The following is a 101,108-nucleotide window of genomic DNA, read 5'->3' as shown; positions in this document are numbered from 1 at the left end:
AGTTTGGTGCTACCAGGTCGAAGGGAGCGCAGGTATCCCCGGGAACTGAAATCATTGAAACGAAAATATCCTATAAAAAACAATGCCGGTCACCTTAAGTGACCGGCATTACGCTTTTGCGGGTTTTTTTATGCTTACAGCGAAGTGGACAAGGCTGAACATAATCACTGTTTTCTGGCTATCCAGGCATGAATCAGCAAGGACTGAAAGAAACGCCGTGGCCGTGAAAACCCTGCGTTAGCGATGAGTTTCTCGATGCTATTAGGCGGCAGCAATAACAGCCTGTCGCTAAATGGTATTTTTAACGGGTCTGGCGTTCGGGGTGTTTGACGGTGGGGCCCTCCACCTTTTCTGGGACTGGCGTATTTCTGGGGTTATCCAGCGCCTGCTGTTTGCGAGCTCGCTCGTCCATGACAAGTCGATAAGCGATGTAGTACTTGTAGATGTTACTGACATAAGTCACCGTTTCGGCACCGATCCGCTCGGCGGCCAGATACTCCACATTGCCAAACCATATATTGGGGTTAAAGCCGCGTTTCTTGGTTTCGGCTTGCAAACGGGCAATACGGGCCGGTCCGGCGTTGTAGGACGCGAATGAGAAGAGCACTTTGTCGAGAGGTGTCATGGGTTCGTCAGCGTAGTATCGGTCGATCATCCAGCGCATATATTTCACCCCAGCATTGATATTGGGATCCAGATTGCGTATGTCGCCGACTTTCAGTTCCTTGCCTGTACTAGGCATTACCTGCATGACACCGATGGCGCCGACCCGGCTGCGGACCGACTGGTTGAGGCGTGACTCCTGGTAGCCCTGGGCTACCATTAGTAACCAGTCCACATCATAACGATCGCCATATTTCCTGAATATATCCACCATCGCCAGAAATTTGCTGCGTTCCTTCTCTGCCGTTGCATTCTTGACATATTTTGCGCTCTTCAGGTAGCGCACCAGGATGGTGTTCCCCAGCTTGCTGCCCTGGCGATTATCTTTGACGAAGTTATTCAGTAAAGCGAGAAGCTGCGGGCTGTTCTTGCGAACGGCCCAGGCAATATTGGCATCGTCACGCAGCACCACATCCTCGTGTATCTGAATTTTGGGAAATACTTGTTTCCAGAATAAAGCCTTGTGCCGATCGACCACGATCAAGGGGATAAGGTCGGCGTTCAGCATCTCAATCAGATCTTCATCTTCAAGCGATTCGGGGGCCGCTTCAAGGGTTACGGGAGGAAGAGATTCCTGGGCGAAGTGCGCATTCAGGGCCACCAGACTTTCGTAATAGCTCGACGAAGGGCGTACGAAAACTGTCTTGCCAGAGAGCTGTTCCAGGTTTTCCACTTTGGGCGATGAGGGGCCAGAGAGCAGCAGTTCTTTAACTTTCGGGTAGAGGGGGGTAGTAAATGTCACTTGCTCTTGGCGTGCCGGGGTAATGGTAAGGTTGGCCGCCGCGATATCTCCTTTACCTTCGTTGAGCGCATTGAGTAGCTGATCGCGTGCGACGGGCACAAAGATGACACGTACCTTGAGGTGACGGTGTTTGAGCTTGTTCTCTTTCATCAACGTCAGGTTAAGATTGCGTTCGAATTCCAAAAATATGTCGTGGGTGAGGCCTCGCTGGGTCCCTTTGTTGATGAAAAAGAAGGTCTTGCTGTAGGTGGTTAACACCCGGATCACCCGTCGACCGAGCATGCCTGGCAAGTCCCCCTTCCAGGGCTGCATGATGTCGTCCATGTTGACTTTCAGGGTATCGCGTTCTTCCTGCTTCGACGGCTTATCCTTCACCGTAGCAGCATGAGCTGGGCCGACAAGCAGTAGGGCGGTGAAGCAGGCGATGAGTAATCGGTGAAAAGAGATAGCATTCATGGAGGACACTCCGAATGGCGCATCTTTTCATTGTAGACAAACTAAAAAAGCCCCGGGTGGGGCCTTTTGCTTGCGGAGGAATATTAAGCCGAAAAACCGCCGTCGATGCTCAGGCTGGCGCCGGTGATATAGCCCGCTTCCGGCCCGGCGAGGTAAGCGACAAAGCTGGCGATCTCCTCATCCTTGCCGTAACGGCCTACGGCCATCAGCAGTTTCAACTGTTCAGCGAAATCCCCTTCATCCGGGTTCATTTCGGTATCTACCGGACCAGGCTGCACGTTGTTGACGGTGATGCCGCGCGGGCCGAGATCGCGTGCCATGCCTTTGGTCAGGCCCACTAAGGCTGATTTGCTCATTGAGTACACCGCGGCGCCGCCAAAGGGCACGCGTTCGGCGTTAGTGCTGCCGATATGAATGATGCGACCGCCGTCATTCATATGGCGCGCGGCTTCCTGGCTGGCGACAAATACGCTGCGCACGTTAACGGCCAACATGCGATCCAGATCCGCCAGCGCTAACTCTTCGGTGCTGCCCAGTGTGAATACGCCGGCGTTATTAACCAGAATATCCAGATTACCGAAGCTATTCACCGCCTGGCGAACGGCCTGTTGCACCGCCGCAGCATCGGCGCTGTCAGCCTTGATGGCGAGCGCTTTGCCACCGGAAGCGGTGATTTCACTCACCACCGCGTCAGCTCTATCGGCGGAGGCCACGTAGGTGAAGGCCACTGCTGCACCTTCACGCGCCAGACGTTTGACGATGGCGGCGCCAATACCGCGTGAGCCGCCCTGAATGAAGGCGACTTTGTTTTGCAGAGGACGTGTTGTTGTCATGGTATTTCTCCAGAGTAGGGGGAGGTTAAAAAATCTACCGGACCAGTATCTGGGAAAAGTAGGGCGGCCACTAGCCACAAAGAGCTATAATCAGCTTAAACCACGGGTTTGAAATCAACAGGGGAAACCATGCTGGGCCATCTGGAATGTTTTGTCAGCAGTGCAGAGAACGGCAGCTTTTCCGCGGCCGGACGCAAGCTGGGCATCAGCTCTGCGGCAGTCGGGAAGAACGTGACCAAGCTGGAGACGATCGTCGGAGTAAGGCTTTTCCAGCGCAATACGCGCAAATTGATCCTGACCGAAGAGGGCGAACGTTTTTTGCAGGAGGTCAGCGGCGGCTTGTTGTCGATCCAGTGCGCATTAAAGGGGGTAAGCAGCAGCGGCGGCGTGGCGGCCGGCACGCTGAAGGTCAGCATGGGGACGGCGTTCGGCCTGCATTTTGTCATGCCGATGCTGCCCGACTTTCTGGCGCGTTACCCGGCAATTGTCCCCGACTGGCATTTCGACAACCGCAAAGTGGACCTGATTGGTGAACATTTTGATGCCGCTATCGGGGGCGGTATCGAATTGGCGCAGGGCATGATTGCACGTGAACTGGCCCCAGCCCACGGCGTCCTGGTGGCTTCTGCAGCCTATCTGCAGCGCAACACAGCCATCCAGCAGCCGGAACAGTTGATGAACCATGCGGGCATTTTTATCCGCTCACCGCAAACCGGGCGGATCCGCAATTTGCCGCTGCGCAATGCGGAGAATGAGCAGCGAGCGCCGTCGATGGAAATCAAAATGACGGTAAACGAACCGGATGCCGCAGCGCAGGCCGCAGAACTGGGATTGGGCATTGCGCTGATCGCCATGCCGAATGCCTTGCCTTATCTGGAAAGCGGCCGGCTGGTGCGGGTCTTGCCGGGGTGGTATGTCGATCGCGGCAGTGTGTACCTGTACTTTCCGACCACCAAGTTTCTGCCGACCAAAACCCGGGTGTTTGTCGATTACATGGCCGAGCAGTTTCGTCTGCAGAAGCTGGCGACGCGATTTGATGCCCGCTAGAAACAAGAAAAGCCCCTTGCGGGGCTTCTTTCTTCCATCAGTTTACTGTCTGACGATCAGTTGAAGATTTCTGCGGTGCCGTACAGTTTGTTCTGGCCACCGGCGGAGATGATGCGGTAAGAGCTGGCGCCTGATGCAGCGGCTTTGCTGGCCAGTTCATTTTCCAGCGTGCTCAGGTTGGAAGCGCCGCTCACGGACACCACACCGATTTTCTGGGCACCGGCCGCAGGCTGGTTAGCAGGTTGGTCAGCGGCAACGCTGGCGAAAGAAGCGGTGGTCAGCAGCAGAGCGGTAGCAAAAAATTTGATGTTTTTCATGATTCAATCCTCAGGGTATTTTTTAGGTGAGAGGCTGTTGTCTCTCGATGTGTTAGATAATAGGCCGTCGTACCCAAAGAGAAAATCGGAGAGTTTTGAGTATCTCTGTCAAATTTATTGATTTAAATTTGAGCGCCAGATGGCCTTGTTGGCAGGCGGGATAATTCACCACTACCCTTTAACCAGAAGCCTCGGCATATATCGGGTATGGCAACAGAGTGGAGAAGCCCCATGATTATCGTGCACCATCTAAATAACTCGCGATCGCAGCGCATCCTGTGGTTTTTGGAAGAATTGGGTGTGCCGTACCAGGTGCAGCGCTATCAGCGCGATCCGCAAACCATGCTGGCGCCGCCGGAGTTGAAAAAAATCCATCCGCTTGGCAAGTCGCCAGTGATTGTCGATGGCGATCTGACGCTGGCGGAGTCCGGCGCCATTATTGAATACCTGCAGGAAGCCTACGATGCCCAGGGGCAGTTTATCCCCACCGATTATCACGCTCGTCAGCAGTATCGTTACTGGCTGCATTATGCCGAAGGGTCGTTGATGCCGCTGTTGTTGATGAAGCTGGTGTTTAGCCGTCTAGGGCAGCCGCCGATTCCCTGGTTATTACGGCCGGTGGCGGGGGCCATTGGCAAAGGCGTACAGCGGGAGTATCTGGATAAACAGATCGCTCCGCACTGCGACTATCTTGAGCAACACCTGGAGAAAAGCACCTGGTTTGTCGGCAATGAATTCAGCGCGGCGGACATCCAGATGAGTTTCCCGCTGGAAGCGATGGCGGCGCGTGGCGCACTGGACGGCTGCCCGAAGCTGCGTGGCTATTTGCAGCGTATCCATACGCGTCCGGCCTACCAGCGGGCACTGGAGCAGGGTGGGCCTTATGACCTGCTGAAATGAGCGAGTGGGCTATACTCGATGAGGTCACTCTTCGTCGGAGGTAGCCCATGGCTACGCAAATCTTTGTTAACCTGCCGGTGGGCGATCTGCCCGTTTCCATTGAATTCTTCACCCGGCTGGGTTTTAGCTTCAATCCGCAGTTCACCGATGATACCGCCGCCTGCATGGTGGTCAGCGACAGCATCTATGTGATGCTGTTAACCCACGACAAATTCAAAATGTTCACTCCGAACCCTATCGGCGATGCCAGAAAGGCGACCGAAGTGCTGATATGCCTGTCGCAGCCTAACAGGGCGGCGGTTGACGACCTGGTGCGCAAGGCGATTGCCGCCGGCGGCAATACCTATAACCAGCCGCAAGATTATGGCTTTATGTACGGGCACGGTTTTCAGGATCTGGACGGACACATCTGGGAACTGATGTACATGGATGAAAAGGCGGCACAGGCTCAGTAGCCCGCTTTTGCCCTCCGAAAGGGGGGCGTTCCCATCGGATTTACCTATGAGACAAATACCGTGTTTTCGATAATGATTGATCCCAGTGCTTTTCTGCATAAATTGGCGCGATCTTTGGTTGATCAGACGGTATGGAAGGCTGGATAATCGTTTGCCTTGAATAAACCACCATAAATTACCCGCACCATTCACTGTGAGTTAAACGTTTGCCTTTTATGCGACGCCGGTTGGCGACGTGAGCAAGGGGCAGAAAAGCAAACGTTACCCTAATGAACATGCGTGGGCGGAATAACAAGCCTCTTTAAACGGGCTGGCAATGAAACACAGGGGACAGCAACATGTCGAATTCTCAAGCGAATAACGCCGTTAAACCAAAAGGCGGGCTTGATGGTTATTTTAATATTTCTGCGCGTGGCAGCACCGTGCGTCAGGAAGTGGTGGCGGGGCTAACCACCTTCCTGGCGATGGTGTACTCGGTGATCGTGGTGCCGAGCATGCTGGGCAAAGCCGGCTTCCCACCCACGGCGGTGTTTGTCGCCACCTGCCTGGTGGCGGGCCTCGGTTCGTTGCTGATGGGGTTATGGGCCAATTTGCCGATGGCCATCGGCTGTGCGATTTCACTGACCGCCTTCACGGCGTTCAGTCTGGTGCTGGGCCAACACATCAGCATTCCGGTGGCGTTGGGGGCGGTATTCCTGATGGGCGTGCTCTTTACCATTATTTCGGTAACCGGCATTCGCGCCTGGATCCTGCGCAATTTACCGATGGGCGTAGCCCATGGCACCGGCATCGGTATCGGCCTGTTCCTGTTGCTGATTGCGGCTAACGGCGTTGGTCTGGTGGTAAAAAACCCGCTGGACGGCCTGCCGGTGGCCCTGGGCGCATTCACTTCGTTCCCGGTCGTGATGACGCTGCTCGGGTTGGCGGTGATTTTCGGGCTGGAAAAACTGCGCGTTCCCGGCGGTATTCTGCTGGTGATCATCACCATTTCGGTGGTGGGGCTGGTGTTTGACCCGGCGGTGAAATACCAGGGCCTCTTCGCGATGCCAAGCCTGGCGGATGCCAACGGCAACTCGTTGATTTTCAGCCTGGATATCATGGGCGCATTGCAGCCGGTGGTATTGCCGAGCGTGCTGGCGCTGGTGATGACCGCGGTGTTTGACGCCACCGGTACTATCCGTGCGGTGGCCGGCCAGGCCAACCTGCTGGATAAAGACGGGCAAATCATCAACGGCGGTAAAGCGCTGACTTCGGACTCCCTGAGCAGCATTTTCTCTGGTTTGGTCGGTGCGGCCCCGGCGGCGGTTTATATTGAATCCGCAGCGGGTACGGCAGCGGGCGGCAAAACCGGCCTGACCGCGACCGTGGTCGGCCTGCTGTTCTTGCTGATCCTGTTCCTGTCGCCATTGTCTTATCTGGTGCCGGTTTACGCGACCGCACCGGCGCTGATGTACGTCGGCCTGTTGATGCTGAGCAACGTCACCAAACTGGACTTCAATGATTTTGTCGATGCCATGTCCGGCCTGCTGTGCGCCGTGTTTATCGTGCTGACCTGCAATATCGTCACCGGTATCATGCTGGGCTTCAGCTCATTGGTGATTGGCCGTATCTTCTCCGGTGAATGGCGTCGGCTGAATATCGGCACCGTGCTGATCGCCGTGGCGCTGGTGGCATTCTATGCCGGCGGCTGGGCAATCTAACCGCTATGTCGTTTCCCCCGTCGCTCCGGCGGGGGTGTTTGTCCCCACTTCTGATTCAGATAAATCTCCTTCTGCCGATGCTGCATTTTGAAAGGCACAACAAGCTTTAACCGCCGTAAAAAAAGTGATCTACTATCGGGTATACATCAGAGATGTAGTCTGAACCCAAGAGTCTAAGGAAAGCATGGAAATCTTTTTTACAATCCTCATATTAATCCTGGTGGTCTCCCTGTCCGGGGTGGTGACTCGCATGTTGCCGTTCCAGGTGCCGCTGCCGTTAATGCAAATCGGTATCGGGGCCCTGTTGGCCTGGCCGCATTTCGGGCTGCACGTCGACTTTGACCCTGAACTGTTCCTGGTGCTGTTTATCCCGCCGCTGCTGTTTGCCGATGGCTGGAAAACCCCGACGCGGGAGTTTTTGCACCACGGTCGCGAAATTCTTGGCCTGGCGCTGGTATTGGTGCTGATCACCGTGGTCGGCGTCGGTTATCTGATTTATGCCATGGTGCCGGGCATTCCTCTGGTGGCGGCGTTTGCGCTGGCGGCGGTGCTGTCGCCAACGGATGCCGTGGCGCTGTCCGGCATTGTCGGTAAAGGGCGTATTCCGAAGCCGATCATGGGCGTGCTGGAAGGCGAGGCGCTGATGAACGATGCGTCCGGCCTGGTTTCACTCAAATTCGCTATCGCGGTGGCGATGGGCACCATGGTGTTTACCGTGGGCGGCGCGACACTCGAGTTTCTCAAGGTGGCGATCGGCGGCCTGCTGGCCGGCGTAGCGGTCACCTGGCTCTACAGTAAATCTTTGCGGATCATGAGCCGCTGGAGTGGTGATGACCCGGCGACGCAGATCGTCTTCCTGCTGCTGTTGCCTTTTGCCTCTTACCTGATTGCCGAACACATTGGCGTCTCCGGGATCCTGGCTGCGGTAGCGGCGGGGATGACCATCAGCCAGTCCGGCGTGATCCGTAACGCGCCGCTGGCGATGCGCCTGCGCGCCAACAGCGTCTGGGCGATGCTGGAGTTTGTGTTCAACGGCATGGTGTTCATCATGTTGGGCCTGCAGCTGCCGGGGATCCTGGAAACCTCTATCCTGCAGGCGGAGCTGGATCCGACCATTCAGACCTGGTACCTGTTTGCCGACGTGGCGATTATCTACGCGGCGCTGCTGGTATTGCGTTTTACCTGGCTGTGGCTGATGAAAAACGCCAGCCGTCGCTTTATGAAAAAGCGGCCGTTGCAGTTCGGTGAATACACCACCCGCGAGCTGTGGGTAGCGTCGTTTGCCGGGGTGCGAGGGGCGATTACGCTGGCCGGTGTGCTGTCAATTCCGCTGTTGCTGAGTGATGGCACCGCCTTCCCTGCGCGTTACCAACTGGTGTTTATCGCCGCTGGGGTGATCCTGCTTTCGTTGATTGCCGGGGTACTGGCGCTGCCGCTGTTGCTGCGTGGCGTTCAGGTGGCGGATAAGAGCGTCAGCAAGAGCGAAGAGCGGATGGCAATCGCCATGGCAGCCGAAGTGGCGATCGAAAGCATCAACAAAATGGAAGAGCGATTGGCGGTCGATACCGAGGAAAACCTCGATCCGCAGGTGCTGAAAGAGATCAGTTCGCGAGTGGTGGGGACGCTGCGGCGGCGCATCACCACCAAAGACGATATCGAAAATGCGCTGATGCTGGAAAACCTCGAGCGTCGTTTCCGCCTGACTGCGCTGCGCGCAGAGCGCGGCGAGCTATATCACCTGCGCGCCACGCAGAAAATCAGCAACGAGACGCTGCAGAAGCTCCTGCACGATCTCGACCTGCTGGAAGCGCTGTTGATAGAGCGAGAAGGATAATACCCACGGGGCCGCAAATGCGGCCCTGATTATTTATGGCTACTGGCTGCCGGCCAGTAGTCGCGGCAGCAGGCTATCCAGGCCTGTGCACTGTGCGACAGGTAGCTGCCCTGCCGCCAGATCAACCCGACCTTCCATTCCATACGCGGTTCCAGCGGCAGCCAGATCAGGTTTTCCTTATCCAGCCATTGGCAGACCGGTTCCGGCAGGGTGGCGATACCGACCCCGGCCTGCACCATCGAAGCCAGGAAATCCCACTGTCCGCTGCGCACCGCAATCTGCGGCTCAAACCCGGCCTGACGGAACGCTTTCATCAGCATTTTGTACAGTGCGAAGTCCTCGTTATAAAGCAGGATCGGCCAGTCGGCCAACTCGGTGATATTGATGCTGGTGCGGTTAAGCCAGTGTGGCGTACGCGGCGCAACCACGCACATGGGGTGGACGAGTAACGGCAGGAAGGTCAGCGGCTGATCCGAATCGACCGGCAGTATGGTCATCGCCAGATCCAGCTCGCCGGACATCACCGCCTGCTCCACCGACAGCCCGCCCAGCTCGGAGATTTTCAGCTCGATGCCAGGGTAGGTTTGGCGGAATTGACGGATCAGATCGGCAATCTGCCGCCCGACCATGGGCGGAATACCCAGCCGCAGCACGCCTTTTTTGACCGAGCTGATGTCTTCCAGCTCCGCCTCCAACTGGCGGAACTCATCAATGATCGCCAGTCCGCGCTGGTATACCGCTTGCCCGCTGTCGGTCAGGTGCAGTTTGCGGCCTTCTCGGATCAGCAGCGTGCATTCCAGCTCTTCTTCCAAATGGCGCAGCATCTTGCTGATGGTCGGCTGGGTGACGAACAGTTTCTCCGCCGCGCGGGTAAAGCTTTGCTGGCGCACCACTTCCACGAAGTAGCGCAGGGTGCGGACATCCACGTTGGATTCTCCTGGGGGAAGTACCGTCGGGAAACTATTCCCTGATGGCATGATGTCGATAATTTTAATTCATTTCAGGCGAGGTTTCCTGGCTGCGTATACTGTAAACCGTGAATTTTTTGCTTAAGGCCTTTCCCCATGTTACTGGCGTTCCGCCAAGCTGCTCCCTCGGTGTTGTCCCGGCTGCAGGTGCCGATCCAGGTTACTTTATATGCGGTGCTGTTTTTGATTGCCGACCGGTTGGTGCAGCAGTTCCATCTGCCGCTGCCCGCCAACATTGTCGGCATGTTGATGTTGTTGGCGCTGATCCTGCTGCGCATTCTGCCGCTGAATTGGGTCAAGGCCGGTTCGCGCTGGTTGCTGGCCGAGATGCTGCTGTTTTTTGTCCCGGCGGTGGTGGCCGTGGTGAACTATGCCCAGCTGTTAATGGTGGAAGGGTGGAAGATTTTTCTGGTGATTGCCATCAGTACCATGCTGACGCTGGGCATGACCGGATTGGTGGTCGATCGGGTTTATCGACTGGAAGTCTGGCTGCAACGGCGCAAACAACGCGATGAATGATTTTATCCTTAGCCTCGCCTGCTTTCTGGCAACCCTGGCGCTGTACTTCGCCAATAAAAAACTTTATCGGCGCCGTCGTACCCTGCTGCTGATGCCGCTGGTGTTGACGCCGATGATCCTGGTGCTGCTGCTGGTGGTGACCCACATCTCCTACCAGGACTACATCGGTGAAACGCACTGGCTGCTGTGGCTGCTGGGGCCGGCCACCATCGCCTTCGCGGTGCCGGTGTATGAGAATTTGCATATCATACGCCGCCATTGGTTGTCGCTAAGCGCCGGGGTGCTGACGGCGGTGTGTGTGGCGGTTTACAGTTCGGTGTGGCTGGCGCGCCTGCTGACGTTACCGGAAGAGGTGCAACGCAGCCTGGCGGTGCGCTCCATCACCACGCCGTTTGCGCTGGAAGCCGCCAGGCAGATGGGCGGCCAGCCGGATTTGGTGGCGCTGTTTGTGGTGATCACCGGAGTGTTCGGTATGGCGGTGGGCGACATCCTGTTTCTGCGTCTGTCCGTGCGCAGCAGCCTGGCGAAAGGGGCCGGGCTGGGGGCCTCGTCGCACGGCGCCGGTACCGCGAAAGCCTATGAGATGGGGCAGGAAGAAGGCGTAGTATCCAGCCTGGTGATGATGCTGGCAGGGATTATCACGGTGATTGCCGCCCCACTGATAGGGCAACTGATGTGGTGAGCCTGCGGCACGAGCGCCGCAGGCGGGGAAGGGTTAACGAATACCGGTTGATGCAGTTGGTGCTCGCGTAGGTTCGCGCAGCACCCGGCCGATTTCCTCATGGCTGAAAATAATAGAGTGATGGTTACAAGCCAGAGGCTGTATCTGCAAAGACGGGCTGATGGATGACAACCCGTTGTCGGCAATCGCCAGCAGCTCGCGTCCATCCCCTTGGTCGGTCATACTCAAATTCACGTCCTCCGTGGCTTTAAATAACGTGATCCGTGCGTATCTCAATGGCGCACTGAGCCTTTCCTTATTCAAAGACAACTCCGTAGGCTCCGCTCTTAGCGCTCTGGCTGCGGCTTCGCCATCAATCCCCAGCATAGCCAACATGGCCGCCAGCAGGCCAGGTTCGCTGCGGAGCTGGAAGGCGGTTTGATAAAAGGTATCCAGCAGGAAGACCTGCACGTCACGGAACCCACGACTTTCAAGCTGCGCCGCCATTTCAAGCGCAATCAGCCCCCCCAGCGACCACCCCAAAAGGCGTACGGGGCGGCTGGGAGCCAGTTTCATATGGCCGAGATAATATGACGCCAATTCGCGTAATGACGTGATGGGTGTCGGCATAAACAGGTTGTAATTGTTTATGCCAAAGGCGTTAAACGCGCCTTCCAGCGAACTGGCCAGATCGTGGTAAATATCGCAGCCGGTGACCGCAGGATGGATCATCCAGATGTCGTCGGCGGCCTGGGTGCGGTTAAGCCGCAGTACCTGCTTGAAGGCAAGGCTGGTTTGGTTTAGCCGCGCCAACAGCTGTTGTAACGGTGCTGCCGTAATCGGGGCATCAATGTTCGAGGCCTGCTCGCTGGCCAGTGCTTGCGCCTGGGCGCGTAATGACGGATGAGCGAACAGCGTTTTTATCACCACCGGGTAGCCACGGCGCTTCAGTTTGACCAGCAGTTGAATGGCATGCAGCGAGTGGCCGCCGAGTTCAAAGAAATCATCATCCAGGCCAATTTTCGCGACGCCCAGCAGTTCGGACCAGAGTTCGGCAAGCTGTTTTTCCAGCGCAGTTTGGGGCGCTTCATAGCGCAGTGAAACTTGCGTAACCGGTGCGGGGGCAGGCAAGGCTTTGCGATCCAGCTTCCCATTAGGCGAGAGGGGGAATGTTTTCAGCCTGACAAAGCTGGAGGGCACCATAAAATCGGGTAACTGCTGTTGCAACTGCTGACGCCACTGTGCCGAACGGACATTCTCGTCCGTTGCGACCACGTAGGCTATCAGCCGTTTTCCGCCCAGTCCGTCTTCCTTTGCCACTATTGCAGCATCTTCCACACCTGTGCACTGCCGCAGCTGCTGTTCGATTTCGCCCAATTCAATACGCATCCCATGGATCTTGACCTGAAAATCATTTCTGCCCAGGTACTCAATGTTGCCATCCGGCAGCCAGCGGGCGAGATCGCCGGTTTTATACAAACGTGCATCGGGCTCGGGGCTGAAGGGGTCGGCAATAAAACGCTCGGCGTTCAATTCCGGGCGATTAAGGTAACCGCGGGCGACCTGGATACCACCGATATGGAGTTCGCCGGCGACGCCGGGTGGCAGCGGTTGTAGCTGATGATCCAGAATATGGAGTTGCGTATTGGCGATGGGTTTGCCGATCGGCACCAACGGCCGTTCGTCATCGGGCAGACATTGCCAACTCGACACATCCACTGCGGCCTCAGTCGGGCCGTAGAGGTTATGCAATTGCGCCTGTGGCAACTGCTGAAGGCAGCGTTGCACCGTCGCCAGGGGCAAGGCTTCGCCGCTGCAGAGGATGCGGCGCAGGGACGCGCACTGCGCCATTTCGCCATGCCGCAGGAATAATTGCAGCATCGAAGGGACAAAATGCAGCGTGGTGACGCGGTGTTGAGTGATGCAGGCGCTCAGATAGTCAGGGTCCTGATGGCCGCCGGGTTTGGCGATGGCCAGTTGCGCACCCACCATCAAAGGCCAGAAGAATTCCCAAACTGAAACGTCGAAACTGAACGGCGTTTTTTGCAGTACCACGTCATCATGCGTCAGAGGATAGGCTTGCTGCGTCCAAAGCAGGCGGTTGATTACACCCCGATGTTCATTCATTACGCCCTTGGGTTTTCCTGTCGAGCCGGAGGTGTAAATCACATAAGCCAGGCTGCGTTGCGGATCTGATGCCAAAGGGGCAAGATTTTCCGTGGATCCCTGCTGCCATTGATGACTATCGTGCTGCAGGTGCAGACGCGGAATAACGACGTCATGGAGCAGATGCAGCGCTTGCTCACCGGCCTCGTCGATCAGCACGAATTTCGCGCCGCAATCCTGCAGCATATGGCGCAAGCGATCTTGCGGGTAGTCAGGATCGATTGGCACATAGGCGGCCCCCGATTTTAAAATGGCATACAGCGCCATCACCATCTCCGGGCTGCGGTTGACGCAAACCGCAATGCGATCGTCCGGCTGTATCCCTTGCTGACGCAAGAATCCGGCAAACTGGTTCGCCTGCTGATTCAACTGCAGATAGCTTACCTGGTGTTGCTCATAGCACAGTGCCGGGGCGTTAGGCGTGCGCAGAACCTGTTGCTCTAAAAATTGATGAATGCCCTGCGGCATGGCCCAGGATTGCTGAGTATGATTCCATTCGCCAAAAATTTGTTGTCGTTCAACCGGCAGTAACAGCGGCAATTGAGCCAGGGGCAGGTCAGGATCGCCTTCTAACAGGTTATCGAGCATTTGCAGGATGCGGCTGGCGATACGTTCACCGTCTTTATCGCTAAACCAGGCTTGGTTGAGGTTGAACTCCAGCAGCGGATCGTCACCCGGATGGTAATGGCGCAGATAGATACCCAATGGCAGCTGTTCATAGCCATGATGGATGTTCTCGACCTTAAACGGACTCCCTTCCAGCTCGATATCGGTCGGGAAAGCCTCCAGCGAAAAGCTGATATCAAACAGCTGGCGTCTTCCCTGCTGATGCAGGTTCAACTGGCGGTTCAGTTCGGCAATGGGAAAGCGCTGGTGGCGATAGCATCTGCGCAGCTCGCTACCCACTTGTCGCAGCAGGTGGTGAAAGGGCTGCTGCAGGTCCACGGTGATATTGAGCGGGATCATGGAGGAGAACATACCCAGCGTTTGTTTATGATCCTGGGTGCTGCGGTTATGCACCGGGATGCCTAAAGTGACATTGTCCACCTGCCAAATTCGCGCGAACCAGCTTGCCAGCAGGGCCACCATAAAGTGCATGGCTGAGCCGCCGTGATGAGCTGCATATTGCTCTAATCGCAGAAAGCGTTCGCGCGGCAAGCGCTTGATGATTTGGCTGCTGGGATAGGCTTGCTGCTCTGTGTATTGCAGTCGTCGCTCCAGCACAGAAGGCGGTACCGTTGCAAAACGTTCCAGCCACCAGTCACGGTCGCGTTGATAACGTAATGACTGGAGATAAGCCCGATCGCTAACCACGAAATCCCCGTAGTGCGACTTGCTGGCCTCACTTTTATCCCCAGTTTTTAATTGCTTATAGCGATCCATGATCATACGGCTTAATAAAGAGATCGAGGTGCCATCGGCAATCAGATGGTGCGAGGCCAATAACCATAGCGTAGTCGAATCATCGATTTTGGTTAAATGGCAGCGCCAGAGCAGGTCTTCATAGAGTTGATAAGGTTGGATAAAGATGTCGCGCAGGTGGTTTTGAGCCAGGCTGGCGGCATCTTCTTGCTGCGAAAAGTCGGTGTAGTGAAGTTCAATGGATCTTTGAGAAAGAGGTTGCTGAATGATGCCTTGCGGTGTTTCCTTCAGGATGGTTTGCAATGCATCATGCCGTTGCTGAACCTGTTGGATGGCTTCTTTAAACAGAGGGAAAGAGATCTCCCGCTCCACTCGCCATAAACACCCCACATTATAGAGAGGAATATCAGGATTTAATGTCTGGTCGAGCCATACGGCCTGTTGTACCGTCGTGAGAGAATAAGCGGACACGGAACCACCTCCATAAAAATAGGAAAGAGTCGACTTAAATAGGTGCGTAGTCGGTAAGTACTCGAACATTATAAGAGGTGCTGGTAAATTCGCCCAATTTAACATTAACTATTTTAAATTGTTTGCTTGAATAATTTAAAATGGATTTGTTTATTGTGCAATAATTATCAATTAAATAAATTCATTATCTATTGTCAACAATGATTTAAATATCAGTATTTAATTATTTAACGAGAAAAGATAAAAGGGGGGATCAATAGGCCAGCAGAAACCTGGATGATTCAGTTTTTGTGTAATTAATTGATTTTTATGCATTTATTTTTATTTTTCCGTTGGGATTATTTTTCTGAAAGCTTTAGTGGGGGATGTTGTCTTCATGGTGAGGCCCGAGCTCACTCCTGATTTCCCATCAAGAATAGGAGTAATCTATTGCTATTCTTATTATTTGTGGGTTCTCGCCAGGATATCCGCGAGTACACTCTTTGCATAAAACTGCAGGATTTCTAATGATATATTATTTAGTAATAAATAAGAGCATTATCCGATTATTGTGGAGCTGGCGTATAAAAATATGGCACGCGCATGACGGTTTAATTAATTTGGAATGAATTAAGTCTATTTATAATAAGCCAGCCTACGCCATCTTATTCTCCTGGCCTGTTTAGAATTAAGCAAGGAGGGCCATTATGCCATGGCCCCCCAGGAGGTATCAGGCCGTTGCCGCGGTCCTGATCAGTTCCACCACCAGTGGCGAAAGCTCGTTCCGCAATGCCGCACGTTCGGACTGAAACAGCGTGGCGGCGTAAAAACGGTGTCCCGGTAGCTCTACCGAGCGAACATCACCTTCACTGTCGTGGCCGCTGATTATCAGCGGGTGCCGTTGCAGATCGGCGACAAATTCCGGGTTGACGCCGAAGTTGCAGTGGTAGCCTTCACTCGTTTCCAGCTTGCCGTAGACACGGGCTGCCAGCGTATTGGGTTGGAAAATAATGGCACCGCTTTTTTCGACCAGCGAACAGCTCAGGGGGGCGATCACCAACCGACCCCCGTTGTCGGTTTCCGCATGTCCGGCATCGTGCCAACCCATCACGTTACGGGCGTACTCTACGATTGCATATTGGAAACCACCGCAAGATCCCAGGAAGGGAACGTTTTGCTCGCGCGCATGGCGGATAGCCAGAAAGGCGCCGTCGTCATGCTTGTACGGGCTGCCGGGCACCACCCAGATGGCATCATAGCGTTGCAGGACCGAAGTGTCGGTAATGCTTTCTGTGGGCAGCCAGTGGGATTGAATATCGACGTCGAGGTGTTTGGCGGTGAGTTGGAGAGCGATGGGGATGGCCTGGTGAGAAACGGCCTGGGGTTGGTAGTCACCGACCAGAGCAATACGGACTTGAGCTTTCATCATTTCCTTTTCCTGTGCGGGTAAAAAAGGAGGTTACAGCAAAGATCGGCGCTCATCCGCAGTTTTTTAAATCCGGCGCACAAAAAAGCCCGGCATTGGCCGGGCTGATGAATATTTTTTTGCTCAGTACAGCGACGGTGCGCCGGCCGGCCGGGTTTTAAAGCGACGATGCAGCCACATGTATTGCTCAGGGGCGCGCATGATCTCTTTTTCCACCACTTTATTCATGTAAGCCGCTGCGGCAATTTCATCGCCGATAGGATAATTTTCCAACGCCGGTTGGATCAGCAGATCATAACCCCGACCTTTCTCGCGGCGGATCAGAACCACCGGTACCAGCGCCGGTTTGGCCATGCGCGCCAGCATAAAGGTACCGCTGGTGGTGGCCGCCTGATCGACGGCGAACAGTGGAGCGAACACGCTACCACGTGGGCCATAGTCTTGATCCGGGGCGAACCATACGGCCTCGCCGCGCTTGAGGGCATGAACCATGCCGCGCAGATCTTTGCGATCGAGCATCGCCTTGTTGGAACGCATGCGCCCTTTGGTCTGTGCCCATTCCATCGCTTTATTGTTGTGCGGGCGGTACATCGCCATCATTGGCTGACACAGACCCATGGCACGGCCACCCAGCTCCAGCGACATAAAGTGCACGCCAATCACCAACACACCGCGTTGGTTCTGCTGCGCCATTTTCAGGTGGTTGATGCCGGAAACGTTGAACCAGCGTTTGACGCGCTTATCTGACCAGAACCAGGCCATGCCGGTTTCCAGCAGGCCCATGCCGAGGGATTCGAAGTTGCCGACCACTTTACGCTCGCGCTGAGCCTCGTCCATATCCGGGAAGCACAGTTCCAGGTTGCGGCGGGTGATTGAAACGCGACGTTTCAGAAAGCGCATCGAGGTGCGGCCCATCCACACGCCGAGCTTGTGCAGCACCGGGTAGGGGAGTTGGACCAACAGGAATAAGCAGGCCAGGCCGAACCAGGTAAACCAGTAGCGCGGATGCAGCAGGGCCGATTTGAATTTTTGCGGACGCTTCATATGAACTCATTTATGCATTAAGGGGGCAGCAACCTGTAACGCATAAAGATCCACTCAATTGCGATACAACTACTCAGACACCCAGATACCACTATGGTTTAGCCAGATTCCATAATTGACTAAATCTTTACACTCGAAGAGCGGTTCGCGCTGCTATCAGGCTTCGGGAGGAGGGCTGTAGGCCAGCGAAGGCGGTCCAAGACTGTCCAGTTTACCACACAACGTCAGGGGGAGGATCCGAATATTCCGATTCCCAATGGAGGAAAACGGTGCATTTTTTGGTGAGTTTTTTGTGCAAAATATGCGCGAAAAGATCAAAAAATTAGCATGTAAATGCGCTGAAATACGGTGGGATATAAAGTTTGAAATTTGCTTTATATCATGGCGAAGTCAATGAATATGTATTATGCGTTTGTGTATTTTTTCCCCTGTAACAGGGGATGTTAGTGCTATTGATTTTTCTCGACCTTATTTCATCAATGTTTTGTTTTTATTATTGTTTTTATTGAAATAAAACAATATGGAAACTTTTTGATACAGGGTGATACATTTCATTTTGTTTTAATGCCCATTTTCAATTCTCATCCAGTAAAATTGCGTCTGTGGATTCTTGTACTGGATTTTTATCTCAAGAGGGAATATTGTTTTTGGCGTAGTGCTGGTGGTCAAAATGAAATTTTCAAAAAACAGTGGGATCGCTCACTGCTACTGCATTGGTAAAACGCTAACTCGCACTCTGACGTAGACCCAATCTCGATAAATACCCTATCCAAATTCCTGATAACGCCTTGGGATAATTTCTTGGCGAAAATAGACATCTGATCAATGAAAACCAATGCGCTGATTCAGCTTTGTTCCTAAGAACAATGGCTGCGGACGGCTATTTCCGTTGGCCGGGTTAGCAATGAATTAGTTTTCCATCACAAGCAATGAAATGAATAAGGGGCAGAAATGTACTCATGGTATCTCATTTGCTATCGTTCCAGATTACATGCGAAGGTTATTGATGAAATAGAACGTATTGGTGTTGAATGTTATATGCCAATGAAAACCAGGTTAACATTACGTTCCGACCGGAAAAATTCGTTTAGAACTCACACCACTCCATTGTTCCCCGGTTATTTATTTGTGCGATTCTCTCCAGAAATCACTCATACCACTTTAATAGCTAAGCAAAGTAGCGTGCAGGGATTTGTTCGTTTGGGAAGAGAGATTTGTACCGTCTCTCAGAATATTATTGATGCTATCAGATGTCTTTCTTTTCGATTAGAGAATAAGGATGAAAAATTAAGCTATATAGAATGCAAAAATGTTTCCCCTGGCATGTTGAAAGAAATAGAGAAAATAATAAAGGTGGAAAAGCCAGAGGTTAGGACTCAAACATTATTGCAATATCTCTCTTATTCAATCCAACATCCAACGGCTTTATTGGCAAGCGGTTAATGAACCTCAAGGGCATGGCTTGAAATGCCACCTGATATTGGCAGGTGTTATCTCTGGCGCTGTTTTAATCCCGTAATGCTTGAAGTTGCTTCTGTGTTGATGAATGTGCTTATCACCTTGATGCAATGCTCATTATTTGGGGTTTTATTCAATAATAAGGAGTTCTCTAATGAGCGTAAGAACAAGGTTTGCGCCCAGCCCAACGGGTTTTTTACACGTCGGCGGGGCAAGAACAGCTCTCTATTCCTGGCTCTATGCACGCCATAATCACGGCAAATTTATTCTGCGTATTGAAGATACCGACGTGGAACGGGAAAAGGAGGGCGCGGTCGATGCCATCCTGGACTCGATGAAGTGGTTGGGTATGTATTGGGACGAAGGCCCCTTCTACCAGACTAAACGCCTGGAGCGGTACAACGAGGTGGTCGATCAACTGTTGGCGTCTGGGCAGGCCTACCGCTGCTACTGCAGCGAGGAGCGCTTGAATGCACTCAAGGCTAAGCAGGAAAAGAACAAAGAGAACTTCATTTACGACCGCCACTGTCTGCATCATCTGGGGCATGATTCCAGCGTGCCCCACGTGGTGCGTTTGAAAAGCCCACAGCAGGGTATTGTGGCCTGGGACGACATGATCCGAGGGCGTATTGAATTCAGCAACAGCGAGTTTGATGACTTTATTATTCGCCGTACCGACGGCTGGCCAACTTATAACTTTTGTGTGGTGGTCGATGATATCGACATGCAGATGACGCATATCATCCGCGCCGAAGAACATATCAATAATACGCCGAAGCAGATTTATGTTTACCGGGCGTTGGGGCTGGAGCCGCCGGTGTTTGCCCATGTCTCGCCAATACTCGGGGATGACGGAAAAAAACTTTCCAAGCGCCACGGGGCGGCCAACGTAATGCAATACCAAGAGGAAGGTTTTTTACCTGAGGCATTGCGTAACTATTTAGTGCGTTTGGGGTGGGGATATCAGGATAAGGAAATTTTCTCTTTGGATGAGATGATCTCTCTGTTCGATATTAACAATGTCAGCAACTCCCCCAGTGCATTCAATACGGAGAAATTACTGTGGCTCAACAAGCATTATATTGCTACCGCCACGGCCGAACATTTATTGCCCGATTTGCAATGGCAGCTCCAACGACTGGCTATCAGTACGGAAGATGGCCCACCGCTGGCACGGCTGGCCGAGCTGTTAAAAACTCGAGCCAGAACGATGAAGGAAATGGCGGAAGCCTGCCGCAGTTATTACGGTGAATATCAGTGTCACAACCAGGAAACTTACGAGCAGTTGCTTGCTTCTGCACATCCGACAGTTTTCTGTGAAATCTATCAGCGCTTCTCCACGATAAACGACTGGCAAAGTGCTGAGATTAACCAGGTGATTGGCGATATTTCCAAGGAATACGGTACGTCGTTAAAAGACATCAATATGCCGTTGCGATTATTCATTCTCGGGGCGAAAGATACGCCATCGTTAAATGATTGCCTGGCCGTATTGGGAAAAGAAAAAACGCTGACTCGCTTGCATGCGGCAATAGAGAAAATGTCGTGTAAATAACAGGTAATAGGGCTGGCCACCGTAAGATTAATCACGATGGCCGGGAGGTATTAGGCTGGGGTGACAACCAAAATTAATTCCTGAAGGAGGTAAGTCGAAGCGTAATTATTAGCGGTATCCACGGCAACTTTCATGAAAACACATCAAATAAAAAGAGGTGATTTATTATGACTAATCAATATATGCCTATCTATTCCACTGAGGTGGCCCAACACACTTTATCGGAAGGGAAGATCCCAGAATCATCCAGCTGCCCGAGTTCTGTTTTGAATTTGATTAAAGATCGTTTAATGCTAGACGGCAATGAAAAACAGAATTTGGCGACGTTCTGCACCACCTGGTCAGAGCCCGAAGTGGACGAGCTGATGAAGCTGGGATCGGTAAAAAATCTGATTGATAAAGAGTTGTACCCAGAAACGGCAAAAATTGAAGTGTGCTGTACAAAAATGCTGGCGGGGTTGTGGCATGCGCCAGACGTGAATAATTCGATTGGTACTTCCTGTGTGGGGTCCAGCGAAGCGGCAATGTTGGGCGGTCTGGCGCTGAAACGTAACTGGCAGCAAAAACGCAAGGCGAAAGGGCTGGACACTTCCAAGCCAAACCTGGTTACTGGCCCGGTACAGATTTGCTGGAAAAAATTCTGTACCTATTTTGAGATTGAGCACCGCGAGGTGCCCATCCGCGAAGGCGCCCTGTGCGCCCACCCCGACGACATGGTTAATTACATCGATGAAAATACCATCGGTGTGGTGCCTACCTTCGGGACGACCTTTACGCTGGTGTACGAAGACGTGCTTGGCCTGTCCAATGCGCTGGACAAGCTACAGAAAGAGCGTGGCCTGGATATTCCGATCCACGTTGATGCGGCATCCGGCAGCTTCATTGCGCCTTTCGTCGAAGAGCAAAGCCACATCGTATGGGACTTCCGTCTGCCGCGCGTAAAATCCATCAACTCTTCCGGTCATAAATACGGTCTGGCCCCGCTGGGCCTGGGTTGGGTGGTATGGCGTGAAAAACAAGACTTGCCTGACGATCTGGTGTTCTACGTTAACTATCTCGGCGGCAACATGGCGACTTTCGCCCTCAACTTCAGTCGCCCCGGCGGTTCCGTCATTGCTCAGTACTACCAACTGCTGCGACTGGGCAAAGAAGGTTATTCCGAGATCCAGCAGACCTGTGTGGATACCGGTAAGTTCCTGGCGCATAAATTGGCCGACTTCCCAGAATTTGAAATGCTCTACAGCAGTGAAGGGGGGTTGCCTGGCGTGGTCTTTACCCTGAAAGACGATGTAAAAGGCTTCACCCTGTATGATTTGCAAAACCAGGTGAAACAGCGCGGTTGGCAAACGGCGGCATACCCGCTGCCGAGCAACCGTCAAAACACCATCATCATGCGCGTTCTGATCCGCTACGGCGTCAGCACCACATTGATGAATCTGCTGGCGCAGGACATCCGCAACATCGTTGACCAGCTAAAGGCCAACGCCACTACCCATGAGTCCGTGCTCTGCTGAGCGCTTCCTGACGGCATTCACGCCGTATCCCAATGGGGACGTCAAACACACTGACGTCAGTGCTCAGCGTGCCGGCAGGCCCCGTTGCTGCCGATGTTCTGAGCTACTCCCGTCTTTGCTTTGACTGACCTTCTTACTGAGCGTCCGGGCACCTACTGGTGGTGTCTGGGCGCTTTGTCTCGCAAAGGTGAATAATGAGCACTCAAACAACGACCTCGGGCAAAATGAAGTTCGGGACGATAGTCCTGTTCGGCATTAACTGCCTGCTGGGGGCAGGGATCTTCATCACCCCCGGCAAAGCTTATTCTGAACTGGGTATGAACCTGTTTCCGGTACTGGTGATCTGCGCCGTTCTTGCGCTGATCATGGCATTGGCTTTTGCTGAAATGGCCGGTATTTTTACTAAAACCGGGGGGGTTTACGTTTACGTTAGCGCCACTTTTGGTCCTTTCCTGGGGTTTAATATCGGCTTTATGCGTTTTCTTGCCGCCTGCGTTGCATTGGCGGTACAGGTAGCCGCATTGCCGGGGATCATTACCACCGCGTTAGGTATCCATTTGGCGCCGGCCAACTCGGCGATGATCAGTATCGCTTTTGCCTGCGTGCTTTGCGGTATCAACCTGATTTCGGTAAAAGTGATGTCGGTGTTTACCCGCGTGAGCAGCTGGCTGGTATTGGCGGCGTTAATCAGCTGCATCCTGGTCTCTTTCAGCCATTTCGACCTGGCTAATTTTACCGATGTGCCAGGGTTGGTACCGCAGTCGACCGGGGTTGAAGTACCGGCGTTTGGTCATCTGACCTCGGCGGAGTTTTCAGGCGGATTCCTGCTGTTGTTTTACGCGATGGTGGGTTTCGAGAATATCGGCGTGGCCTCGCAAGATATGGAAAACCCTACCCGCGACATCCCACGGGCGATCATTCTGGTGCTGTTGTCGGTCACGGCACTCTATTTCCTGCTGTTTGCTTCCATTATCGGGTCCATGGGGGGCGAGCATCTGGCGTCTTCCGATAACTCCGTGGCGGACAGCGTGGGGATGGTTCTGGGCAACGGCGCTCGTGCGGTGATGTCATTAGGATCGGTGGTTGCCCTGTTTGGTATCGGTCTGGCCATGTGCTTTGCCGGGCCGCGTAATCTGGTGCCGCTGGCGGAGGATGGCTTCCTGCCGGAGTCCGCCGGCGCCAATAACAAACGCGGCGTACCGGCCAAATCGATCATTGCGATGTTGGTGGTGACCATTATCTTTATCGTCCTGGCGAATGCCATGTCGAAAGAGTCCTTTGTGCTGCTGGTGGAGGTCGCAACGGTTTGCCGTCTGCTGCAGTATCTGGCGGTGATTGTCGGTATCTTTGTGGTGCGCAAGAAAAAGATGCAAGGGACTTACCGCATGCCGTGGTTCAAGGTACTGGTGCCTATTTGCGTATTGGTTTGCCTCTATCTCGGTTCATGCACCCCACCAACCGTGCTGTTCATTACGCTTGGGTTGATAGTGATTTCCCTGCTGGTGTACTTCTTGTACGCGCTACCGCACGCGAAGCGGGGAGATGACGGCCACCATCACGGCCATCATCACGCGGCTTAATAAGACTTAATAAACACAAAGGCGCTGACCCGGAGGGGCAAGCGCCTTTTTTGCGTTCAGATGGGACGACCAACAAGAAAAAGGCGCCGCCTCTTGCGAGGTTGCGCCTTTTCAACATGCCAACTGACTAGTATCAGTTCATGCCGTATTTTTTCAATTTCTTACGCAGCGTACCGCGGTTGATGCCCATCATCAGGGCTGCACGGGTCTGGTTGCCACGGGTGTATTGCATCACCATGTCCAACAGTGGCTGTTCAACTTCAGCCAATACCAGCTCATACAGATCGTTAACGTCTTGACCATTCAGTTGAGCAAAATAGTTCTTCAGTGCTTGTTTAACCGAGTCACGCAGAGGCTTTTGAGTCACTTGATCCTGTGAGTTCACGGTTGAAACGGTCAGTACGTCAGAATTTACGCGTTGTTCGAACATAGTTCTGTCAGCTCTTTTTTGTTACGCAAGATTTTCGAAATATGCCTCCAACGCCTCCAGCTGTTCGCTGGCATCCTCTATGGCGTTGAATGTGCGCCGAAACTGGTCATTCGGGGCGTGCTCCTGGAGATACCAGGAGACGTGCTTACGAGCAATCCGGAATCCCTTGCCTTGGCCGTAAAAGCCGTGCAATTCCCGAATATGCCCTATCAACAAACGCTTAACCTCGCCAAGTGGCAGAGGGGGCAGCAGTTCCCCAGTGTCCAGATAATGCTGGATTTCCCGGAAGATCCAGGGTCTCCCCTGAGCAGCGCGGCCTATCATCAGGGCATCAGCCCCGGTGTAGTCGAGCACTGCTCTGGCTTTATGCGGGTCAGTAATGTCGCCATTCGCGATAATCGGAATGGAAACATTCTGCTTAACTGCCCGAATGCTGTCGTACTCCGCGTTGCCGTTGAACAGGCAGGCGCGGGTTCGGCCATGAATAGTCAGGGCCTGTATACCACAGTCTTCGGCCAGTTGGGCAATCTCTACACAGTTACGGTGTTCTGGCGCCCAGCCGGTGCGGATCTTAAGCGTTACCGGCACATCCACGGCGTTAACCACCGCGTGGAGGATCTGTTTAACCAGATCCGGGTACTGCAGCAATGCAGACCCTGCAAGCTTCCGGTTCACTTTCTTGGCCGGGCAACCCATATTGATGTCGATGATCTGTGCACCGCCGGCTACGTTAATACGCGCCGCGGCGGCCATATCATCCGGATCGCATCCGGCAATCTGCACGGAGCGGATCCCTGGCTCATCGCTATGGACCATACGCAGACGCGACTTATCCGTCCGCCACACCTCCGGATTGGAGGAGAGCATTTCGGATACAGCCATCCCAGCCCCCATTGCATGACATAGGGTTCTAAATGGGCGATCTGTAATGCCGGCCATCGGGGCCGCAATCAGGCAATTTGTAAGCTGGTGGTGTCCAATGCGCATAGACAAAGAGTAACCATACTGTGTCCGCAAGGGCGCGTATATTACGCATTTTTGCGTTGAGATGAAAGGCCAAACTTTGACCAATTGGCCGCTATTCGTCATTAAAAATGCGGCATGCCGCGATTCATAAAAATATTATATATATTTAACAATGGCTTGCCTGATTTTGGTTAATTAGTGCGCTATAAAATATTCCCAATACAACAGGATTTTATCTGTAATGAGTCTCGATTCAGCCCGAGAACGGCAGTGATTTAAGTCGTTTGTCAGGGTTTTTCATTGAGAATGGGCTGAATTATGCTGAAATCGCCCGGTGAAGGCTTAGGCAGAAAGTGTCCAGGATCGCGGTGAATTTGCCAGGCCGTTTCAAGGGCGTGCGGTGTCGTCGTCGCACCGGCAGGAAAAACAAAAAAACCACCGCAACGGGCTACATTGGCGGTGGTTTTTTCAGGGCAGTAAGGGGATTACTTGCGCTGACCGGTGATGCGGCACCACTCTTCACGCTCTGCGACCGGATCCAGCGTGAATTTATCTTCATAGGCTTGCGCCACGCTTGTTGCCTGCGTGGCCAACACGCCGGACAGGCCCAGATAACCGCCGGACTTCGGCAGACAGCCGATCAAGGGTGCAAGCTCACGCAGCGGGCCGGCCAGGATGTTGGCGACGACCACGTCGGCCAGCAGATCGGCAGGCTGGTCTTTCGGCAGATACAGCTCCAGACGCTCTGAAACGCCGTTACGCTGCGCGTTGTCGCGACTGGCCTGAATGGCCTGGGGATCGATATCGATGCCAATAGCGCGCGCTGCACCGAGCTTCAGCGCGGCAATTGCCAGAATGCCGGAACCACAGCCGAAGTCGATAAGGGTTTTACCGGCCAGATCGAGGCCGTCCAGCCATTGAAGGCACAGTGCAGTCGTTGGGTGAGTGCCGGTACCAAATGCCAGGCCCGGGTCCAGCATCACGTTGACCGCGTTCGGATCGGGCACGTCGCGCCAGCTTGGGCAAATCCACAGACGTTCGCCGAAGCGCATCGGGTGGAAGTTGTCCATCCACTCGCGCTCCCAGTCCTTGTCTTCCAGCTGTTCGATCTTATGGCGGAAGCCAGTGCCCAGCAGCGGATGCTGTTCCAGCATCGCGACCACCTCGGCCATGTCGGTTTCGGCATCGTACAGCCCGATCACATCGGTATCGCCCCACAGCAGGGTTTCGCCCGGCAGCGGTTCGAACACCGGATTGTCGTGGGTGTCCTGGAAGGTGACCGATACTGCGCCGCTTTCAACCAGCGCGTCGCTCAGGTCTTCCGCCTGACTGCCGGTGGTGTTCAGTTTTAGTTGGATCCAAGGCATAACAATTCTCTTTAAGAAGCTAATGATGACGCCACCCGGCGCTTTTCGCCGACGACGTTACCGATATAAAACGCCAGCAGGCTAAGCAGCAGCGAAGGCACGATAGGGTGCAACCCCGCCAGCTGCAGATTGAAACTGGCCAATAGCGTATAGCATACCGCACCCGTCACCATGGAGCTAAGTGCTCCCTGCGCGTTGGCGCGTTCCCAGTACAGGCCCAGTACCAGTGGCCAGAGGAATACCGCTTCCAGGCCGCCGAATGCCAGCAGGTTCAGCCAGATGATCATTTCCGGTGGTCGCCAGGCTGCCAACAGCACCAGCAAGCCCAGGACCAGCGTGGTCAGACTGGAGAAGCGTTTGATCAAGCGTTCGTTCTGCATCTGCTGCGGGCGTACGCCCAGATAGAGATCTTTAATAATAGTGGCAGAAGATTGCAGCAATTGAGCGTTGATGGTCGACATAATTGCCGCCATCGGCGCCGCCAGGAAGATACCGGCGGCATAAGGCGGCAACACGGTGATCATCAGCGTCGGGATCACCTGATCGGGGATTTTCAGGTCTGGCAACACTGCACGGCCCAGAGCGCCGGCCAGATGCATGCCGAACATCAGCACCGCTACGACCATGGTGCCTAGGATGATACCGCGATGCACCGCCTTGCTGTCCTTGTAGGAGATGCAGCGCACCGCCGTGTGGGGCAGGCCAATCACGCCAAAGCATACCAAGATCCAGAACGATGCCATAAACGGCAGGCTGAGGATCTGTTCACCACCCTGCGGCGATACCAGTGCGGGATCAATCTGTTGCAGTTTATCTACGGCGCTGTGCAGGCCGCCGGCGGCGTGGATCACCGCAACCAGCAGTAACACGGTGCCGATCAGCATCACCAGCCCCTGCATGGCGTCATTGAGCACGCTGGCGCGGAAGCCGCCAAAGGCGGTATACAGCGCGATGCTGATACCGAAGATCAGCAAACCGGTGTCGTAAGGAATGCCGGCGGCGGTTTCCAGCAGGCGCGCGCCACCGATAAACTGCACCGTCATGGCTCCCAGGAACGCCACCAACAGGCTGAGGCTGGCCAGCCAGACCAACAGGCGGCTTTGATAGCGGCCGTACAGCATGTCGTTGAGGGTAATGGCGTTGTAGCGGCGCGCCAGAATGGCAAACTTCTTGCCCAGCACGCCGAGCGAAAGCCAAACCGCCGGTAGTTGGATCATCGCCAACAGCACCCAGCCAAGGCCGTATTTGTAGGCGGCACCGGGGCCCCCGATAAACGAACTGGCACTGATATAGGTAGCGGTCAGGGTCATGGCCAGCACGAAGCCGCCCATCGACCGGTTGCCCAGGAAATATTCGCTGAGGAAGTTGCCGCTTTGGCGTCGGCTATAGGCATAAACCGACAGCCCGAACACCAGCAACAGATAGGCGACCAGCGGGACAATGACTTCAGTTTGCATCGCTGTCCTCCAGTGAAATATCGCGGAATACGCCACGTACCATTAGCCAACACAGGCCAATGAACAGCAGCGGAACCAACAGGCAGGCCATTTCGAACCAGTGCGGCAGACCGGTAATGCCGGATGCGCTGTCCGGCAGATAGGCCGCCAGCGACCAGGCCAGCAGATAAAGCAGCGTCAGGCCCAGTGCCCAGCGTGCTTCGCGGTGAGCTTGAATAAAGCGAGTGTCCATCCGTTTCTCCAATAGATATACGGCTATGGATTTGCCAAAGGTAGGGAATTCTACGGCAAGACGGGGTTTTGCCAAGCCGTTACCTCGCCTGAGGTGAAAAAAGAAAAAGGCCGGTGATTAACCGGCCTTCTGTCAGGCGAGATGGATGCCTGCCTTAGGTTTCCTGCAGACCGAGCTTTTTCTCCAGATAGTGGATGTTGGTGCCACCGTGCTGGAAGTTTTCGTCACTCATGATCCGCTGTTGCAGTTCAACGTTGGTTTTGATGCCATCGATGATCAGCTCAGCCAGGGCGTTCTTCATGCGGGCAATCGCCACGTCACGGTTTTCACCGTAGGTGATCAGTTTGCCGATCATGGAGTCATAGTACGGCGGTACGGTATAACCGGCGTAAATATGAGATTCCCAACGCACGCCGAAACCGCCTGGCGCATGGAAACGGGTGATCTTGCCTGGGCTAGGCAGGAAGGTGTTCGGGTCTTCGGCGTTGATACGGCATTCTACCGCGTGGCCGTGAACCTTCACTTCTTCCTGTTTGATCGACAGCGGCTGACCGGCAGCGATACGCAGCTGCTCTTTGATCAGATCCACGCCGGTGATCATCTCGGTAACCGGATGCTCAACCTGAATACGGGTGTTCATTTCGATGAAATAGAACTCGCCGTTTTCATACAGGAACTCGAAAGTCCCCGCACCGCGATAGCCGATTTCCACACAGGCCTTCGAGCAGCGCTCGCCGATATAACGGCGCATTTCGCTGGTGATGCCAGGTGCCGGAGCCTCTTCAACCACTTTCTGGTGGCGACGCTGCATGGAGCAGTCGCGCTCGGCCAGATAGATGGCATTACCCTGACCGTCCGCCAACACCTGAATTTCGATATGGCGTGGGTTTTCCAGGAATTTTTCCATGTAAACCATGTCGTTGTTGAAAGCCGCTTTGGCCTCCGCCTTGGTCATGGAAATGGATTGCTCGAGGTCTTTGTCGTTGCGCACTACGCGCATGCCACGGCCGCCGCCGCCGCCGGACGCCTTGATGATGACCGGATAACCGATGCGCTTGGCGAAGGCACGGTTTTTATCCATGTCGTCGGTCAGCGGGCCATCGGAGCCAGGTACGCAAGGCACGCCGGCTTTCTTCATGGCATTGATGGCGGAAACCTTGTCGCCCATCAGGCGGATAGTTTCGGCTTTCGGGCCAATGAAGATAAAGCCGGAGCGTTCGATCTGCTCGGCGAAATCGGCGTTTTCAGACAGGAAGCCGTAGCCCGGGTGGATCGCCACTGCGCCGGTGATTTCAGCCGCAGAGATGATTGCCGGGATATTCAGGTAACTTTTTACCGATGGCGCAGGACCGATACACACGGTCTCGTCAGCCAGCAGTACGTGTTTCAGATCGCGATCCGCTGTCGAGTGTACGGCAACGGTTTTGATACCCAGCTCTTTACAAGCACGCAGGATACGAAGCGCGATCTCGCCACGGTTGGCGATAACAATTTTATCAAGCATGTTCGCCTCGTTATTCGATGACGACCAGTGGCTCGTCAAATTCTACCGGTTGGCCGTTCTCTACCAGGATGGCTTTCACCACGCCGGATTTGTCCGCTTCGATCTGGTTCATCATTTTCATGGCTTCAACGATGCACAGAGTGTCGCCGGCGTTCACTTTCTGGCCGACTTCGATGAAGGCTTTCGCATCCGGGCTTGGCGTGCGGTAGAAAGTACCGACCATTGGGGAACGAACGACGTGGCCACTCATGGCCGCTGGTGCTGCAGGCGTTTCGGCTGGTGCGCTGGCAACGGCGGTAGCCAGTGCTGGCTGCGGCTGTGCCGGCATTGCGTATGCCTGTGGCATCATTGGGTAAGCCTGCGCTGGAGCAGCGCGGCTGATGCGAACTGACTCTTCGCCTTCAGAGATTTCCAGTTCAGAAATGCCTGATTCTTCAACCAGTTCGATCAGTTTCTTGATTTTACGAATATCCATGAGTGTGATTCCGTACTCTTTTGCGTAGCAATTAGTGGGTTTTCGACAGACGGTTAACCGCTGCCTGTAAAGCAAATGTGTAGCCATCCGCGCCGAGGCCGCAAATCACGCCTACCGCAATGTCGGAGAGGTAAGAGTGATGGCGGAAAGGCTCTCGGGCATGCACGTTGGAGAGGTGGATCTCGATAAACGGGATCTGCACCGCCAGCAATGCATCACGCAGCGCCACGCTGGTATGCGTGAACGCGGCAGGGTTAATCAGAATAAAATCTGTGTTGCCGCGCGCCTGGTGTATGCGATCGATCAGCGCATGTTCGGCGTTAGACTGCAGATGGCTCAGGGTAATATCCAGTGCGGATGCCTGGTTTTCCAATCCATTAACAATCTCTGTTAACGTCGTGCTGCCGTACTTCTCCGGCTCACGCGTCCCCAGAAGATTCAGATTGGGGCCGTTCAGAAGCAAAATGTGAAACTTATCCGCCATTGTGCTGGTATCTCCGGCAATAAAACCATCATCGTAGAAAATAACCCGACGTCACAGATTTGTCACCTGTTAAGGGGAAAATTCACCCTGAGAACAGGAACAAGGTCGGGCATTATAACGATATCGTAGCAATTCGCAGCTAAATACTGGTCTTATCAGCGAAGATATTCAACCCTAAATCGGTAAACTGGCCAGGGCGATATTGCATTATGAGGGGTAGAACACAGAAAAGTTCCGCCTTTTAACGCCACCAATTGCGGAATTTCTTGTATCGCAGCGCCAGCAGCGCGACGGCCAGCAGGGCATAAATGAAGGGCTGTGGCGAAAAGGTTTTTACCGACCACAGGTAGTGAATCGGCGCCAGGATCGCCACCAGATAGACCAGATTATGCAAGGTTTGCCACTTGGCCCCCAGTTTGCGCATCGCCCACAGCGTGGAGGTTGCGGCCAGCGCCAGCAGGATCAGCCAACTGACAATGCCGAGCGTCAGGTAAGGACGGGCGACCAGTTCGCGCCCCAGCAGGCCGATATTGCTCAGCCCCAGCTCCAGCGTCGAATAGCTTATCAGATGCAGCGTGCCCCAGGCAAAACACCATAGTCCCACCAGACGACGACAGCGAATCAGCAGCGGTTGCCGGGCATAGCGCGCCAGTGGCGCAATCATCAAGGTCGCCAGCAACAGTTTCAACGTCATTCTGCCGGTAAAATGCTGAATATCTTTGGCGGGATCGGCGCTGAACCAACCCTGGTCCACCGACAGCACCAGCCAGAGAAAAGGCAGGAATGCCGCCAGATAAATGGCAACCTTGATCCCTATGATATGGGTCGGTGTTAAGCGCACTTAAAAATTCTCCCGCAGATCCAGGCCGCGATACAGCGACGCTACCTGTTCACCATAGCCGTTAAACAGCAGCGTGGGTTGGCGTTTAACGTCCAGAATGCCGCCGGAGCCGATAAAGCGTTCGGTCGCCTGTGACCAGCGTGGATGATCGACGTTCGGGTTCACGTTGGCATAGAAGCCGTATTCATTCGGCGCAGATTCATTCCAGGTGGTGGGCGGCTGATCGCGCACCAGACGGATATGGACGATCGACTTGATGCCTTTAAAACCGTATTTCCAGGGGGTAATCAACCGCAGCGGCGCACCGTTTTGCGGCGGCAGCGTTTTGCCGTATACGCCGACGGTCAGCAGGGCCAACGGGTTCATGGCTTCATCGAGACGCAGGCCCTCGACATAGGGGTACTTCAGCCCGCCGCCGATAAAACGGTCTTTCTGTCCCGGCATTTGCTCCGGATCGTACAGCGTTTGGAAAGCGACGTAGCGGGCATTGCTGTTCGGCTCCGCCAGCTTGATCAGCTTACCCAGCTCAAAGCCAATCCAGGGCACCACCATCGACCAGGCTTCCACGCAGCGCATACGGTAGATGCGTTCTTCCAGCGGAAAGCGTTTGATCAAGTCATCAATGTCCAAGGTGATCGGTTTGGCGACCTCGCCGTCGATACGTACTTTCCAGCCTTCGGTTTTCAGGCCGCCGGCATTCGCGGCAGGATCGGCTTTATCGAGACCGAATTCGTAGAAGTTGTTGTAACCGGTGACTTTGTCTTCCGGCGTCATGGCCAGTTGAGCCTGCCAGGCTGCCGGTTTGCTGAATTCCAGCGGTTTGCCGGCGGGGGCCTTGGGACGATCGTTGCCTTTGAACCATGACAGCAAATCGGCCTGTGCATTAAGCGGCAAGGCCAGCGACGCGGCGGTGATACCCAACGCCTGCAGCACTTTACGCCGCTGATGAAACACGCTCTCGGGCGTGACATCGGCTTCGGTCAATTTAGGGGGCTTTCTCATGGTGTTTTCTCCGCGTTTTATCCCCGCAGCCTTTCAGTTGCGGGCATTCAAACCTGCACCCGTCAGAGTGACTGTAGAGGGCGGCTATCTTTGCCCCGAATAACGCGGGCGCAGCATGCAACGCCCCTACAGTATGCTGGGGTATCCTGTGTTGTAAGCATGGCGTGAAATCAGGCTATATGCGAGAGGACGCGGGAAAATATGAAATTTCGCAGGCGGATGCTCCCCCCGTTGCCGGGGGGGATAAAACTTAGCGGATTTTCACCAGAGTGCGGCCGGTCACTTGGTGATCCAGCAGCGCGACGGCGGTGGCCGGTGCCTGTTCCAGGGTAATTTCCTGGGTGGCCTGTTGGTAGAAACTGTCCGGCAGAATCCCCGCCAGGCGCTCCCAGGCGGTTTGACGGCGATGCAGTGGCGTATGCACCGAATCCACGCCCTGCAGGCGAACATTGCGCAGGATAAACGGCATCACCGTGGTGGGCAGGTGATAGCCACCGGCCAGGCCACAGGCGGCGACCGTGCCGTTATAATTCATTTGTGCCAGGACTCGCGCCAGCAGCGTGTCGCCGACGGTATCTACTGCCCCGGCCCAGAGCTGCTTTTCCAGCGGACGCGGGGCTTCCAGATAGCCGTCGCGCGACAGGACTTCTTTGGCGCCCAGCGCTTTCAGGTACTCGGTATTGCTCTCGCGCCCGCTGATGGCGGTGACGTGATAGCCCAATGCTGCCAGAATGGCGATGGCCGTACTGCCAACGCCGCCGCTGGCACCGGTAACCAAAATATCGCCGTCGTCCGGGCGCACGCCACCTTCTTCCAGCGCCATTACGCACAGCATGGCGGTAAAGCCGGCCGTCCCCAGGATCATCGCTTTGCGTTCATCCAGCCCGTTCGGCAGCGGCACCAGCCATTCGCCGGAAACCCTCGCCTGTTCGGCCAGGCCGCCCCAGTGGTTTTCGCCGACCCCCCAACCGGTAAGCACCACGCTTTGGCCTTCTTTAAAACGATCGTCGCGGCTTTCGCGTACCGTACCGGCGAAATCGATGCCTGGCACCATCGGGAAGTTACGCACGATCTTGCCTTTGCCGGTGATCGCCAACGCATCTTTATAGTTAAGGCTGGACCAGTTGACGTCTACCCTGACATCACCGTCTGGCAGCAGATCGCTGCTGATATCCTTGATGTGAGCCAGAGTTTGATCGCCTTGTTGTTCCAATAACAGTGCACGCATGTCACTCTTCCTCTTGTTTACATTTTTGCCATGGATGGCTGAATCAGATTTAATTGACTATATGCATATAAGAAATTTATGTCCTGATAAAAGACAAAAAAGGGTGATTGAAGGTTTTCTTCGTTGTCGAGGCTTGGTAGCTTGGGTTGCGTGAACCGACAATGGGTATCGCCGGAGCGGTGCCGCTATTCATTAAAAAAATCAGGATATTGTGTTGGATTCATTTGAGCGGATTCGGGGCCTTTATACTTCCAAAGGTGAAAACTCACGTAACCATACCGGACAAGGCACAGGGATGCGATTCACCACCAAACTCTCTGCATTGATCACCTTGCTTGTTGCTTTGGCGATGTTTTTGATGCTGATGGGCTGCTCATACAGCTTCTTTTACGTCACTCAAGAGCGTCTGGAGCGCCGCTTCGAGTCGCTGATGACCTCGCTCGATCAGGCGATGCTGCGTGAATCCCCAGAGGAGCAGAAACGCTGGTTGCCGTTGGTGATGCGCCCACTGGGTATTGTGGCAGTCAGCGTGGATACCAGCCACAGCAACCTCCTTTCCTATAAATTGCCGACGCTCAAGCAGCCCTGGGATCCCCTCAACGGCTACAAGCAGGTGGCTCTACCGCTGATGCAACACCCCGGCGCGGCACTGCAAATTACTTATATTGACCCCTTCGCCAGCGACGTACGCTCGTTGCAATCTACCGCTGCCGTGACGCTTTCGATCGTGGTGATGGTGATGATTTTGCTGTTTAGCCTGCGCTGGCTTCGCGATCAGGCCGACGGAGAGGACCGGCTGGAACGCCGTGCACGACGCATCCTCAACGGCGAAAGAGAGAGCGTGATGCAGGGCGACATGCGCGAATGGCCGGCGAACGTCAGCGGCGCGCTCGATCGCTTGCTGGCAGATTTGGCGGAAGCGCGCGAGGAACGCAATCGGGTCGATACCTTGATCCGCGCCTTTGCCGCTCAGGATGCCAAAACCGGCCTTAATAACCGACTGTTCTTCGACAACCAGCTAACCACACAGTTGGAAGAAGAAGGCTCGCACGGCATTGTGATGATGGTACGGCTGCCCGATTTTGACACGCTGCGGGAAATTCACGGAAACAGCGCGGTGCAGGAACTGATGTATTCGTTGGTCAATCTGCTGTCGACCTTCGTGATGCGTTATCCGGCGGCGCTGCTGGCGCGTTATTTCCACAGCGACTTCACCGTCCTGCTGCCGCACCGTACGCTGAAAGAGGCGGACGGCATTGCTTCACAGCTGGTGCACGCGATTGACGCCTTGCCTTCAACGGTGCTGGTCGATCGCGAAGCATTTTTGCACATTGGTATCGTGGCGTACCGCAGCGGGCAAACCACCGAGCAGGTGATCGATTACGCGGAGCAGGCAACGCGCCATGCTACGTTGCAAGGTGAAAACGGCTGGTATGTTTATGACAGCCAGGTGCCGGAAAAAGGGCGCGGCAGCGTCAAGTGGCGCACCCTGCTGGAACAGGTGCTGGCGCGGGGAGGACCGCGTTTGTATCAGAAACCGGCGGTGACGGTGGAAGGGGAAGTGCACCACCGTGAGATCATGAGCCGGATCTACGATGGCACCCAGGAACTGCTGCCATCGGAGTATATGCCTCTGGTGCGGCAGTTAGGGCTGGCGGAAAGCTACGATCGCCAACATCTGAGCCGTATTCTTCCTTTACTGACGCTGTGGCCCGAAGAGACGTTGGCCTTCACGCTGAGCGTAGACTCACTATTGCAGCGCAGTTTCCAACGTTGGCTGCGTGATAGCCTGTTACAGTGTGAAAAAAGTCATCGTCGGCGAATTCTGATTGAACTTGCAGAGGCAGACGTGTGTCAACATATCGACCGTTTACGTCCGGTACTGAAGTTACTGTCAGGCTTGGGCTGTCGTCTGGCGGTGTCCCAGGCCGGGTTAACCGTGGTAAGTACCTCCTATATCAAGTCCTTACCGGTGGAGTTGGTTAAGCTCCATCCAGGTCTGGTGCGGAGTATTGATAAGCGTGATGAAAATCAGCTGTTCGTTCAGAGCCTGACCGGCGCCTGCGAAGGCACCAGCACTCAGGTTTTCGCCGCCAGCGTGCGGACGCGTAATGAATGGCAGACGCTGAAAGAGCGAGGGATCCTCGGTGGACAGGGCGACTTTTTCGCGTCGCCGGAACCGATAGACGTCGGGCGTAAAAAATATTCGCGTCGTTATCGTGTTTAACCTGAATACCGAACAAAAATTAACGTAGAATGAGCGCCAATTCATCTGGGCTTTTTTCTCTGTCATTTTGGGATTCCCCCCAAACTGCCTGCGACAATGACGCCTATTTGATATAGGCTCTTGTCAGTCCTTTTCTGTTGAACGTTGGTAGGTGCTTACCACCAGCGGCAATCAGGGAATATGTTAGATTTTATGAGCTGTGTTACGCCGTTTCGTGCGCTGACAGGGTGGTAAACTGAGCCTTTGTTCAGGGAATTCAGGCCTCATCCAATTTCCGTGCATTCGAGCAGAAACAATACAGACTATTTTTCACCGAAGTAGAACGTTTTTGCGCCTTGTCGCTGCTTCGTGTGGTTGGTAAAGTAGGCGGATTTTATTTTCCGCCCCCAGCTTGCAGGATTATCCTTTAGTTATGTTTAAGAAATTTCGTGGCATGTTTTCCAATGACTTGTCCATCGACTTGGGTACCGCCAATACCCTGATTTATGTTAAAGGGCAAGGCATTGTACTGAACGAACCGTCGGTGGTTGCCATTCGCCAGGATCGTGCCGGTTCACCCAAGAGCGTTGCGGCCGTGGGTCATGAGGCTAAACAAATGCTGGGGCGTACGCCCGGCAATATCGCGGCTATTCGCCCGATGAAAGACGGCGTGATCGCCGATTTCTTCGTGACCGAAAAAATGCTGCAGCACTTTATCAAACAGGTTCACAGCAACAGCTTCATGCGGCCAAGCCCGCGCGTGCTGGTGTGTGTGCCGGTTGGCGCAACTCAGGTTGAGCGTCGCGCCATCCGCGAATCTGCCCAAGGGGCCGGTGCGCGTGAGGTGTTTCTGATTGAAGAACCTATGGCTGCCGCAATCGGCGCCGGCCTGCCGGTTTCTGAAGCGACAGGTTCGATGGTGGTGGATATCGGTGGCGGTACCACTGAAGTGGCGGTGATCTCACTGAACGGTGTGGTCTACTCTTCTTCCGTGCGCATCGGCGGCGACCGTTTCGACGAAGCCATCATTAATTACGTGCGTCGCAACTACGGCTCACTGATCGGTGAAGCGACCGCCGAACGCATCAAGCACGGCATCGGTTCCGCTTATCCGGGCGATGAAGTGCATGAAATCGAAGTTCGCGGCCGTAACCTGGCTGAGGGCGTGCCACGCGGCTTTACCCTGAATTCCAATGAAATCCTTGAAGCGTTGCAGGAGCCGTTGACCGGCATCGTCAGTGCGGTGATGGTGGCGCTGGAGCAGTGTCCGCCAGAGCTGGCTTCCGACATTTCCGAACGCGGTATGGTGTTGACCGGCGGTGGCGCATTGCTGCGCAACCTGGATCGCCTGCTGATGGAAGAAACCGGGATCCCGGTAGTCGTGGCAGAAGATCCGCTGACCTGCGTAGCACGTGGCGGTGGCAAGGCGTTGGAAATGATCGACATGCATGGCGGCGATTTGTTCAGCGAAGAATAGTCAGCCCCAAGAAGGAGGAATCGTATCGGGTGAATGCGCAAAGCGAAAATCAGGTACGGTTCCTCTTTCTGTTGTCGAGGAACACGCATAATTTATGAAGCCGATTTTTAGCAGGGGGCCTTCCCTGCAACTACGACTTTTTTTGGCAGTGATCGTGGCCATTGGCCTGATCGTTGCCGATAGCCGTCTCGGTACGTTCGTGAAAATACGTAACTACATGGACACGGCCGTCAGCCCTTTCTATTTTTTGGCCAATGGGCCACGTAAAGTTTTGGACAGCGTTTCAGAAACGCTGGCTACCCGCCAACAGCTGGAGCTGGAAAACCGGGCTCTGCGGCAGGAACTGCTGCTGAAAAACAGCGATATTCTTCTTCTTGGCCAATTCAAGCAGGAAAACGCCCGCTTGCGTGAGCTGTTAGGTTCACCGCTGCGCCAGGACGAACACAAAATGGTCACTCAGGTGATCTCGACCGGCTCGGATCCTTACAGCGATCAGGTGGTGATCGACAAAGGATCGGATAACGGCGTTTATGAAGGCCAGCCGGTCATCAGTGATAAAGGCGTCGTGGGCCAGGTGGTGGCGGTGGCTAAAGTCACCAGCCGCGTGCTGCTGATCTGCGATGCTTCACACGCACTGCCCATCCAGGTGCTGCGCAACGATATTCGGGTGATCGCCGCAGGCAGCGGTTGTGCCGACGATTTACAGCTCGAACATCTGCCGAACAATACTGATATCCGCGTGGGCGATGTGCTGGTCACTTCCGGCCTTGGTGGCCGCTTCCCGGAAGGTTATCCGGTGGCGGTGGTATCCTCGGTCAAAGTGGATAATCAGCGTGCCTATACCGTGATCCAGGCACGGCCTACTGCGGGGCTACAGCGCTTGCGCTATTTGCTGCTGCTGTGGGGGGCCGATCGTAACGGCGACATGCCGTTGCCGCCTGATGAAGTTCATCGCGTCGCCAATGAGCGTCTGATGCAGATGATGCCGCAGGTTCTGCCGCCGGCCGATGCGGTTGGGCCGCAATTGCCTCTGCCTGCTCCAGCAACCGGGGCCGCAGTACAAACCGCTGCTCCTGCCGCGGGAGTCACGCAATGAATCGTTACCGCAGCAACGGGCGCTGGATAATCTGGCTGTCATTCCTGGTGGCGCTGGTGCTGCAAATCATGCCGTGGCCGGAACAGATCTACATGTTCCGTCCCTCCTGGCTGGCTTTGATCCTGATCTACTGGGTGATGGCGCTGCCTCATCGGGTTAACGTCGGCACCGGCTTCGTGCTGGGGTTGATTATGGATCTGATCCTCGGTTCCACGCTGGGCGTGCGCGCACTGGCGTTAGGCATCATTGCCTATCTGGTGGCGTTCAAATTCCAACTGTTCCGCAATATGGCGCTCTGGCAACAGGCGCTGATCGTCGTGCTGCTGTCACTGGCGATGGACGTTGTGGTGTTCTGGGCCGAGTTTTTAGTGATCAACGTTTCTTTCCGCCCAGAGGTGTTCTGGAGTAGTGTGGTAAACGGCATCCTGTGGCCGTGGTTATTCCTGCTGATGCGTAAAATTCGCCGTCAGTTCGCCGTACAGTAAGGGTATATCAATGACTTCGCTTTATCTGGCCTCCGGATCTCCCCGTCGACATGAATTACTGACCCTATTGGGCGTTCCCTTTGAAGTTATCCTGACGGATACCGAAGAGCAGCGGCAGGAAGGGGAAGCTGCGGAAGCCTACGTGCGCCGTTTGGCGCAGGATAAGGCCAAAGCCGGCGTGGCGCTGGCACCGCAGGCGTGGCCGGTGCTGGGTGCCGATACCATTGTGGTGCTCAATGGCCGGGTGTTGGAAAAACCCCAGGACGAGACGCACGCGGCGCAAATGCTGGCGGCGCTGTCGGGTAAACAGCACCAGGTGATGACCGCGGTGGCGATCGCCGATCGCCATGACGTTCTGTGCCAACTGGTGGTGACAGACGTGACATTCCGCAACCTGTCACAGCAGGATATCTGCGACTATATTGCTACGGGCGAGCCGATGGATAAAGCGGGCGCCTACGGAATTCAAGGAAAGGGTGGTTGTTTCGTCAGAACGATAACCGGGAGTTATCATGCGGTGATGGGTTTGCCGTTAGTCGAAACACATGAGCTGCTCAGTAATTTTGTCGCATTACGTGATGTAAGAACCGGTTGATGGGTGCTGCCATTATCGACCGGCTCTGAGGAGAAGGCATGACAGCTGAGCTACTGGTTAATATCACACCGTCTGAAACGCGGGTTGCCTATATTGATGGCGGCATCCTGCAAGAGATCCATATCGAGCGCGAATCCAAGCGCGGCATCGTCGGCAATATTTATAAAGGGCGAGTAAGCCGCGTGTTGCCGGGCATGCAGGCGGCATTCGTCGATATCGGTCTGGATAAAGCGGCCTTCCTGCACGCTTCCGATATCATGCCGCACACGGAATGTGTCGCCGGCGATGAGCAGAAAAATTTCCACGTGCGTGACATTGCCGAACTGGTGCGCCAGGGGCAGGATCTGATGGTCCAGGTGGTGAAAGATCCGCTCGGTACCAAGGGCGCACGCCTGACCACCGACATCACTTTGCCTTCGCGTTACCTGGTGTTTATGCCGGGGGCGGCGCACGTTGGCGTTTCCCAGCGTATAGAAAGTGAAGCCGAGCGCGATCGCCTGAAAAAAGCGGTGGCCGGTTACTGTGATGAGCTGGGCGGCTTTATCATCCGCACCGCGGCTGAAGGCATTGGCGAAGAAGAGCTGGCGCAGGACGCCGCCTTCCTCAAACGCCTGTGGACCAAGGTGATGGAGCGTAAAAAACGCAACCAGACCAAATACAAACTGTACGGCGAGCTGGCACTGGCGCAGCGTATTCTACGTGATTTCGCCGGCGCGGCGCTGGACCGGATCCGCGTGGATTCCCGCCTGACCCACGACCTGCTGGTGGAATTTACCGGTGAGTACATCCCGGATATTACCGCCAAGCTGGAGCTGTACACCGGCAGCCAGCCGATCTTCGACCTGTACGACGTCGAAAACGAGATACAGCGTGCGCTGGAGCGCAAGGTCGAGCTGAAGTCCGGTGGTTACCTGATCATCGATCAGACCGAGGCGATGACCACCGTGGATATCAATACCGGTGCCTTTGTCGGTCATCGCAACCTCGACGAAACCATTTTCAATACCAATATTGAAGCGACCCAGGCCATTGCCCGCCAGCTGCGCCTGCGCAACTTGGGAGGCATTATCATCATTGACTTCATTGACATGAACAATGAGGAGCATCGTCGTCGGGTGTTGCATTCGCTGGAGTTGGCGCTGAGTAAAGATCGAGTAAAAACCACGATCAACGGCTTCTCTCAGCTAGGCTTAGTGGAAATGACGCGTAAACGTACACGGGAAAGCATTGAACATGTGCTGTGTAACGATTGTCCTACCTGTCATGGACGCGGCACGGTGAAAACCGTGGAAACCGTATGCTACGAAATTTTGCGTGAAATTGTGCGCGTACACCATGCTTATGATTCAGATCGTTTCCTGGTTTACGCCTCTGCGGCGGTGGGCGAGGCGCTGAAAAGCGAAGAGTCCCATGCGCTGGCCGAAGTGGAAATCTTTGTGGGCAAGCAGGTGAAGGTACAAATCGAACCTTTATACAGCCAGGAACAATTTGACGTTGTCATGATGTAGCCCGCCGGGTGGCGGCCAAAGACCGACATGGGTGGGGCTCAGCGTGCTGAGCCCCACCGTGCATAGAGATTCCCGTTGCCAGGCAGCGGAAGCAAGGAGAACTGCGTGAGGCGACTGCCTGGGATTTTGTTAGCTACAGGCGCCACTCTGATTGTCATCGTGGCGTTGCTGATCAGCGGGCTGCGCCTGGCGCTACCTGAACTGAACAACTACCGCCCTCAATTGCTGGCCAAGGTTGAAAGCCTCTCCGGTGTGCCCGTACAGGTCGATTTCATGCAGGGCAGTTGGGAAACTTTTGGCCCACAGCTTGAAATGCGCAACGTGCGCGCCACGCTGCCTAAAAGTAACCTGCATATTGAACGCGTTACGCTGGCGCTGGACGTGTGGCAATCGCTGCTGCATTGGCGCTGGCAGTTCCGCGATCTTACCTTCCACCAACTCCAGTTCGATCTTAACACCACGCTGGGCGGTGATGAGCACCAGGGCAGCACTATCGAACCGGGTAAAATCACCGATTTGCTGCTGCATCAGCTGGATCATTTCGACCTGCGCGACAGCCGCATCTCATTCCTGACGCCCGCCGGCGCGCGTGCCGAATTCGAAATCCCGCAGTTGACCTGGTTGAACGGCCGCGATCGTCACCGGGCAGAAGGGCAGATCAGCCTGTCGACGCTGAACGGTCAGCATGGCGTGGTGCAGCTGCGCATGGATCTGCGTGATAACCAGGGGCTATTGAATACCGGCACTGTCTATATGCAGGCCGACAATATCGACATGAAGCCCTGGTTCACCCGTTGGCTGCGTACCAACACCGGGCTGGAAAGCGCAGATTTCAGTCTGGCGGCCTGGCTGCAGATCCAAAATGGTGAAATCGCCACCGGCAGCGCATTACTGAAACAGGGGGCGGCCAACTGGAACGTGGGGACTCAAGCTCACCGGCTGGACGTGGACAACCTGGCGCTGACGCTCAGCCGTCAGGGCACTGGCTGGCAGGTGGACGTCCCGCAGTTGAACCTGGCCACCGACGGTCAGGCCTGGCCACAGGGCAAGCTGTCTGCACTTTGGTTGCCGGAAAATACCGAGTTCCTGGGCCCAGGGCAAACCGAAGAGCTGCGCGTACGCGCCACTGATATTCAGCTTGAGCGCCTGGCCGCGTTACTGCCGACCTTCTCTTTCCTCAGCCCTGACGTGCTGGACCGCTGGAACGATCTGCAACCGCAAGGCAAGGTCAACGCGCTGGCGTTGGATATCCCACTGAAACAACCGGAGAAAACGCGTTTCCAGGCCCTCTGGCAGGACGTCAGCTGGCAGCACTGGAAACTGTTGCCCGGGGTGAATCACTTCTCCGGCGCACTGAGTGGCGGCGTGGAGAATGGTCGCCTGCAGCTCGATCTCAACAACAGCACCTTGCCATATGGCGATATGTTCCGGGCGCCTCTGGAAATCAGCAGCGCACGAGGTGCTCTGACCTGGCAGAACAACGAGCAGGGTTGGGAACTGGCGAGCAAAAACCTGGATGTGAAAGCCAAATCGCTGTGGGTTAACGGCGACTTCCGCTATCAGCAGCCGGCCAAAGGCGACCCGTGGCTGAATATTCTGGCAGGCATTCGTCTGTATGACGGCGCGGACGCCTGGCGCTACTTCCCTGAGCCCCTGATGGGCAAGCATCTGGTGGATTACCTCAGCGGCGCCATCCAGGGCGGGCAGGTGGATAACGCCACTCTGCTCTACAACGGCGATCCGCAGCATTTCCCGTACCGCAAAAACGAAGGTCAGTTTGAGGTGTTTGTCCCGCTGCGCCATTCCACCTTCCAGTTCCAACCGGATTGGCCGGCATTGACCGATCTGGCTATCGATCTCGACTTCGCCAATGAGGGGCTGTGGATGAACGCACCACAAACCAAATTGGGTAAGGTCGATGGCAAAAATGTCAGCGCCGTCATTCCGGACTACCTGAAAGAGCGTTTGTTGGTGGACGCCGAGGTCGCGGGCCAGGGGGCTGAGATCCATGATTATTTCAAACAGACTCCGCTGCACGATTCACTGGGCTCTGCCCTGGACGAACTGCAGATTGGTGGTAGTGTCAGTGGGCGCTTACACCTAGATATCCCCTTGAACGGCGAGCTGGTTCGCGCCACCGGAGAGGTTGCGCTGAACAATAATTCATTGTTGGTTAAGCCGATCGACAGTGAGCTGCAAAAGGTCAGCGGCAAGTTCCGTTTTGATAACGGTAACCTGAGCAGCGATACCCTGTCTGCCAACTGGTTTGGGCAGCCGGTGGCGGTGAATTTCAACACGTTGGAAGGGAAAAGCGACTACAAGGTCAACGTTGGCCTCAAGGCTGACTGGCAGCCGGGAAAATTCCCGGGCATACCGAAAGAAGTGAGCGATGCATTAAGCGGCAGCGCGCCCTGGCAAGGTCAGGTGGCTATCGTCTTGCCTCATCAGGGCTCGGCCAGCTATGACATCGGCGTTGATGCGGACCTCAAGAAAGTAAGCAGTCACTTACCCTCCCCGTTGGATAAACCGGCGGGTGAGCCATTGCCGCTGAGCGTAAAAGTGAAAGGCGGCCTGAACGGATTCATGCTGACCGGTAGTGCTGGCAAACAAAACCATTTCAACAGCGAATGGCTCTTCGCCAAACAGCAGGTCACGTTAGCCCGCGCGGCATGGCAGACGGCGGGCAACGGAACCCCGCCGTTACCGAACGGAAAATCGCTGACGCTTAACCTGCCGCCGCTGGACGGTGAGAAGTGGCTGGGCCTGATGGCGCCGGCGCTGAAACAAAGTGACGGCATGGGAAAAGTGGGCGGATTTAACTTCCCGACCACGGTGGCGCTGAAAACGCCGCAGCTGTTGTTAGGGGGCCAGGCCTGGCACAAGCTGACGCTGTCGGCAGAGAAACAGCTGGGCGGCACGCTGGTCAGCGCCAAGGGCGATGAAGTGGACGGCAGTCTGCGAGTGGCGGACCGGGGGCCGTGGCGCGCCGATATCAATTATCTCTATTACAACCCGCAGTTTGACGCCGGTAAGGGGGCTTCGACGGCAGCCACCGCTGCGCAGGCGGCCACAGACAAGGTGTCCTTCCGCGACTGGCCGTCGCTGATGCTGCGCTGTAAGTCTTGCTGGGTGATGGGGCAGAACCTCGGCAAGGTTGAGGCGGATTTGACCAATCAGGGCGATACCCTCCTGCTGACGCACGGGTTGGTCGATACCGGCAAAGGGCGGATGACCGCCAGCGGCCTGTGGAAACAGAATGCTCAGGAAGAGCGCAGTTCGCTGAAAGGTAAACTGTTGGGTGCCAAAATTGATGAAACCGCGGCTTTCTTCGGTATCACCACGCCGCTCAAAGGCGCACCTTATGACGTCGATTTCGATCTGTATTGGCGCGGCCAGCCGTGGAAACCGCAGTTGAACACCTTGAGTGGCGCGCTGAAAATCAATATGGGCAAGGGCGAAATCGACAGCATGGGGGGCGGTCGTGCCGGCCAGCTGTTGCGTCTGGTGAGCTTCGATGCCCTGTTACGCAAGCTACAGTTCGATTTCAGCGATACCTTCGGCAAAGGCTTCTACTTTGACTCCATCCGCAGCACCTCGTGGTTGAAAGATGGCATAATGCATACCGATAACCTTTTGGTTGACGGGCTGGCGGCGGATATCGCCATGAGCGGCCAAATTGACCTGGCGCGTCGGCAGATTGATATGGAAGCGGTGGTGGCGCCGGAAATTTCAGCCACCGTCGGCGTGGCGACGGCCTTCGTGATTAACCCGATTGTCGGTGCTGCGGTGTTTGCCGCGTCCAAAGTGCTGGGGCCGCTGTGGAACAAGATTTCGCTGATTCGTTACCATATCGGCGGCAGCCTGGATCAGCCGAAGATCAATGAGGTGTTGCGTAAGCCAAAGGAGGATAAGGCGTCATGAGAAATGCTAACGTTGCGTTGTTACAGTTGTGCAGTGGCGATCGGGTGCGTGACAACCTGGCCCAGATTGAACAGCAGATTAAGCAGCTCAATGCCGGGGTAAAACTGGTTATGACGCCGGAGAACGCGCTGCTGTTCGCCAACTCTGCGGCCTATCGTGAGCATGCGGAGCAACAGGGCGACGGGCCGTTGCAAAATGCGGTGCGCGAAATGGCGCGACGCTATGGCGTTTGGTTGCTGGTCGGCTCCATGCCGCTGGTCAGCCGCGAAAATCCTGCGCTTATTACTACCAGCAGCCTGCTGTTTGACGATCAGGGCGAAATCCGGGCGCGTTACGACAAGCTGCACATGTTCGACGTGGACATTAACGACTCCCACGGCCATTATCGTGAGTCAGATACTTATCAACATGGTCAACAGCTCACGGTAGTGGATACCCCTGTCGGTCGGCTTGGCATGACCATCTGCTACGATCTGCGCTTCCCGGCGCTGTTCCAGGCGTTGCGAGCGCAGGGCGCTGAACTGATTTCCGTGCCGGCCGCCTTTACCCGCGTGACCGGTGAAGCGCACTGGGAAATTCTGCTGCGTGCAAGGGCGATTGAAAACCAATGCGTGATCCTGGCGCCGGCGCAGGTTGGCAGCCATGGCCCGACTCGCCGCACCTGGGGCCACTCGCTGGCGGTAGACGGCTGGGGTAAGGTGCTGGCCGAAAACGCGGATGCGGTCTCGGCATTGAAGGTGCGGGTCGACATTACCGGCCTCAAAACGATTCGCGAACAGATGCCGGTGTTGCAACACAACAGATTCCAGATGTCGCTGACGGCGCCGTTTGAAAAAAACTCCTCCATTAAAGAGTGAAAAAATTATGAGCCTGACGTTTGTCAGTGAGCAGTTACTTGCTGCCAATAAGCTGAGCCACCAAGACCTGTTTTCCGTCCTGGGGCAACTGGCAGAACGCCGCCTCGATTATGCCGATCTCTATTTCCAGTCCAGCTACCATGAAGCCTGGGTGATTGAAGACGGCATCATCAAGGATGGTTCTTACAATATCGATCAAGGGGTCGGGGTGCGCGCCGTCAGCGGCGAGAAAACTGGCTTCGCCTATGCCGATCAGATCACCCTGAATGCTTTGCAGCAAAGCGCCCAGGCGGCGCGCAGCATCGTACGTGACAAGGGTAATGGTCAGGTGCATACCCTGGGCGAAATCAGCCATAAGGCGCTGTATCCGCTGCTTGATCCGCTGCAAAGCCTGCCACGTGAAGAGAAAATTGCCTTGCTGCATCGCGTTGATAAGGTGGCCCGCGCTACCGATAAGCGCGTGCAGGAAGTCAGCGCCAGCATCACCGGCGTGTATGAGCAAATACTGGTCGCGGCCACCGACGGCACCCTGGCGGCGGACGTTCGCCCCCTGGTGCGTTTGTCCGTCAGCGTGCTGGTGGAACAAGACGGCAAGCGTGAGCGCGGTTCCAGCGGCGGCGGTGGTCGTTTTGGCTATGACTATTTCCTGGAAGTCGTCGAGGGTGACGTTCGCGCCGATGCCTATGCCAAAGAGGCGGTACGCATGGCGTTGATTAACCTTTCTGCCGTTGCGGCCCCGGCGGGCAATATGCCGGTGGTGTTAGGCGCCGGCTGGCCAGGCGTGCTGCTGCATGAGGCGGTGGGCCACGGCCTGGAGGGTGACTTCAACCGTCGCGGTACGTCGGTGTTCAGCGGTCAGATGGGCCAGTTGGTGGCTTCCGAGCTTTGCACCGTGGTGGATGACGGTACTCTGCAAGGGCGCCGTGGTTCACTGGCCATCGATGACGAAGGCGTACCGGGCCAGTACAACGTGCTGATTGAGAACGGTATCCTGAAAGGCTACATGCAGGACAAGCTCAATGCGCGCCTGATGGGCGTTGCGCCGACCGGAAACGGCCGCCGCGAGTCTTATGCGCACCTGCCGATGCCGCGCATGACCAATACCTACATGCTGGCGGGTAAGTCGACGCCGGAAGAGATCATCGCCAGCGTTGAGTACGGCCTGTATGCGCCGAATTTCGGCGGCGGTCAGGTGGATATCACTTCGGGCAAGTTCGTGTTCTCCACTACCGAAGCCTATTTGATTGAAAAAGGCCGCATCACCAAACCGGTGAAAGGCGCTACGCTGATTGGCTCCGGTATTGAGGCGATGCAGCAGATTTCGATGGTCGGCAACGATCTGGCACTGGATAAAGGCGTTGGCGTGTGTGGCAAAGAAGGGCAAAGCCTGCCGGTGGGCGTCGGCCAGCCGACCCTGAAGCTGGACACCCTGACCGTTGGCGGTACCGCATAATTGTCTCCTGGGGCCGGATCCCGGCCCCTATCAAACGCCATTTTGCGGCCTGCATCGCATTAACGACAATAGGTTGGCTTCGCTTAAATTAAGAGCGATTCACTATTTTTCCCAGCCTCAGTAAATCAATAAATTAGATTTAACTATTTGAAGCTATTTTCTGCGGTTTCCCCTAAGAACTTTCTGTTTCGCTCGCCCTAATTAGCTCTCCGGCTAATGATTCACAGCTTGTTACATTCTCCCTTCCGTCGTTAAAATGCTGAAAAAACACACGGATGATCTTCTGAATGGATTCAGTGACTCAACGGCTCTCGACAGCTTTGCTGTGCATTTTCTTTTCCTCTGCGGCGGGCGCAAACCTGCTTAGCCCGGCAGATCGTGACACCATTCAACAACAGCAGCGCGAATTGCTGGAGCAAAACCAGCTGCAGCGGCAGGAACTGCAACGTAGCCTGACGCCGGCCTGGCCGACCCCTGCAAAACCCAGCGCCACCGCTGGCGGACCTTGCTTTAGCATCGCCCATATCCGGCTGGAAGGCGCGGCTCATCTGCCCGCCAGCGCGCAACGCAAACTCACGCAGCCTTATCTGCAGCAATGTCTGAATCTGGGGCAAATCCAGACGCTGGTGCAGCAGATCTCCGATTGGTATATCAACCGTGGCTATATCACTAGCCGCGCATTCCTGACCGAACAGGATCTGTCGCGCGGCGAACTGCGGTTGCTGGTGCTGGAGGGCAGGCTGGAGAACCTTCTGCTGGAACAACAAGACGATCGCATGCTGAAAATGGCCTTCCCGGGCCTGCAGGGCAAGATTCTTAATCTGCGTGATATCGAGCAGGGCATGGAACAGATCAACCGTCTGCGTCAGCAGCCGGTGCAGATAGAAATTCTGCCGGGTAGCCGGCCGGGTTACTCGGTGGTCAATCTGAGCGCCAAACCTGAGTTTCCTCTGATGCTAGGGGCGGGGTTCGACAACAGCGGGCAAAAAAGCACCGGCACCGGCCAGATCAACGGATCGTTGACCGGCAATAACCTGCTGGGGCTGGCGGATCAATGGTTTGTCGCCGGTGCCCGCAGCAGCGATTTCGCCAACGATCACAATGCGCGCAGCGTGCAGACCGGCGTCAGCCTGCCTTACGGCTACTGGACGCTGGATTACAACTATTCCTACAGCGACTACCTGGCCACCCTCAGCAACCGGGGTTTTGACTGGCGTTCCAGCGGTGACAGCCAGACCCACCGGCTGGGCGTTTCGCGGGTGCTGTTCCGTGACGGCGAAATGAAAACCGGCCTGTCGCTGGGGGTCATTCACCGCGTCAATCGCAATTATCTCAATGACACCCGGCTGGAAAGCAGCAGCCGCAAACTGACCAGCGTGACGCTGGGTGCCAGCCACAGCCAAAAGCTGTTGGGCGGTTTCGCCACGCTGAACCCGGCCTATAGCCGCGGGGTGCCCTGGCTAGGGGCGGAGAACGACAGCGGCAAAATCAAGGAAGCCCCCCGCGCCGAATTTCACAAACTTTCGCTTTCCGGCAGCTACTACCTGCCGCTGGCACAGGATTGGACTTACCTCACCAGCCTGTACAGCCAGTGGAGCAATCACCGCTTGTACGGCAGCGAGCGTCTGACCATCGGCGGTGAGAGCTCGGTACGTGGTTTCAAGGAGCAGTATCTTTCCGGTGACAAGGGTGGCTACTGGCGTAATGAAGTTAACCGGGCGCTGGTGACCTTGCCGTACGTCGGCAGTATTAACGCCCTGGCGGCGCTGGACGGCGGCTATTTGCACCGTGATGCGCTGGATGCCAATGCCTCGGGGACGCTGTGGGGCGGTGCCCTGGGGCTGGAGAGCCGTGGACGTTATTTCAGCAGTCAACTGACCGTCGGCTGGCCACTGGCTTACCCGGATGGAATGAAGCCGGACCGTGTTTCGGTCTATTACCGGATCAATATCGTTATTTAACGCTAACGCACAGGAAGGTTTCAAGGATGAAACATAATAATAATCAAAACCTTAATATTCCCCAGCGCCTACTGAGCTATACCCTGTGCGCATTGCTGGCCGGGCAGCCGTTGTTGCCGGCACTGGCTGAAGGCGTGAACGTAGCCGAAGGCAATACCCGAGTGGATCAGGCCGCCAATGGCGTGCCGGTAATCAATATCGCCACGCCGAACCAGGCCGGTATTTCGCATAATAAATACAACGATTTCAACGTTGGCAAAGAGGGGACGATCCTCAACAACGCCACTGGCCAGCTCAATCAGAGCCAGCTTGGAGGGTTGATTCAGAACAACCCCAACCTGCAGGCCGGCAGGGAAGCGCAGGCCATCATCAATGAGGTGGTGGCACCGAACCCTTCACAGCTGCGCGGTTATCTGGAGGTCGCGGGCAAGCAGGCCAGCGTGATAGTCGCCAACCCCTATGGCATCACCTGCGACGGCTGCGGCTTTATCAATACCCCCAACGCGACGCTGACGACCGGCAAGCCAGTGCTGGGAGCCGACGGCAAGCTGCAGGCGCTGGAGGTCACTCAGGGGGCGATCACCATTCAGGGCCAAGGGCTGGACGCTAGCAAGAGCGACAGGTTCGCCTTGATCGCCCGCGCAACCGAAATCAACGCGCAACTGCATGCCAAAGACCTCAGCGTCACCCTCGGGGCCAACCGGGTCGATGCTAGCGGCGAGGCGCCCAAGGTGGCGATTGATACCGGTGCGCTTGGCGGCATGTACGCCAACCGTATCCACCTGGTCTCCAGTGAAAAGGGCGTCGGGGTCAACCTCGGCAACCTCAATGCGCGTGAGGGCGATATTCAATTGGATGCCAATGGGCAACTGCGGCTGAATAATGCGCTGGCAGAGGGGAGCCTGATTGCTACGGCGGCAGGAATGACGCTGAGCGGCAACCATAAGGCCGGCCAGGCGATGAGCCTGAACAGCCGGGGCGAACTGGCTCTGGACAAGGCCTCGTTGAACGCCAAAGGCGATATGCAGCTTAGCGCCGCAGGCAAATTACAGGCGGGCAAAGCCAGTACTGACGGCAAACTGCAGTTGACCGCAGGCACCCTGAGCAGCGCCAAAGACAGCAGCCTGATCGCCGAGGGCGACATCAATATGACGCTTAATGGTGACGGCGACTGGCAGGGCACCCTGACTGCCGGACGCGATCTGCACCTGCAGGCCAATAACCTTAGCAGCAGCGGCCAATTGGCCGCCAACCGCGACAGCTACATTCAGACACAGAGCCTGAACAACAGCGGACGGATACAGGCACAGGGTGCGCAGACGCTGATCGGCGAACAGCTTGATAACCGGGGGCAGCTGCAAGCGGGCGGTGTACAGCGGATCACCGCCAAAAACGTCGATAACCAGGGGGCCATCGGGGCCAGACAGCACCTTGAGTTGCAGGTGCGCGACAAGCTTAACGTTGCGGGCTCCCTGTCTGCAGATGGCCCCCTGACCGTACAGGCAGGGGAATTCTTGCTGGCGGGCAGCGCCAGCGGCAAACAGGGCATTACTCTTAACAGCGGCGTGCTGAACACGGTTGCAGGCTCATCGCTGCTGAGTGATAGCGATATTGTCATTCAGGCTAATGACGTGCGGTTGGGTGGGCTGCTTTCCAGCGAACTCGCCCTGACGATGGACAGCCGGAACTTGTCGACCACCGCAGGCGCTCGCACCCAGGCCAAACAGGGCATGGCGTTAAAAGTTACGCAAGACGCGCAGTTGGCGGGCGTCTTTAACACCTTGGGGGATTTGAACTTTTCCGCCGCGACGGCCGATAACGGCGGCCAAATCGATGCACTCAATATTGACTGGCGCGGTGGTTCACTGCGTCAGCGCGGGCATCTGCAGGCCGATAATGGCTTCACGCTGAAGGTAGATCGACTCGATCAACAAGGCGAGCTGCTGGCCGGTAAACGGCTGCTGGCGAATGGCACTACCCTGGTCAATAGCGGGCAGCTCGGCGCCTCCGAAATGGAACTGAGCTTTAGCGAAGCGGTGGGTAACCAGGGCAAGCTGGTGGCGGACAATACGCTGACGTTAAAGGCTCCAACGTTGAACAACACCGGTACCCTAGCGGCAAACAGCATGAAGCTCACGGCGCAAGACGTGGAGAACAGCGGGCTGATACAGGCCAAGGGGCTGGCGGAGATTACAGCGAAAGATCTGCAAAACCGCCTGGTAGGGCGAGTGCTGGCCGGAGGGACGCTGGCGCTACAGGGGGAACGCTTGAACAACGCCGGTAAGCTACAGGGACAAAACATTGATATCGGCGTACAAGGTTGGGCCAACACCGGCAGCGCCCTGGGGGAAAATGGGCTGACGGCAACGGTAGGACAGACGCTGCACAACAGTGGGCAAGTGCTGAGCCAGGGCCCACTAAAACTGACGGCGGCCACGCTGAATAACCAAGGCAAGGTATTGAGCGAGGGCGCATTGCAGCTTTCGGCCGACAGCATCAGCAATCAGGGGGAAGCGCAGGGTGCGGCGACCACCGTCACGGCCAACACGGTGAACAACAGCGGCAATCTGATTGGTCTACGGCAGTTGGCGTTGCAGCTGCAAAAGGATCTGAACAACACAGTAAGCGGCAAGCTGCTCAGCGAAGGGGAACTGACGGTAGGCGCGGCGACCGTCGATAACGACGGAGTATGGCAGGGCGGCAGCATCAGGCTGGCGGCTCAGCAGTTGGATCATAAAGGCGTGTTGCAGGCAGGTACGGGAGGGATCCATTTGGATCTCAGCGACAGCCTGAAGACGGAAACCAACAGCAAGATCTTCTCCAGTGGAAAAACGGATCTGACGGCACTGACCTTGAACAATCAGGGTCATGTACAGGCAGGCGAGTTGACGTTAAAAGCCGCCGAGCTGACCAACACCGGCAGGCTGCAGGGGCAAAAAAACCTGGAGGCCACGCTGAGTGGCATATTCCATAACCTGGCCGGCGGCACGGTGCGCAGCCTGGGAACCCTGCGGGTAGAGGCGGCAGAGGTAAACAACGTTGGGGATCTGCAGGGAGACGGCGGCAGCGTATTGCGGTTGGATCGTCAGTTGATCAACTCGGGCAAAATGATCGTCGGCGGCGCACTGGATCTTCAAGCGCCTTCGCTGAATAACAGCGGCTGGCTGCAGGCCAATAGCCTGACGTTCGAAGGCACCCGGTTGGATAACAGCGGCACATTGAGCGGCATCGGCGATACCCGGTTTACGCTCGATGCTCTGAATAATGTGGGAACCTTGCAGGGCGGCAATTTAACGCTGCAGACAGGCAGCCTGGATAATGCCGGCACGCTACTGGCGACAAGCCAGATGAGCGTTAACGCGCAGCAGATAGATAACCGCCAGAACGGCAAGCTGTTCAGCGGCGGCGATGCGACATTGGTGAGCAACCTGCTGAATCAGTACGGTCAACTGGCGGCGCTGGGCAATATTACGCTGACGTTAAAGGAAGCCTTCACCCAGAATGGCACCCTGGCGGCAGGTAAAAAGCTGACCCTGAGCAGCGACGGTGATGTTGTGCTGCTGGGTACCCTCCAGGGCCAGGGCATCGATGTGCGTAGCGCTGGCCAGTTGATCCATGCCGGTACCCTGCGTGGCGGAAGCGGTGACGTGCGTATCGAAGCCGCCGGCATCACGCAAAACGGCACCGCCAGTCTGCAGTCCGGCGGCTGGGTACAGTTGCTGAGCCATGGCGACATCAACAACAACGGGTTTATCGGTACCGCCGGCAATTTGCTGCTGAGCGCCGCTAACCACCTGCTCAACATCGGCATGTTGTACGGCGGTGGTGATGTGCAACTGTTGGCGGAGCGCATCACTAACCAGCGCGGCGACATCCTGGCAGGCAACAGCCTGTGGATGCAAAAAGACGCGGCCGGCAACGCCAACAGCGAAATCGTCAACACCTCCGGCACCATCGAGACCGAAAATGGCGATATTCAGATCAACACCGCGCATTTGCTCAATCAGCGTGATGGCTGGTCGGTGAGCACTGAAAAGCAGACGACGGCGAAAGATCCGCTGTGGAACGGCCAGACGCTGGTCAATATGAAACTGGGGGATCTGGCTGAAAGCGAGCTTGGTTATTACATCAAAACGGTACGCACCGGCGGCAGCATGGGGCATGGCAACGGTTCCGTTGATGATTACTATTATTTAGCGCCCAAAGCGCCAGCCGTAGATAAAAAGATCCTGGTTGAATCATCCAGCGTAACCGTCACGGCAAACGGGGGCGCCGGGCGTATTGCCTCAGGAAAGGACATTGCCGGGACCATTGCGCGTTTTGACAATATTGCCAGCGACATGCTGGCCAACGGTGATATCTCGCTGAGTGGCGGCTCGCTGAACAATGAGAGCACCCAGGCAGGGAGCCAGAATAAATACCTGAATTACCGTTATGACGGCGAAATCGCGCAGTATGATTTCGACAAACACCGCTCGCTGGCTGACTTCAAAAAGAGCGGCAGTTATATCCGTGATAACGTCAATACCCCCATTCAGTACCGCTTGACCGGACAGCCAGAGTACCAGAGCGAAAACACCGCTGTTTATCGCAGCGTGATCCAGGCTGGTGGTGCCGTCAACGTCAGCTTTACCGACGATATCAGCAACAGCATGGTGACACCGAACGCAGGCAGCCTGAGCCATACCCTGGCTAGACCAACGTTGGCCAGCCTGCAGCAGCCGGAGGCTATCAGCGGTGTTCAACAGCAGGAACTGGCGGCGGATCAGAGCGTTGCCTTCGGTTCAGCGGAGTGGAAAGACAACCTGCAGGCGGCCCTGGGCTCGCTGGGTAATAACGCCGTAGCCCTGGCGGACTACCCACTGCCAGGCGGGGATAGCGGCCGTTTTGTCATCAGCGCGGATCCCAACAGCCCATACCTGATCACCACCAACCCGAAACTGGACGGCCTGGGGCAGTTGGATAACAGCCTGTTCAACGATCTCTACGCCATGCTGGGCCAACAGCCGGGTGCCGCTCCGCGTGAAAACGACCGCCGTTTTACCGATGAAAAACAGTTTATCGGTTCGGCCTACTTCCTCGATCGGCTACGACTTAATCCGGACTACGACTATCGGTTCCTGGGGGATGCGGCGTTCGATACTCGCTATATCAGCAACGCCATGCTCAGCCAGACCGGCAAGCGCTATCTCAACGGTATCGGCTCCGATTTGGCGCAGATGCAGCAGTTGATCGACAACGCCGCACAAGCGCAGAGCGGCCTGAACTTGCAGTTTGGCGTTAGCCTGACGCCGGCCCAGGTTGCGCAGTTGGAGAAAAGCATCGTCTGGTGGGAGAAGGTAACGATCAACGGCCAAACGGTGTTGGCGCCCAAACTCTATTTGGCCAAAGGTGACGCCGCCCAGCTCAACGGCAGCGTGATCACCGGCAATATCGTTAACCTGAACGGCGGCAGTATTCGTAATGACGGCAGCTCGCTACAAGGGGGTGAACGGCTCAACGTTAATAGTAAAACGGGTATCAGCAACCTTAACCAGGGGCTGATCGACGCTGACGGCAATTTGCAGCTCAGCGCCATTGGCGATATCAGCAATATCGGCTCGACCATCAGCGGCAAGCGGGTCGCGATTGAAAGCCTGGATGGCAGCATTATCAATAAAACCCAGGCTCGCCAGTGGGATGCCACAGGGACTCAGGGCGGCCAGACGTTGTCCCTGTCGCGTACCGAAGTTGGCGATACTGCTGTCATCAGCGCAGAAGATGCGTTGATCATGCGTGCCGACAAAAATATCGATGTTATCGGCGCGAGGCTCGCCTCTGACGGCACGATGAACCTGCAGGCGACAGGTGATATCAACCTGTTTGTCAATCGCACAGAATCCATTGATAAAACCAATAATAGCGAGCGCATCAGCAGCAGTGCCGATCGCAGCATCATCACCAGTAGTGGAAATATGACGCTACATGCCGAGCGTGATTTGAACTCGCAGGCAGCGATGTTGGTGAGCGACAGCGACATCCTCCTGAGTGGCAAGCGAGACGTAAATCTCAACAGCGTGGAAAGCCGGGAGTATCAGGCAAGCCATGGCGGCGGCCAGCAGCGAGTGAAAGAGTCCATACGCCAACAGGTCACCGAAATCGCCGGCGGCAGTTTGCGCGTTGATGCCGACCAGGATGTCATCTTCAAGGGGACGCAAGCACAGGTCAGTGGCAATTTGGTGGCTAACGCCGACCGTAATATCGTGGTGGACAGCGTAGCTGAAAGTGACTACAGCTTCTTCGAAGAGACCAAGGTCAAGAAAGGGTTTATGTCCAAAACCACCACCCATACGGTGGAGGAGGACTACGCGACCCATGAGAAAGGAACGGTACTGAGTGGCGACAACGTTTTGCTCAAGGCCACTAACGATCTGACCGTACGGGGCTCGACGGTGGTGGGCGACGGCCAGGTCACATTAAAAGCCGACAATAACATCGGTATTTTTGCCGCCACCGAGGAGCAATCCCGTTACCGGCTGAATGAGAAAAAAACCAGCGGTGTGTTCAGCGGCGGCGGCATCGGCGTGACCCTCGGCAGTAAATCTTCGCGTCATCAATTGAACGAAGATGGCACCACCCAAAGCCAGAGCGTCAGCATCCTAGGCTCGACCGGCGGCAGCGTAGATATCGAAGCGCTCGGCAAGGTGCATATCAGTGGCGCAGATGTGATTGTGGATAAGAACCTTAACGTAGTGGCGGGCGAAATCACTATCGACCCGGGCAGTGACGCGCTGCGCAACAGAGAACGTTATGAGCAGAAGCAAAGTGGGTTAACGCTGTCAGTTTCCAGCCCTATAACCGATACCTTGTTGGCGATTAATGATTCGCTGAAGCGAGCTAATGAAAACGGTGATGACAGGCTGAAAGCTTTATATGCGGTGCAGGCGGTCCGCGCTGGTTGGATAAACTCCGAGGCCAATGCCGATCAGGCGCAAGGGTTGGCGAAAGGTGAGCTTTCCAATAGCGTGAAGTTGCAACTTAGCGTTGGCGCCAGTAAGAGTGTTTCCGAGTCTGAACTGACACAGAACCAGGTGCGCGGCAGTAACGTGGCTGTCGGGGGAGATGCCATCTTTATGGCTACCGGCTCAAAAGGTACCAGCGGCGATCTCCGAGTCAGCGGTAGCGGAATCACCGGTAACAAGGTGACGCTTGTAGCCAAAAATGATCTTCTGGTGGATGCCGCAGAAAACAACCGTGAGCAGACCAGCAAAAATAACAGCAGCGGCTGGAATGCAGGGGTACATATTTCACTTGGCGATGAGACTGGCATTGGCGTTTCGGCCAGTGGTTATCAATCGAAGGGGGCATCCGACGGTAAGAGTACCGAATACGTTAACTCACGGATAAATGCACGAGACGAACTGAGGACGAGCAGCGAACGCAATACTACGCTTGCTGGTGCACAGTTGCTCGGTGACAAGGTCAAGATGGATGTAGGCGGTGAACTGTTTATCGGCAGCTTGCAGGATACCGACGATTATCACAGCTGGCAGAAAGATGTTAGCGGTGGTGCAAGCTTTACCTTTGGTTCAATGAGCGGTTCTGCCTCGCTGAATATGAACCAGACTAAAATCGACAGCAAATATGCCAGCGTCGGCGATCAAAGCGGTGTGTTTGCGGGTGATAAAGGGTTTGAGATCAATGTCACTAATCATACGCAGCTGAATGGTGGAGTGATAGCGTCGACTGCTGACAGCAGCAGAAACCAACTTTCTACGGGGACGCTGGGGTGGAATGCGATAGATAACAAAGCCGAATATAAAGCCAATAGCAGCGGATTTGGTCTTTCGACCAGTGGACCCACTGGTGGCGGTCTGGCGAAGGACAAGGGCAAAGCATCCGGTATCACGCAATCTGCGGTAGCCGCAGGCACTATCACTATTCGCAATGAGACAGAACAGAAGCAGGACGTCGCAACCTTGAGCCGGGATACGGATAATGCCAACGGCCGTATCAATAAAATTTTTGATGAACAGAAAGTTAAGGATAATCAGGCCTTTACCCAAGGAATGACCCAACTGGCGACGCAGTTGGTGAGCGACTACAGCAACAAACAGCTGCTGCAGGCGCAGCGTGCAGCAGCAGAGAAACTGAGTAAGGATCCGGCCTATCTGAGCGCCAGCGCCCAGGAACGCGAGAGAATGCTGGAGGCGTCACCAGAGTACCGGGCAGCGATGAAAGAGTACGGGGTCGGCAGTGATTTTTGGCTGGCGGGCTCAGCCATCAGCGCGGCGTTGGGTGGGATTAGCGGTGGCAATCTTGGCGCGGCAGCGGGCGGTGCGCTGGCTCCTTATTTGGCGCGTGAAATCAAAGCGAGAACGCAGGGCAATGCGGCGGCGAATCTGGCAGCGCATGCGGTAGCGGGTGCGTTGGCTGCATTGGTTTCGAACAACAGCGCACTGGCAGGTGCGGTAGGGGCGGCAGGCGGAGAACTGGCTGCTAAAATTATCAGCGAGCAGTATTATGGTAAAGATCCGTCGGCGCTGACGGAAGCTGAGAGGAAAAATGTCAGCGCGCTGAGCCAATTGGCGGCAGGGTTGGCAGGCGGGCTGCTGGCAGACAGTGCTGGAGGGGCGGTAACGGCTTCGCAAGCCGGTAAGAATGCGGTGGAGAATAATTTCTTGGCTGTGCCAGCACCGGTTCTACCACCTGTTGCAGTGCCGAATACGTCCATCAATAGTACCGGCGGAAATGAAGCCTGGGATGCGGATGACGGTTCGGATCTGAATAAGTCACGGGAAGAAAACGCGCGTCAGCCGAATGTGGCGAAGGATCTGACGGATGAGGATAAAGCAGAGCTGGGTGGGGCGGGATCGGGAACTCCGGGCGGCCATGGGCCGGAGGATGAAGAAAATGCGCGGAACAGTGAAAAGCAGAATATTACTGTTGATGATTTAACATCGACATCATCGAAAGGGAATGAGACTACGGGGCGTTCAAAACTCTTCGAAAGAACAGGCGGTAGTAATGCTGCTAACAAAGAGTTTGATGCCTTATCTCCTACAGAAATTAAAGACATACCAGGTGGAAGGGTCGGTAAGCTACCCGATGGGCGAACGGTTATCGTACGTGAGCGTAGTACTGATGGTCGGCCAACATTGGAGATCCAATCAGGGAAGAATAGGATCAAGTTTAGGTATGACGAGTAATCATATATGACTGAAAAATTGATTAAAATTCCCCTTGCTGAGGGTTCTCTTCAAGATAGTCAACTAGAGGATTTTCGATATTCCTCTGGCTCCCTTGAGCTGATTTTATCTTCAGGGGATAACGCTGAGAGCAGCAAAGTTAAGGTGCTGTTCGATTGGATTTATTCCTTCCGGGTGACTGATGAAGGTGACCTATTGAAAATGCAGGAAGAGCAGAAAGGGCTGATGCTGACAGGGCTTTATATCGTTGAAAAATCTAAGTATATAGAATGGTTTAATGAACAAAACGGTAATATACACGATGATGTCGTTCATTATATGCTCTCAACTGTGGACGATGTTATAGATATTTTAGCCTCCATTAGTCCTTCAATATCAATCAGTAATTAACAACAACCCCGGCCTTGGCCGGGGTTGTTGTCTTTAAGCCCTAAACTCCCCAACTTCCCGCCGCCGCAACCGGATCACACCGGGTGCGGGCAATAAAGGGCACGCAGAAGGCACGACCAAGGCTGCGGTGTCGGGCGGTAGCGTGGTTATTCGCGATCGGGCCAATCAGCAGCAAGATGTGAATGCGTTGAGCCGGGATACGGATAACGCCAATGGCAGCATCGGGCCTATCTTCGACAAGGAGAAAGAGCAGAACCGGCTGAAGCAGGCGCAGCTGATCGGCGAGATCGCCGGGCAAACGATGGATATTGTCCGTACCCAGGGTGATATCAATGGTTTGCAGAAGGCGAAGGACAAGCACCCGGGGCTGGATGCGAAAGCGTTGCGTAAAACGCCGGAATATCAGGCCGAGATGCAGAAATACGGCACCGGCAGCGATATGCAGCGGGCCGCACAAGCCGTAACGGGCGTGCTGCAGGCTCTGGCGGGGAACAATCTGGCCGGCGCCCTGGCGAGCGGAGCGGCACCGTATCTGGCGAGAGAAATCAAGGCACGGGTCGGTGAAGATAACGTGACAGCGAACGCAATGGCGCATGCGTTATTGGGGGCGATAACTGCGCAACTGAACAACCAGTCTGCGGTAGCCGGTGCGGTGGGTGCGGGCGGTGGCGAGCTGGCCGCGCGGGTGATAGTAGAGATAAGGTTCCCGGGGCGTGACATAAGCAGCCTGACAGAAGGTGAGAAGCAGGAGGTCAGTGCTTTGAGCCAACTGGCGGCAGGACTGGCAGGGGGGATAGCCTCAGACAGTACGGCAGGGGCGGTAACAGCTTCGCAAGCCAGTAAGAATGCGACCGAGAATAACTTCCTGAGCGTGTCTGAAAAGACAGAGCTTGAGCTGGCGAAGCAGAAACTCCAGAGCAGCAAAGACCCGGCAGAGCGTGAGCAGGCCCAGCAGAAAGTTAATGAACTGCGTGAAAAGGATATCGCCAGCGACAAGGCAGTGATCGATGCTTGTAGTAACGGCAATGCCGGGAGTTCGGCTTGCGCGGGTGCGAGACTGAAGGCTATCGAGGCGAAAGAAGGGTATGAGGGCCTTGGTAACTACAACTCGAAAGCGAGCCAGCAATACGCGGATGCTTACGGCCAGATAGTAAACCTGCTGAATATCACCAGTGTTGATGCGCAGAATAAACAGCAGATCCAGGACGCAATGATCAACTTCTTTATGACAACGAAAGGAGTTGATTACGCAACAGCCAAAGATTATGCCGAGTTGAAGCAGGGAGCCGATATTATTATTGCTTCGGTTACCCCGATACTTGGGGCGGCAGCGGCGAAGCAACTTGGCAAGATTGTAGATGCGAATGTGAAGGTCGTTGCGAAAGGTAATGTTGATGGCAGCAAGTTCACGGATACCAACCAGGGAATCAGACCTTCACAGTTAGCAGATTTTAATAAACCGACCCTTATCAATGATGTTGTGCAGGCTAAGATAGTGAAGGAACCTAATAAAAACTTTCCTAATGGAAACATGGGAACCGCTCATGCAGAAATTGGTGTGATCCAACAAGCCTATGAAAAAGGGATGACTAATGGCAAAGATATGCTTATGTCAGTGAGTGGGGAAGCACTCTGTACTTACTGTCTCAGTGATGTAAAAACCATGGCTGCAAAATCAGGGTTAAAGTCACTGACGATATATGAAGAAAAGAGTGGTGATGTTTTGTATTGGGAATCTGGTATGAAAAAATTCATTAGGAAATAGAATTATGAATATAGATGTTGAGCCAGATTATCTGAAAAAAGAGTTTGAAGCTGATTTTCACCTTAGTAACAAAAACTCTTTTACCAGAATACGTAGGCCTGACTGGGATGATATTAAAGAGTTGTTGCTAAAAGTAAAAGGTAAAGAAGGCACTGTAAGGTTGACGGTATTGCCTGACCCTGATATTGGCCCAGCAAAACTTGATGTATCTACAGAAAATGGCTTTTATTTATTAACATTGTTGGAGTATTCAGAAAGTGACTCTGATGTTCGCTCATATTGGGATATGTCAAAAATAGACAATAAGATAATGATTCATGGTAATTACTGGCCTGAGCGCCAGCTTACAAAGGACTTCGATCTTGTTGTCAGGACCTTCAAGGAGTTCTTCGAGACTGGCAATGTATCAACGGATCTTCTGAATTAAAGCAGTACCCTCGGCCTTGGCGGGGGGACTGCTTCTAAGCCCTGAAAACGCCATCTTCTCGTCGCCGCAACCTGATCACACCGGGTGCGGCAGTGATCTCTAGCGGTTCCGCGTCGGTGATACCGTACTTGCTGAGCCAGTCACCGTTGATGATTAGCTTGCTGTTCTAAAAGATACGTAGAAGGCGCAATCAAGGCTGCGGTGTCGGGATACGGATAACGCCAATGGCAGCATCGGGCCGATCTTCGACAAGGAGAAAGAGCAGAACCGGCTGAAGCAGGCGCAGCCGATCGGCGAGATCGTCTATAAACGCATCTTCGAGCTCTTGAAAGAAAAAGGGCGGTTATTAGCACATTAATAGCGTTAAGAATTATGATTGGATGATTTAGTATTCGATGAGTTGGAAGAGGGTAACCTTGAGTAAGGAGTTTTTATAAGTTTTTTATTATATTGTTTTAATAAGGATGATTTATGCAATATGGAAATGCAAAATCTGCTTGTTTATTAACGTTTCTTTTGTTCGGTTGCGCCAATACAGGGCCTGAAAAACCATTAAGTAAAGTCAGTAATGAGGAGGTTATTAAGTTAAAATCAGGTGGTTATGTTAAAACTCAAAGCTTTCAGCTTTTAGAAACTGACTATCAGGCTCCATCAGATACCGTATTGCGAGTCATTACTAAGAGTGATACTTCAAGTGTGGCAGCAGCTAAAGCCGCAACTTTTTTGCTAACAGTTTTACTTGGCGGTAATACGTCACAATCAACGTTTAGTAAACATGATTTAAAAGGGAGTAAAATAAACACCGTTGGCAATCCTTCAGTTGATTATTTCTTGCCTAATATCAATAGGGTGATAAAAGATAGCCTCTATGTAAAAGATAATGCTGACTATCGAAATTATCCACTAAGTATAAGGTATTTTGAATTTTACTTGGTATATACTGAGCTGGCCGGCAGTAGTAATTATGAACTTATTTATGCGATGAATGTTTCCGCATCAAATTCAGGAAATTATAAGTTTGATTGTTCATTTACAACGGGATCCTATCCACTAGACGAGTGGTCATTGAGTGGATACCAGAAAGTGAAGGATATCGTTAAAAGTAAACTTGATGGGTGTATTATTGAGTTTGGCAAAGAAAGCAATTTGAAGTTGTTGGCTTCAGATTTGGAATCCATAAAAAAGAAAACCTTAAAAATTAATAAATACCCAACATGATGTTGGTGTTGTTACTAACAAGGAGCAGTAATGAAAAAAGTTATGTATGTTTCTATGGTAAGCAGTTTTCTATTATTAACTGCCTGTTCATCAACCAATAATGTAGAAAAAATAACCGCCACTAACGGTAGTAACATTGGTGTAAAGACTTTTTTTGCTCTACCTGAAAATAACAATAATCAATATGCCGATACCAAGCTGCGTATTGTCACCCAGGCCGATACGGGTGTCGGTGTGGGGCTATCGGTTTTAACCTCGGTGCTCGCGGGTGGTCTTTCTGTCAGTACTTTCAGTAAGGATACCTTGAAAGGCAGCAGTGTGGATTCTTTGCCAGAACCGACCAAAAGTTATCTGGTGCCTAAAGCCAAGGTAGCTATCGCCGACTGGTTGCAAAAGAACGGTGCCGGTTACAGTTACAAGAATAATTTGAATATCACCCCCGCCAAGTGGTTGCTGGTTTATCAAGAGCTGGCGAAAAGTGATACTCAATTCGAACTGCGCTACGCTGTGACCTTTTATAAACGGCCAGAGGGGGGAAATATGCTCTCAGCCTTTGACCAATTTAAATGTAGCCCAACCCCGCGTTCGGCATCACTGACACAATGGCAAGCCAGTGATTATGCGATGGTGAAGCAGGTCACCACGGAATATATGGATAACTGTCTTAGGCAGTTGGATAGCCAATTAACGGTATTATTAAAGCACTAGCCTATTCTCCCCGATACACCCAGGCCGGGTGCTATCCAAAGCCACCCGGTCCACCAATACCGCAAAGCCGCAGCTTAAATCTTCACGTCCCCAATCCTTTCCAAAGCATCCACCACCAAGCCCCAGAATTTATCCTGATCCAGCGTTACGGCCACCTGCGTATGGCAGTCGGGCGGCGGCGCTGCGCGGAAATCGGCTACCGTCATGCCCAGCGTCAGGGTGCCGGTGAGTTCGATATCCACCGGGACTTTTCGCACCGTCATCACATCGGGGGCAATAACGTAGGCCACAGCGCATGGATCGTGCACCGGCGGTGCACTGAAACCCTGTGCCTGCTGGTACATTTTGCCAAAGAACTCGAGCAGTTCGCCGACAAACCTGGCCGGCCCGGTGTGGATGGCGGCAATGCGTGCACACACTTCTGGGGTGGCGAGCGCCTGATGGGTCAGATCCAGCCCGACCATGGTCAGCGGCCATTTCTCATTAAAAACGATGTGCGCGGCTTCCGGATCTATCTTGATATTGAATTCCGCTACCGCGCTCCAGTTACCCACGTGATAGCCACCCCCCATCAGCACCACTTCCTTCACCCGTTCGGCAATCCGTGGTTCTTTACGAACTGCCATGGCGATATTGGTCAGGCCGCCGGTGGGGACCAGCGTCACGCTGCCTGGCGGATGGGCCATGATGGTGTCGATAATCAAATCTACCGCGTGTCGCGTTTCCAGCGTTAGCGTTGGCTCAGGTAAAACCGGGCCGTCCAGGCCGGACTCGCCGTGAATATCGGGCGCAACCTCGATTTGCCGCACCAGCGGCCGTGGGCAGCCGGCGGCGAAGGGCACGCCGGTGATATTGGCGATGCGTGCAACAGCCAGCGCGTTGTGGGTCACCTTATCCAGCGTTTGGTTGCCCACCACGGTGGTGACGGCCAGCAGCTCGATCTGCGGATTGCCCCAGGCCAGCAGCATGGCGATAGCATCGTCATGCCCCGGATCGCAGTCCAGTATGATTTTTTTCATTTTTATTCCTGATGCAGGGAGAGGTCTCCGCAGCATAGCGCACCGGCAGCAGGCCAGGTAATGACAGATGATGCTTTTTGCTAGCCACATCAAAGCGTTGCTGCTCTAAGGATGTAATTAAACGTAAATCTCTCTCGCCGCGCTTTACCCTGGAGTTTACTCCAGGGTTTACATTGAGCCCTGGCGTAAAGCAGAGAGGGAAAGTGCGATGAGCATGTTGAAAAGGCTTTTGGGACAAGGTGGCTTTGGTGGCGGCCACTCACGTTCGCGGCACGGGGGCGGACATCATGGTAACCGTTATAACCAGCATGGAGATCAGGGCCCGCAGTGCCTGCAATGTCAGGCACCTAACCGGCCCGGTGCCCGTTACTGCCACCGCTGCGGCCAACCTTTCGAAACGGAGTCAGCGACCTGTCGTGGGTGTTCGGCGCCGTTGCCGCCGGGGGGCCGTTTCTGCCAGCAATGCGGTACGGCGGTCAGCGGAGGGCAACCATGACCAAATCAGGATGGAGTCTGGTCGTCTTGTTGGCGGCCATGGCGTTATGGACGTTGCTGGCTTGGGGAGCTTCCGGCGTGTTGGCCTGGCTGCCGGCGTTGACGGGGCTGGCACAAAGCGGCTCTGCGGAACTGGCACCCCGGTTGACGGGGTTGCTTAGCCTGGTGCCGCCAGCGCTGCTGGACAGTGGGCTGCCTCTGTTGCAGCAACTGGGAGGCTGGCTGGCGAGTTATTTCCCGCTGCTGCTTACCTGGGCGGGATATCTTGTTTGGCTGGTTTGGGGGCTGGGCATGCTGGTTTTGCTGTTGCTTGGCGCTCTGGCACGCCGATTTTGGCTCAGCGATACCCCTGATAGACTTCCGCCACGCGCTTAAAGTAGTCGCTCAGGTAGTTGATACACACCTGCACCTTCAGCGGCAGCTTATCTTTCTCGGTGTACACGGCGTACACCGGGCGAGGATCCGCATGATAGCTTTTAAACAGGATCTCGATTTCACCACGTTTGATCTCTTCGATCACCCACATCAGTGGCGCATAGGCGATGCCGGCACCGGCTTTCAGCCAGCGGATCATGGTCTGTGAATCGTTGGTGACAAAACGTCCCTGCGGCGCAATGCGCGTGCTGATGCCTTCGGGTGCGATCAGTTCGAATTCGCTATCCGGCCGTACGCTGTATTCCAGCCAGGAAAAGTTGACCATGTCGCTGGGCTTCTGCGGCGTGCCGTGCTGGCTGAGATAGCTTTTTGCGGCGCAGACCACCATCGGCATGGAGCCCAGGCGTTTGGAAAACAGGCTGGAGTCCTGCAACGCACCGGTGCGGATCACCACGTCCAGCCCGTCAGCAATCAGATCCGGCGCCGGAATACCGGTTACCAGGTTCACCGTCAGGCCAGGATATTCTTTCAGCATATCGGCAGTCATGGTCGCCAGCACGTTTTGCGCCATGGTGGAGGAGCTGCCAATGCGCAGCGTACCGGTCGGCGTATTGTTAAACGCGTAAAGCTGTTCGTGCACTTCGCTCACTTCCAGCAACATGCGCCGACAACCCTGATAATAGATTTTACCGGCCTCCGTCAGGCCAATGCTGCGCGTGCTGCGGTTAAGCAGCTTAACCTGCAGCTCATTCTCCAGTTTGGAGACGGTCTGGCTGATAGACGAAACGCTCATATCGAGTTGGCGCGCCGCCGCAGTAAATGACCCGCATTCAACCACTTTGGCGAATACCGACATCCGTTTTAATCTTTCCATTATTCACTCTGGCTTAAAAGTGATTTAGATCACAGATTGTTGATGAGTTGATAGTAAGCACGCTAATATAACGGGGTCGGGTGGAAAGACCTTACCAACGCGCGAGTGCGATCGGCGCCGACGTCGTGGCCGATCCCTCCGGTATCCTCGCATTCCCTATCGCGGATGTACGCTCCAGAGTTTACCTTTTTTTCAGGTTCGTGGCCTGGACAACCTGTCTGGGGCGGAATTTGTGGTGCGTGTCAGCTAAAATGTAAAGAGAATGTGAATGGAAATAAAGGTTAACGCCCGGTGTAGTGAACAATAAGGAAAAATTGATGAGTTTGCTTCCGGTTATGGTCATTTTCGGACTGTCGTTTCCCCCGGTATTTTTTGAGTTGCTGGTCTCGCTGGCGCTGTTTTTTTTGCTGCGCCGCCTGCTGCAGCCTACCGGGATTTACGATTTTGTCTGGCATCCAGCGCTGTTTAATACCGCGCTGTACTGCTGTTTGTTCTATCTGATTTCATGTCTTTTCGTTTGAGGTCGCTGTGAAAAATTTTTCAATAAAAATAACCCGAATCGCGATCACTCTGATTCTGGTCCTGTTGGGGATCGTCGCCGTATTCAAAGCCTGGGTGTTTTACACCGAGTCCCCCTGGACGCGTGATGCCAAGTTTACCGCTGATGTAGTGGCGATAGCGCCGGACGTTACCGGGCTGCTGACCGACGTGCCGCTGGTGGATAACCAGTTGGTCAAGAAAGGACAGGTGCTGTTGGTGATCGACCAGCCGCGCTACCAACAGGCCCTGGCGGAAGCTAACGCTGACGTAGCCTATTACCAGACCCTGGCAGCGGAGAAAAGACGTGAGGCGGGCCGTCGCGTTCGCTTGGGCGTGCAGGCGATGTCGCAGGAGGAGATTGACCAGGCGAATAACGTTTTGCAAACCGTAGAACATCAGTTGGCGAAGGCAGTAGCGACTCGTGAACTGGCGAAGCTGGATTTGGAACGCACCACGGTGCGTGCACCGGCCGATGGCTGGATCACTAACCTGAACGTACATGCCGGGGAGTACATTACCCGCGGTTCTGTCGCTGTGGCGCTGGTGAAGAAAAACAGTTTCTACATTCTGGCCTACCTGGAAGAAACCAAGCTGCATGGCCTGAACAAGGGCGACCGTGCGGAAATCACTCCGCTGGGCAGTAACCGTATCATGCATGGCACCGTCGACAGCGTGGCTGCCGCCGTCAATAACAGCAGCAGCACCGTGAACAGCAAAGGGCTGGCGTCGATCGACAGCAACCTGGAGTGGGTGCGTCTGGCACAGCGCGTGCCGGTGAAAATCCTGCTGGACGACAAAGACCAGCTGCATCCATACCCGGCAGGTACCACGGCTACCGTGGTGATCACCGGCAAGAACGATCGCGCTACCGACAGCGGCTCGCCTTTTGTGCGTTTGATGCATCGGCTGCGTGAGTTCGGTTAATGAATAACCCAACCTTTATCCGGCTGAGGTTTGCCTTCAAGCTCAGCTTTGCGATTGTGTTTGCCCTGTTCGTCGGCTTCCATCTCAATCTGGAAACCCCACGTTGGTCGGCGATGACCGCCGCCATCGTGGCCGCCGGCCCGGCCTTTGCGGCGGGCGGTGAGCCTTTCTCCGGCGCCATCCGTCACCGCGGCTGGTTGCGTATCATCGGCACCTTTATCGGCTGTTTCGTCGGCCTGGCGATCATCATCACTACCGCGCGTGCGCCGGTCGTGATGCTGTTGCTGTGCTGCATTTGGGCCGGTTTTTGCACCTGGCTTTCCTCGCTGATTAAAGTCGAGAACTCCTATGCCTGGGGGCTGGCCGGCTATACCGCGCTGATCATTATCGTGACGGTCGCCACCAGCGAGGCCCACCTGCTGGAAGCCCCGCAGTTCGCCATTGAGCGCTGTAGCGAGATCGTGCTCGGGATCGTCAGCGCAGTGCTGGCGGATCTGCTGTTCTCGCCGCGTTCGATCAAACAAGATATCGATCGCGCCGTGGATCAACTGCTGGTGGATCAGTACCGGTTGATGCAGATGTGCATCAGCAATGCCGAGAAAGAAGATATCGACCGCGCCTGGAGCAACCTGGTGAAGGGCACCACTGCGCTGAACGGCATGCGCAGCAACCTGATGATGGAGTCTTCGCGCTGGCAAAAGGTGAACCGCCGTGTTCTGGCGTTGCATACGCTGTCGCTGACGCTGATTACCCAGGCCTGCGAGACGTATTTAATTCTGTTGAATCACCCGGATGCGGTGAAAGAAAATATCCGCGAACTGCTGATGGTACCGGCGGACACCCCGCAGGAAATCCATAAACGCATGAAGCTGTTGCGCCAGGTGCTGACCACCAACCGCACTGACGAAACCTTGCTGACCATCACCAGTTGGGTGGGGGCGGCCACGCGTTACCTGCTGTTGGCTAAAGGCGTGCATACCAACAGCAGCATCAGCGCGGTAGAAGAGGGGGTGTTGAGCAGCGAGGTGGTGATCAAACCGACTTCGGCTGAAGGCCACCACGCGATGATTAACGGCCTGCGCACCTTTGTGGCGACGGCCTTTGGCTGCCTGCTGTGGCTGTGGACCGGCTGGACCTCCGGCAGCGGCTTTATGGTAATCATTGCGGTGATCACCTCGCTGGCGATGCGTACCCCCGCGCCGCGCATGGTCGCAATGGACTTTGTGCTGGGCATGCTGGCGGCAATCCCGGTCGGTTCGCTGTTCTTTATGGTGATCCTGCCGGCGACCCAGCAAAGCATTTTACTGCTGTGCCTCAGTCTGGGGCTGCTGGCGTTTTTCATCGGTATCGAAGTGCAGAAAAGACGGCTGGGGTCGCTCGGCCTGCTGGCGGGGACCATCAACATTTTGGTGTTGAGTAACCCGATGGAATTCAATGTCACTCAGTTTCTCGATGGTGCGCTCGGTCAGTTCCTCGGCAGCTGCGTGGGGCTGATGGTACTGCTGCTGATCCGCGATAATTCACGTGAACGTACCGGTCGCACGCTGCTGAACCAGTTTGTCGGCAGCGCGGTCTCGGCGTTGACCACCAAGGCGTCGCTTCGTCGACAAAACCACCTGCCGGCGCTGTATCAGCAGCTTAACCAACTGCTGATGATGTTCCCGAACGACATCGCCAAATACCGGCTGGCGCTGAACCTGATCATTGCTCATCAGCGCATGCAGCGGGCAGAGATCCCGGTTAGCGAAGAGCTTTCGGCCTTCCACAAACAGATCCGCAAAACCGCCGACCATGTGGTTTCAGCCAAGAACGACGTGAAGCGTGCCTACTATTACGATCGGCTGCTGGATGAAATGAATGACTATCAGCAAAAGCTGGTGGATTATCAGGCACCGCTCAGCGTTACCGGACCGGTAAAACGTTTGGCCGACATGCTGCACCGTTACCGCCACGCGCTGATCGACTGAGACGCCAAATGCCCCTGCCGGGGCTATACTTGCCTGATAAAGGCCTGTTTCAGAGTTGCACTGAGTGCCAGACGCGCTGCACAATGGCATGATTAGCTTGAACGGGTGTTGCAGGTTGTGGGGCGTGGTTTCCCTGAAGTGAAAACGTTACATGCCAGTCATCTCTGCTTCATCCTCTTCATCTATAAATCCAACTAGCATGGGTGACAGTGCACCCTTGTAGGCCATAATTCAGGGACAGCAATGAATAAGCGGATCCTCGTGGCGGTTGTCATCGCCGTTGTGATTGCCGGTTTTAGCGCACTGCGTGGTAACGATCGGGCTATTACCAACGTGCCGGCGGTGGCCGAAGGCCAGAGTATTGACCAACTGACGCAGCAGAAAAGGGTGGTGAGCTACCTGCAGCAGCATCAGCGGCTGCCGGATTATTACATTACCAAGAAGCAGGCGCGTGAGCAGGGTTGGGATGCACGTAACGGTAATCTGTGTTCGGTGCTGCCGGGCAAGGCGATTGGCGGCGATCGTTTCTCAAACCGTGAAGGACAACTGCCTACGGCCCGCAGCCGGGTATGGCGCGAGGCGGATATCAATTATCAATGCGGTCGGCGCGGTGCCGATCGCCTGCTGTATTCCAGTGATGGCCTGATTTTTGTCACGCGTGACCATTATAAAAACTTCATTCGGGTGGAGTGAGCTTGATGGCAAAAGTAGAGTTCGATTTTAATCAGATTAATGATTTGCCGGCGTTTTACCGCGACTTCGCGCATAAGTTCGCGCTGGATGAGGCGTTTGGCGCCAATCTTGACGCGCTGTGGGACGTGGTGACGGTGGATATCGGCTTGCCGGTCGAGATTGAGTTTACCCATCTCAACGCCCGCAGCAAACGTCGCTTTGGCGCGATTATCCTGCTGTTTGAAGAGGCGGAAGAAGAGTTGGAAGGCAGCCTGCGTTTCAATATCCGTGAAAGCAGCGGTGAACCTGCACATCACCGGGGATGAATCGGGTTCATCCCGTGGTGACGGCGGCGATTATTCGGCGGTTTCGGCCAGATCGCGCAGGTATTGGAAAATTTGACGGTAGGCTTTCGGCGGCTTGTTAGCGGCTTTCTCTTTCTGTGCGTTACGCACCAGTGAGCGCAGCTGCTGGCGGTCGGCTTGCGGATACAGCGCCAGAATCGACGGGATCGCGTCATCACCTTCTTCTACCAGACGGTCACGCAGCGCTTCCAGCTTGTGGAACAGCGAAACCTGTTGGTTATGGCGGTTCTTCAGCTTGTCGAGCGCGGTCTGAATCGGCTCTACATCGCGGGCGCGCAGCATTTTGCCAATCAGCTGCAGCTGACGGCGGCGGCCTTCTTTCTTGATCTTCTGCGCCAGTTCAATTGCGGCGCGCAAATCTTCGTCCAACGGGATGCGTTCCAGCGCGTTTTTACCCAGTTCGACCAGTTCGGTCCCCAGGTCTTTCAGGGCTTCGGCATCACGTTTAATTTCACTTTTACTGACCCAGATAATCTCGTCATCGTCCTCGTCCGTGTTCTCCGGGACATCGTCGAGCCAGTCTTCAGGCTGTTTGTTCATGGTAGGCTCCGTTAAAAAGAGGCTAATCCTAACAGGTTGTCCAGCAACCCGCCAATTGCGCGCCAGAGCAGATTGAGTATAGCTGCCGATGCGACAAGAAATCGGCCTTAATTCACCGACAGTTATTTTTGATTTGTTGTTTTTACCACCACGTGCGTATAAAATTTTATACATATGGAGGTGGTGCTCATGGATGATGAGAATGAAAAGGCCATTGACTGGCGTGGCTCCTCGTTGGCAGATCTATTAGCGTTTCCGGCGGACGCACGTAGAGCGGCCGGGTTTGAATTAAGCAAAGTGCAAAAGGGAGTAGAACCCGGCAATTGGAAACCGATGAAGGGGTGTGGCGCCGGCGTTTGTGAAATTCGCTTATATGCCCTTGCAGGGGCTTTTAGGGTGATTTACGTGGCTAAATTCAATGACGTTATTTATGTTTTGCACAGTTTTCAGAAGAAGACGGCGAAAACCAGTCAGCACGATATTCAGATTATCAAAGTGCGTTATGACGCAGTGATAGAAGAGCGGGGTAAGAAAAAATGACCAAGCCAATTGATACCCATTCCAGGCATGTTACACCACAAGGTGGCAATGTGTTCGCTGACCTGGGGTTTGCCCCTGACGAGGCCCGGCAGTTGCAGACGCAATCCAATGCAGAGATTGAACACATCATCGCGCTTAAAAGGCAACTGATGGGGGAAATAAGCGCCTGGATAGAGGGGGAAGGCTATCGGCAGGAGGAAGCCGCTCGGTATTTACACACTTCACGACCGCGCGTGTCTGATGTGGTAAACCGGAAAACAGATAAATTTACGCTTGATGCATTGATCAATATGCTCGCCAATATAGGCAAATCGGTAAAATTGGTGATTGAGTGATAAGCCTGCTGTTTTAGCGATCATTCTGTGTCCCCGTACTCGCTTTATGCGAAATTCCACGCGGTTCCTGTTAGACTCAAAAGTATAAATCACATGATTTTTGCGCGTGACTCCGCGCGCAACCACGCCGCCACGGCACTTTTCTCAACGATTTTCTGATTAAGTATGGCAGATTGATGAAAGTAGTCACTCAAGTTGCAGAACAGCGCAAGGCGCTGGAACAGGCCGTTTCACAGGCTTTGGAACTGGCGCGCGCCGGTTCTGATGCGGCAGAAGTTGCCGTGACCAAATCTACCGGTATCAGCGTCAGCACTCGCTTTGGCGAAGTGGAGAACGTTGAGTTCAACAGCGATGGCGCGTTGGGCATTACCGTCTATCACCAGCAACGCAAAGGCAGCGCTTCTTCCACCGATCTCAGCCCGGATGCCATTGCCCGCACCGTACAGGCGGCGCTGGATATTGCCCGTTATACCTCGGTAGATCCGAACGCCGGACCGGCGGAAAAGGACCTGTTGGCGTTTGAAGCGCCGGATCTGGATCTGTTCCACCCGGCAGAACTGGACGCCGAACGCGGTATCGAATTGGCTGCTCGCGCAGAGCAGGCTTCGCTGGCGGCTGACAAGCGCATCACCAATACCGAAGGCGGCAGTTTTAACAGCCACTACGGCATCAAGGTGTTCGGCAACAGTCACGGCATGCTGCAAAGCTACTGTTCCAGCCGGCACTCACTGTCGAGCTGCGTGATTGCCGAGCAGGATGGTGATATGGAGCGCGACTACGCCTATACCATCGGCCGTGCAATGGGCGATCTGGAAAGCCCTGAATGGGTGGGGCAGGAATGTGCCCGCCGCACGCTGTCGCGTCTGGCACCGCGCAAGCTGTCTACCATGACCGCCCCGGTGCTGTTCGCTTCCGAAGTGGCGACCGGCCTGTTCGGGCATTTGGTTGGCGCCATCAGCGGCAGCAGCGTTTACCGTAAATCCACCTTCCTGCTGGATTCTTTGGGCAAGCAGATCCTGCCGGACTGGCTGACCATTGAAGAACACCCGCACCTGCTGAAAGGCCTGGCTTCCACGCCGTTCGACAGCGAAGGCGTTCGTACTCAACGACGCGACATCGTTAAAGACGGCGTACTGCAAACCTGGCTGCTGACCAGCTATGCGGCCCGCAAGCTCGGTATGCACAGCACCGGGCACGCAGGCGGTATCCACAACTGGCGCATTGCCGGGCAGGGTAATGACTTTGCCGGCATGCTGAAGCAACTGGGCACCGGCCTGGTGGTGACCGAACTGATGGGCCAGGGCGTTAGCGGTATCACCGGTGACTATTCGCGCGGCGCGGCCGGTTTCTGGGTGGAAAACGGTGAGATCCAGTATCCGGTCAGCGAGATCACCATCGCCGGCAACCTGAAGGATATGCTGCGCAACATTGTCAGCGTGGGCAGCGACATCGAAACCCGCAGCAATATTCAGTGCGGCTCCGTTTTGCTGCCGGACATGAAAATAGCCGGTCAATAATGTTCGCCACGGCTGGCCGTTCTGGTTGCCAGCCGTTTCCCTTCTTCCTCTGTTTTAACCTTGCTTACAAATCTCCGGTTTCGGTTTTCTGCTCCCTTGCCTATGGTTAGGCTGTGCTGCGTCATGGCGTGGTCAATGGCGGCGCACGGCCCTGAAAGGGGACCACTAAAACAATAACTGGAAGGTGAGCAAGCATGTCGAACAAACTGAAAGCGCTGATGGCGCTGGCGCTGCTGGGCGTCAGTTCACTGGCGGTCGCGGCCGATCTGGCCGATGATATGGATACCATCGCAGGCAATTACAAAACGGTGCTGAGCACTGACTCTACGGACACCCTGAAGCAAAGCCTGCAGAACATGCGCGCCGCTGCGGTGGATGCGAAGCAAAGTACGCCGCCCAAGCTGGAGGATAAAGCTCCCGATAGCCCAGAGATAAAAGATTTCCATCACGGACTGGACACGTTGATCGGTCAGATCGATCAATCATTGGCGCTGGCCAATCAGGGCAAGCTGGCCGAAGCCAAGCAGGTTGCACAGGGCTTCAAGCAAACCCGCGACGCTAACCACAAGAAATTCCGCTAACCCTTTTCGCGCCGTTCTGCGGTCAGATAGCAGGACGGCGCCTGCCCCAGCACGCGGCGAAACATGGTGGCAAACGCCGCGCTGCTTTCATACCCCAATTCCAGAGCCACCTGCGTCACGCTGCTGCCTTCGGCCAATTGAGCCAGCGCCAACACCACGCAGGCACGCTGACGCCATTGTGAGAAGGACATTCCTGTCTGAGTGCGAAACAGGCGGCTGAAACTGCGGATGCTCATATACAGCCGCGAAGCCCATGCCTGAGGTGAATCGTGCGCGTCAGGGTGTTGCAGGAATTGCTGGCAGAGTTCACTCAGTCGCCGGTCCGCCGGCAGGGGGATATGCAGCGGCAGAGGCGGTAGATTGGCCAGCTCATGCAGCAGCAGGCTAACCAGCGCGCCATCCCGGCCCTGTTCATCGTAATCCAGTGGCATATCGACGGCGGCCATCAACAGTTGACGCATCAGCGGCGTTACGCTGACCACCTGGCAATCCTGTGGTGGGTCAACCAACAACGCGGCCGGTTCAATGTACAGGCTGCGGGTCGTGACGCCGACCATTCTTACCTCATGCGCCATCTGTGGGGGCAGCCACACCGCATGCTGAGGCGGCACAATCCAGTTCCCCTGACGGGTGAACACGTGCATTACCCCGGTGGCGCCGTAAAGCAATTGAGCGCGCCGATGCTGGTGCATGGGCAGCAGGTAACCCCTTGGGTAGTCGGTGCCAATGGCAATCACGGGCCTTTGCACCGAGTCGAGATCGTCAATATGTCGATTGCGCATAAAGCCTTTCGCTGAACAGTTGGCCGAAACGCAATGATAGTTGGCCTTTGATATGAAGCAAGCCAAAAGCCGGTGTTTTATGCTGCCGCTCGACATCTTTACTCAGGAGCGCCTGCGGCTATGGCGGATATTATTTTCGTGCTGTTGACCGGCTTCGTGACCGGTATGACGACCATTGTGTTCGGTTTTGGCGGTGGTTTTGTGGTGGTGCCGCTGGTTTACCATCTGGTGAGCGTATCGGGTGAACAGCCTGGTCAGGCGATGCATATTGCGGTGGCCACCTCGACGGCGGTAATGATTTTCACGGCAGGTTACGCCACTTTTGCCCAATGGCGCAGCGGCAACCTGCTGCGTGAAACTCTGGTCCCGCTCATTTTTTATATCGGGATGGGGGCGGTGCTGGGGGCTTTTGCTTCCAGCCTGTTGGCGGACGGCACGGTGCGCTTGTTGTTTGTGATTTACATCCTGGTGACGATTGCGGATTGTCTGTTCAGACCGGGGTTTTTGGTTAAGCCGGTACGCGCTGCACTTTCGCCATCGACTCTGTTGATCGGCGGCCCGCTGATGGGTGTCATCGCGACTCTGCTCGGCGTAGGGGGGAGCGTGATGACGGTGCCTTTGCTGCGTCGCCATGGGCACGAGATGCGGCATTGCGTCAGTGCGGCCAACGCGTTGTCGATCCCTGTCGCCGTCGTGGGGGCATTGATGTACGTCGGTTTGGGCTGGAGGGAAATGACAGGGCCGCACTATCTGGGCTATGTCAATCTGGCCCTGCTCGGGCAGTTGGTGACGAGCGGTGTCGTGGGAACGGTGGTTGCCAGGCAGTGGCTGCCGAAGGTCAATGATCGGCTGCATGCAAGAATTTACGTGCTGTTGCTGATCCTGGTTTTGATCGCCATCAGTTTGTAAGGGACAGAAAGGGCGGCTGGTCACCGCCCTGAAAACCGCTTAGCGGTGGTATTCACCCGCCGCTTCCGGCTGGTACAACAGTTCCAGCACTTCGATACGTGCTTCTTCACCGTTTGGCAACTGCCAGGTAATCTGGTTGCCGATGTGCATGCCCAGCAGCGCTGCGCCCAGCGGCGCCATCACCGACAGCTGTTCGTGGCTGTCCTTCAGCGAAGCCGGGTAAACCAGCGTACGCACGTGTTCTTCTGCCGTATGCAGATCGCGGAAACGTACGCGGCTGTTCATGGTCACTACGTTGGCCGGGATCTGGGACGGCGGCAGAATTTCGGCGCGATCCAGCTCGATGTTCAGCGCAGCCGCGACATCGGTGTTGGCAAAGGCCGGTTGTTCCAATAGCGCATCCAGGCGTTCCGCATCCAGCTCATTAATAGTAATGGTTGGCTTGGTCATTCCACTCTCCAGTCAAATCAAAAGGCGTCGGGTAACGCGCCCATAAATTCGGAAAAACAGCACAAAAGCAAAACCCCCGCGCCAGAGGTACGGGGGTGTTGTTGATGTCGAATTGTCTTACCGATAGTAGGCGGTTAAGCCGGGAAAAGAAAGAGATCCCGATCACGAAGCTTTTCACCGCCCATGGCTCAACTGGAAACCTTTTGTGGCGATATCTTTTTGTAATCTAATTGAATTATCTGGCAGAGGCTTATTTTGCGAAATGGATCCCTGACGGTCACTGAATTTCCACTTTCAACTGGAAAAAAACAGAGTACACAGAATATCTCCCCGGGGTTAGGGTAAAGGCATCAGAGAAGGCGGCTTATTCAGGTGATGCGCTGTGCGACTTACGGAATCATGTTTGGATCTAGGGGAACTGAAAAGTGAATGATGGATCTGCTGCGAGAGAAAATAGTGAACAATCTGACGTCAGCACGGCCGGAGCGATAACCGAACGGGTGCTGGCTGATATTACCGCCATGCTAAACGCCGAAGACATTTATACCAATGCGGTGCAGCAACAGATGCTGGAGTCGCATATTCGCGCCATGGTGTTGCGTTCAATCACCGGCGAGCCATTACCGGAAGTGGATAAATCACTGTTTGACGAGATCTCGGCGGAATCTATGCAAATGGCGGAACGGGTAGTCGACCAGTTCACCACTCTGCCGATTGAAGAGGCCTATTTGCTTTCCGTACATTTTGAAGTGGCAAAAGATAATAACCAATAGTTTTTAGCGAATTAAATTAATCAGGAGAAAATACCATGGGTCAGATTACCGTAGTGATTGGCGATCGTTTGGGTAAAGGTCAGAAAGTGGGTCAGGGCATTGAAAATGCAGGTGGAAAAGCCATCGTGATCCCCGGCGTGGCGGCTGACATGAAGCTGGGCGACGTGATGAAAGCGGAAGGCGCACAGCTGGGGATTTCTTTCTGCGGCAGCGGCGGCGCGGGTGCCATTACCGCACAAACTAAATACGGCTACAAAGCCAAATACGGCATGCGCTCCATTGATGAGGGCGTGACGGCAATAAACGAAGGCTGCACCGTATTGGGTTTTGGTTTTATGGATAAAGAAGAGCTGGGTCAAAGGCTGGTTGAAGCCTACGTCAAAAAACACGGCAACCCGTAATGAAAGAACAATATACAACGTCGGTAAAGGTGGAGGGTAAGGGCGACAGCAAAGCGAAAGCTTTTGCTTCCGCCTTGGCCAATGTGCAGGGCGCGGTATTAAAATCCACCAGTAATATTCTGCTGCGTATTGAACCGCAGGATGTCAGCGTATTAAAAGCAGAAGAGAAAATAACAAAAGAAAAATTTCTGTTTTTCTTTCTGCCGCGCGAAAGAAAAAGCTACTCCGTGGCTCTGGAAATAACCGTGAACGTGACAATGATCAATACAGAAAAAGTTGTCTTCGTCACGAAATAAAAACGTTAGCATAAATCAAAGGGTATACTGATGTTTTTAATCATCTTATTTAAGTCGCTTATTATCGGCGGACTGGTGGGGGTTGGCGTAGGGGCCGGCGCCGCACGTATGTTCCATGCTCCGACGACACAGGGCATGGGGGCTTTCCGCACCTTGGGCGAGCTGAACTCCTGCGAGGGCGATCCGGCTTCCCACTTCTCATTCGGTCTGGGCTTCTTCTTCAACGCCTGGGCGTCTTCCGTGGCGGCAGGGGCCTTCACGCAGGACGTTGACCACCGCATTATTCCACACTGGGGCGCGGCTGCGTTGATGGTCAAAAACCGCAATCTGGCGCAAACGCTGCACGATCCGAAAAAAATGGCTATCGCCTGCGGCATCATCGGCATGCTGGTTGTGGCCTTCCTGAATACCACGGCTTCCGCCGTGCCTGCCGCATTGCAGGTGACGGCGATCAAGGTGCTGGTGCCGGCAGCGAACTTGCTGGTGAATACCGTGATGCCGGTGATCTTCTGGCTGGCGGCGATCGACGCCGGACGCCGTTCCGGCTTCTGGGGCACCATCTTCGGCGGCCTGGCGCAGCTGATCATGGGCAACGCCGTACCGGGTCTGGTGCTGGGCATTCTGATCGGTAAAGGCGTGGAAGAGAGCGGCTGGAACAAAATCACCAAGATCATGATGGCGGTGATCGTGCTGCTGTTCGTGCTGAGCGGGTTCTTCCGCGGCTTTGACATGAAAGTCCTCGAGTCCTTCAGCCTCGGCGTGCCGGGTTGGTTGGACGCCATTCACAACACCCTGAGCGGTAAATAAGGAGCTGGAAAATGGAAGAACAAACCCAAAAAGGCTTCTGGTATGCCGACTGGTCATTCCCGATTTTTGTTGGCCTGCTCTCCTCCGGCGTGTTCGCCGGGACGCACATGTACTACCTGTATGGCATCGGCGCGTTTAACGAAGTCGCCTTCGTTTCCATGCTGCGTGCGGGAATGGACACCGGCGTTTACGGTGCCGTGGCGGCCTTCGGCGCCAGCTTCCTGTTTGCGCGCATCATTGAAGGTTCGCTGGTGGGGATCCTGGACATCGGCGGTGCGATCCAGACCGGCGTGGGGCTGGGGGTTCCGGCGCTGCTGCTGGGGGCGGGGATCATCTTCCCGGTCGCTAACTTCGCCGCCTCGCTGGTGACCGGCCTGGTGATTGGCCTGGCGATTGGCTACCTGATCATTTTGGCGCGTAAATTTACCATCAATCAGAGCAACTCCACCTACGGGGCGGACGTGATGATGGGCGCCGGTAACTCTTCGGGGCGTTTCCTGGGGCCGTTGATCATCTTGTCGGCGATGACCGCTTCCATTCCGATCGGTATCGGCTCGCTGCTTGGCGCCTTGCTGTTCTATATCTGGAATAAGCCGATCACCGGTGGGGCGATCCTCGGTGCGATGCTGTTAGGGGCCATTTTCCCGGTAGCTATCGTTTAATCACGAGCGTGATTGCTGAGGACGGTACGCGGTGCCGTCCTCAGGCAGGAAAAGGAGTAATGCGGTATGTATGACTTAGTAATCAGACGCGCCAGGCTGGCGGATGATCGGCTGGTGGATCTGGCGGTCAAGGACGGCAAGATTGCCGAGGTGGGGCAGTTAGCCGACGATGTCCACGCTCATCGGAACCTGGATCTGGCGGGCAACTGCCGCCTGAGCGCCGGCTGGATCGACTCCCACGTGCACTGCTACCCCTCTTCGCCGATTTACCATGACGAACCGGACTTGGTCGGCACGGCCTGTGGCGTCACCACGGTGGTGGATGCCGGCAGCACCGGCACCGACGACGTGGATGCGTTTTATACGCTGACGCGCAGCACCAAAACCAACGTTTTCGCCTTCCTGAATATTTCGCGCATTGGCCTGCTGCGTCAGAACGAACTGGCTGATTTGGCAGACATCGATAAGCAGAAAGTCAGCCAGGCGATCGACAAACATGCCGGTTTTGTCATCGGCATCAAGGCGCGCATGAGCAGCAGCGTGGTCGGCCAGAACGGCATTCGACCGCTGGTGCTGGCCAAAGAGATCCAGCAAGAAAATAACCTGTTGCCGCTGATGGTGCATATCGGCAATAACCCGCCGGATCTGGATGAAATCGCCGATCTGCTGACCCGTGGCGACATTATCACTCACTGCTACAACGGCAAACCGAATCGCATTCTGACGCCGGCGGGCACGCTGCGTGAGTCTATCCAGCGCGCGCTAAAGCGCGGCGTCTTGCTGGATGTTGGCCACGGCACCGCCAGCTTCAGCTTCGAGGTGGCGCGGCAGGCGATAGCGCTCGGCATTTTGCCGCATACCATCAGCTCCGATATCTACTGCCGTAACCGAATGACCGGGCCGGTACACAGCCTGGCGACGGTGATGTCCAAATTCTTCAGCGTGGGGCTGTCGCTGCCGCAGGTGATTGCCTGCGTGACGGAAAATGCCGCCTCGGCGCTGCACCTGTCCCATAAGGGGCGGCTGGAACTGGGTTGCGATGCCGATTTCACGCTGTTCGAGCTCCGTCAGGGGCCACAGGTGTTCGCCGATTCAGAAGGGCAGTCGGCCGAGGGTCAACAATTGCTGGTTCCGTTGGCCGCCGTGGTGGCCGGGGAAATCCTATTAACCGATGAAGGGAAAGCCGCTCATGTCTTCGATTTATGAAAAATATAATTTAAAACAGGTCATCAACACTTCAGGTCGCATGACTGCACTCGGCGTGTCCACGCCGCGCCAGGACGTTATCGACGCCGTGGATTACGGCATGAACCACTACTTCGAAATCAAGGATCTGGTCGACAAGACCGGCGCTTACATCGCCAACCTGCTGAATGTCGAAAACGCGGTGGTAGTTTCCTGCGCCTCGGCGGGCATCGCCCAGTCAGTGGCGGCGCTGATCGTCAAAGACAACGCCAACCTGTTGGTGAACCTGCACTCCGCACCTATTACCGTTCCGCGCGAAATCGTGTTGCCGCGTGGCCATAACGTCAACTTTGGTGCCCCGGTCGATACCATGGTGGCGCTGGGCGGGGGGAAGGTGGTTGAAGCCGGCTACGCCAACGAGTGTTCTGCCGAGCAGCTAGAGGCCTGCATCACGCCGCAAACGGCGGCGATCCTCTATATAAAGTCACACCACTGCGTGCAGAAAAGCATTCTTTCCGTTGAGCAGGCGGTGGTGGTGGCGCGCAAACATAACCTGCCGCTGATCGTCGATGCCGCGGCGGAAGAAGATCTGCTGTGCTACTACCAGATGGGGGCCGACCTGGTGGTTTACAGCGGCGCCAAGGCCATCGAAGGCCCCACCAGCGGTCTGGTGATTGGCAGGAAACAGTACGTCGAATGGGTGAAGCTGCAAACCGGCGGTATCGGCCGGGCGATGAAGGTCGGTAAAGAGGGCATCCTCGGCCTGACGCAGGCGATCGAAAGCTACCTGCGGCTGGAGAAAACCACCGGACAGCAGATGGTGGAAAGAATGACGCCGTTTATCGACAGTCTGAACACCCTGGCCGGTATCAGCGCCAAAACCGTCTGGGACAGCGCCGGGCGTGATATTGCACGGGCAGAAATCACGTTCGACGAAGCGGTGCTGGGATGGTCGACCTACGACATCGTGCAGGCGCTGAAAACCGGCGAGATCGCCATCTACTTCCGCGGTTATAAAGCTAACGAAGGCAAGATTGAAGTGGACGTGCGCAGCGTTGACCAGCAACAGCTGATGACCGTTTTCACCTGCATTAAAAATCTGTTCAAGGAGAAACAAGCATGAAGCTGCAACCTAACTACTATCGCGACCGCGTGTGTCTCAACGTGTTGGCCGGTTCGAAAGACAACGCGCAGGAGATTTATGCGGCGGCAGAAGGGCATGTGCTGGTGGGGGTGCTTTCCAAGAACTACCCAGACGTCGACAGTGCAGTTGCAGACATGCAGCGCTATGCGCGACTGATTGAGAACGCGTTGTCGGTGGGGCTGGGCGCAGGCGATCCTAAGCAATCGGCGATGGTCAGTCTGATTTCCCAGAAAGTGCAGCCGCAGCACGTCAATCAGGTGTTTACCGGTGTGGGTGCCAGCCGTGCGCTGCTGGGCCAGAATGACAGCGTGGTGAACGGTCTGGTGTCGCCAACCGGCCGCGTTGGCTGGGTGAAGATTTCGACGGGGCCGTTGAGCGCTGCCGCGCCGGACGGCATTGTGCCGGTGGAAACCGCCATCGCCTTGTTGAAAGACATGGGCGGCAGTTCAATCAAATATTTCCCGATGGGCGGACTGGCATGCAGAGAAGAATACGAGTATGTCGCCAAGGCCTGTGCCGAGCATGACTTTATGCTGGAACCTACCGGCGGTATCGATCTGGAAAACTTCGAGCCGATCGTCGAGATCGCATTGGCTGCCGGCGTGAAGCGCGTGATCCCGCACATCTACAGTTCAATCATCGATTCCGCCACCGGTAACACCCGCCCACAGGACGTGAAAGCCCTGCTGGCGACCACCAAAAAGCTGGTGGGGTAAAGCGCATTATCGGATGACGTAAGGCAGGGAGGCGCAGGCTCTGTATCCCCAGGCGCGGGCACACCGCGCCACTATCTTTCCCCTCTGGCTTTCAAGTTGCAGCTAGGCGGCCAGCTTATTCATCCCCAGGCGTTTACTTTTGGGGTGAGTGAGTGCAGATAACAACGCTGTGGCTTGAAAGGCGACGGGTATACCATCAGGATAACTATGCGAAACTGGCAAACTTCTTCCACCCTGCGAACTGCAGTCACTCTGGCGCTGCTGGCGATGGCTAGCCCGGCGCTTCATGCTGAGGATGCAATGAAATCTACGTCATCTCATTTTGCTTATATCGGTACTTACAACCCTAACGGTGAAGGTGTTTACCGGGTGCAGGTCGATCCGGTCAGCGGTGTACTGAGCGCCAGTACGTTGGCCAGCAGCCAGCCGAATCCGGCGCAGCTTACCGTGGATGCCAAAGGCCAGACGCTGTATGTCGCCAGTGAAGTGGCGGACTTTAACGGGACTCAACACGGCGGCATTATCGCTTACCGCATCAATCCGACGGACGGCAGCCTGACCCAGCTCAATCAGGTTGATTCGCAGGGGGCGGGGCCGGTTTATCTTTTCCTGACGCCAAACGGGCGCCACCTGCTGGTGGCAAACTACGTCAGCGGCACCGTAGCGGTTTTCCCGGTTGAGGACGACGGCAAGCTGGGCAAGGCCAGTTCGGTGCAGCAACAGCAAGGGCCGGCAGGGGCCGGCAAGCCGGAGGCGGCGGTGGAGGGGAGTTTTGCCATCAGCGATCACAATGGCCCGCATGCGCATATGATCGCCAGCGATCCGAGCGGCAAGTTTGTATTCTCTACCGATCTGGGGCTGGATCGTATTTATCAATGGCGCTTTGACGACGCCAGCGGCCAGTTAACGCCGAACGATCCGCCGTGGATCGCGGCATCTTCTGCCGGCGCCGGGCCGCGTCATTTCGTGTTCCATCCGGACGGGAAAACCGTGCTGCTGGTGAATGAAGAGGCTTCCACGCTGACCAGCTACCGTTTTGATAATCAAAAAGGTACTCTGAAACAGTTGCACGTGGTCTCTTCGCTGCCTGCCGATTATAAAGGCACCAACTTCGCCGCCGGCCTGGTCCTGAGCGAGGATGGCAAAAACCTATACGTGGCCAATCGGCTGCACAACAGCATTGCGCAGTTCAGCGTGGGCAGCGGCGGTGAGCTGCATTCGGTGGCGGAAACCTGGACGCGCGGAGATTATCCGCGATCGCTTACGCTGAGCCCGGACGGGCGTTATCTGTATGCGATGAATCAACGCAGCGATAACGTCACCCGTTTCAGCGTGGATAAGGCCAGTGGCAAACTCAGCTTTGTTGAAGGCTATACGCCGGTGGGCAGTCCCTCGCAAATGGTGTTCTTGCCGCTTGCCAAGTAACTTGTTGCCCGCCGGATCCTCCTGGCGGGCACTCTAATTGACGGAAAGAGAATGGTGCGATTTCCCTACCCGCGTTTGGCCTATCTGTTTGATGCTTTGCAGTCCGAAACCTTGCCTCAGGATGAGCTGGCGAAGCGCTTCGCTGTGTCCACCCGAACCGTACGCGCTGACATCACCGCGCTGAACGATATTTTGGAAAAGTATGGTGCGCACTTTGTGCATAGCCGCGGGGCGGGCTATCGCCTGCAGGTGGATGACGCCAGGTTGTTCAGCGCCCTGCAGCATCAGGAGCGTAAAAAGCACGCGACGCCGCGCAGCGCACAGGAGCGGGTGCACTATCTGCTGGTTCGTTTTTTGACCTCAGCCTTTTCTCTGAAGCTGGAAGATTTAGCCGATGAATGGTTTGTCAGCCGCGGCACGCTGCAAAACGACATGGCTGAGGTGAGGGAGCGCCTGGCACACTATCAATTGACCATCGAGACCAAGCCGCGCTACGGCATGAAGCTGTTCGGCTCGGAGATGGCGATCCGTGCCTGTCTGACCGACTTGTTATTCCAACTGCATTTGGCCGACGCCGAGAACCCGTTGCTTAACAATGAGATCCTGCGGCAACCGCAGGTGGCGACCTTTGCCGGGCTGCTGCATCCGCTGCTGTCGCAATATGCTATTCGTCTGACCGACGAAGGTGAGCAGTACCTGATTTTCTACTGTGCGGTGGCATTGCGGCGTATTACCGACGGCTATCCGCTGCCGGACTTTGACGTTGAGGACGGTGATGACGCGGTGCGCAAGGCCTCTACCTGGTTAGCCGGGGAGTTACGCAAAGCCAGCGGCAAAGAGGTCTCGGTGGCGGAGGAGGCTTATCTGCGGGTCAATATCGCCGCGCGTCGCGTGCAGGAGGTGCAGCCGACCGAGATCAACGCCGACGATGAAGAGGCGCTGGTGGATTACATCCTGTCGTATATCAATTCGCACTATAACTACAACCTGCAGGGGGACAAACAGCTGCGGGCCGATCTGCTCACCCACATCAAAACCATGATCACCCGGGTGAAGTACCAGATTAATATCCCCAACCCGTTGTTGGCGAACATCAAGCAGCACTACCCGATGGCCTACGACGTAACGCTGGCGGCCGTATCGAGCTGGGGAAAATACACGCCTTACACCCTGAGTGAAAACGAGATCGGCTATTTGGTGCTGCACATTGGCGTTGGCCTGGAGCGGCATTACAACATCGGCTACGAACGCCATCCGCAGGTGATGTTGGTCTGCGATACCGGCAACTCGACGGTCCGGATGATCCAGGCGCAAATCGCACGCAAATACCCGCAGTTGGTGATGACGCGCATCGTTTCGCTACGCGATTACGAGGTGCTCAATCATATCGACGAAGACTTTGTCATTTCCAACGCGCGGGTCAGCGAAAAGAACAAACCGGTAGTAGTGATGTCGCCGTTCCCGACCGAATATCAGCTCGAACAGCTGGGTAAGCTGGTGCTGGTGGATCGCACCAAGCCCTATATGCTGGAGAAGTTTTTCGACGCCGACCATTTTATGGTGGTGAACGAGCCGCTGACTCAGGCGCAATTGTTTCAGAAAGTGTGCAGCCAACTTGAGCGCGAAGGCTACGTGGGTGATGACTTTTATCCGTCGGTCGTAGAGCGCGAGGCGATTGTTTCCACGCTGCTGGGCGAGGGGATCGCACTGCCGCACTCGCTGGGCCTGTTGGCGAAAAAAACCGTGGTGGTGACGTTGCTGGCACCGCAGGGTGTGGTCTGGGGAGAGGGCGAAATCGCCCACGTGATCTTCCTATTGGCGATCAGCAAAAGCGATTACGAAGAAGCGATGGCAATTTACGAACTGTTCGTCACCTTTGTACGTGAACGCTCAATGAGCCGCCTGTTGGGCAGCGACAACTTCGACAGCTTCAAGGCGGTGGCGCTGGACTGCTTGAGCCGGATCTAGCACTGGGGTTCCCTCCCTAACGGGTTTCTGGCAAGAACAAGGCCGGCGGCAGGTTGAAACGTTTTGCCAGCGCCATGATATGGGGGATGGTCAGCGATCGCTTTCCGCTTAGAATTTGGCTCACCAGTGACTTTTTGCCGATCTCGTTTTCGAAGTCGCTTTGGCTGAGACCGTATTGCTCCATCAGTACGCTGAGCGCGGCTACGCCTTGCGGTAGCTGTGCGATGCGCTGATTGAACTCCGCAAAATCAGGGCTGTTATCTTCATACTCGGCGATCTTGGCTGCCAGAACGTCAATCAGCGGGTGGCGCTCGTCGGTTTCAAGCAGGTGTTCCACTAACGCCAGAGCATCACGGTAATCCTGCGGCGAGGTGCTACCACCTAACAAGGGAATGGCGCGCAACAGCTCATGGGTGGCCTTAAGCGCATCGGTGATCATTTTGGGTTCCTCCGGTACTGCTGCAGTAATCTGTCGTACTCTGCGTGAGTCACTATCTGTTTAACAAATATTTTCTGGGTATCAAAGCTGGCAAAGAATAAGATCCTGAGATGATTTCCTCCGACATCAATGACCCACCATTTTGCTTTGTACTTCATTCGGTCCAGGCTGGGGAAAAGGGATTTTAATTCTTCCGGTGTATGGAACGTCCCTCGGCGCAGCGTTTTGTAGATTGTGTTGAGAGAGGCTGCTTCGTTGGGGTAGCGGATAGCGGCCTCGTTGAACGGTTCCCTTGAAATTATATGCATCGCTCCCTCATTCATGCCCTGTCATCATTGTAGCGGCTGAGCTATTAGTTCACAAATTGTAAACTTCATTGTTTGTCTCTGCGGCGAACGGCGGCGTAATATGTCGGTGTTTTGCTGTTGAGAAGTCACTGTAGATTTATTATTAAATAATAAAATCAGTTTGTTATGGTTGTTGCAATCGTTGGGATCGGTTTTGCAGAGAGGCAAGATGTTTCTATTTGGTATGCACGGGGAATTGGGGATGTCTCACAAATGTTGAACGCGCCTTGATGGGCGCGTTTAGGTTATTGACAAAGGGGGATAAAAGCGTGGTTTTTCCCCCTTTGTGTTATCAGCCGAAAATCAATAAATTGATTTTCCTAATTTATTTTCAAAACCTTTAACGTCTGCCGCCAAACATTATATGTTTGTCAACAGTCTGAACGCGCCTTGATGGGCGCGTTCTTGATACTGGCTTCTTCGCTGCGTGGAAACTAGTCTTCGTCAAAACCGGAATTAATCAGCTCAACCACTGCGGCCAGCGCTTTTACCTCATCCGGGCCGGTGGCTTCCACCTCGATATGGCGCCCCTGCGCGGAGTCCAGCATCAGCAGCGCAATCACGCTGCTGGCTTCGGCCTCGGTGCCGCTGTCGTTACGCAGCATCACTTCGGCGTCAAAACTCTGCACCAGCTCGAACAGCTTCATCGCCGGGCGGGCGTGCATGCCCAGTTTGTTTTTGATTTCAACCGTTTGCTTGACCGTCATTGTTTACGTTTTTCCAGCGTGCGGTGGCGCGATTGCACGTTCTTGCCGCGTGAGCGGAAGTAGTCGGCCAACTGTTCTGCCACGTAGACTGAACGGTGCTTACCGCCGGTACAGCCAATGGCCACCGTCAGGTAGCTGCGGTTGTTGGTTTCCAGCATCGGCAGCCACTGTTCCAGATAGCTGCGGGTCTGGTAGATAAAGTTGTGCACTTCAGTGTGGCGATCGAGGAATGAGGCGACGGGTTTATCCAGGCCGGTCATCGGGCGAAGTTTAGGGTCCCAGTGTGGGTTCGGCAGGAAACGCACGTCGAACACGTAATCGGCGTCGATCGGGATGCCGTGTTTAAAGCCGAAGGATTCAAACACCATGGTCAGTTCGCGCTCGCGTTTGCCCAGTAAACGGGTACGCAGCATTTCGGCCAGTTCATGCACCGACATTTCCGAGGTGTCGATGATCAGATCGGCCCGTGAACGCAGCGGCTCAAGCAGATCGCTTTCTTCGTCGATGGCGCTTTCCAGCGACAGGTTCTTGCTGGACAGCGGGTGTAAGCGGCGAGTATCACTGTAACGGCGGATCAGTGTGTTACGGTCAGCGTCGAGGAACAGCAACTGCGGCGAAAAGCTGTCCGGCAGTTGGGTCATCGCATATTCAAACACTTCCGGCGATTCCGGCATGTTACGCACGTCGATGCTTACCGCCGCGGAGCTGTTGCGTTCCGCCAGCGTATTGGCAAGCTGCGGCAGCAGTACCACGGGCAGGTTATCAACGCAGTAAAAACCCATGTCTTCCAGCGCCCGCAAGGCGACGGATTTCCCTGAACCGGAACGGCCGCTGACAATCATCAGCACCATGTGGCAACTCCCCCTGGCATCTCGGCGGCGTCTATCGCCACCGTTAGAAACTTTATTATTCCGGCCTGAACCGGAATCCATCATGGCTAAACAGTATCGTTATCCGGGCTGGAAGTCACGCCAGCCGGGCGTTACTCGGTGATGATTTGGTAAAGCTCTTCGTCACTTTGCGCCGCGCGCAGGCGACGGCATACTGTTTTGTCGGCCAGACGCTTGGCGACCAGAGACAGGGTATGCAAATGGGTTTTACATTGGTCGGCCGGCACCAGCAGGGCGAACAGCAGATCGACCGGCTGGTTATCAATGGCGTCGAAGGCGATAGGTTGGTCGAGACGAATAAACACGCCAACGGCCCGCAGTGTGTCCTCTTCCAGTTTGCCATGGGGAATGGCGATACCGTTGCCGATACCGGTGCTGCCCATGCGCTCGCGGGTGAGAACCGCGTCAAACACCACCTGGGGTGACAGGTTGAGCTGTTTGGCGGCCAGTTCGCTAATAATTTCCAAAGCCCGCTTCTTGCTGGTGCAATGTACAGAGCTTCTGGTGCACTCGATATTTAATACCGAGCTTAACTGCATTGTTTCGTTGTTCATCTCATCTTCACTTAAAACCACACCAGCAAGCAGGCTTGTGAGGTGATTTTTCGCCTTGTTTAACCCTGATGGCTTATCGGCGCGTACCCAAACAGGTAACGCGCCGATGGCCGAGGCTACGTTTGAGCCGTACCCGCTGACGGAAACGGCCCAGAATGTCAGTGTTGTTTCAGTTTGTCTTTATGTTTGTTCAATTGACGCGCCAGTTTGTCGATCAGGGTATCAATTGCCGCATACATGTTCTCGTCTTCCGAGGTGGCGTGCAACTCGCCTCCATTCACGTGCACCGTCGCTTCCGCAATCTGCTGCACTTTTTCCACACTAAGCACGACATACACCTGATTTATGCGGTCAAAATACTGTTCGAGTTTGGCGAACTTGGTGTTCACGAACTCACGCAAGGGTTCGGTGATTTCGATGTGGTGTCCGGTAATGTTGAGCTGCATAGTGTCTTCCTTCTCAATAGAGGTCAAACCAACTGTTTACGCTGGTTGGACGGCGGGATGGACAAAGACTCTCGGTACTTGGCGACGGTACGCCGTGCCACGATGATCCCCTGATCGGAGAGCAGGGTGGCCAGCTTGCTGTCGCTGAGCGGTTTGGCGGGGTTTTCCGCCGCAATCAATTTCTTCACCACCGCGCGGATCGCCGTAGAGGAAGCTTCGCCTCCGCTGTCGGTATTCACGTGGCTTGAGAAGAAATACTTCAATTCGAAAATGCCGCGCGGACTGTGCAAAAACTTCTGCGTGGTCACGCGTGAAATTGTCGATTCATGCATCTCCACGGCCTGAGCGATATCCGCCAGCACCATGGGCTTCATAAATTCCGCGCCTTGCTCAAAGAACGCCTGCTGCTGCTCGACGATGCAGCGCGAAACTTTCAGCAGGGTGTCGTTGCGGCTTTCCAGGCTCTTGATCAGCCATTTCGCTTCCTGCAGATTGCTGCGGATGTACTGACCGTCGCTGTCGTTACGCGCAGTGTTGCCCAGTGCGGCATACTGCTGGTTTATCTTCAGCCTTGGGATGCTGTCGCTGTTGAGCTCGACCGTCCACACATCCTGCACTTTGCGTACCAGCACGTCCGGGATCACGTACTCAGATTCGCCGGTGTTGATCGACTGGCCTGGACGCGGATCGAGTGACTGGATCAGCAGCATCGCTTCTTTCAGTGTATCTTCTTTTGAGCGCGTTGTTCGCATCAGGCTGCGAAAGTCGTGGTTCGCCAACAGGTCCAGATGTTCGCTGATGATCAGGCGTGCTTCTGCGAGGTAAGGGGTGTCTTTGGCATACTGGGAAAGCTGGACCAGCAGACAATCGCGCAGGTCGCGCGCCGCGACGCCAACCGGATCAAACCGCTGCACGCGCTTCAATACCGCTTCGACTTCGTCCATTGTCACATTCTCGTCACCGATGCTCTCCAGAATGTCTTCCAGCGGCACGGTGAGATAGCCGGTGTCATCGACGGCGTCGACGATTGAGGTGGCGATGGCGGCATCGGTATCGGAAAACGGCGTCAGATCCACCTGCCACATCAGGTAATCCTGCAGGGTTTGGGTGGTTTCGCCCTGATACACCGGCAGTTCATCGTCACTGTAATCGGTGCGGGTCCCTGACGGAGTGCCGGCGGTATAGATCTCGTCCCAGGTGGCGTCCAGCGGCAGCTCTTCGGGCATGTCCTTTTGCTCCAGCGCCTCCCGGGTGTCCAAACCTTCGGTTTCGGTGGTCTCTTTAGCGTCGATTTCTTCGTGCAAATCGGTTTGTTCAAGCAGTGGATTGCTCTCTAACGCCAGCTGTATCTCCTGCTGGAGCTCAAGCGTGGACAACTGCAGCAGGCGTATGGCCTGCTGGAGCTGGGGGGTCATGGCCAGTTGTTGGCTAAACCTGAGTTGCAAACCTTGCTTCATATTCTTCAGTCTACTTCCGTTAACAGTCGTCCATCAGGACGCGCCGGCACTCAGAGGCGGAATTCTTCGCCCAGATAAACGCGTTTTACCTGCTCATCGGCCAGAATAGCATCAGGCGTGCCGTGAGCAATCAGTTTGCCCTGGCTGACGATATAGGCGCGTTCACACACGTCCAGCGTTTCGCGCACGTTGTGGTCGGTGATCAGCACGCCCAGGCCGCTGTCACGCAAGTGCTCGATAATTTTTTTAATGTCGATAACGGAAATCGGGTCAACCCCGGCGAAGGGTTCATCCAGCAGGATGAATTTCGGGTTAGCCGCCAGCGCACGGGCGATCTCCACGCGGCGACGTTCGCCACCGGACAGCGCCTGGCCCAGGTTGTCGCGCAGGTGGGAGATATGGAACTCTTCCATCAGCTCTACCGCACGGTCCGCCCGCTGTTCGCTGCTGAGATCGTCACGGATCTCCAGCACTGCCATCAGGTTGTCGTAAACGCTCAGACGGCGGAAGATCGAGGCTTCCTGCGGCAGATAGCCGATGCCACGACGCGCACGGGCGTGCAGCGGCAGCAGGCTGATGTCTTCTTCGTCAATCACGATACGCCCGGCGTCACGCTGAACGATACCGACCACCATGTAGAAAGTGGTGGTCTTGCCGGCGCCGTTTGGCCCCAGCAGGCCGACGATTTCGCCGGATTTCACTTTCAGGCTGACGTCTTCAACGACTTTGCGGCCCTTGTAGGCTTTCGCCAGGTTTTCTGCGATGAGTGTAGCCATAAGTGATTAGTTACTCTTGTTTTGCCCGTTTTTGTCTTGCAACTGCGACGGTACCAGAACCGTAGTCACGCGTTTGCCTTTATCGCTAAACGCCTGCATTTGCTGCTGTTGCACCAGGTAGGTGATGCGATCGCCCTTGACGTTGCTGTCGAGCTGTTCCAGATAGGCGTTCCCGGTCAGGGTCACCAACTGAGACGCCACATCGTAACGCACCTTCTGAGCATGGCCTTTCACCGGCTTGCCGCTGTCTTGCATCTGATAGAAGGTGACCGGGTTGCCAAAGGCTTCAATATAAGTTTTGTTCTGATCGCCGCCCGGGCGGGTGACCACGACTTTGTCCGCTTTGATATCGATGGTGCCTTGTTTGATCACCACGTTATCAGTAAAGGTGCTGACGTTGCTCTGCATGTCCAGAGACTGTTTCAGCGAGTCGATGCTCACCGGCTGATTGGAGTCGGACTTCAGCGCCCATGCGGGGGCGCTGGCGGCCAAAATCAAGCTGCCGATTAACAGATTACGGCTTGGTTTGTTGGTTTTGAATTTCATAGTTGGTCTTAACCTTATCAATCAGCTCAGCGGTCTTGGCCCGCAGGTTCCCACGCATTTTCATGCCGTTAGAGGTGAAGTTCGTCCCGTAGAGCGTCACTTCGTCATCCGAAGCCACATCCTGGGTCACCAGGTTCACCTGAGCATTGTCTGTTTTAATTTTTTCCAGCTGCGACGTGGTGGTCAGGCTGTTCACCTCGACGTGGCCGTAAAGATACAGCATCCGGTCTTTAGTCAGTTTGGCGCGGTCGGCGCGAACTGACCAGGTGGCCACCGCGTTTTCATCAAACAGCGTCATCACCGGTTGGGTGAACCAGCTTAATTCATCGGCTGTATAGTACTTCACGTCTTCCGCCACCAGCTTGTAACTCAGCTTGCCGGTCGGATTGTACACTATGGTGACCGTATGCTGGCTCTGATAAGTCGGGTCCTGGCTGTTCACCGGCCCCGGAGCCGTATCATCACTGAAATCCGTCATGTTCCAGCCAATCAGCGCCAGTGCGATCACCGCCAGCAGCACGGTGATCCAAAGTTTGGTTTTACTCATATCGATAGCCCTTTGGCGTCTTCCAGCTTGTTTTGAGCCAAAAGAATAATGTCGCACAGCTCACGTACCGCACCGCGGCCGCCGGCAATGCGGGTAACATAATGGGCCCGTGGCGTCAGCAGCGGGTGCGCATCTGCCACCGCGACCGCCAGGCCAACCTGCGCCATCACCGGCCAGTCGATCAGGTCGTCGCCGATATAGGCGACCTGATCTGCCGTCAGCGACAGTGTATCCAACAGTTCGCGGAAGGCCAAAAGCTTATCGGATTGCCCTTGATAAAGGTGCGTGATGCCGAGCGTTTTAGCCCGGTCTTCCAACAGCTTGGCGGAGCGACCGGTAATGATTGCCACTTCGATATCCGAGGTTTTCAGGCAGCGGATGCCGTAACCGTCGCGTACGTTAAACGCTTTTAATTCTTCGCCATTGTTGCCCATGAAAATCAGGCCGTCTGACAGCACGCCGTCGACATCACAAATCAGCAGGCGGATTTTGCCGGCACGCGCCATGACCTCTTGCTCTACAGGCCCGTAGCAGGTTTCAACCAGACTCATTGAGTTCTCTTCCATAGTTAAACGACGCCGGCGCGCAGCATGTCATGCATATGTACCACACCCAGCAATTGGTCGCCATCGGCAACCAGCAGTGCGGTGATGTGACGTTGCTGCATCAGATTCAGCGCGTCGACCGCCAGCAGGTTCGGGCGTACCCGCACGCCGCCGAGCGTCATGACATCGACAATGCGGGCCTCGTTGAGATTGATGCCCATATCGAAAATCCGGCGCAGGTCACCGTCGGTGAAGATACCGGCAATTTTCATCAAATCATCGCAGATAACCGTCATGCCCAGATTTTTTCGGGTAATTTCCAGCAGCGCGTCGCGCAGCGATGCATCGGCGCTGACGTGAGGAATTTCATCGCCGCTGTGCATGATGTCGCATACGCGCAGCAGCAGGCGGCGGCCCAGAGCGCCCCCTGGGTGCGATAACGCAAAATCTTCCGGCGTGAAACCGCGAGCTTTTAACAGTGCGACGGCCAACGCATCGCCCATCACCAACGTGGCGGTGGTGCTGGTGGTCGGCGCCAGGCCGAGTGGGCAGGCTTCCTGTGGCACCTTGATGCACAGGTGAATATCCGCCGCCTTGCCCATCGAACTTTCCGGGTTGTTGGTCATGCAGATCAGCGGGATACGCTGACGTTTCAACACCGGGATCAGCGCCTGTATTTCGTTGGACTCACCCGAATTGGAAATGGCGAGCACGATATCCTGTGCGGTGACCATGCCGAGATCGCCATGGCTGGCCTCGGCCGGATGAACAAAGAACGACGGCGTTCCGGTGCTGGCGAAGGTGGCGGCAATCTTGCAGCCGATGTGCCCGGATTTACCCATGCCCATCACAACCACTTTGCCGCTGCATTCGGCGATCAACTCGCAGGCGCGGGTAAAGTCTGCATTGATGTATTGATCGAGCTGGGCCAGCCCGTCACGCTCAATCTGCAGCACTTCTTTGCCTGCCTGCTGAAAATCAAAGCCCGGTTGCAACTGAATGTTCGACATGCTCATTCCCATCGGTCATACCCGTCATCTCTCAAATTACAGCGCCGTATCCACTCATCCCGGTGACTTACCTGAGCAGGCACCTGGGGATGAGTGAGTTTGTCGCCTGGCTGCAACTTGAAAGCTAGAGGCTATAGCTAAATGAATTGAAAGGGTTAAAAAACAGCACCGCAAGGTACGCAATAAAACCACATAATAACAGAGCGCCGGCCAGATGACCGATGCGATGTTTGCGCCCGATGCACAGGGCGCTGAGCACAATGCTGACGGCCAGCATGACCCAGTAATCGCGATGGAAGGCGGCACCATCGACGGTCCCCGGAGACAGCAGGGCGGGCACGCCCAGCACGATCACCGTGTTGAAAATGTTGGAGCCGATGATATTGCCAATCGCCATATCATCTTCGCCCTTGAGTGCGCCGGCGATCGACGTGGCCAGCTCCGGCAGGCTGGTGCCGATGGCAATGACGGTCAGGCCCACCACCAACTCACTCATACCGAAATAGTGCGCGATGACCGTGGCGTTATCGACCACCATTTTGGAAGACAGCGGCAGAATGATAAACGCCAGCACCAGCCACAACACCGCCACGGTGTTGCTGCTGTCCTGCGGCAGTTCGGCGAGTTGCTCCACGGTCAGGCTGTCGCTGCCTTCACGCTGCGCCAACCGGGCAATTTTCAACATCAACAGAATAAATATCGCGGCGGCGGCCAACAGCAGCACGCCATCCTGCCGGCTCAGCGTGCCGTCCATCAGCACGAAACCGCACAATACTGTGACCGCCAACATCAGCGGCAGTTCGCGCCGCAACACTTCGGATCGCGCCGCCAGCGGGTGTATCAGCGCGGCAACGCCGAGGATCAGCAAAATATTCGTGATGTTGGAACCTAATACGTTCCCCACGGCCATATCGATTTGCCCGTTCAATGCCGCAGTGGTCGACACAAACAGCTCCGGCAGTGAAGTGCCGATGCCGACGATGGTCATACCGATAATCAGCGGTGGCACGCCGAGTGAACGGGAAATTACCGCAGCACCGTAAACTAAGCGGTCTGCACCATATACCAGTAAAAATAAACCAACGATTAATAAAGCTATCGCGAGAAACATGCAGGGTCCTTTGTTGGGTATCATCCCGGTTCGTTGGTTAAAAGCCGTAATTCGGCTATCTTGCTTTGCCCTCCGTTGCGCAGGTTAAAACCGCAGCAACGGGTTTTCCCGGCTAATATATGAACACTTTCGTTTTTTTTCGTTATGGCGCCAATTTTGACCGGGTGGCGCGTAAAAGTAAAACCTATGGCACCATTGGTAGCGAAATGGCGGTAAGTTTTTGTAAAGATGAGACGCATTGCGCCCGTTGCTTTAACATCGTGGGTAGATTTGGCAAAAATGACCCGTAAAGGATCAATTAACATGCACCAGAAGGCAGAGAATCTGGTCGAAGTTCGCGACATGACGTTCTCGCGCGGCGATCGACTGATATTCGAAGATATCAACCTGACGGTTCCCCGTGGCAAGGTCACGGCGATCATGGGGCCGTCCGGTATTGGCAAAACGACGCTGCTGCGTCTGATCGGCGGTCAGCTGGCACCGGACAGCGGTGAAATCTGGTTTGATGGCGATAACATTCCCGCGTTGTCTCGCCATCAACTGTATGAAGCGCGCAAGAAAATGAGCATGCTGTTTCAGTCTGGCGCGCTGTTTACCGATCTGACGGTGTTCGAAAACGTGGCTTACCCGCTGCGGGAACATAGCCGTTTGCCGGAGCCCATTCTGCGCAGCACGGTGATGATGAAGCTGGAAGCGGTGGGGCTGCGGGGAGCGGCCGATCTGATGCCGAATGAATTGTCAGGCGGCATGGCGCGGCGAGCTGCGCTGGCGCGTGCGATTGCGCTCGATCCGGAGATGATCATGTTCGACGAGCCTTTCGTCGGCCAGGATCCCATCACCATGGGCGTGCTGGTCAAGCTGATCGATGAGCTGAATCACGCGCTGGGCATCACCTGCATCGTGGTTTCGCATGACGTGCCGGAAGTGCTGAGCATCGCCGACTACGCTTACATTGTGGCCGATCATCGGGTGATAGCCGAAGGCACGGCGCAGCAATTACAGAACAATCCTGATGCACGCGTGCGCCAGTTCCTGGATGGTATTGCCGATGGGCCGGTACCCTTCCGTTATCCGGCCGGCGATTACCAGGCCGAGCTGTTAGGTTTAGGGAGTAAATAAGCTGATGTTATTACGGGCGTTAGCGTCGTTAGGACGCCGTGGCATCAACACCAGCGCCAGCTTTGGGCGCGCCGGGTTGATGCTGTTCAACGCGCTGGTCGGGCGGCCTGAGCCGCGCAGGCAGTGGCCACTGTTGCTCAAGCAGTTGCACAGCGTTGGCGTGCAGTCGCTGCTGATCATCGTGGTTTCCGGGTTGTTTATCGGTATGGTGCTGGGGTTGCAGGGCTATCTGGTGCTCACCACTTACAGCGCCGAAGCCAGCCTGGGCATGATGGTGGCGTTATCGCTGCTGCGTGAACTGGGCCCGGTGGTCACCGCGCTGCTGTTTGCCGGACGTGCCGGCTCTGCATTGACGGCCGAAATTGGCCTGATGAAGGCAACGGAACAAATCTCCAGTCTGGAAATGATGGCCGTCGATCCGCTGCGGCGTATCGTTGCGCCGCGCTTCTGGGCCGGTTTGATCAGCATGCCATTGCTGACGATGATTTTTGTCGCTATCGGCATCTGGGGCGGCTCGGTGGTTGGCGTAGACTGGAAGGGCATTGACAGCGGCTTCTTCTGGTCGGCCATGCAGGGCGCCGTTGAGTGGAAAAAAGACCTGCTCAATTGCCTGATCAAGAGCGTGGTATTTGCCATCACCGTGACCTGGATTGCCATCTTCAACGGGTATGATGCCGTACCGACCTCTGAAGGGATAAGCCGGGCAACGACCCGTACCGTGGTACATTCGTCACTGGCGGTGTTGGGATTGGATTTCGTGCTGACAGCACTGATGTTTGGGAATTGATTCGATGCAAACGAAGAAGAGTGAAATCTGGGTTGGGGCATTTATGCTGATTGCGCTGTGCGCCATCGTGTTTCTGTGCCTGCAAGTGGCGAACATTAAGTCGATCGGTAACGAGCCGACATACCGCATCTATGCGACCTTCGATAACATCGGCGGTCTGAAAGCGCGTTCTCCGGTGAAAATCGGCGGTGTGATGATTGGCCGAGTGGCTGATATCACGCTCGATCCTAAAACCTATACGCCGCGCGTAGCCCTGGATATCCAGGATAAATACGACCAGATCCCGGACACCAGCTCGCTGGCTATCCGCACCTCCGGCCTGCTGGGGGAGCAATATCTGGCGCTGAACGTCGGTTTTGAAGATCCGGACATGGGCACGGCCATTTTGAAAGACGGCGGTACTATTCAGGACACCAAATCAGCCATGGTTCTGGAAGATCTGATCGGCCAGTTCCTGTATAAGAGCGGCGGTCAGGATGATGCAGCCAAAACGGGAGACGCGGCTGCTCAGCCGGCTGCCGGCGCTGCCCCGCAAGCCGCTGCCCCTATTCATTAAGAGAGGAAACCTGCATGTTTAAACGTTTACTTATGGTTGCCCTGCTGGTGGTCGCACCGCTGGCGAATGCGGTCGATCAGACCAATCCTTACAGCCTGATGCAAGACGCGGCTGAGAAGACCTTCACCCGTCTGAAAACCGAGCAGCCGAAGATCAAGCAGGACCCGAACTACCTGCGTTCCGTGGTGCATCAGGAGCTGATGCCGTTTGTGCAGGTCAAATATGCCGGTGCGCTGGTGCTGGGCCGTTTTTACAAAGAAGCGACGCCGGCGCAGCGTGAAGCCTACTTCACCGCATTCCAGTCCTATCTGGAACAGGCTTACGGCCAGGCGCTGGCGATGTACCACGGCCAAACTTATCAGATTGAACCCGAGAAGCCGCTGGGCGACGCCAGCATTGTGGCGATCCGCGTGACCATCATCGACAACGGCGGTCGTCCGCCGGTGCGTCTGGACTTCCAGTGGCGCAAAAACACCAAAACCGGTCACTGGCAGGCCTATGACATGATCGCCGAAGGCGTCAGCATGATTACCACCAAGCAGAACGAGTGGGCTTCTACGCTGCGTACCCAGGGGATCGACGGCCTGACCAAGCAACTGCAAGCGGCGGCGGCTCAGCCGATTACGCTGGATCAGAAAAACTGATGTCAGCGGCACTCAGCTTTGAATCGCAGCAACAGACCCTGATCCTGCGCGGTGCACTGGATCGGGAAACGCTGCTGCCGCTGTGGGAACAGCGGGAAACGTTGCTGGCGGATAAAACCGCTATCGACGTGACTCAACTGCAGCGGGTGGACTCGTCCGGGCTGGCACTGCTGGTGCATCTGCGCGAACAGCAGCGCCAACATGGCGTGGAGTTAAAAATTTCTGGCGCCGGCGATCGCCTGAAAACGCTGATCGCATTGTACAATCTGCAAGCAATAATGCCTGTCGATACCGCTGGTTAGCCCGATTTTCGACTGGATGAAGACGTTTTCTCCCCAGAAAGCCCCTGTACAACAGGGGCTTTTTCTTTAGTTTAAGAAAACGTCGTATTCCACTAAGATATCAGGCTGATTATGATCCTTTTGATACAGAACTGGATACTATGGAAAATAGCGAGATTAAAGATGTGCTGATGCGCGCATTGGCACTGGAAGAAGCACATGTTACCGGCGACGGCAGCCATTTTCAGGTGATCGTGGTCGGTGAGCTGTTTGCCGCCATGAGCCGCGTCAAGAAACAACAGACGGTCTATGCGCCGCTGATGGAATACATTGCGGACAACCGTATTCACGCCTTGTCGATTAAGGCGTACACCCCTGAAGAGTGGCAGCGAGATCGCAAACTCAACGGATTTTAAGGCTGTTTGCCCAGCGGGGCGGGCAGCGTCAGTTTAGATAACAGAGAGTAGTCAAATGGATAAATTTCGTGTGCAGGGCCGGACCCGCCTCAGCGGTGAAGTGGCTATTTCCGGGGCTAAAAACGCCGCCCTGCCGATCCTGTTCGCCGCATTGTTAGCGGAAGAGCCGGTCGAGTTGCAGAATGTCCCGAAGCTGAAGGACATCGACACCACCATTAAGCTACTCAGCCAATTAGGCACCAAGATTGAACGCAACGGCTCCGTATTCGTTGACGCCAGCGGCGTGAACGAGTTCTGTGCGCCCTACGATCTGGTGAAAACCATGCGCGCCTCTATCTGGGCGTTGGGGCCGTTGGTTGCCCGTTTCGGTCGTGGTCAGGTTTCTCTGCCGGGCGGCTGCGCCATCGGTGCGCGTCCGGTCGATCTGCACATTACAGGTCTGGAACAGCTCGGTGCAGAGATCAAACTGGAAGAAGGCTATGTTAAAGCTTCCGTCGATGGCCGCCTGAAGGGCGCGCACATCGTTATGGACAAGGTCAGCGTGGGCGCTACCGTGACCATCATGAGTGCTGCCACCCTGGCGACCGGTACCACCGTGATTGAGAATGCGGCGCGCGAACCGGAAATTGTCGATACCGCCAACTTCCTCAACACGCTGGGCGCAAAAATCACCGGTGCCGGCAGTGACCGCATTACCATCGAGGGCGTTGAACGTCTGGGCGGCGGCGTTTACCGCGTTCTGCCGGATCGCATCGAGACCGGCACTTTCCTGATTGCTGCAGCCGTTTCCGGCGGCAAGGTGATGTGTCGCGACACCCGTCCTGATACGCTGGATGCCGTGTTGGCCAAGCTGCGCGAAGCCGGTGCGGATATCGAAGTGGGCGAAGACTGGATCAGCCTGGATATGCATGGCAAACGCCCTAAAGCGGTGACCGTGCGTACTGCGCCACACCCGGGGTTCCCGACCGATATGCAGGCTCAGTTCAGCCTGCTGAACCTGGTTGCGGAAGGCACCGGCGTGATCACCGAAACCATCTTTGAAAACCGCTTCATGCATGTGCCTGAGCTGATCCGCATGGGCGCACACGCTGAGATCGAGAGCAACACCGTGATTTGCCACGGCGTTGAGCAACTGTCGGGTGCTCAGGTGATGGCGACCGATCTGCGTGCTTCTGCCAGCCTGGTATTGGCCGGTTGCATCGCCGACGGCGTGACCGTGGTCGATCGTATCTATCACATCGACCGTGGTTATGAGCGTATTGAAGACAAGCTGCGCGCGCTGGGTGCTAATATCGAGCGTGTGAAAGGCGAGTAATTTGTCTGACGCCGGGGCCTGGCTCCGGCGTAGTCAATGCAGTATTGAGGGCTCGGCATTGCCGGGCCTTTTTAATTATTGTCTTCCGGGAATTCACCCACGGTCATCTTCAGCGTGATGCGTTTGCCTTCGCGCAGGACCACCACCGGAATTTCCGTACCCGGGCGTATCTCGGCCACCTGATCCATGGTCTCCAACACCGATATCGCAGGCTTGTTGTCCACGTTAATGATCACGTCGTTAATATGGAAACCGGCGTTGCCTGCCGGCCCGCCCTGAGTAATTTCAGTCACGATAATGCCCTGCAGGCGATCGATACCGGAATTGGACGAGCGCAGCGGAATAATCTCTTTGCCCTGAATACCAAAATAACCCCGAATGACGCGGCCGTCGCGGATCAGCTTGTCCATAATCTTGGTGGCCAGTTCGATGGGAATGGCGAAGCCCAGGCCTTCCGGCGTTTCACCGTCGGTGATTTTATCGTAGGTCAGGGTATTGATGCCGATTAACTCGCCCAGGGAGTTGACCAAAGCACCGCCCGAGTTGCCGCGGTTAATCGAGGCATCGGTCTGCAGGAAGGTCTGGCGCCCGGTGGTGCTCATACTGATACGGCCTGTGGCGCTGAGGATCCCCTGAGTCACGGTCTGGCCGAGGTTATAAGGGTTGCCAATCGCCAGCACGACGTCACCCACGTGCGCGGTGCGCGCGTTATTAATCGGGATCACCGGCAGGTTGCCCTGATCTATTTTCAGCACCGCCAGATCGGTCAGGCTGTCTGAGCCGACCAGCAGCGCCTCATAGCGGCGACCGTCCTGCACGACCACGGTAATTTGTTGCGCATCCTTGATCACGTGTCGATTGGTCAGGATATAGCCGCGTTCATTCATGATCACGCCAGAACCCAGCGACAGCACGTTGGCGGTGCCGTTCATGTTGCGGTTGTAGATATTGACTACGGCAGGCGCGGCACGTCGCACCGCCTTGTTGTAACTGACGGGCGTTTCATCACGGGTATTATCATGTTTTTCTGCGAACAAAGCATTGGAAGAACGTAGCACGGGCAAAGCAACCAGCAGCAGGCCGGCAACGATTAGACCAATAACGACGGAGCGCAAGAGCTTAGCAAACATGGAGTTTTAGTACGTGAGATGAAAGATACCGGGAGGATAACATGAGAATACCGGGCGCAGTATGTCACCGCGCCCGGTTTTTAAACAAATATACGATCAGCGCAGCAGCAGATAAATGGTTTCGCCGCCGCGCACGATGTTCAGCGCCATGACCGGTGGTTTGGCCTCAAGCACCTTGCGCAACGCCGTGATGTTCTCAATTCGCTGGCGGTTGACGCCAATGATCACATCGTCTTTCTGCAGCCCGATTTGTGCAGCCGCAGAGCCTTTATCCACTTTGTCGATCTTCACGCCTTTTTCACCGCTTGGGATTGCCCCGTTGCTGAGTGAAA

General features: G+C 55.3%; 95 protein-coding genes (1 of these 95 only partly in view). 56 read left to right on the top strand and 39 right to left on the bottom strand.

Annotation, left to right across the window (positions count from 1 at the left end; genetic code table 11):
* Positions 1–301: 301 nt before the first annotated feature.
* Together H5P17_RS08155 and H5P17_RS08150 are read right to left on the bottom strand one after the other, a co-directional pair.
* The gene (locus H5P17_RS08155; RefSeq protein WP_182822222.1) at positions 302–1,861 is read right to left on the bottom strand and encodes a lytic transglycosylase F; all 1,560 of its coding nucleotides are present in this window, start codon (positions 1,859–1,861) and stop codon (positions 302–304) included.
* 83 nt (positions 1,862–1,944) lie between these two features.
* Positions 1,945–2,694, bottom strand: a complete 750-nt coding sequence (locus H5P17_RS08150) for a 3-oxoacyl-ACP reductase family protein (protein ID WP_182822220.1) — start codon at positions 2,692–2,694, stop codon at positions 1,945–1,947.
* A gap of 129 nt (positions 2,695–2,823) precedes the next feature.
* On the opposite strand from H5P17_RS08150, the gene H5P17_RS08145 reads away from it, so the two are divergent.
* Positions 2,824–3,741, top strand: coding sequence for a LysR family transcriptional regulator (locus tag H5P17_RS08145; RefSeq protein WP_044553768.1), 918 nt, complete (start codon positions 2,824–2,826; stop codon positions 3,739–3,741).
* Positions 3,742–3,797: 56 nt separating this feature from the next.
* Here the strand turns inward: H5P17_RS08145 and H5P17_RS08140 are convergent, their stop codons facing one another.
* Positions 3,798–4,058: a YdgH/BhsA/McbA-like domain containing protein gene (locus H5P17_RS08140; RefSeq protein ID WP_020837147.1), complete on the bottom strand. Its 261-nt coding sequence runs from the start codon at positions 4,056–4,058 to the stop codon at positions 3,798–3,800.
* A gap of 231 nt (positions 4,059–4,289) precedes the next feature.
* On the opposite strand from H5P17_RS08140, the gene H5P17_RS08135 reads away from it, so the two are divergent.
* The 4 genes from H5P17_RS08135 (at position 4,290) to H5P17_RS08120 (ending at position 8,947) form a co-directional block, all read left to right on the top strand.
* A complete protein-coding gene (locus H5P17_RS08135; protein ID WP_044553766.1) occupies positions 4,290–4,958 on the top strand; it encodes a glutathione S-transferase family protein in 669 nt (222 codons plus the stop codon).
* Between the two features lie 47 nt (positions 4,959–5,005).
* Entirely contained in the window at positions 5,006–5,413 is a 408-nt protein-coding gene (locus H5P17_RS08130; protein ID WP_182822218.1) for a VOC family protein, read from the top strand.
* Positions 5,414–5,751: 338 nt separating this feature from the next.
* The gene (locus H5P17_RS08125) at positions 5,752–7,113 is read left to right on the top strand and encodes an NCS2 family permease (RefSeq protein WP_020837144.1); all 1,362 of its coding nucleotides are present in this window, start codon (positions 5,752–5,754) and stop codon (positions 7,111–7,113) included.
* Positions 7,114–7,297: 184 nt separating this feature from the next.
* A complete protein-coding gene (locus H5P17_RS08120) occupies positions 7,298–8,947 on the top strand; it encodes a Na+/H+ antiporter (RefSeq protein WP_044553762.1) in 1,650 nt (549 codons plus the stop codon).
* Between the two features lie 29 nt (positions 8,948–8,976).
* Here the strand turns inward: H5P17_RS08120 and H5P17_RS08115 are convergent, their stop codons facing one another.
* Entirely contained in the window at positions 8,977–9,873 is an 897-nt protein-coding gene (locus tag H5P17_RS08115; protein WP_182822216.1) for a LysR family transcriptional regulator, read from the bottom strand.
* 138 nt (positions 9,874–10,011) lie between these two features.
* Here H5P17_RS08115 and H5P17_RS08110 point away from each other — a divergent pair, with 138 nt between their 5' ends.
* A complete protein-coding gene (locus tag H5P17_RS08110) occupies positions 10,012–10,434 on the top strand; it encodes a CidA/LrgA family protein (protein WP_044553759.1) in 423 nt (140 codons plus the stop codon).
* Positions 10,427–11,116 (top strand): LrgB family protein, encoded by a 690-nt coding sequence (locus tag H5P17_RS08105; protein WP_044553757.1) that lies wholly within the window; start codon positions 10,427–10,429, stop codon positions 11,114–11,116. The genes H5P17_RS08110 and H5P17_RS08105 overlap by 8 nt, the downstream gene beginning before the upstream one ends.
* Before the next feature lie 33 nt (positions 11,117–11,149).
* Here H5P17_RS08105 and H5P17_RS08100 read toward each other — a convergent pair whose 3' ends face one another.
* From H5P17_RS08100 to lpxP, 3 genes are all read right to left on the bottom strand, one after another.
* Entirely contained in the window at positions 11,150–15,094 is a 3,945-nt protein-coding gene (locus H5P17_RS08100; protein ID WP_182822214.1) for a non-ribosomal peptide synthetase, read from the bottom strand.
* Positions 15,095–15,803: 709 nt separating this feature from the next.
* A complete protein-coding gene (locus H5P17_RS08095; protein ID WP_044553903.1) occupies positions 15,804–16,499 on the bottom strand; it encodes a CTP synthase in 696 nt (231 codons plus the stop codon).
* 123 nt (positions 16,500–16,622) lie between these two features.
* The gene (lpxP, locus tag H5P17_RS08090; RefSeq protein WP_044553755.1) at positions 16,623–17,543 is read right to left on the bottom strand and encodes a kdo(2)-lipid IV(A) palmitoleoyltransferase; all 921 of its coding nucleotides are present in this window, start codon (positions 17,541–17,543) and stop codon (positions 16,623–16,625) included.
* 951 nt (positions 17,544–18,494) lie between these two features.
* On the opposite strand from lpxP, the gene H5P17_RS08085 reads away from it, so the two are divergent.
* From H5P17_RS08085 to H5P17_RS08070, 4 genes are all read left to right on the top strand, one after another.
* Entirely contained in the window at positions 18,495–18,986 is a 492-nt protein-coding gene (locus tag H5P17_RS08085) for a transcription termination/antitermination NusG family protein (protein ID WP_071827057.1), read from the top strand.
* A gap of 169 nt (positions 18,987–19,155) precedes the next feature.
* Positions 19,156–20,556 carry a glutamate--tRNA ligase gene (gene gltX / locus H5P17_RS08080; protein ID WP_044553753.1) on the top strand — a complete coding sequence of 467 codons (1,401 nt, stop codon included), beginning with the start codon at positions 19,156–19,158 and terminating at the stop codon, positions 20,554–20,556.
* 167 nt (positions 20,557–20,723) lie between these two features.
* On the top strand, positions 20,724–22,070 hold the full coding sequence (locus H5P17_RS08075) for a glutamate decarboxylase (protein WP_122080323.1): 1,347 nt from the start codon (positions 20,724–20,726) through the stop codon (positions 22,068–22,070).
* 194 nt (positions 22,071–22,264) lie between these two features.
* Positions 22,265–23,650, top strand: a complete 1,386-nt coding sequence (locus H5P17_RS08070) for an APC family permease (RefSeq protein ID WP_156033861.1) — start codon at positions 22,265–22,267, stop codon at positions 23,648–23,650.
* 133 nt (positions 23,651–23,783) lie between these two features.
* Here the strand turns inward: H5P17_RS08070 and fis are convergent, their stop codons facing one another.
* From fis to H5P17_RS08015, 11 genes are all read right to left on the bottom strand, one after another.
* Complete coding sequence (gene fis / locus H5P17_RS08065) at positions 23,784–24,080, bottom strand: DNA-binding transcriptional regulator Fis (protein WP_000462905.1); 297 nt, start codon at positions 24,078–24,080, stop codon at positions 23,784–23,786.
* A 21-nt stretch (positions 24,081–24,101) separates the two neighbouring features.
* Entirely contained in the window at positions 24,102–25,067 is a 966-nt protein-coding gene (gene dusB, locus H5P17_RS08060; protein ID WP_044553902.1) for a tRNA dihydrouridine synthase DusB, read from the bottom strand.
* 464 nt (positions 25,068–25,531) lie between these two features.
* Positions 25,532–26,413, bottom strand: coding sequence for a 50S ribosomal protein L11 methyltransferase (gene prmA / locus H5P17_RS08055; RefSeq protein ID WP_044553745.1), 882 nt, complete (start codon positions 26,411–26,413; stop codon positions 25,532–25,534).
* 11 nt (positions 26,414–26,424) lie between these two features.
* Positions 26,425–27,870, bottom strand: a complete 1,446-nt coding sequence (gene panF / locus H5P17_RS08050; RefSeq protein ID WP_044553743.1) for a sodium/pantothenate symporter — start codon at positions 27,868–27,870, stop codon at positions 26,425–26,427.
* A complete protein-coding gene (locus H5P17_RS08045) occupies positions 27,860–28,102 on the bottom strand; it encodes a YhdT family protein (RefSeq protein ID WP_044553742.1) in 243 nt (80 codons plus the stop codon). Before H5P17_RS08045 ends, panF begins: the two co-directional genes overlap by 11 nt.
* Positions 28,103–28,256: 154 nt before the next feature.
* A complete protein-coding gene (gene accC / locus H5P17_RS08040) occupies positions 28,257–29,606 on the bottom strand; it encodes an acetyl-CoA carboxylase biotin carboxylase subunit (protein WP_044553741.1) in 1,350 nt (449 codons plus the stop codon).
* A gap of 10 nt (positions 29,607–29,616) precedes the next feature.
* Positions 29,617–30,081, bottom strand: coding sequence for an acetyl-CoA carboxylase biotin carboxyl carrier protein (accB, locus tag H5P17_RS08035; RefSeq protein WP_020832085.1), 465 nt, complete (start codon positions 30,079–30,081; stop codon positions 29,617–29,619).
* Positions 30,082–30,112: 31 nt separating this feature from the next.
* Entirely contained in the window at positions 30,113–30,565 is a 453-nt protein-coding gene (aroQ, locus tag H5P17_RS08030; protein WP_020832079.1) for a type II 3-dehydroquinate dehydratase, read from the bottom strand.
* 241 nt (positions 30,566–30,806) lie between these two features.
* The gene (gene msrQ, locus H5P17_RS08025; RefSeq protein ID WP_182822212.1) at positions 30,807–31,406 is read right to left on the bottom strand and encodes a protein-methionine-sulfoxide reductase heme-binding subunit MsrQ; all 600 of its coding nucleotides are present in this window, start codon (positions 31,404–31,406) and stop codon (positions 30,807–30,809) included.
* Positions 31,407–32,408 carry a protein-methionine-sulfoxide reductase catalytic subunit MsrP gene (gene msrP / locus H5P17_RS08020; protein ID WP_044553735.1) on the bottom strand — a complete coding sequence of 334 codons (1,002 nt, stop codon included), beginning with the start codon at positions 32,406–32,408 and terminating at the stop codon, positions 31,407–31,409.
* Positions 32,409–32,658: 250 nt separating this feature from the next.
* Positions 32,659–33,636, bottom strand: a complete 978-nt coding sequence (locus H5P17_RS08015; protein ID WP_044553734.1) for an MDR family oxidoreductase — start codon at positions 33,634–33,636, stop codon at positions 32,659–32,661.
* 295 nt (positions 33,637–33,931) lie between these two features.
* On the opposite strand from H5P17_RS08015, the gene csrD reads away from it, so the two are divergent.
* The 16 genes from csrD (at position 33,932) to H5P17_RS07935 (ending at position 62,891) form a co-directional block, all read left to right on the top strand.
* On the top strand, positions 33,932–35,863 hold the full coding sequence (csrD, locus tag H5P17_RS08010) for an RNase E specificity factor CsrD (RefSeq protein WP_182822210.1): 1,932 nt from the start codon (positions 33,932–33,934) through the stop codon (positions 35,861–35,863).
* Between the two features lie 412 nt (positions 35,864–36,275).
* Positions 36,276–37,319 (top strand): rod shape-determining protein MreB, encoded by a 1,044-nt coding sequence (mreB, locus tag H5P17_RS08005; RefSeq protein WP_012147106.1) that lies wholly within the window; start codon positions 36,276–36,278, stop codon positions 37,317–37,319.
* Between the two features lie 94 nt (positions 37,320–37,413).
* Entirely contained in the window at positions 37,414–38,415 is a 1,002-nt protein-coding gene (gene mreC, locus H5P17_RS08000) for a rod shape-determining protein MreC (RefSeq protein ID WP_041415027.1), read from the top strand.
* The gene (mreD, locus tag H5P17_RS07995; RefSeq protein WP_012147104.1) at positions 38,412–38,900 is read left to right on the top strand and encodes a rod shape-determining protein MreD; all 489 of its coding nucleotides are present in this window, start codon (positions 38,412–38,414) and stop codon (positions 38,898–38,900) included. Before mreC ends, mreD begins: the two co-directional genes overlap by 4 nt.
* A gap of 10 nt (positions 38,901–38,910) precedes the next feature.
* A complete protein-coding gene (locus H5P17_RS07990) occupies positions 38,911–39,495 on the top strand; it encodes a nucleoside triphosphate pyrophosphatase (RefSeq protein WP_182822208.1) in 585 nt (194 codons plus the stop codon).
* A 38-nt stretch (positions 39,496–39,533) separates the two neighbouring features.
* Positions 39,534–41,003 carry a ribonuclease G gene (rng, locus tag H5P17_RS07985; protein WP_044553724.1) on the top strand — a complete coding sequence of 490 codons (1,470 nt, stop codon included), beginning with the start codon at positions 39,534–39,536 and terminating at the stop codon, positions 41,001–41,003.
* A 105-nt stretch (positions 41,004–41,108) separates the two neighbouring features.
* Positions 41,109–44,924: an AsmA2 domain-containing protein YhdP gene (gene yhdP / locus H5P17_RS07980; protein ID WP_182822206.1), complete on the top strand. Its 3,816-nt coding sequence runs from the start codon at positions 41,109–41,111 to the stop codon at positions 44,922–44,924.
* Positions 44,921–45,781, top strand: a complete 861-nt coding sequence (gene nit1, locus H5P17_RS07975; protein WP_044553720.1) for a deaminated glutathione amidase — start codon at positions 44,921–44,923, stop codon at positions 45,779–45,781. The genes yhdP and nit1 overlap by 4 nt, the downstream gene beginning before the upstream one ends.
* Before the next feature lie 7 nt (positions 45,782–45,788).
* Positions 45,789–47,234 (top strand): metalloprotease TldD, encoded by a 1,446-nt coding sequence (gene tldD / locus H5P17_RS07970; RefSeq protein WP_044553718.1) that lies wholly within the window; start codon positions 45,789–45,791, stop codon positions 47,232–47,234.
* Between the two features lie 287 nt (positions 47,235–47,521).
* Complete coding sequence (locus H5P17_RS07965; protein ID WP_182822204.1) at positions 47,522–49,195, top strand: ShlB/FhaC/HecB family hemolysin secretion/activation protein; 1,674 nt, start codon at positions 47,522–47,524, stop codon at positions 49,193–49,195.
* 26 nt (positions 49,196–49,221) lie between these two features.
* Positions 49,222–58,383, top strand: coding sequence for a hemagglutinin repeat-containing protein (locus tag H5P17_RS07960; RefSeq protein ID WP_182822202.1), 9,162 nt, complete (start codon positions 49,222–49,224; stop codon positions 58,381–58,383).
* A 6-nt stretch (positions 58,384–58,389) separates the two neighbouring features.
* A complete protein-coding gene (locus H5P17_RS07955) occupies positions 58,390–58,773 on the top strand; it encodes a hypothetical protein (protein ID WP_182822200.1) in 384 nt (127 codons plus the stop codon).
* A gap of 142 nt (positions 58,774–58,915) precedes the next feature.
* Positions 58,916–60,538, top strand: a complete 1,623-nt coding sequence (locus H5P17_RS07950; RefSeq protein WP_370570028.1) for a VENN motif pre-toxin domain-containing protein — start codon at positions 58,916–58,918, stop codon at positions 60,536–60,538.
* 4 nt (positions 60,539–60,542) lie between these two features.
* Positions 60,543–60,965, top strand: coding sequence for a hypothetical protein (locus H5P17_RS07945; RefSeq protein WP_255477869.1), 423 nt, complete (start codon positions 60,543–60,545; stop codon positions 60,963–60,965).
* A gap of 471 nt (positions 60,966–61,436) precedes the next feature.
* On the top strand, positions 61,437–62,183 hold the full coding sequence (locus H5P17_RS07940; RefSeq protein ID WP_182822198.1) for a hypothetical protein: 747 nt from the start codon (positions 61,437–61,439) through the stop codon (positions 62,181–62,183).
* 30 nt (positions 62,184–62,213) lie between these two features.
* A complete protein-coding gene (locus H5P17_RS07935) occupies positions 62,214–62,891 on the top strand; it encodes a hypothetical protein (protein ID WP_182822196.1) in 678 nt (225 codons plus the stop codon).
* Between the two features lie 74 nt (positions 62,892–62,965).
* Here H5P17_RS07935 and H5P17_RS07930 read toward each other — a convergent pair whose 3' ends face one another.
* On the bottom strand, positions 62,966–63,910 hold the full coding sequence (locus tag H5P17_RS07930; protein ID WP_044553712.1) for a nucleoside hydrolase: 945 nt from the start codon (positions 63,908–63,910) through the stop codon (positions 62,966–62,968).
* Between the two features lie 208 nt (positions 63,911–64,118).
* Between H5P17_RS07930 and H5P17_RS07925 the strand changes: the two genes are divergently transcribed.
* Both H5P17_RS07925 and H5P17_RS07920 read left to right on the top strand, forming a co-directional pair.
* A complete protein-coding gene (locus tag H5P17_RS07925; RefSeq protein WP_182822194.1) occupies positions 64,119–64,406 on the top strand; it encodes a zinc ribbon domain-containing protein in 288 nt (95 codons plus the stop codon).
* The gene (locus tag H5P17_RS07920) at positions 64,403–64,780 is read left to right on the top strand and encodes a hypothetical protein (protein ID WP_182822192.1); all 378 of its coding nucleotides are present in this window, start codon (positions 64,403–64,405) and stop codon (positions 64,778–64,780) included. Before H5P17_RS07925 ends, H5P17_RS07920 begins: the two co-directional genes overlap by 4 nt.
* Here the strand turns inward: H5P17_RS07920 and aaeR are convergent.
* The gene (aaeR, locus tag H5P17_RS07915; protein WP_044553708.1) at positions 64,743–65,654 is read right to left on the bottom strand and encodes an HTH-type transcriptional activator AaeR; all 912 of its coding nucleotides are present in this window, start codon (positions 65,652–65,654) and stop codon (positions 64,743–64,745) included. The two genes, H5P17_RS07920 and aaeR, sit on opposite strands and share 38 nt — an antisense overlap.
* A gap of 317 nt (positions 65,655–65,971) precedes the next feature.
* On the opposite strand from aaeR, the gene aaeX reads away from it, so the two are divergent.
* From aaeX to H5P17_RS07890, 5 genes are all read left to right on the top strand, one after another.
* Complete coding sequence (gene aaeX, locus H5P17_RS07910) at positions 65,972–66,175, top strand: p-hydroxybenzoic acid efflux pump operon protein AaeX (protein WP_004936952.1); 204 nt, start codon at positions 65,972–65,974, stop codon at positions 66,173–66,175.
* A 7-nt stretch (positions 66,176–66,182) separates the two neighbouring features.
* Positions 66,183–67,118 (top strand): p-hydroxybenzoic acid efflux pump subunit AaeA, encoded by a 936-nt coding sequence (gene aaeA, locus H5P17_RS07905; RefSeq protein WP_020831905.1) that lies wholly within the window; start codon positions 66,183–66,185, stop codon positions 67,116–67,118.
* Positions 67,118–69,085, top strand: coding sequence for a p-hydroxybenzoic acid efflux pump subunit AaeB (gene aaeB / locus H5P17_RS07900; RefSeq protein ID WP_044553702.1), 1,968 nt, complete (start codon positions 67,118–67,120; stop codon positions 69,083–69,085). The genes aaeA and aaeB overlap by 1 nt, the downstream gene beginning before the upstream one ends.
* A gap of 243 nt (positions 69,086–69,328) precedes the next feature.
* Positions 69,329–69,778 carry a ribonuclease gene (locus H5P17_RS07895; protein WP_044553701.1) on the top strand — a complete coding sequence of 150 codons (450 nt, stop codon included), beginning with the start codon at positions 69,329–69,331 and terminating at the stop codon, positions 69,776–69,778.
* Positions 69,779–69,783: 5 nt separating this feature from the next.
* Entirely contained in the window at positions 69,784–70,083 is a 300-nt protein-coding gene (locus H5P17_RS07890; RefSeq protein WP_044553699.1) for a barstar family protein, read from the top strand.
* Positions 70,084–70,113: 30 nt separating this feature from the next.
* Here H5P17_RS07890 and yjgA read toward each other — a convergent pair whose 3' ends face one another.
* Positions 70,114–70,662 carry a ribosome biogenesis factor YjgA gene (gene yjgA / locus H5P17_RS07885; RefSeq protein ID WP_044553697.1) on the bottom strand — a complete coding sequence of 183 codons (549 nt, stop codon included), beginning with the start codon at positions 70,660–70,662 and terminating at the stop codon, positions 70,114–70,116.
* A gap of 189 nt (positions 70,663–70,851) precedes the next feature.
* Here yjgA and H5P17_RS07880 point away from each other — a divergent pair, with 189 nt between their 5' ends.
* The 4 genes from H5P17_RS07880 (at position 70,852) to cybC (ending at position 73,635) form a co-directional block, all read left to right on the top strand.
* A complete protein-coding gene (locus tag H5P17_RS07880; RefSeq protein ID WP_044553695.1) occupies positions 70,852–71,202 on the top strand; it encodes a type II toxin-antitoxin system RelE/ParE family toxin in 351 nt (116 codons plus the stop codon).
* A complete protein-coding gene (locus H5P17_RS07875) occupies positions 71,199–71,537 on the top strand; it encodes a helix-turn-helix domain-containing protein (RefSeq protein WP_044553693.1) in 339 nt (112 codons plus the stop codon). Before H5P17_RS07880 ends, H5P17_RS07875 begins: the two co-directional genes overlap by 4 nt.
* Positions 71,538–71,713: 176 nt before the next feature.
* The gene (pmbA, locus tag H5P17_RS07870; RefSeq protein WP_182822190.1) at positions 71,714–73,054 is read left to right on the top strand and encodes a metalloprotease PmbA; all 1,341 of its coding nucleotides are present in this window, start codon (positions 71,714–71,716) and stop codon (positions 73,052–73,054) included.
* 194 nt (positions 73,055–73,248) lie between these two features.
* A complete protein-coding gene (gene cybC, locus H5P17_RS07865; protein WP_044553689.1) occupies positions 73,249–73,635 on the top strand; it encodes a cytochrome b562 in 387 nt (128 codons plus the stop codon).
* On the opposite strand, the gene H5P17_RS07860 is transcribed toward cybC, so the two are convergent.
* On the bottom strand, positions 73,632–74,417 hold the full coding sequence (locus tag H5P17_RS07860) for a helix-turn-helix domain-containing protein (RefSeq protein WP_044553687.1): 786 nt from the start codon (positions 74,415–74,417) through the stop codon (positions 73,632–73,634). The two genes, cybC and H5P17_RS07860, sit on opposite strands and share 4 nt — an antisense overlap.
* A gap of 120 nt (positions 74,418–74,537) precedes the next feature.
* Here H5P17_RS07860 and H5P17_RS07855 point away from each other — a divergent pair, with 120 nt between their 5' ends.
* Positions 74,538–75,326 carry a sulfite exporter TauE/SafE family protein gene (locus tag H5P17_RS07855; RefSeq protein ID WP_182822188.1) on the top strand — a complete coding sequence of 263 codons (789 nt, stop codon included), beginning with the start codon at positions 74,538–74,540 and terminating at the stop codon, positions 75,324–75,326.
* 39 nt (positions 75,327–75,365) lie between these two features.
* Here the strand turns inward: H5P17_RS07855 and rnk are convergent, their stop codons facing one another.
* Positions 75,366–75,776, bottom strand: coding sequence for a nucleoside diphosphate kinase regulator (rnk, locus tag H5P17_RS07850; RefSeq protein WP_020831894.1), 411 nt, complete (start codon positions 75,774–75,776; stop codon positions 75,366–75,368).
* Between the two features lie 425 nt (positions 75,777–76,201).
* Between rnk and H5P17_RS07845 the strand changes: the two genes are divergently transcribed.
* From H5P17_RS07845 to H5P17_RS07800, 10 genes are all read left to right on the top strand, one after another.
* Positions 76,202–76,549, top strand: coding sequence for a glycine dehydrogenase (locus tag H5P17_RS07845; protein ID WP_182822186.1), 348 nt, complete (start codon positions 76,202–76,204; stop codon positions 76,547–76,549).
* A gap of 35 nt (positions 76,550–76,584) precedes the next feature.
* On the top strand, positions 76,585–76,950 hold the full coding sequence (locus H5P17_RS07840; RefSeq protein WP_012147075.1) for a glycine-rich SFCGS family protein: 366 nt from the start codon (positions 76,585–76,587) through the stop codon (positions 76,948–76,950).
* On the top strand, positions 76,950–77,246 hold the full coding sequence (locus H5P17_RS07835) for a DUF4312 family protein (protein ID WP_182822184.1): 297 nt from the start codon (positions 76,950–76,952) through the stop codon (positions 77,244–77,246). Before H5P17_RS07840 ends, H5P17_RS07835 begins: the two co-directional genes overlap by 1 nt.
* Positions 77,247–77,276: 30 nt before the next feature.
* A complete protein-coding gene (locus tag H5P17_RS07830) occupies positions 77,277–78,053 on the top strand; it encodes a DUF4311 domain-containing protein (RefSeq protein WP_012147073.1) in 777 nt (258 codons plus the stop codon).
* A gap of 11 nt (positions 78,054–78,064) precedes the next feature.
* A complete protein-coding gene (locus H5P17_RS07825) occupies positions 78,065–78,715 on the top strand; it encodes a DUF4310 family protein (protein WP_044553683.1) in 651 nt (216 codons plus the stop codon).
* A 66-nt stretch (positions 78,716–78,781) separates the two neighbouring features.
* Positions 78,782–79,921: an amidohydrolase/deacetylase family metallohydrolase gene (locus tag H5P17_RS07820; RefSeq protein WP_182822181.1), complete on the top strand. Its 1,140-nt coding sequence runs from the start codon at positions 78,782–78,784 to the stop codon at positions 79,919–79,921.
* Positions 79,905–81,023 (top strand): DgaE family pyridoxal phosphate-dependent ammonia lyase, encoded by a 1,119-nt coding sequence (locus H5P17_RS07815; RefSeq protein WP_182822180.1) that lies wholly within the window; start codon positions 79,905–79,907, stop codon positions 81,021–81,023. The genes H5P17_RS07820 and H5P17_RS07815 overlap by 17 nt, the downstream gene beginning before the upstream one ends.
* A complete protein-coding gene (locus tag H5P17_RS07810; RefSeq protein WP_182822178.1) occupies positions 81,020–81,760 on the top strand; it encodes a KDGP aldolase family protein in 741 nt (246 codons plus the stop codon). The genes H5P17_RS07815 and H5P17_RS07810 overlap by 4 nt, the downstream gene beginning before the upstream one ends.
* Positions 81,761–81,967: 207 nt before the next feature.
* Entirely contained in the window at positions 81,968–83,185 is a 1,218-nt protein-coding gene (locus H5P17_RS07805) for a lactonase family protein (protein ID WP_182822176.1), read from the top strand.
* Positions 83,186–83,236: 51 nt separating this feature from the next.
* Positions 83,237–85,153 (top strand): transcription antiterminator, encoded by a 1,917-nt coding sequence (locus tag H5P17_RS07800; RefSeq protein WP_182822174.1) that lies wholly within the window; start codon positions 83,237–83,239, stop codon positions 85,151–85,153.
* Positions 85,154–85,169: 16 nt separating this feature from the next.
* Here the strand turns inward: H5P17_RS07800 and H5P17_RS07795 are convergent, their stop codons facing one another.
* From H5P17_RS07795 to H5P17_RS07730, 14 genes are all read right to left on the bottom strand, one after another.
* The gene (locus H5P17_RS07795) at positions 85,170–85,592 is read right to left on the bottom strand and encodes a type II toxin-antitoxin system HigA family antitoxin (protein WP_182822172.1); all 423 of its coding nucleotides are present in this window, start codon (positions 85,590–85,592) and stop codon (positions 85,170–85,172) included.
* A complete protein-coding gene (locus tag H5P17_RS07790) occupies positions 85,589–85,900 on the bottom strand; it encodes a type II toxin-antitoxin system HigB family toxin (RefSeq protein ID WP_182822241.1) in 312 nt (103 codons plus the stop codon). The genes H5P17_RS07795 and H5P17_RS07790 overlap by 4 nt, the downstream gene beginning before the upstream one ends.
* A gap of 473 nt (positions 85,901–86,373) precedes the next feature.
* Positions 86,374–86,646, bottom strand: a complete 273-nt coding sequence (gene npr, locus H5P17_RS07785; RefSeq protein ID WP_044553677.1) for a PTS phosphocarrier protein NPr — start codon at positions 86,644–86,646, stop codon at positions 86,374–86,376.
* On the bottom strand, positions 86,643–87,497 hold the full coding sequence (rapZ, locus tag H5P17_RS07780; protein ID WP_012147065.1) for an RNase adapter RapZ: 855 nt from the start codon (positions 87,495–87,497) through the stop codon (positions 86,643–86,645). Before rapZ ends, npr begins: the two co-directional genes overlap by 4 nt.
* A 131-nt stretch (positions 87,498–87,628) precedes the next feature.
* A complete protein-coding gene (gene ptsN, locus H5P17_RS07775) occupies positions 87,629–88,090 on the bottom strand; it encodes a PTS IIA-like nitrogen regulatory protein PtsN (protein WP_099062098.1) in 462 nt (153 codons plus the stop codon).
* 158 nt (positions 88,091–88,248) lie between these two features.
* Positions 88,249–88,536, bottom strand: a complete 288-nt coding sequence (gene hpf / locus H5P17_RS07770; RefSeq protein ID WP_004948547.1) for a ribosome hibernation promoting factor — start codon at positions 88,534–88,536, stop codon at positions 88,249–88,251.
* A gap of 23 nt (positions 88,537–88,559) precedes the next feature.
* Positions 88,560–89,993 (bottom strand): RNA polymerase factor sigma-54, encoded by a 1,434-nt coding sequence (gene rpoN, locus H5P17_RS07765; RefSeq protein ID WP_044553676.1) that lies wholly within the window; start codon positions 89,991–89,993, stop codon positions 88,560–88,562.
* 50 nt (positions 89,994–90,043) lie between these two features.
* Complete coding sequence (gene lptB / locus H5P17_RS07760) at positions 90,044–90,769, bottom strand: LPS export ABC transporter ATP-binding protein (RefSeq protein ID WP_020831867.1); 726 nt, start codon at positions 90,767–90,769, stop codon at positions 90,044–90,046.
* A gap of 6 nt (positions 90,770–90,775) precedes the next feature.
* The gene (gene lptA / locus H5P17_RS07755; RefSeq protein ID WP_020831865.1) at positions 90,776–91,315 is read right to left on the bottom strand and encodes a lipopolysaccharide ABC transporter substrate-binding protein LptA; all 540 of its coding nucleotides are present in this window, start codon (positions 91,313–91,315) and stop codon (positions 90,776–90,778) included.
* The gene (gene lptC, locus H5P17_RS07750; protein WP_044553675.1) at positions 91,284–91,862 is read right to left on the bottom strand and encodes an LPS export ABC transporter periplasmic protein LptC; all 579 of its coding nucleotides are present in this window, start codon (positions 91,860–91,862) and stop codon (positions 91,284–91,286) included. Before lptC ends, lptA begins: the two co-directional genes overlap by 32 nt.
* Positions 91,859–92,413: a 3-deoxy-manno-octulosonate-8-phosphatase KdsC gene (kdsC, locus tag H5P17_RS07745; RefSeq protein ID WP_044553674.1), complete on the bottom strand. Its 555-nt coding sequence runs from the start codon at positions 92,411–92,413 to the stop codon at positions 91,859–91,861. The genes lptC and kdsC overlap by 4 nt, the downstream gene beginning before the upstream one ends.
* A gap of 17 nt (positions 92,414–92,430) precedes the next feature.
* Entirely contained in the window at positions 92,431–93,417 is a 987-nt protein-coding gene (gene kdsD, locus H5P17_RS07740) for an arabinose-5-phosphate isomerase KdsD (protein WP_044553673.1), read from the bottom strand.
* Between the two features lie 124 nt (positions 93,418–93,541).
* Positions 93,542–94,528, bottom strand: coding sequence for a calcium/sodium antiporter (locus H5P17_RS07735; RefSeq protein ID WP_182822171.1), 987 nt, complete (start codon positions 94,526–94,528; stop codon positions 93,542–93,544).
* Positions 94,529–94,548: 20 nt separating this feature from the next.
* The gene (locus tag H5P17_RS07730; RefSeq protein ID WP_182822170.1) at positions 94,549–94,833 is read right to left on the bottom strand and encodes a hypothetical protein; all 285 of its coding nucleotides are present in this window, start codon (positions 94,831–94,833) and stop codon (positions 94,549–94,551) included.
* On the opposite strand from H5P17_RS07730, the gene mlaF reads away from it, so the two are divergent.
* The 7 genes from mlaF to murA all read left to right on the top strand — a co-directional run bounded on the left by mlaF (position 94,832) and on the right by murA (position 99,646).
* Complete coding sequence (mlaF, locus tag H5P17_RS07725) at positions 94,832–95,647, top strand: phospholipid ABC transporter ATP-binding protein MlaF (RefSeq protein WP_129941635.1); 816 nt, start codon at positions 94,832–94,834, stop codon at positions 95,645–95,647. The genes H5P17_RS07730 and mlaF overlap by 2 nt on opposite strands.
* A gap of 4 nt (positions 95,648–95,651) precedes the next feature.
* Positions 95,652–96,434: a lipid asymmetry maintenance ABC transporter permease subunit MlaE gene (mlaE, locus tag H5P17_RS07720; RefSeq protein ID WP_044553668.1), complete on the top strand. Its 783-nt coding sequence runs from the start codon at positions 95,652–95,654 to the stop codon at positions 96,432–96,434.
* A 4-nt stretch (positions 96,435–96,438) separates the two neighbouring features.
* Complete coding sequence (mlaD, locus tag H5P17_RS07715; protein WP_041415008.1) at positions 96,439–96,990, top strand: outer membrane lipid asymmetry maintenance protein MlaD; 552 nt, start codon at positions 96,439–96,441, stop codon at positions 96,988–96,990.
* 14 nt (positions 96,991–97,004) lie between these two features.
* Positions 97,005–97,634 carry a phospholipid-binding protein MlaC gene (gene mlaC / locus H5P17_RS07710; RefSeq protein WP_182822169.1) on the top strand — a complete coding sequence of 210 codons (630 nt, stop codon included), beginning with the start codon at positions 97,005–97,007 and terminating at the stop codon, positions 97,632–97,634.
* Complete coding sequence (gene mlaB, locus H5P17_RS07705; protein ID WP_044553664.1) at positions 97,634–97,936, top strand: lipid asymmetry maintenance protein MlaB; 303 nt, start codon at positions 97,634–97,636, stop codon at positions 97,934–97,936. The genes mlaC and mlaB overlap by 1 nt, the downstream gene beginning before the upstream one ends.
* 140 nt (positions 97,937–98,076) lie before the next feature.
* Entirely contained in the window at positions 98,077–98,331 is a 255-nt protein-coding gene (gene ibaG / locus H5P17_RS07700) for a BolA family iron metabolism protein IbaG (RefSeq protein WP_044553663.1), read from the top strand.
* A gap of 55 nt (positions 98,332–98,386) precedes the next feature.
* Positions 98,387–99,646 carry a UDP-N-acetylglucosamine 1-carboxyvinyltransferase gene (gene murA / locus H5P17_RS07695; RefSeq protein ID WP_020831849.1) on the top strand — a complete coding sequence of 420 codons (1,260 nt, stop codon included), beginning with the start codon at positions 98,387–98,389 and terminating at the stop codon, positions 99,644–99,646.
* A 71-nt stretch (positions 99,647–99,717) separates the two neighbouring features.
* Here murA and degS read toward each other — a convergent pair whose 3' ends face one another.
* Together degS and degQ are read right to left on the bottom strand one after the other, a co-directional pair.
* Positions 99,718–100,776 (bottom strand): outer membrane-stress sensor serine endopeptidase DegS, encoded by a 1,059-nt coding sequence (gene degS / locus H5P17_RS07690; protein ID WP_044553661.1) that lies wholly within the window; start codon positions 100,774–100,776, stop codon positions 99,718–99,720.
* A 96-nt stretch (positions 100,777–100,872) separates the two neighbouring features.
* A protein-coding gene (gene degQ, locus H5P17_RS07685) for a serine endoprotease DegQ (RefSeq protein ID WP_182822168.1) crosses the window boundary here: on the bottom strand, positions 100,873–101,108 show its 3' portion. Its footprint extends 1,135 nt past the window's final position; 236 of the gene's 1,371 nt are visible here — the last part of the coding sequence; its start codon lies off the right edge, out of view; the stop codon is at positions 100,873–100,875.

The organism is Serratia sp. OS31 (genome assembly GCF_014164835.1).
GTDB classification, from domain to species: Bacteria; Pseudomonadota; Gammaproteobacteria; order Enterobacterales; family Enterobacteriaceae; genus Serratia; species Serratia liquefaciens_A.
The sequence above is the reverse complement of the archived record's forward strand: the minus strand, read 5'-3'. Positions and strand labels throughout refer to the sequence as shown.

Coding starts and splice junctions, on each gene's coding strand:
- H5P17_RS08155 (WP_182822222.1), bottom strand. CDS start 1,861: ATGAATGCTATCTCTTTTCACCGATTACTCATCGCCTGCTTCACCGCC.
- H5P17_RS08150 (WP_182822220.1), bottom strand. CDS start 2,694: ATGACAACAACACGTCCTCTGCAAAACAAAGTCGCCTTCATTCAGGGC.
- H5P17_RS08145 (WP_044553768.1), top strand. CDS start 2,824: ATGCTGGGCCATCTGGAATGTTTTGTCAGCAGTGCAGAGAACGGCAGC.
- H5P17_RS08140 (WP_020837147.1), bottom strand. CDS start 4,058: ATGAAAAACATCAAATTTTTTGCTACCGCTCTGCTGCTGACCACCGCT.
- H5P17_RS08135 (WP_044553766.1), top strand. CDS start 4,290: ATGATTATCGTGCACCATCTAAATAACTCGCGATCGCAGCGCATCCTG.
- H5P17_RS08130 (WP_182822218.1), top strand. CDS start 5,006: ATGGCTACGCAAATCTTTGTTAACCTGCCGGTGGGCGATCTGCCCGTT.
- H5P17_RS08125 (WP_020837144.1), top strand. CDS start 5,752: ATGTCGAATTCTCAAGCGAATAACGCCGTTAAACCAAAAGGCGGGCTT.
- H5P17_RS08120 (WP_044553762.1), top strand. CDS start 7,298: ATGGAAATCTTTTTTACAATCCTCATATTAATCCTGGTGGTCTCCCTG.
- H5P17_RS08110 (WP_044553759.1), top strand. CDS start 10,012: ATGTTACTGGCGTTCCGCCAAGCTGCTCCCTCGGTGTTGTCCCGGCTG.
- H5P17_RS08105 (WP_044553757.1), top strand. CDS start 10,427: ATGAATGATTTTATCCTTAGCCTCGCCTGCTTTCTGGCAACCCTGGCG.
- H5P17_RS08095 (WP_044553903.1), bottom strand. CDS start 16,499: ATGAAAGCTCAAGTCCGTATTGCTCTGGTCGGTGACTACCAACCCCAG.
- lpxP (WP_044553755.1), bottom strand. CDS start 17,543: ATGAAGCGTCCGCAAAAATTCAAATCGGCCCTGCTGCATCCGCGCTAC.
- H5P17_RS08085 (WP_071827057.1), top strand. CDS start 18,495: ATGTACTCATGGTATCTCATTTGCTATCGTTCCAGATTACATGCGAAG.
- gltX (WP_044553753.1), top strand. CDS start 19,156: ATGAGCGTAAGAACAAGGTTTGCGCCCAGCCCAACGGGTTTTTTACAC.
- H5P17_RS08075 (WP_122080323.1), top strand. CDS start 20,724: ATGACTAATCAATATATGCCTATCTATTCCACTGAGGTGGCCCAACAC.
- H5P17_RS08070 (WP_156033861.1), top strand. CDS start 22,265: ATGAGCACTCAAACAACGACCTCGGGCAAAATGAAGTTCGGGACGATA.
- fis (WP_000462905.1), bottom strand. CDS start 24,080: ATGTTCGAACAACGCGTAAATTCTGACGTACTGACCGTTTCAACCGTG.
- dusB (WP_044553902.1), bottom strand. CDS start 25,067: ATGCGCATTGGACACCACCAGCTTACAAATTGCCTGATTGCGGCCCCG.
- prmA (WP_044553745.1), bottom strand. CDS start 26,413: ATGCCTTGGATCCAACTAAAACTGAACACCACCGGCAGTCAGGCGGAA.
- panF (WP_044553743.1), bottom strand. CDS start 27,870: ATGCAAACTGAAGTCATTGTCCCGCTGGTCGCCTATCTGTTGCTGGTG.
- H5P17_RS08045 (WP_044553742.1), bottom strand. CDS start 28,102: ATGGACACTCGCTTTATTCAAGCTCACCGCGAAGCACGCTGGGCACTG.
- accC (WP_044553741.1), bottom strand. CDS start 29,606: ATGCTTGATAAAATTGTTATCGCCAACCGTGGCGAGATCGCGCTTCGT.
- accB (WP_020832085.1), bottom strand. CDS start 30,081: ATGGATATTCGTAAAATCAAGAAACTGATCGAACTGGTTGAAGAATCA.
- aroQ (WP_020832079.1), bottom strand. CDS start 30,565: ATGGCGGATAAGTTTCACATTTTGCTTCTGAACGGCCCCAATCTGAAT.
- msrP (WP_044553735.1), bottom strand. CDS start 32,408: ATGAGAAAGCCCCCTAAATTGACCGAAGCCGATGTCACGCCCGAGAGC.
- H5P17_RS08015 (WP_044553734.1), bottom strand. CDS start 33,636: ATGCGTGCACTGTTATTGGAACAACAAGGCGATCAAACTCTGGCTCAC.
- csrD (WP_182822210.1), top strand. CDS start 33,932: ATGCGATTCACCACCAAACTCTCTGCATTGATCACCTTGCTTGTTGCT.
- mreB (WP_012147106.1), top strand. CDS start 36,276: ATGTTTAAGAAATTTCGTGGCATGTTTTCCAATGACTTGTCCATCGAC.
- mreC (WP_041415027.1), top strand. CDS start 37,414: ATGAAGCCGATTTTTAGCAGGGGGCCTTCCCTGCAACTACGACTTTTT.
- mreD (WP_012147104.1), top strand. CDS start 38,412: ATGAATCGTTACCGCAGCAACGGGCGCTGGATAATCTGGCTGTCATTC.
- H5P17_RS07990 (WP_182822208.1), top strand. CDS start 38,911: ATGACTTCGCTTTATCTGGCCTCCGGATCTCCCCGTCGACATGAATTA.
- rng (WP_044553724.1), top strand. CDS start 39,534: ATGACAGCTGAGCTACTGGTTAATATCACACCGTCTGAAACGCGGGTT.
- nit1 (WP_044553720.1), top strand. CDS start 44,921: ATGAGAAATGCTAACGTTGCGTTGTTACAGTTGTGCAGTGGCGATCGG.
- tldD (WP_044553718.1), top strand. CDS start 45,789: ATGAGCCTGACGTTTGTCAGTGAGCAGTTACTTGCTGCCAATAAGCTG.
- H5P17_RS07965 (WP_182822204.1), top strand. CDS start 47,522: ATGGATTCAGTGACTCAACGGCTCTCGACAGCTTTGCTGTGCATTTTC.
- H5P17_RS07960 (WP_182822202.1), top strand. CDS start 49,222: ATGAAACATAATAATAATCAAAACCTTAATATTCCCCAGCGCCTACTG.
- H5P17_RS07955 (WP_182822200.1), top strand. CDS start 58,390: ATGACTGAAAAATTGATTAAAATTCCCCTTGCTGAGGGTTCTCTTCAA.
- H5P17_RS07945 (WP_255477869.1), top strand. CDS start 60,543: ATGAATATAGATGTTGAGCCAGATTATCTGAAAAAAGAGTTTGAAGCT.
- H5P17_RS07940 (WP_182822198.1), top strand. CDS start 61,437: ATGCAATATGGAAATGCAAAATCTGCTTGTTTATTAACGTTTCTTTTG.
- H5P17_RS07935 (WP_182822196.1), top strand. CDS start 62,214: ATGAAAAAAGTTATGTATGTTTCTATGGTAAGCAGTTTTCTATTATTA.
- H5P17_RS07930 (WP_044553712.1), bottom strand. CDS start 63,910: ATGAAAAAAATCATACTGGACTGCGATCCGGGGCATGACGATGCTATC.
- H5P17_RS07925 (WP_182822194.1), top strand. CDS start 64,119: ATGAGCATGTTGAAAAGGCTTTTGGGACAAGGTGGCTTTGGTGGCGGC.
- H5P17_RS07920 (WP_182822192.1), top strand. CDS start 64,403: ATGACCAAATCAGGATGGAGTCTGGTCGTCTTGTTGGCGGCCATGGCG.
- aaeR (WP_044553708.1), bottom strand. CDS start 65,654: ATGGAAAGATTAAAACGGATGTCGGTATTCGCCAAAGTGGTTGAATGC.
- aaeX (WP_004936952.1), top strand. CDS start 65,972: ATGAGTTTGCTTCCGGTTATGGTCATTTTCGGACTGTCGTTTCCCCCG.
- aaeB (WP_044553702.1), top strand. CDS start 67,118: ATGAATAACCCAACCTTTATCCGGCTGAGGTTTGCCTTCAAGCTCAGC.
- H5P17_RS07895 (WP_044553701.1), top strand. CDS start 69,329: ATGAATAAGCGGATCCTCGTGGCGGTTGTCATCGCCGTTGTGATTGCC.
- H5P17_RS07890 (WP_044553699.1), top strand. CDS start 69,784: ATGGCAAAAGTAGAGTTCGATTTTAATCAGATTAATGATTTGCCGGCG.
- yjgA (WP_044553697.1), bottom strand. CDS start 70,662: ATGAACAAACAGCCTGAAGACTGGCTCGACGATGTCCCGGAGAACACG.
- H5P17_RS07880 (WP_044553695.1), top strand. CDS start 70,852: ATGGATGATGAGAATGAAAAGGCCATTGACTGGCGTGGCTCCTCGTTG.
- H5P17_RS07875 (WP_044553693.1), top strand. CDS start 71,199: ATGACCAAGCCAATTGATACCCATTCCAGGCATGTTACACCACAAGGT.
- pmbA (WP_182822190.1), top strand. CDS start 71,714: ATGAAAGTAGTCACTCAAGTTGCAGAACAGCGCAAGGCGCTGGAACAG.
- cybC (WP_044553689.1), top strand. CDS start 73,249: ATGTCGAACAAACTGAAAGCGCTGATGGCGCTGGCGCTGCTGGGCGTC.
- H5P17_RS07860 (WP_044553687.1), bottom strand. CDS start 74,417: ATGCGCAATCGACATATTGACGATCTCGACTCGGTGCAAAGGCCCGTG.
- H5P17_RS07855 (WP_182822188.1), top strand. CDS start 74,538: ATGGCGGATATTATTTTCGTGCTGTTGACCGGCTTCGTGACCGGTATG.
- rnk (WP_020831894.1), bottom strand. CDS start 75,776: ATGACCAAGCCAACCATTACTATTAATGAGCTGGATGCGGAACGCCTG.
- H5P17_RS07840 (WP_012147075.1), top strand. CDS start 76,585: ATGGGTCAGATTACCGTAGTGATTGGCGATCGTTTGGGTAAAGGTCAG.
- H5P17_RS07835 (WP_182822184.1), top strand. CDS start 76,950: ATGAAAGAACAATATACAACGTCGGTAAAGGTGGAGGGTAAGGGCGAC.
- H5P17_RS07830 (WP_012147073.1), top strand. CDS start 77,277: ATGTTTTTAATCATCTTATTTAAGTCGCTTATTATCGGCGGACTGGTG.
- H5P17_RS07825 (WP_044553683.1), top strand. CDS start 78,065: ATGGAAGAACAAACCCAAAAAGGCTTCTGGTATGCCGACTGGTCATTC.
- H5P17_RS07820 (WP_182822181.1), top strand. CDS start 78,782: ATGTATGACTTAGTAATCAGACGCGCCAGGCTGGCGGATGATCGGCTG.
- H5P17_RS07815 (WP_182822180.1), top strand. CDS start 79,905: ATGTCTTCGATTTATGAAAAATATAATTTAAAACAGGTCATCAACACT.
- H5P17_RS07810 (WP_182822178.1), top strand. CDS start 81,020: ATGAAGCTGCAACCTAACTACTATCGCGACCGCGTGTGTCTCAACGTG.
- H5P17_RS07805 (WP_182822176.1), top strand. CDS start 81,968: ATGCGAAACTGGCAAACTTCTTCCACCCTGCGAACTGCAGTCACTCTG.
- H5P17_RS07800 (WP_182822174.1), top strand. CDS start 83,237: ATGGTGCGATTTCCCTACCCGCGTTTGGCCTATCTGTTTGATGCTTTG.
- H5P17_RS07795 (WP_182822172.1), bottom strand. CDS start 85,592: ATGATCACCGATGCGCTTAAGGCCACCCATGAGCTGTTGCGCGCCATT.
- H5P17_RS07790 (WP_182822241.1), bottom strand. CDS start 85,900: ATGCATATAATTTCAAGGGAACCGTTCAACGAGGCCGCTATCCGCTAC.
- npr (WP_044553677.1), bottom strand. CDS start 86,646: ATGACGGTCAAGCAAACGGTTGAAATCAAAAACAAACTGGGCATGCAC.
- rapZ (WP_012147065.1), bottom strand. CDS start 87,497: ATGGTGCTGATGATTGTCAGCGGCCGTTCCGGTTCAGGGAAATCCGTC.
- ptsN (WP_099062098.1), bottom strand. CDS start 88,090: ATGAACAACGAAACAATGCAGTTAAGCTCGGTATTAAATATCGAGTGC.
- hpf (WP_004948547.1), bottom strand. CDS start 88,536: ATGCAGCTCAACATTACCGGACACCACATCGAAATCACCGAACCCTTG.
- rpoN (WP_044553676.1), bottom strand. CDS start 89,993: ATGAAGCAAGGTTTGCAACTCAGGTTTAGCCAACAACTGGCCATGACC.
- lptB (WP_020831867.1), bottom strand. CDS start 90,769: ATGGCTACACTCATCGCAGAAAACCTGGCGAAAGCCTACAAGGGCCGC.
- lptA (WP_020831865.1), bottom strand. CDS start 91,315: ATGAAATTCAAAACCAACAAACCAAGCCGTAATCTGTTAATCGGCAGC.
- lptC (WP_044553675.1), bottom strand. CDS start 91,862: ATGAGTAAAACCAAACTTTGGATCACCGTGCTGCTGGCGGTGATCGCA.
- kdsC (WP_044553674.1), bottom strand. CDS start 92,413: ATGAGTCTGGTTGAAACCTGCTACGGGCCTGTAGAGCAAGAGGTCATG.
- kdsD (WP_044553673.1), bottom strand. CDS start 93,417: ATGTCGAACATTCAGTTGCAACCGGGCTTTGATTTTCAGCAGGCAGGC.
- H5P17_RS07735 (WP_182822171.1), bottom strand. CDS start 94,528: ATGTTTCTCGCGATAGCTTTATTAATCGTTGGTTTATTTTTACTGGTA.
- mlaF (WP_129941635.1), top strand. CDS start 94,832: ATGCACCAGAAGGCAGAGAATCTGGTCGAAGTTCGCGACATGACGTTC.
- H5P17_RS07730 (WP_182822170.1), bottom strand. CDS start 94,833: ATGTTAATTGATCCTTTACGGGTCATTTTTGCCAAATCTACCCACGAT.
- mlaE (WP_044553668.1), top strand. CDS start 95,652: ATGTTATTACGGGCGTTAGCGTCGTTAGGACGCCGTGGCATCAACACC.
- mlaD (WP_041415008.1), top strand. CDS start 96,439: ATGCAAACGAAGAAGAGTGAAATCTGGGTTGGGGCATTTATGCTGATT.
- mlaC (WP_182822169.1), top strand. CDS start 97,005: ATGTTTAAACGTTTACTTATGGTTGCCCTGCTGGTGGTCGCACCGCTG.
- mlaB (WP_044553664.1), top strand. CDS start 97,634: ATGTCAGCGGCACTCAGCTTTGAATCGCAGCAACAGACCCTGATCCTG.
- ibaG (WP_044553663.1), top strand. CDS start 98,077: ATGGAAAATAGCGAGATTAAAGATGTGCTGATGCGCGCATTGGCACTG.
- murA (WP_020831849.1), top strand. CDS start 98,387: ATGGATAAATTTCGTGTGCAGGGCCGGACCCGCCTCAGCGGTGAAGTG.
- degS (WP_044553661.1), bottom strand. CDS start 100,776: ATGTTTGCTAAGCTCTTGCGCTCCGTCGTTATTGGTCTAATCGTTGCC.